This is a genomic window from Legionella nigrisilvae, from assembly GCF_977063395.2.
The window spans coordinates 1-115,343 of record NZ_CDRUGZ020000020.1 but is presented as its reverse complement, the minus strand read 5'-3'; the positions used below and the strand labels follow the sequence as shown (position 1 = coordinate 115,343).

Below are 115,343 nucleotides of genomic sequence, written 5' to 3'. Positions count from 1 at the left end.
AGCTTAAATATCAAGACACAAGTTCTAATAATCAGTCTATGCTTATAAATACAGGCATGGTTAATGCATTAGTAAATTTAAGTGAGAAACTTTCTGCATCACATCATTTGCCGAATGATTTAAGTATTAGTCGTGTCTTATCTTGGCCTGGTGTGGTGCAAGCCAGTGTGCCCGATGCAGATATTTTAGGAGAGCACGCACTTTCTTTATTTAAGAGTGCGATTGAGCAACTAAAACAAATGCGTGTAACCGAAGGGAGCGCACTGAAAGCACATATTGAAGGGAGACTAAGTGAATTAGGTCAAGAAGTTAAGCGCGCACGTTCTATAGTATTAACGCAAACAGAACAAGTAAAAGATAAGCTATTGACCCGATTACACTCAGTGAAACTTGAAGTGCAAGAGTCACGTGTGGAGCAAGAAATTGCTTTAATTTTGGCTCGTCTTGATGTCAGTGAGGAATTAGATAGACTACAGACTCATCTTGATGAGGTGAGTCGGACGTTAAATTGCGATAAAATCGCAGGAAGACGTCTAGATTTTTTGATGCAAGAATTAAATAGGGAGGCGAATACGCTAAGCTCAAAATCGGACTCTGGAGAATTGACTAAGAGTGCAGTAGAAATGAAAGTTTTAATTGAGCAAATGCGTGAGCAAATTCAAAATATTGAGTGAGTACTATTGTGGGTGATTATTCGGGTAATTTATTTATTGTTGCAGCACCTTCTGGGGGAGGCAAAACAAGTTTAGTAAAAAGGTTGATCGAAACTATGGATAATATTGAGGTATCCATTTCGCATACAACTCGAACCATGCGGCCTGGAGAGCGTAATGGAGTGGATTACTTTTTTACTGATGAAAAAGAATTTATGCGTATGATTGATGATTGTGCTTTTTTGGAGCATGCCCGAGTCTTTAATCATTTATATGGAACCTCCATGGAGCAAATTGCAAGACGTTTGCAAAATGGTATCGATGTGGTTCTGGACATCGACTGGCAAGGAGCGACTCAGATTAGACGTTCTTTTCCTGAGGCGGTGAGTATTTTTATTGTGCCCCCATCCTTGGAAGTCTTGAGACAACGACTATTAAATAGACGACAAGATAAAGATGATGTGGTTAGTGATCGAATGAAAAAGGCTCAAGATGAGCTGAGTCATTATCCTGAATTTGATTATTTAATCGTTAATGATAATTTTGAAAAAGCAGCGATGGAGTTGGGAGCGATTGTGATTGCAAATCGCTTGTGTATTAAGCGACAGATAAATAAACAATCAAAATTGCTTTCTTTCCTGTTGTCATCGCAGTAAAATACAAGGTTTTGCTACCGGAGAATGATTTATGGCACGAGTTACAGTTGAAGATTGTTTAAAAAATGTTGCGAATCGATTTGAGCTGGTTATGGTAGCCACGAAACGGGCACGTCAAATTGCGGTTCGAGGAGATCAACCCATGGTAGAATGGGAAAATGATAAACCGACCGTGGTGGCTCTACGTGAAATAGCAGAAGGTTTAATTACCCCAGAAATTTTGGATAAAGAGTAGATGGCACTGTTTATATAGCCTGGGCGAAGCGGACCTAGGTTTTGGTTACTCATTCCAGGATTCCGCTTGTTCACCCTAGCTACAAATCAAAGAGAGGACTGTGATTATTCGAAGGTGCCTTAATAGGGTGAATTTAGGGGTATAGGGGTATGGTCATGTTAGATACTAGGGAGTACTGCGTGAGCTACTTTAAGGAGCTCGATGAAGAGCTGAAATGCTACCTTGAGCAGTCGCAAATAGAAAAATGTTACCAAGCCTATTTGGTCGCGGAGAAAGCGCATCATGGACAAATGCGTCGTTCTGGCGAGCCCTATATTACTCACCCTGTTGCAGCAGCCTTGATTCTCGCTCGAATGCGTCTTGATTATCAAACGATCATGGCTACTTTACTCCACGATGTGGTTGAAGATACTTCCGTGAGTAAAGAAGATTTAACCCGTCAATTTGGCGAAGAAATTACCTCTCTTGTAGATGGTGTTACCAAACTAACTAAAATCAAATTTGAATCAAAAGCAGAAGCGCAGGCGGAAAATTTTCGTAAAATGGTCTTGGCCATGGTCAAAGACATTCGTGTAATTATCGTTAAGTTGGCTGACCGACTACACAACATGAAAACTCTTGGTGCAATGCCTTATGCAAAACGCAGACGTATCGCCATCGAAACTTTAGAAATTTATGCACCAATCGCTAACCGTTTAGGGATGCATTCAATTTATGTAGGCTTAGAGGATTTAGGATTCCAGGCATTGTATCCGATGCGGTATAGGGCAATTAAATCAGCAGTTGAAAAATCTCGGGGCAATCGACGTGAATTGACCCAAACTATTGAACGTGATTTGCAACTGGCATTAGCACAATTGAATATCCCTTATGAACAAGTATTCGGCAGACAGAAGCACTTATATAGCATTTATAAGAAGATGCGTCAGAAAAAAGCCTCATTTACCGAAATTACTGATGTTTTTGCTTTTCGTGTGATTACTGAAGATATTGATTCCTGTTACCGGATTTTGGGTGCTTTGCATTGTACTTATAAACCGGTACCGCAACGCTTTAAAGATTATATTGGCATACCTAAGGCAAATGGATATCAATCGCTCCATACGACCTTGTTTGGACCTTTCGGAGTCCCTTTGGAAGTGCAAATTCGTACTCGTGATATGGATAAAGTAGCGGATAATGGAGTAGCTGCACATTGGATCTATAAATCTTCAGGTCTCGAGGTCAATGAAGCCCAATTGCGCGCAAGAGAGTGGGTACAAAGTCTGTTAGAAATGCAACGCAGTACAGGAAGTTCATTGGAATTTATCGAAAATGTTAAAATTGATTTATTCCCCGATGAAGTATACGTATTTACCCCTAAAGGTCACATTATGGAGTTACCCAAGGGAGCGACTCCGGTTGATTTTGCTTATTCAGTTCATTCTGGAGTAGGTAATAGTTGTGTCGCTGCAAAAGTAAATCGAAAACTGGTTCCACTCAGTATACCCTTATCAAATGGCCAAACAGTAGAAATTATCACCGCGCAGGGAGCCCATCCAAATCCGGCATGGCTAAACTTTGTAGTTACTGGAAAAGCCCGTTCAAATATTCGTCATTTTTTGAAAAGCCAACAGAATACCGAATCAATTAGTTTAGGAAAGCGCCTCCTTGAGCAATCTTTAAATGAGTTGTCTAGTGATTATGCAAAAATACCACCTGAATCCTTACAAGCATTATTAAGCGATTTACATTATAAAGCGATAGATGATTTACTTTATGCGATTGGCATAGGCAATCAAATGGCGATGGTAATTGCGAAAAGATTGGTAGTTTCACAAGATTCTAATGAATTGGATAAAGGAATTAAAACCCACCCCTTGGCAATCAAAGGTACCGAAGGAATGGTGGTGCATTTTAGTGAGTGCTGTCAGCCTATTCCTGGTGATAATATTGTAGGAAAATTCCAGCAAGGTCGAGGAATTATAGTACATAGCAGTGATTGTACTACACTCAAAAACTCACGAACCAATCCAGAGCAATTTGTTGCTTTACGGTGGGATGAGAAGGTTGAAGGCGAGTACTGGGTTGATATAACAGTGGATGTAGTGAATGAACGCGGTGTGTTGGCCGCACTCGCAACTGCTATCGCTGAGGCTGGATCAAACATTGGTAATATAAATGTAGATCCGCGTGATGGCCGGCATAATGCGGTAACTTTCTCAATTAGTGTTGTGGATAGAACCCATTTGGCACGCGTCATGCGTCGATTGAGAGCAAATAAAGTAGTCATGCGTCTTTATAGAAAAAAACAAGGGGATAATTAATGCAACCTGTAAATACAAAATTGGCTCCTGAGGCTATTGGAACCTATTCACAAGCAATCCAGTGTGGCGATACAGTTTATCTTTCAGGTCAAATACCACTTGATCCAGTTACTATGCAACTATGTAGTGAAGATATTAAACTACAAATCACACAGGTTTTAGAAAATTTAGCAGCAGTTTGTGAAGCCGCTGGTGGTAGTTTGGCGCAAATTGCGAAATTGAATGTGTATCTTACAGATTTGCGTCATTTTCCATTAATTAATGAAGCAATGAGTCGTTATTTTGCGGCACCTTATCCAGCACGTGCTGCGATAGGAGTTTCTGCATTACCACGTGGCGCTCAAGTTGAGATGGATGGTATAATGGTTTTATCTTCGAAGTAATTCATTTACAAGTAGCCTGGTGAAGACCAAACGGCAATCCGGGAATCAATAATAAGAAAACCGAACACCGCTTCGCTTCCCGGCTACATATTTTAAAAGTCAGAGTTAGTGTATGAGTATAATTTCCCTTCATGGCGTGTCCCTCAATATTGCGGGTAATCAGTTATTGGATAATGCAGATTGGCAGATTCAACCACAGGATCGTATTGCCTTAGTTGGACGAAATGGAGCAGGTAAATCTACACTTCTTAAACTGCTGCAAGGGGATTTGATTCCTGATAGCGGTCAAATCCAGCAACTTTCTGGATTGCGTGTTGCTGGATTAACGCAGGAAGTTCCAATTGCAGAAGAAGAGTCCGTCTACCATTTCCTCGTAAAAAGCCTTGGTGAAGTAGGAGAGGTTTTATGCCGTTTTAATGAATTATCCCAATCGGGAGATATGGATAAATTAGCCGCATGCCAACAACAAATGGATACTTTACATGCTTGGGACAAATTGCCGCACATTGAGACCATGGCCAGTCGTTTAGGCATAGACACTCGAGAGCGTATGAATAACCTCTCAGGTGGCATGAAACGACGCGTGCTTTTAGGAGCTGCGCTAATCGCCACCCCAGATTTATTATTATTGGATGAACCGACCAACCATTTAGATATTGAAGCAATTGAATGGTTAGAATCTTATTTGAAAAGTTTCAAAGGATCGGTGTTGTTAGTCACTCACGATCGGGAGTTTTTAAGTCAAGTCACTAATCGGATTGTAGAAATAGATAGAGGGAAGTTGTACCAGCATGACTGTGATTATGAAACATACCTGGACAGAAGAGAGTCCATTCGTCTAAGCGAACAAAAGCAAAATAATTTATTTGATAAAAAGCTAGCCGAGGAGGAGGTATGGATTCGTACAGGAATCAAAGCACGGCGTACTCGAAATGAAGGGCGAGTTCGTGCCTTGAAAGCATTGCGTGAAGAATATAAAGCACGTCGAAATCAAGTGGGGAAGGTTAAAGCATTCACCCTTGATGTAACTCGTTCAGGTTCGGTCGTGATTGAAGCAAACCATGTTAATTACACCCTAGGAGATAAAACGATTTTACGTGATTTTTCCTTATTGCTGACTCGAGGCGATAAACTGGGAATAATTGGCCCTAACGGGTGTGGTAAAACGACTTTAGTACGACTATTGCTTGGAGAGCTGCAGCCAGACTCTGGCGAGATAAAACTTGGTACGTCCCTGAGCGTTGCTTATTTTGATCAACTACGTCGGCAATTACATGAAGATCAAACCGTCATGTTTAATGTGGGTGATGGGGCCGATTATGTAACAATTAACGGCAAACAAAAGCATGTGGCCAGTTACTTGCGTGAATTTTTATTTTCATCCGAGCGGTTTAATCAACCAGTTTCGGTCCTTTCTGGTGGAGAAAGAAATAGGTTATTACTCGCAAAACTCTTTGCAAAACCAGTTAATCTGCTCGTGATGGATGAACCCACTAATGATTTAGATATTGAAACATTAGAACTTCTAGAAGACATGTTAGGGGAGTACCCTGGAACATTAATATTAATTAGCCACGATAGGGCTTTTATTAATCAGGTGGTTACCAGTGTTCTGGTTTATGAGGAAGCAGGGCAATTTAAAGAGTTTGTTGGGGGTTATGATGAATATAAAATGCATAAGAAACAACAACAGCGTGATCAGGCAACAAAAGCACCGAGTGTCAAACGAACTACGCCAACAAATAAATTAAGTTTCAATGAGCAACGAGAGCTTGCGCAATTACCCCAGAAAATAGAGTTATTGGAAGCAAAAATAGCAGAGTTACATTTAAAAATGGCTGATCCTAAATTTTACCAACAAGATGCTCAGATGATTGCAAAAATTAATCAAGGATTGGCTGAAGATGAAATGTTATTAACCCAACTTTATGAACGTTGGGAGGTATTAGAAGATGTTGAGAAAGGGAACAGATAAATGTTAGTAACATTAGCTTTGGTTGTTCTGTTAAGTTCAATTATAGTGTTCTTTTCAGAAGAATTTATCAAAGCCTTTAACAAACTCTTTGCTATAAAAGGTGCCAAATTAATTATACCCATGTTTGCTGCCTCCTGGCTCCTCTATACTTATAATTTTTGGGTTTTATGGGGAATATTTTACGCTCATGAACTATTACAAGATGTATTAAATTTAATAGTGCGTATAATGCCTTTTCAGAAGGGGGCGGTCTCATTAGTTTTGGTATTTATGCTAACTTTTCTTTCCGTTGTCCCGGTACTTATTTTTGATGTGTTCTACCGAAGAAAAAATTTTAAAGGATATGAACATCCTTATGTTGCGAGCGGTTTAATTTGGATACTAGCTGTTTTTCTATTAGTCATCATATGATCTTTGTAAAGAAATGTAATTTTTTTGTAAAGGTTCATGGGTCTTATTAATAAAACCTTAAGTTTTCTTTTTTATACTTCTTGCTTCAAATTTTGGAATTTAATAAAAAGAAAAAGGAGAATAAAGTGTCATATAAAAACCATCATCACCATAATCAAGTTACTGGTGTTCATTCAGGGGGCTCCCATCATCACAATCACGCTTCGCGTACCCCATTGTACCCGCCAGTGGTCACTACCCCTTATAGCCCTACTGTTCAGGTGACATCCCGGCGTCCTCAAATTGCAGTAGTTTCTCCTTCCCCTTATCGTCAGCATTACTATTCTGGTGGTCCTGGAGTAGTACTCGTAGGTAGTTTGGTGCTTCTTCCTATTTTTATCATTGCACTAATATTCAAGCTTACTATGGGATTTACTGCAGCCTCAACTACCGCAGGAATTGCAGGAGCGGGTGCTGCAGGTGCACTTGGTTTGAATCTGGCAACTTTTGGGCTTGGTGGACTTGTTTTATATGGGGCTTTAGGTTTGGTCTCTATATACTCTAGTGCTAAAGAATGTTACGACAGCAATAAAAATGTGTTCGAGATGATTAAATCGCGAGTGGTTAATGATGATGGATTAACTTTTAAAGGAATTATAAAATCTGTAGGTGCAGTTCTCTGGTCACCATTTTTGCTCATCGGTGGGTTGGCTGGAATGGGAGTTAAAGCAGCAATGAGAACTCGTTCATCAATCTCTCCAAGTTCTGAAAAACAGGGCGAAAGTATGGGTATAACAGGTTCTTATTCGGATATGGGTAATGTGTTTACACCTGGAAATACTGCGACCTCAAGGAACGAAAGAAATCCGATTCATTATAAAAATGTGTTAGCTGATTCTACTGAATTGCCCGATCTTCATCTCTTAGATTCACAGACCTCTTTTACTAGCTATAATATAAAAAAATAGCGACCAAGTGATATTACTTGCGTGAATTTCCCTAATTAAAACTAGATTGCAGTTTTTGGGTTCGTGGTTGAACCCAAAAACTAAAATAAAATCCCTACTCCGATCAGAATAAAATTCTTTCCCCCTCTAAAGGAATGCTCTATAGAGCCATTTTCCCGTATGAGGAGAATTCCAGAGCAAACTATTCTAATAGGGCAGCTAGATGAAACAGAATCGTTTGGTTTTAGAACAAAACGAGCTCAATTACAAAAACTCAACACAACAAACTGTTTGATGCTGAAATTGAAGGGTTACAATTGCGCAAAAAAAGAGTAATTATATTATCCTGGGAACCTCTAATACAATGTAAATATTCTTTTATTCATCGGGGATGATGAATGCTTGTAATCCGTGTATAATAGCGGCAATTTATTTTCAGGTTGCTCTATGAATAAACAGGATTTTTACTTTGACTTACCCCCAGAACTCATTGCGCAGTATCCATTGGCTAATCGCAGTGACTCACGTCTTTTAATCTATAACCGACAGAATGGTGAATATGGTCATTATCAGTTTCGTGAAATAGCAGATTTTTTAAATCCTGGCGATTTATTGGTAATGAATGATTCCAAGGTCATACCAGCCAGACTTTATGGCCATAAAACTACAGGTGGAAAAGTAGAGTTATTGGTTGAACGGATTACTAGCGAGTCTACTTTTCTCGCTCATATTAAAGCCAGTAAAGCGTTGAAGGCGGGCTCAATTATCAAGTTAGAGCAGAATAAAGAAATTAAAGTGATCGATCGAGATGATGATTTATTTCTTTGTCAAACTGATATGGATGTCTTGAATTTATTAAATGGAATAGGACATATTCCATTACCCCCCTATATTACCCGAAATGATGAAATTTTGGATCAGAATCGTTATCAAACCGTTTATGCAAAATATGAAGGATCTGTGGCAGCTCCCACAGCAGGTTTACATTTTGATGAACACGTATTATCAAGCATACGTTCAAGAGGAGTTAGTGTAGCCTATCTTACGTTACATGTAGGAGCAGGAACATTTAGACCGGTTCGATGTGATAATATCAAAGATCATAAAATGCATAGTGAGCACTTTACAATAAGTGCTGAATTGTGTGAGGCAGTACACCTCACGAAGGCTGCTGGAAATCGTGTAATTGCAGTAGGTACAACCGCTTTGCGTAGTCTTGAGAGTGCTGCACAAAATGGAACACTGACGCCCTGTAATAAAGACACAGATATCTTTATTTACCCAGGATATGAGTTTAAGATTTGCGATGGATTAATGACTAATTTTCACTTGCCCGAGTCTACTTTATTAATGCTCGTTTCAGCATTTATTGGCCATAAACAAGCAATGATGCTTTACCAGGAAGCAATTGAAAAAAGATACAGGTTTTTTAGTTATGGCGACACCAGTTTATTGCTGTAAATCAGGAGATCAGGAATGTTGGCTGCAATACAAAATTTTATCCCTGTTTTAACTTCAGAGGCCGGTTTGTGCCTCACAACGGCCAATTGGCAAGAGGCAAAGGTTACCGCAGCATCTTATTCCTTAGAAAGTTTGTTGTATAAGCCTGGTCAAAATGTACTTAAAAAAATATCTAATTTAGCGCATTATCTGGCATGTCCAGGGGTGATGATAATCAATGCCGCCTCACTTGTTGCCAATAAAGAAAAAGTTTATGTTCTCAAGTCTCCTTATGATGGTTCTCGAATCAAATTGACCGCTGAGGAACTTATCGAACTAATCAAGCATCTTAAGCCTAACGCAATACTCTTGCCCCAAAATATCATGCGTGATTTTCCACAAATTTGGGATAATTGGAATGAGGATATCATCCCCTTTCTTCATAGTGATGACTTAGAAAAGCATACGGTTATTCTACCCCATGGGGTTTATTTTAAAATTTTGAATGAACCGAATGGTGCAAAATTAGACCAATGGGCCAATATCCCTCGTTATGTAGCGGGCTGTTTTGATTCTGAGTTAATCCAGGGCTTGCTTCAACAGGGGATAGAATTTATTGAGACGGATGAGCCAGCACAAGCAGCTACACAAGGAAGAGTGTACAGCCACACTGGCACTGTGGACCTAATGGATTCAAAAGCAGCAATGGACTTTGAAATGATCGATGCGAACTGTGTTTGTCCTACATGCTCGCAACAATTTACCCGGGCTTATTTACACCATCTGTTGCATCATACTCCTTTATTATGTCAGCGATTTTTGATTCAACATAATGTGTTTTATGTGCAAAATTTATGATTCTAGTTGTTGATCTTTAACCCGTCACTTTAACCCTCACTGCCATAAAGATGTATTTTCATGAGAAGGGGAGTGGGGAGCTATGTTCCCTGCTTCCTTTTGGAGAGAAAGTGTCCGTAAGCGGATGAGTGGGGTATCTAATAATGTTTGACAGTTTTTTCCATACCCGATAGCATTACGGACAATTTGATGGCGCGGGGTGTCGTTATTAACGACTGAGAAATACCCGTTGAACTTGATCTGGTTCATACCAGCGTAAGAACGCCTTAAATCTGTATTATTTAAGCCAGTTAATTTCAGAGTACTTTGTATCCAAATGATGGGGGCTCTGTTAAGTTTTACGACTCGCGGAATACAGATTCTTTCTTCTATTAAGTCTTAGCGCGATACCTCTAGCCATCCTATTTTATTTATTAATACAAGGAGCTATGGCATGAGCGCGTTATCTACGAGAACTACCTTACTACTTAATTGGTATGCAAACCCTTATCATACCCCCATCTTTGTTGCCCATGCGTTAGGTTATTATCAACAGGAGGGTATTAAGCTGGCGATTTTAGAGCCAAGCGATCCTAGCGATGTAACCGAAATTGTGGGAATGGGGCATGTTGATTTTGGGGTCAAAGCTATGATTCATACCTTAGCTGCTCGTGCAAAAGGCTATGCTGTTACCTCAATTGGTACATTATTGGATGAACCTCCTACTGGACTCATTGCCCTTAAATCCAGTGGCATTCAATCTTTTCAGGATATTGTTGGTAAACGAGTTGGTTATATTGGTGAGTTTGGCAAAATCATTATTGATAATTTGGCAACTTTAGCTGGGATTGATCCTTCAAGTTATGAAACAGTTCGCATCGGCATGAATGTTACTGATGCTATTTGTCGTGACCTCATAGATACAGGAATTGGTTTTATTAATTTTCAGAAAGTTGAGTTAGAACATTTACGAGGTGAAACGGTATTTCTGCGTATCGATCAGCTTGCCGGATTAGGCTGTTGTTGTTTTTGCTCCATTCAATTTATTGTGCCAGAACGCATGTTAAAAAAACCAGAACTTCTTAAAGGATTTCTCAATGCCACCCAACGTGGTGCGGCCTTTACCACCGAAAATCCCGACGAAGCCTATGAACTTTTATGTAGGGCAAAGCCTCAATTAAGAACTCCTATGTACCATACAATTTTCATCCGTAGTTTACCTTTTTTCTCGCGCACGCTTTTAAATGTGGAGCGTGATTGGAATAAGGTAGAGCGGTTCGGCAAGCATTTGGGAATTATCAATGAGTCTTTTGCGGTTAATTCTTGTTATACAAATGAGTTCCTTCCTAAAACTCCTCATTCTGACCTAGAACCCATTGCATGTTGTGTTAGTGAATGAAATTAAGGATGCAGCCTATGTGCGGCTGCACTCAGGCTGTAATATTGAAAAGTGATTCATTAAATGAAAAACGTTGCTGTTGTTGGTGCTGGAGTTATGGGATGTTTATTAGCTTTACGTTTAAAAAACGAAGGCTGGCAAGTGACATTATTCGAGGCAGAAGGATTTTTTAATAATTGCAGTAATGCAGCAGCAGGACTTTTGTCACCCATGTCTGAACTCGATAAGGCGGACCAAATGATTTTTAATTTGGGTATGGAGTCAGTTGACGTTTTATGGGAGTCCATTCTAAATCAGTTAGAGGTGCCCGTATATTTTTGCCAAAAAGGATCTCTTGTAGTGCATCATCCCCAAGATAAAGCAGAATGGCAGCAATTTAGTTCCAGAATTGTAAATAAATTAAGCGATTCCTGTTATCAGTTGCTCCCTCAAAATGAACTAAGTCAACTGGAACCAGAACTGAATCATTTAAAAATGGCTTATTATTTTCCCAAAGAAGCACAACTTGATAATCAGACCTTGTTGCAGGAACTTAAAAAACATCTTTGTCAGTGCGGTGTTATCTGGCGAGATTATAGTTTTGTTTCTTGGGTGCATCCAGGCAAGATAGAAACAGGAGGAGCGCTTTATCCATTTGATTTTGTTTTTGATTGCAGAGGGCTTGGAGCCAAAAGTACTTTTCCAAATTTACGTGGGCTTCGTGGTGAACTTCTTTGGCTGTATGCACCGGATGTTCAATTAAACAGGCCGATACGTCTTTTGCATCCACGATATAATATTTATATTGCACCTCGTCCTAACTCTTATTACCTTATCGGCGCCAGCGAATTAGAAACAGAAGACTCCAGTCCTATTTCGGTGCGTACAACACTTGAATTATTAACTGCTGCCTACTACGTGCATAGAGGTTTTGCTGAAGCACGGATAATTAAGACAGTAACACATTGCCGTCCGACTTTAGTCCACCATCAGCCACGTATAAGATATGCCCAACAATTTATTGCTGTTAATGGACTCTATCGGCATGGATATTTAATTGCTCCGGCATTAGTAGAAGAGATTTTACGTGGACTAAAGAGCAATCAAAAAGACCTTTGTTACCCTGAGCTTTGGGAGGCTTATTCATGATCATTTTTATAAATGATAAATCCTTCACTCTTGATTCATCTTGTACCTTACAGGAACTACTTGAGCAAATCGAAGGTATTGCTGCGCATGTAGCAATAGCAATAAATAATCAGTTCGTTCCTAAGCCTATGTTTTCCAACACTATATTGTGTGAAGGAGACCGTATTGATTTAATTGTTCCGATGCAGGGAGGATAGGGTATGTGGTATTTAGCAGATAAACCGTTAACAAGTCGATTACTTCTAGGTACAGCAGGCTATCCATCACTTGAGGTAATGACCGAGGCTGTTCGAGCCTCTAAAACGAACGTAATTACGGTGTCTTTAAAACGGCAAATGCCTTGTAATATGGGGGGAGATTTATTTTGGCAGACTGTACGTTCTTTGGGTTGCCATATACTGCCTAATACTGCGGGCTGTCGTGACGCACAAACTGCTATTACTACAGCCGAAATGGCACGTGAATTATTTCAAACTTCCTGGATTAAATTGGAAGTAATAGGAGATGATTACAGTTTACAACCCGAGCCTTTTGAATTGCTGCATGCGGCTACTGAATTAGTGAAACGAGGATTTGAAGTATTCCCTTATTGTACGGAGGATTTAGTTTTATGTCAGCGATTAGTTGATTGCGGATGTAGGATTTTGATGCCTTGGGCCGCTCCTATAGGTTCTGGAAAAGGCTTGCTAAACCCCTTTGCATTGGAGACCTTACGCCAACGATTATCTGATATTACTCTGATTGTCGATGCAGGAATCGGGAAACCTTCTCATGCCACACGGATTCTGGAATTAGGTTTTGATGCGGTCTTATTAAATAGCGCGGTGGCCTCATCGATTCATCCAGTAACCATGGCTGAAGCTTTTTCACATGCAGTCATCGCAGGACGTTCTGCTTTTGAAGCAGGCCTTATGCCTGAACGAATTACGGCACAATCGTGTACCCCTTTAATCGATACGCCATTTTGGCATCAGGAGACCGCATTATGAGCGTTGTGTGGTGCAACACGGATAATGAAGCAGATAAAAAAACTTTTCGCGGCTTGGGTCTGTTGCCAACACAGCGATTTCAAATCGAGAATCGGCCTGCTGCAATCAAAATTGAAGAGAGATTCTCTACCGAGGACCTGCAAATTCTCAATCATTATACCGGCCCAGTAGTTTGGGATTTTAACTTATCATTATGGAAGGATGGTGAGGAGAAAAGGGGTACTGTAAGATTTTCTTTTGCCGATGTTTTGGTGCTGAATACACGTGAAGCTGAAGTCATTTTAAATGGCCAAGTAGAAACGCACCAAGCCATGCAAGAGGCGGCACATAAACTGCTAGCTTTTGGCGCTAAAAGTGTATTTCTCTTAGGATCGACTATGCAGAAATCCTCACGTCAGCATGATTATTGGACCAATGGAACCACTTCTTTTTGGCTCACTCAAAATCGTGTTTCTGATTCAAAATATCCAGAACTTCGTTCGATTCTCTCCGCGGCAATTACTGGTGCACTGGCTCTTGGCCATTTACTTGAAGATGCATTAATCATTGCAAAAATGTATGTTCATCAGGCAGTACGTCGAGGACAAAATAATGTTTATTATGGAGCTTTTCCAGAAGATGAAGCAGATTTACCTTATCTTGCTTCCGAACCATTATACGATCCACCGCAACCATTTAAGCCATGTCATCGTTTAGGTCTTTATCCAGTGGTTGATCGGTTTTCTTGGGTAGAACGGCTTTTGAATCTTGGAGTCAAAACCATCCAATTACGAGTTAAAGAACAAACTAAAAGCCTAGAAGAAGAAATGCGACGAAGTATCGCCCTGGCTAAAAAGCATCAGGCAACTCTATTTATAAATGATTACTGGGAAATGGCTTTAGAGTTAAATGCTGAAGCAGTGCATTTAGGACAATCCGATTTGGATACTGCAGATCTTGAGGCACTTAGAAAGCAGGGGATTTTGCTGGGAGTGAGTACTCATTGTTACTACGAAGTCGCACGAGCGCATGCACTGCGTCCTTCATATATTGCAATTGGCCCTATTTTTCCAACAACAAGCAAAGTAATGTCTTTTACCGCCCAAGGCATTGAAGGCTTACAACGTTGGATCCGTACCTTACATTATCCTTTAGTCGCAATAGGAGGAATTAATATTGAGCGTATGCCTGCTGTAGTGGCTACCGGTATCCAAGGTGTTGCTCTTATTTCTGCAATTACAGAAGCAGAAGATCCACAACAATCCACCCTAAAGCTTTTAAGTTTAATGGAACAATGAGGGCTGAGTATGTCTGTTTCATCCGAGGTACAACGCTATATACAGCAAATAAAATTAGAAGAGATAGGTCTTCAAGGACAAGAAAAACTCCAAAGAGCACGTGTATTATGTGTTGGCGCGGGAGGAATTGGAGCGACGTTACTCCCGTACCTTGCTGGTGCTGGGGTAGGGACTTTAGGCATAATTGATGATGATGTTATTGAGGAAAGTAATTTACATCGGCAAATACTTTACCAAGAAAAAGACATCCACCAACTAAAAGCAGCCACTGCAAAACTGAAATTAGAGGCTTTGAATTCAAATATTAACATCCAATCTTATGAGGTTCGTTTAAGTGATGAGAACGCAAAAGGTATCATTTCACAATATGATCTTGTAGCTGACTGCTCGGATAATTTTTATACTCGTTACCTGACTCACGATATTTGCTATCGATTGCAAAAACCTTACGTTTATGCCAGCGCTTACCAATTTCAAGGTCATTGTTCCTTGTTTTATGGTAAAAAGAACCCATGTTTACACTGTTTATTTCCAGTAATCCCCGATTCAATTGGAAATTGTCAAACTGGTGGGGTTTTAGGGACTCTTCCTGGTTTGCTCGGGATCATGCAAGCGACAGAAATTATTAAATGGATCACCCAAAGTGGTGTTTCTCTATTGAATCGTTTGCTGTGGATAGATTTTCTATCGATGGAGATAAAAAAGATTCATTTGGTAAAAAATAAACAATGTCAGTTCTGTGTTTACGACCAAACAATGGAAAAAAGTGTTTTTTCTCAATGCGTATCCTCCTATGAGATGGAGTCTTTTGCAGTTTCCTCACATGCATTACCCGGCTTTTTACAACAAAATACTGACGCATTATTGCTGGATGTAAGAACAGAGACAGAACACAGAAATTATAATTTAGGAGGACGATTCATTCCCTTGGCTGAGTTGCCAGACCGCCTTGATGAATTAAATCCTCTACAACCCACTCTCGTTTATTGCCAATCAGGTCAAAGAAGTAAGCGAGCTTGGATGCTATTAAGACAGGCTGGCTTTCGCACCATTTACCATTTAGCTAATGGACTAGGTTCTATGACGGACGTAAAACTGGGCTAACTAAAGATTCTACTCACGTAACTCTATGCTGCCTAAGGCTACACTTTGATAACATTGGAATGGAAGAAAAAATTTTTTTTATGAATAGTCCTTAGATTTGCTCATTTGAATTTCTTTTTAATAGTTCGAGAGAATTATAGTTCAAAATAAAAACCGCTATTGTGAAAAACTGTTTTAATTTCCGCGTTGATTCATTTACCTTAAGACCAATTCCCTATATGATGTCACGCGATTATCAATAGTAGATTAAAGGAGACAATATGAGTTTTTTTATTAGTGATGCTCTAGCTGCAGCGGGGACTACAGCAGCGCCTCAAGCAGATGGAAGCTTTTCGCTCATTATGATCGCCGCTATTTTTGTGTTGTTCTACTTTATGCTTATAAGACCCCAAAACAAAAGAGCAAAAGAACACCGTGATTTAATAAGCCGCTTAAAGAAAGGCGATGAGATTATTACTTCAGGCGGTATATTAGCTAAAGTAGTTAGTCTAGACGAGCAATACATGAAAATCAGCCTTGCTGAAGGTGTAGAGATTAATATACAAAGAGGTGCAGTGAGCACGGTATTGCCCAAAGGCACTTTAAAATCGCTTTAAGAAGGTCAGGACACGGAAATGCAAAATAAATATCCTTTATGGAAAAACCTGCTGCTGATTATTATTGCAGTTGTTGGGTTTATTTACGCTATACCTAATTTGTATACAGAAAATCCTGTAGTACAAATTTCGTCTGAAACACCTGTGGATTATGATGAATTAAAAAATCAGGTAGAAGATATCTTAAAAAAAGGTAATCTACCGTATAAATCACTCATTACTCAAGCTGAGTCAGTTGAAGTTGTGTTCTCATCAACAGATTCACAGTTGTTAGCTCGCGATTCAATTAAGAATGCTTTGGGATCTCAATACACTGTAGCCTTGAATTTGGCTCCATCCACACCAAGATGGTTAGACTCTATTCGTGCGGCCCCAATGAAACAAGGTCTTGACTTACGAGGAGGAGTACACTTCCTGTTAGAGGTTGATGTGGAAAGTGTGATAAGCCGCCGTTATGAAGGAGTAATGAAAAACATTAGTCAAGAATTGCGAGAGCTTGGAATTCGATATACCGGTATTCGTTATGTAGCAGACAAGGGGATAAATTTACATTTCCGTGATAGTGAATCAACGAATAATGCCTATTTGGGTTTAAAGGAAAAAATGCCTGATCTCGTTTTTGTTAAAAGTAAAACAGGCAATGAAATTTTAGTATCGATTTCACCCGTTGAGTTGAACAATACGCGTCAAAACACCATTGAACAAACAATGAGTATTTTACGAAATCGAGTCAATGAACTAGGAGTTGGTGAAGCGGTAGTACAACAACAAGGGGCAACTCGTGTTGCTGTTGACTTACCTGGAATTCAAGATGCAGCCCGTGCTAAGCAAATTCTTGGTGGAACTGCAACCTTGCAATTTTATATGGTGGATCAGGATAATGATCCGCAAATTGCAAAACAAACTGGAGCCATACCCGTCAATGATAAGTTACTGGTAATGGATGGGCATCCTATTCTGTTAAAAAGACAAGTGGTATTAAGTGGCGATTCAATTACCTCAGCAGTTTCCAGTTATGATCAGCAGACAGCTACTCCTGCAGTACAAATACAACTCGGTGGGGGCGGAGAAAGTTTGTTTACCAAAGTAACTCGCGAAAATATAGGTAAACGTATGGCTATTGTCTATGTTGAAACAAAAAATTCCATTCAAACTGTAAATGGAGTGGAAAAAAGAGTTACACATAGAGAAGAGCGTGTTATTAGTGCGCCAGTTATTCAAAATGCTTTAGGTAATAATTTCCAGATTACTGGTCTTACGGATAGTAAAGAAGCAAGTAATTTAGCTTTATTGCTTCGAGCAGGGGCGTTGCCTGCTGCGATCTATCCCATAGAGGAACGCACCGTCGGACCAACTTTAGGTAAAGAAAATATCCGAAGAGGTATAATTTCACTACAAGTTGGTATGGGCTTAATCTTAGTCTTGATGCTGGTTTATTACCGTTTTTTCGGTCTCATCGCTGATATTGCGCTCCTGCTTAACCTAGTTCTACTGTGTGCTTTACTCTCGGTGATTGACGCTACGTTAACACTTCCAGGTATAGCCGGAATAGTATTAACGGTGGGTATGGCAGTAGATGCGAACGTACTCATTTATGAGCGTATTCGTGAAGAATTACGGCATGGATTATCACCCCAGGCTGCAATTAATGCGGGATATGAGCGTGCATTTTCTACGATTCTTGATGCGAACGTCACCACCTTAATCGTAGCAATCATTTTGTTTGCTGTGGGCACAGGACCTGTACGTGGATTTGCTGTAACGCTTTCTTTAGGATTGTTGACCTCCATGTTAACGGGTATCACTTACACCCGAGGGATTGTAAATTGGTACTATGGTGGTAGGGCTGTTAAGAAATTATCTATTGGTATTTAAGGCGAGGCTCAGATGGAATTTTTTAATCCAAATTCAAATGTGGACTTTATGGGTGCTCGTCGTTGGACGGCGATATTCTCCATATTGATCTTTGTGCTTTCTATAGGTGCTTTAGCGATACATGGTTTGAAGTGGGGGCTTGATTTTACAGGTGGGACTCAAATAGAGGTTTCTTATTCCTCAGCTGCAGATCTACCTTCAATTAGGGAAAGCTTGAGTAAGGCAGGATTTAAGGAAGCTCAGGTTGTGAGTTACGGTACTTCTAAAGATGTATTAATTAGTATTGCTCCTCGAGAAGATAAAGAACAAGCACGCTTGGTTGAGCAGGTCATGAGTGCTCTGCCGGGTGCTTCAAAACAAAGAGTCGATTTTGTTGGGCCACAAGTAGGACAGGAACTCGCGACTAAAGGAGCCCTAGCTGTTGTTGTTTCTTTGTTAGCAACGATGATTTACATTGCCATGCGGTTTGAATACCGGTTGGCAGTGAGTTCTGCTGTCGCCTTAGTTCATGACCCTGTGCTGATATTGGGTATCTTTGCTTTTTTTGGTATTGAATTTGATCTGAAAGCGTTAGCGGGCTTGTTGGCAGTCATCGGTTACTCGTTAAATGATACTATTGTAGTTTTTGATAGGGTGCGTGAAAATTTTGTCAAAATTCGTCGTTCCAGTTCAATCGAAATTATGAATATTTCGATTAACCAAACTTTATCACGTACCATCATGACATCCATGCTGACGCTTTTTGTGGTGGTTGCTCTGTTTATTTATGGAGGAGAAGCTATTCATGGATTCTCCCTGGCATTGATCATTGGTATTGTAATCGGTACGTACTCTTCTATCTATGTAGCAGGTGCTTTAGCAGTAGCAATGGGCCTTGATCGAAAAGATTTTATGCCCAGTCAGCGCAAAGAAGTGGATAATCGTCCTTAATAAGAAACCTGGGTAAACGGAGCATAACCCAGGAACTTGGAAATGCAAGGTATTGCATCGCAATAGAATGCATTTCTGAGTTTTCTCTTAATTTTCTAGAATCTCAATAAATTAAATGCAACAACTTATACGAGGGAGAAGGATCCTCCTATCTCTTCTGCTTCCTCTATTTTTTGAATTTCTTTTGTATCTTTTTCTTGCTCGACATTGGTGGGTTCGGATGCTTGTGTAGAGCGGCTTGCAAGTTGTTTCTTTAGTTCTTCAATTACTTCAGGAGGAATTTGCATGGGAGTTTGACTGTCTTTTATCTCTTCTCCTTCAATACGTATCTCGCCTTCTTCTGTTATTTCCACAATTTTTTTAGTACACCCTTCAGGTAGAGCATTTTCAGCAACCCATTGAATAGGAATGCCCGCCATGATTGTAGCCCCATCCACAATGCGAATCCCATCAATGGGGGCAAGCTCAGGGGTTTTACTGTAGTGACGACTTATGAGGGAGCAAATAGACCAAAGTAAATTATATGCTGCATCAAATGGAAAACCTACTCCTATCCCTACACCTTGTCCTAGATATCCAGCTGCGGTTCCCATAAGATGCGCTAAACTGATTGTACAAAAAGATGTAAAAAGTTTGGTGGCAATCACGGGGGCAAAGAGGGCGACACCGGTAGCTCCTGCAGGACTGAAAATCAATAAGGTGCTTCCAACCAGTGCGGTTAATTTAACCCGAGGAGATATGGCCGTGGTCGAGTTAGTCGCTCCCTCTGCTAGCACGACACCTACAGTAGCTCCTACATAAGCAAAAGCAGCGCCAAATAATGGTTGCGTGATTGAAATGACGGGAAATTTTGTGATTTGCTCTGGAACTTCTTTTTTATGGCACATTTCGCCTAAATAATCTGCAAACTGTTTCCACTCCTTTTCACTAAATGGTTTAAGTCCTTCTTTTTCAAGGAACACATTAGCATGTTCTAGAGCATGGGGCGTTTTTATAAGTCGCTCTGCAGTTAAATAGCATGTTTCTTTATCTTCCTCATCCAAGAAGTTTTCGTCTGTAACTCCTAAATTATTCTCAATAATGCGGTATAAGGCAGAGTTTCGTTTTGAACTTCCGATTTGTGATTGTACATAAAGACTGGCAGCAATCATAAATCGGGCAGCAATGATATATACTTGACGTTGTGCTGGGGTTTTGATGTCCTGCTCGCGAAGCAAATGTATTTTAAGAACAGCGTTTACTTTTTCTAAGAATGAAACCTGTTTATTTCTACTGAGAACATCTGTCCCACCGAAAAAAATAGGTGTTCCTATCATGGAAGGTTTTTCATTCAAATCAACATGTTTCTCTTCTTCATAGGTTTTCCGAAGGCGGTTAAATTTTTCAATACGTCCCGGTGTAAGAATAAAGTGCATGATATCCCCCGTCCATTGGCATTCTTGGTATTTGATATACGTGTATAATTCCTTTTGTATATTTTATCTTACTTCGTAATTGTATAAATGCAATGTTATTTGATTATTTTTTACTAAATTGCTTCAATATATTGAAAGTTTATATTTTATTTAGTGATTAAGCTTTTGAAATGATGCATTTTTTCAGGATTGTGATACTTTTAACTAAATGACTATCGTTTGATGGATGTGCTGGGTATGGAGGTCGTTTAACTTATGCCTAAGTTATGCGCTGCCTTGTTGCCTGGGCTGTATCTTTTACAGGAACAGATAAGGTGATTGAATTGATAAATGATATAAAAAAAGGGAGTGTCATGGAAAGGCTGAAACATTTATTTCTGCTTCTTCGTGTGTCCCACTGGGCCAAAGCTGTCTTTGTGATGCTGGGCTTTTGTTATACACCCACTCCTGGATATTTTATACCTGCTTTACTCGCTTCTTTAGCTTTTTGCTTGATTTCAAGTGCCATATACATTTATAACGACATCGAAGATAAAACCGAAGACAGTTTGCATCCCCACAAACGACATAGACCAATAGCAAGTGGAAGCGTTTCTATTTCCGAAGCAATTTTTATGTTGTTTTTATTACTTCTCACAGGACTTACTTTAGGTTGGTTAATCTCTAAAAAACTGGCAATTATACTTTGCATTTATTTAGTAATTAATGTGGCCTATAACCATCTTTTTAAATTGATTCCCATTGTTGATGTGCTCTGTATTGCTGCAGGTTTTATGCTACGCGTATTGGCAGGGACGGTGGGTATCGGCTTACCCATTTCTATTTGGTTAATTGTTACTGCAACATTGCTTAGCCTCTTTATTGCTTTGAACAAACGACAAATGGAAATGCAATTGGGTCTTAAGCATGCTACACGTAAGGTATTGAAGAAATATAATCCTATAGTGCTTCACTGGCTAATTCTTGTAATTGGTTTCGCCAGTTTCATTACTTACGTTTTCTATATTATTTATGCTCGAGATGAGTCTTTTTATTTTATGTTAACTGTTCCTTTTGCAGCAATTGCATTGTGGCGTTTTGCCTGGCTTGCTACGCAGAACATTGAAAATGATGACCCTGTTATAGTTTTTTTAAGCGATCGGTTATCTCGAATCAATCTTTGGTGTTTTGTAGTTTTAACGTTTATGGCTTTGGCTCAATGAAATCTGGGGTGCGTTGGTATGACAGCATTCTAATTGTTTTATTCATATATTTATTTATTCTACAGATCCAAGCAATTTGGTCATTTACTATCGATGATATGTATATTTCTTTGCGCTATGCCAAGCATTGGGCTGCAGGAGAGGGCATATTATGGAATGTGAATACTTCTCCAGTAGAAGGGTATTCTAACTTTAGCTTGGTCGCTTTAGGGGCTTTAACACTCCTATTAAAGGGTAACCCCGTAGTTGTTTTAAAAATGGCTGGACTGTTAGGGCTATTGTTTACCTGTTTCTTCATTTATCTAATAAGCAGACTTTGGCTTTCCACACGAGAATCACTTCTGCCCTGTATGGGTTTATTATTTTATAAAGGACAGATTATATGGGCAACGAGTGGCTTGGAAACTGCGGTATATGAGTCATTTATATGCGGAGCCGTGTATTGTTGTCTGAGGGGATTGGGATATAACCCTTTTCCTAATGCACGTGCAGCCATAAGAATAGTCTATTTTGTAAACGCTGGAATTTTGCTTGCTCTGGCGGGAATGACAAGACCTGAAGCACCTGCATTTATGTTTTTGTTTTTCCTGCTGATGTGTTGGGATAGGCCTAAAGAAAAAATAGGACAATACGGGTATGGCGTTTTACTATTTTGCCTCACTCTCATATTGTTTTATGGGCCTTATTTTCTTTGGCGTCTTATTTATTTTGGATATTTTTTTCCCAACTCAGTCTATTGTAAAGGATTATCGCAGTCTTTCCCTTTTTCCTTGGATATTCATTATCTCAAATTAATTTGGCCTTTAGCTCTGTTGTCTTTACCTGCTTGCATCAAGTCTCAGGATAAACGGCATTATTTTTTGTGGTTACCCAGTCTTGTTTATTTAATTATGTTAGCAAAAGCCGATCCTGTAGTGGCATTTGATAATCGACTCTTTTTACCTGCATTTGCCCTAATGCTTCCTCTGGTCGTACAAGGTATCCGTAGTATAGTTTTTGCATTGAGACAAAAAGAAGATTTCATTTTTGCATTGCTTTTTTATTTAAGTTTTTTTGTGGTTTTGTTTTTATTTGTGCCAGCCATGAGTTTGGCAGATTACCAGTATTTTAGCCAAAATCCAGTTAAAGGAGAACAATTACGTGGCAAGGTAGTAGAGTGGTTAAATAATTATGCATCTCCCAACGATTGGGTGGTTTTAGCGGATAGCGGATTGATTCCTTATGCTAGCCCATTAAATTTTATTGACTCATATTGTTTAAACAATGTAACAATGGCTCATTTTCCAGCGGAACACATGTATGAGGAGTTTTGTAAGGAAGTTCTGCATAAAAAACCCGCATTTATCATTTTAACTTCGCTTATTGAACAAGGAAGAGTAATATATACCCCCAGCGATGTTTGTTTAAAAAAAGCTTTGAGTAACAATCACGACTATAAATTAAGTAAAGCTTATATGACCGATAATCGTGATTCAATTTATCGCTATGAAATATATGAAAATTCCTCTTTGTCTTCACTTGAAAAGAAATAGATGTGGAATTAATGAATACCTTAGTGCGAAGTGATTTTTGATGAGTTACATATCAACATAGTGTACTATCTTACGATAATAAGAAAATAAAATGAGTGAAGGATGATTCTTGTATGATACACAAAATGCCAATATTTCTGCAAAAACTGCATAAAAAATTACCAGTTTTTCTTTGTGATATTCTTGCTATTCCAGTAGCATGGTTTACAGCATATTGGTTGCGTTATAACATGCACCCTTCTCCTAAAATATTTACTTCGACGCATTTCCTTATTGCCTTGACTCTTTTAACCACGATTCAAGTTTCTTGCTACTTTTATTTTAAAACATATCGCGGTTTGTGGCGCTTTTTTTCATTGAATGATGTAATGCGAATTTTAAAGACTACTCTTTCTGCTACTGTGTTGGCGATCCCTGTTTTATATGTAGCTTCGATAGTTCATGAAGTTCCTCGCTCTGTATTTCCTTTATATTGTCTGATTTTAACTACTATTCTTTGTAGTTTTAGAATATTGAGAAGAATCTATTGGGATAAACGAGCCAAATGGAATAAAGCAACTGAAATGAAAAGGGTTCTTATTATCGGGGCGGGGATGGCTGGTGAAGGACTTGGTCGTGATTTAAAACGTTCCAATCAGTACCTGCCAGTAGGTTTTATTGATGATAATTTAGCAAAACGTGGTTTAGAAGTTCATGGCATACCGGTTTTGGGAACAACGAGCCAAATTGCCGAGCGAGTAAAAGAGTATGATATTGATTTGATTTTTATTGCTATTCCATCAGCAAGTTCTTCATTGATGCGCCGTATTGTGACCTGCTGTGAGGAAAGCCAGACTCCGTTCAGTACCCTACCAGGTCTCAATGCTTTAGCGGCTGGACGAGTGGAAGTGAATGCATTAAGGCCAGTTAATATCGAAGATCTATTAGGTAGAGATCAGGTAAACTTACAATGGGACCGATTAACAGCGGGTATTGCTGGAAAACGAGTATTGGTTACTGGAGGGGGAGGATCAATTGGTTCAGAGCTGTGCCGGCAAATTTTAGCCCTTAAACCTAAGAGTTTGGCCATAGTCGAAAACAGCGAATTTAATTTATATCAAATTGAACTTGAACTGCGACAAACTTTCCCAGATATTCCTTTAGAACTTAAATTGATCAGTGTTACAGATGAAGTAGCAATTAATCATCTCTTTGCTGATTTTTTACCGGAAATAGTATTTCATGCTGCAGCATACAAGCATGTTCCACTTTTACAGGATCAAATACGTGTTGCGGTAATAAATAACGTACTTGGAACCCAGATTGTTGCAAAGGCTAGTATTACTGTTGGGGTTGGAAAGTTTATTTTGATTTCTACGGATAAGGCAGTAAATCCGACCAACATTATGGGAACTACCAAACGCGTTGCTGAGATTTATTGTCAGAATCTGAATGGGAGGGTTAACACTCAATTCATTACAGTCCGTTTTGGAAATGTTTTGGGTTCAGCGGGAAGTGTTGTTCCCCTATTTCAAAAGCAATTACAAAGTGGTGGTCCTATAAAAGTAACCCATCCTGATATGCAACGATATTTTATGACTATCCCTGAAGCATGTCAGTTGATTTTGCAGGCTATGGTCAATGGAAGCGGGGGAGAAATTTTCGTTCTGGATATGGGAGAGCCTGTTAAAATCAGCTATTTGGCAGAACAAATGATTCGTTTAGCAGGAAAAGAGCCTGGAAAGGACATTATGATTGAATACACCGGATTACGCCCCGGAGAGAAATTATTTGAAGAGTTGTTCCATGAGTCCGAACAATTGGCTTCGACAGAACACGAAAAATTGTTTAAGGCAAAATTCCGTGAACTTAATTGGGACGAGTTAATTCAAACAATGCGTTTACTAAATACCGCTTGCCAGGAAAATCAAACCGATGAATTGTTTATTTTATTAAAGAGCTTGGTTCCTGAGTTAAATACCAATAGTGTTGTTTCAGCAACTTAATTGGTTTATGAGTCTTTTTATGCTCCTGATTTATGAGGAAGAGATTTTAAAATGATTATATCGTTCGATGATTTTGCTAAAGTTGAATTACGCTCAGGTACCGTGGTTAAAGTGGAAGAATTTCCTCGTGCAAAGAAGCCAGCCTATAAAGTATGGGTGGATTTCGGCAAAGATATAGGCGTCTTACAAACCTCAGCACAAGTTACTGCACATTATACCCCGGAAACTTTATTGGGGCGCTCCGTAGTTGGATGTGTCAACTTGGGTGAAAAAAATATTGCAGGCTTCACTTCCCAATTTTTGCTGGTTGGATTTTCTGATGAGAATGGGGCGATATGCCTTATCACCACCGAACCTAAAGTACCTAATGGACAAAAGTTACATTAATTTTAGTGCTCAGAGGGAAACTAAAGCTTTTGGGAACTTATTTCTTTAGTATCAAGTCTGCATCGTTCACTTAAAGGTGGGATACCTTTTTTTTGTAAATATTTTTTAATTTCTGGTAAACTTTCTGCCCATTCTAGATAACTGTCTAAGGGGGTATAATCATTTTCGAAGCCAGAAAAAATATTACCTTTTTCTATATGTCTTTTAGGCCTACGTAAGTCAGCGATTTGTATCTCTCGATCCAGTAGATTCTTATTGTGTAAGAAATAAATTAACTTATAAAAAGATAATGAAGTGGGTTTGTAATGACCACTGTTATTATCAATAGACTTTATTTTCCCATGTTCTACTAGCCACATCCCCGCACCGCGTACCTTTTTACCGGAAGTCATCGTGGAATGATGATAAGTACCAGATTCGTGAATATGTGTATAGAAATGGTTCTTATCTTTTGTATCCCAAATAAAAGCAGTTGCCCCGATCGGACAACCAACCTTAAAAACAAAATCAGCTAATTGATTGGTATTTAATTCAAATACATCCTCAGAGCTTATTTTTTGAGCCATTAATTTATAATCACCATCCACATGTTCAATGCGTACCGATACGTTTTCTGAAGACTCATAATGCACAGGGCCCATTTTATTTTTATAATAACCACGCCAATTATTACTGATATCTCGGGTGGAAGTGCTAATAGGATGTTGTTCCAACCATAAGAAGAAAGGAATTTTAGTATTGCTTTCAACCCACTGATAAAAAGCCATATTCATTGGATATTCTGCAGTATTGCGTTTATTTTTTAAATCATCGAGCATAAATTCAATAGGACGATGAACCGGATCTTGCTTTTCCAATAAGGTTCCACTGCTTAAGCGAAAAAATTTCTGTTTACAATGTTCTTTTTCTTCAGTCTTGAGTGTCTTAAGTAGCGATTTCTTATCAACATATTTTGAATTTGCATGCTTATAATACTCTTTCAATTTATCTAAGTAATTTATTTTTTTGTTAGCTCTTTGTAGTAATCCATGAATCCAGGGATCTATAGAGCCTTTCAGCCGTGTATCTTTTCGGGGCTTTCTTGAAGTGGATTCCAAAAATCCATAGGGAAATTTATCTTCAGTTACGTTTTCTTGTTCTTTGGTTATAAATTGATCCCCTAAATAATCTTTATATTGTTGAGCAAGCTGTGCTATTTGTGATAATTTTTTTTGTCGTGTGTTAATATTTTTTAAGTTTACTTTTGAAATATTATGATATTCTTCTAATAGATTAGATAGTTTATTGATTAATTCTTCAGCATTTGGATCATCATGTTGTTTACAACTTTTTAAAATCAGAAGCCAATCATCAAGGGCGTAAACATCTTGCCATATAGCCATGGATTAAAACCTATACTTTATCTGTGTACAAAAAAAGGTTATGCAATTAAATTATAATCCAATTTGAATTAAATGTGAGCCATTCATGCCTAGATACAGAAAAATACACTTAAATGAAGCAATTGCCTTATTACAAAATAATGTACCAGATTTAGTTTGTTTAGACTTAAGTGATCAAAAGATAAGCGAGGAATGTTTGTACGAACTTGTTGATGCAATCAACGCAAATACCCATTTAAAAAGAATTAAATTGAATTGCTGTATGATTGATGATGATAAAGTTAAAATCTTATCAAGACTAAGCTCTATTGAAGTACTTTCCTTACGAACTAATAAAATCTCGGATAAAGGTATGAGCTTACTAGCTGACATGACCTCTCTTAAAAAATTAGATCTGAGTTCTAATAATAATGTATATAACAAAAACATTACCGCCCAGGGTTTAAAATTTTTTATTAGAAATTCAACTCTTGAACAGCTCACTTTAAGCGATAATGAGCTTGATGATGAATGCGCAAAAAGTTTAGCGCGAAATAATGTACGGCGACTTATATTAAGCAATAATCAAATTACTCTTAGAGGCGTAAAGTATTTGGCAGCGCATAAAAAACTAAATTTTCTCGATCTAGGCACAAATATAATTGGTGATGCCGGTGCTATTAGTTTAATTAACGAAAATCAAAGCATTAGAGGATTAATTCTTAACAATAATAAATTAACTATTAAAGCAATAGCTAAAATGAAACCCGAAAAGTTAAAGCAATTAGAGCGGTTAGACATCTGTTTAAATCCTTTAGGTCAAGAGGGTGTTAGCTTATTGCAGGAGAAAAGGGGATCACGAGCTGGATTAAGTACTTTTTTTTGTCACAAGAGAAATAAAAATTTCATTCAAGGATTATTTACTACGATTCAGAGTCAATTTTCTCCTGAGAAAGAAAACAAAACAGAACACTCACTAGCGATTTAAAATTTTTTGTAGTATGAGATTTACTTAAAAGCCAAGCCCAAATTTAGTTTGGGCTTGTATCTGTTAAACGGGGGGAAAGAGATCCTGGAATTTAACACGAGTCTTGAGGTGTAGTGCTTTTTTCCTTTTCTTTGATAAATCAAAAACCTTATAGATTATGATAGGAATAATAAAGCTAACCATACCTATGTAAAAAGCAAGCTTATAAGTAGGGTCTTTATTCAACACAAGGAAGAATAAGGCAATACACATCAGGATGATTGCGAGGATCCCAGTATAGGGAGAGTATGGAGTTACATAGCGCAGGTTCGCTGTAGTATAGCCAGCTTGGTATAATCGATTCCTGAACCGAATTTGTGAAGTGCACAAGGAGATCCAAGCCAGAGTTCCTGTAAATCCAGAGACAAGAAGTAGGGCGATGTAGAGTTGGGTTTGTCCGAAAAAGTACCCAACGCCTAAAAGAATCCAGATTGTGATTAAGGTAGCAATAATTGCATTTTGTGGTACTGAATTATGATTAAATTTGGCAAAAGTATGTGGCGCCATACCATCACGAGCCAAAGCATTCAGGGCACGAACTGTGCCATAAAACCCTGAATTAGCACAAGATAAGGTAGCGCTCAGTGTCACAAAACTGGTTACCGCACCGGCCCACTTGAGATTGTAAAAATTTAGGGCATCTGCAAACACGGAGTTAGATAATCCAGCTTTTTGCCAAGGGAAAATTAATACCAAGCAAAATACCGGAATAATGTAGATGAAAAGAATTCTTAAGGTTACATTGCGAATTGCATGGGGAATCATCCGTGCAGGGTTTTCTGATTCTCCTGCAGCAAGACCAATAATTTCAGAGCCTTGATAGTTAACCAACAGCAGAACCATAGCGGTTAATAGGGACATCGTACCGTTAGGAAGGAGTCCTCCATCGCCGAAAATGTATTTAGATCCAATAAATCCATCCGATCCTGGACCCTGAATTAAGCCTAAGAATATTAAAATAGCTAAAATAACAAAGCCAAATAAAGCTAAAATCTTAATTAAAGCCAGCCAAAATTCGATTTCACCAAAAGTATCTACTTTCGCAAGATTAATATAGGTAATTAGTAAACCAAAACAAACCGCCCAGACATAACCATTTACACCCGTAAACATTTCCATAATGATACCCCCTGCAACACATTCTGCGGGGATATAGGCGACCCAACTTATCCAATACGACCAGCCTACGCCACAGGCAACGGATGGAGATATAAAATCAGCGGTATAAGTAACAAAGGAACCTGAAATGGGAATTGCCACAGCAAGTTCACCCATACAAAGCATGGTGAGAAAAATAATTAAGCCGCCTAGTATATAAGCTAGAAACACGGCAGGTCCGACCAGGTTAATCACTTCACCGGTACCTAAAAAATAGCCTGAGCCGATAATCCCCCCCAAGGCAATTAGCTGCACATGACGGTCTTTCAATCTTCGGCTATAACCACTATCTTTAATGGGTTTGTCTGTTTCAATCTTACTCTTTTTCACGGGCTGTTTGTTTCTCACAGGTTGTCATATTTTTGGGTGACGCTATGTTATATTCATCTGCAATAATTTAAAACCATTCTTAATTAAAAAATCAGAAATATTTTTTATTTATACTAAATTTCTTTTTTAACTGATACAAAAAATTTTAAAGAGGGTATTATAAATCATTTTTTACCTATTTGGATATTTTTTTACTAAATTAGTGAAAATTATTACAAAATATCTTATTTGTTGATTTATCTAAGAGAATAGACGATAAAAAAAATAATAATCATTATTTTTATATACAAAAGAGCGTATTTCGATTTTAAAATTAAGACGTCTACTAAAAGTTGCATCAACATACAACTTGGGTATACTTTTCCATAAGCCGCTGTAGCTCAGTCGGTAGAGCAGTTGATTCGTAATCAAAAGGTCGGGAGTTCGATTCTTCTCAGCGGCATATTAAAATCAATAAGTTAAACGATCCCTATTTCATGAATGCTTCACGTGTCGCATATGGGTCGAAGAATGAAAGCAAGAAAATGATATTAAAGGCTACTTCTATAAATTACTTTAAAAAGTTATTCTTAAAAAATTCGGTCTATAATTTCAAAAGTATATTGCCAATGAGTTGAAAATGATGACAAATGAAGAAATTTTATAATTTTATTTTTTGTTCTCTATAGAAAAGATTAAATATTTTACAGGTATCGGTCCACATCCCGGCCCCATTAGGGTCTCATAAAGGTAATACTCTTCAACCTGATTAATAGTGTAAAGATGTTCCAATTTATGCTCCCATTCTTGGTTTGGGACAACTATAGTTATATCATCTTCATTAAGTTCAAAATAATCGGCCTTTATGCGCCATTCTCTTTCCCATGTAAAATCACAAAAATTTTCCTCTCTAGGATCATATGACATATGTTTCCACTTAATCTCATCTGCAAGCAATTCATAGTCAGCTTTTGGCTGATAAATTACTGGCCTCCCTCCTTGAGAAAACAATAATTTTTTGTCTATTGCTATACCAAAAGGTAAATAAGGTCCGTGAGACAGGCTTGTAACTGCTTTCAAAGGGGCTTCAGTAAAACAAACTACTCTCCAGCCTCCTTTTACATTAGTTGAATTACCAGCAATTTTTTTATCTTTGATTATATCCAGGAGTGATTGAAAAGCTTCATTAAAATTTTGGCTCTTGCTTTTACACCAATGGAATACTAACTCAGAAAGATCCGGACGATTCCTTTTCATACTTACTCTCGCTGTTTAATACTATTAGTAAGTATAGCTCCCCACTCCAACAGCCTGTTTTTTGAGGAAATCGAAATATGTAAAAATCATAGGATTTTAAAGTCGATAGAACCTAATACATTTTGCACCTGACTAAAAAATACATGGAACAAATGGGACAAGTGGAACCCTCGCTTATTTACTGGGCTAGAGACGTTCCACTGTCAAAATTGATGGTGGAACGGGTGGGACAATTAAAACTCGTCAGACCATACTTTATCAGTAAAAACATAACACCTAGGAAATCCAACTCCTTTAATTCTTCGTTTTTGTGAGGCTTTGCCATCATTACCCGGAATAATCCAGCCAGCGTTAATAAGCACTTTATTCACCATTTTAGGTTCAAACCCTAGGCAAATTTCTTTTCTGTACACTTCGGATAAAACCATAAAAATACGGAACCCTTCATTATTCGTGTGATAAAAGGCAGCCCGGTTATAAAGACGTTCGCTATTGGGATGATTTTCGCTTTCAAACCGACTTGCACCTTCTTTTCAAAGAATGCCCGAACTTGAGATAGTATGGCTCGATCTTCTCGATTACCATTTTCTCCAAAGTCCTCTAGCCAAACATTAAAACACTTTTCCGCTGCTTGGCATGCTGTGCCTTGTTTCCATCCAGTTAATTCGAAATGACTCGCTATCTCCCCAGCAAGCGTAGCCCGTATTAGACGAAGCAACCTACGCTTGCTGTTACCAACTCTGATCCCGCTATTTCCCAAAAGATATACTTGTATTTTCTTTTAATTCGTTAGAATTAATGCTTTCTAAATTGGAACAAATTTCTTTTAGCAGATTTAATAATGAAGATTCATGAAAGCCATTCTTAAGGCATTTACTCTGTAACTTACCTATTGTAGCTTCAAAAAATCCTTTTAATTCCTCTAAATTTCTTGGTGGACTACGTTTTAAACTCTCAAGAATATATTTTGAATCATCTAAAATATCCTTTCTAAAAGCCGAAGAACCATTTGTGTATGATGTTAGAAAATTCAATTTTCCCTTATCATTTGTCTCATATTTATCCTTAAAAGTCCCATAAAACGAATCAATTTGGGCTATTGTACTATGAAGCAGATTTCTGAAGGACGAATTATCAATTTCTGTAGGAGTGTACATGATATGAAGCCTTGTAAAGTTATTTTAGAATAAAATCACATATTATAGAAAGCAATAACGGAAATCACACATTATATCGCAGCATGTTCAATAAATAAGCGACTCAATGAAGTAATTTCATTACAAATTCGCAAACCTAAACCACGCAGCATAGCTAGCGTAGCGCGTAGCCCGTATTAGACGGCAGCGCAATTCATTTTTAAAAGTATAATATCTGTGAACTCACATGGGAGGAGGGTAGAACAATGATCTTGGTAAAAATAATAATTATCTCTGACCTAAAATGAAAGTAAACAAGTGAAAATTTCCCCCTCTTACTTGCCAAAGAGACTAAAAACCTAGTTCTCTGATTAATAAACCCATACTTTATTAATCACTATTGTGCTATATTTTGATTAATAAAATATGAGGTTATTAATCATGAAATGGAATTGGCAGCTTGAAAATTGGCCAAATTTTACTTGGGACTCAGATAAATTAGTTATGTTTGAGCAATCTTTTACTGAGAATGCAGGTATTATTATTGGTTCTTCGCAACACATTTCTCAGGAAGGTAAACAAAATTTATTTATTGATTTAATGTGTACAGACGCTTTAGATAGCTCTGAAATAGAGGGAGAGCATTTAAATAGAGATAGCGTGCAATCTTCTATACAAAAAGAGTTAGGCTTGTCTGTAAAAGTTCCAGGAGCTAGCTTGGCAGAGCGTGGGATCGCTAAAATGATGGTTAATTTATATCAAACGATTTCTAGCCCACTAACACATCAGATTTTATTTGAATGGCATCAATTTTTAATGGGGGCTAGCCAGCATTTGGAACATATTGGTCAATATCGTAAGCATGAAGAAGCAATGCAAATTGTTTCTGGACCTGATTATGATCGAAAAATCCATTTTGAAGCCCCTCCCTCAACACGTGTTCTGGCCGAAATGGATCAATTTATTAATTGGTTTGAAAGGAGCTCTCCAGTCGGAGCAGCACCTTTACCGACATTAACTCGAGCAGGAATAGCCCACTTATGGTTTGAGAGCATCCACCCTTTTGAGGATGGGAATGGAAGAATAGGACGAGCTATAGCAGAAAAAGCTCTATCACAAGGATTTTCAAAACCAGTAATGACGGTATTGGCAAAAGTATTATTAAAAAAGAGAAAGGAATATTATCAGCAATTAGGTTTAGCAAGTAAAACTTTAGACTTAACCTCTTGGTTAATTTGGTTTGCTAACATTGCTTTGGAAGCGCAACAAAACACTTATTTGTATATTGATTTTATTATTAAGAAATCTGTAATTTTAAGGGAGGCGGAAGGGAAAATTAATCCAAGGCAAGAAAAGGTGTTATTAAGATTATTTCATGCTGGGCCTGAAGGATTTGTAGGCGGTTTAAGTGCTAAAAATTATATGAGCATAACAGGCGCGCCCATCGCTACAACAACCAGAGATCTAAATGATTTGGTTAAAAAAGATATTTTCAAACGAACTGGGGAACTTAAAGCGACTCGTTATTTTTTAAATCTCGATAAGGTTTAAATAGAGTTTGCTGATTTGGTAATTCTAATGCCTAGCCTCACTATGATAAGGGAACGAGATAATAAATGAAAACATTACAAGTAGGAATTATGTCACGAGATAAATTTCAGAGTATTCTGGCGCATATGACTCAACAGCAACAATCGCAAACATCAGTCCAAGTTTAATCATGTATTCGGGCACCTCCAATTGAGCAATCAAGCCGAATGACAATGAATTATTAGTGACATCAGTTAAATCAAAAGAGCATGGACTAAGCGTGAGGCTTGCTGTCCTCTTGGATTTATATATGAGCACAAATTAAACATAAAGATGGAGCATTTTCACGCAGAGAGAAAACTTGTTCATGAGTAATAAAAAGGAGTGGCCTTCTTGCTTAGATTTTAAGCATGATACTTTTGAAAAATGGGAAATAGGTACTTTGAATACCTATACCCACTTTGAAATACCTATACCCTTAATAAGAGATTAATGAGAAGAAGGGGACGGAGCGTCTATTTCCTTTTCGGAGCACGATGATGTGTGAGTCTCTTCATTTTCTTCAGTAAACGACAATTTGATACCTTTGGATGAAAATATACTGGAAAATTGACTTAATAACTGAGCCATTCCTCCCAAACCCTCTAATTGTTCACTAAAAGATTCAATCACCGTATTTAAGGACTCAAGGGCTTCCAAATCACGATTTACCTCGTCAAAATTTTGCATAGCGGCATACTTCTGCTCTAATGGGCGTATTTCTCTTAGTAATTCATCTTGTCTCCTCAGGCGTTCTTTGTATTTCCTGCTTCCATTATTAATCACTGGAGTACTTCTTATTTCTTTCTGAAGATCAAAGAGTTCAGCTTTAGCCTCAATCAATTGTAGTTGGATATTTAGGCTTTCCAAGGCACTGGCTTTAATAAGGTCGTAGTCTAATTCTTTAACATCTACACGGGATAAAAGTTTTTCCAAATTCTCAAAATTTTGGGAAGTGGTAATATTTGCTTGTCTTTGTTGTGCTCGACTAATCTTGGAGTTTAATACCTTGGCTGCGATTTGGAGTTTTTTGTTTATCTCAACTAGATTAGGATCTTGTCGCAATTTTCTTACTATATCTCCCAAATATTTTTCTTCTAAATGATTCATCCGCTTCATTAAAAAACGTGAACTCGGATCCTGATCCTGAACATTCTCCAAAATATCGAGTTGGTATTCAAAGCTTTGTATTTGGGATTCTATACGGTTTTTTTCGATATCAGTGAGGGTTTCTTTTTCTAAATAGGCTTTGAGCAAAGGAATTAATTTTTTAAAAAAGTCAGCGGAGTCAATTGTTTTCTCGCGTGTCATAAAAAGCGCTTTGTATAGAGGGTGAGCTTCCTCTGCCAGGATAGAATAAACAAGAGGCAGGCCTTTATTACCGGGGGCAAAAAGAGATGCGCCGTGTTTAATAAGAAGAGAAAGACATTCGCTCATCGGGGTAGAGGGGCTATCCAATTGCAAGCACGCATGCACTGCAGATGGAAATTGAATTTTGCGGGCAGAGACGGTTTGCTGATTGATATCGATATCACCATGCGTCAATATAAAATCGAGCAAATTTGCATTACGTGTCTGCAGCGCAACACTCATATATTTTTCAGCACGTAGTAGGTAAAAGGCGGAAGTTAGCAAAGCAGCCAATTCAAATTTATTTTTGAAAAGTAACTCAGGTAATAAACTGGCCTCTAATTTTTGTAGTTCGCGGCGTATTTTCTCCAGCTGCGGCAAGTATTTCAATTGGATCGTTTGTTCATAGAGCAAATTGATCTCGTAAGTTTTCGCCAGTAATTGCTCAATTTTTTTAGCCTGAATTTCAATAGGAGCCTTGCTTAGTTCCTGAAAATCAGTACTCAATTTCTGAATTTCTTCTTCTACTTTATGACGCGATCGATTTTGAGATGGGGCAGAGGGGTGGGTTTGCCGAGTTCTCTTTACTTCTTCTTGTTCAATTTTGCTTTGCAACAGAGGACTATCTGGTAAAGAGGCGGAATCTTGAATATCATCCATCTCCTCTGACTCAGGGGCAGCATGTGGAGTAGAAGCCAGGGGGTGGCTATTTTCAAATGGAGTAGTATCCATTTTTCTCAGGGCACGCACCGTTGATTCATGAAATTTGAGAATTCCTGCATAGCTTGTAGAGCGGATAAGCGGAAGGAGTTCCCTTAATATCTCACAGGCTTCTTCTGTTATTTTTAAAATTTCGGCCGTTGAAGTTTCTGTATCAAAGTATGTGCTGAGCTTTTCATCACAATCCTGGTAACGTTTTTCAAGCTCTTTAATTTTTTGGTGATGTTGTTGTCTCACCTTTTTTAATAAAGGCTCTGTATGATTTAGGGCTAAGATGAGTAATTGTTCCCTGATGTTTTTGCTGTCTACTACCTTATAGCCATCTTCAGTCCATTTTTCGAACGCAATGTTTTGGTTTAATTGATCAAACGCATTAAAGTACACATGGAGCCGATAGGTTTCACCAAGGTATTGAAATTCAGCTGTGTAATGATATTGACTTAACTTGGGGTTATCTCGAAATTCATTTTCATAAATACTGATGTGATGATTGTCCAACAGGAAGTTTTTTTCCCCGTCTTTTATAAGGTAATGACCTTGTGGGAGCTCAAGACGATAATAAGCGTGTTGGCTGCTTTTATTAATGCTTAATACTAATTTATGTCCATGAGGTAATTCAACATTTGCCTCATTATGAAAAAGAAAATTAAAAAGGGTGTTTTTTGCCATTTTTTATCCTGAAATAAAGTGCCATCTGTATAAAAATTTTTTAGTAAAAAATGTATGCTTCTGGTTATTGATAATTCGGGTTGGCTAATATATACGCTTTTATCTGCTAATAATCAATAAGTTCGGTAATGTTATTTACTATTAATCAAATAAAAAGACACTTTCTTGCAGAGAGATTTTGGATTACAACTCAATGGCATGGTTAAAATAAAAAATATCAAAGAACCCCTATTGGCGGAAAACCAGAAGAGGGAATTCTTAAAATTTAACGGGTAGGTTTATAAAGCTTCCCATTATCCGTTTGCTTTGCAGATAAAGAAACCAGCATTTTCTCGATTGCCTAATATGAATATATTTAGTGGATTTAGTGGTTTTAATTTAGCTGCCCTAAACTTAAAGAGTGAGATGAAGTGTTAGTAAGTCTTATGGACACCATGATACTCTGTGGTAGGATAATGAAAATGCTTATCTATTACAAGTAAGAGTTGGTGTAATACCTCCATAGAATATTTTAAAAAAATTTTTAGTAATCTGCAGATGACAACATCTAACTTTTTATGCCTTCACACCCCGCATTGCTGCAACCCATCCTACAAGAGGAGGCATTTATGTCTAGAGCGTTTTTAGTATAAGGAAAAGCTTTGCCTGATGGGAGCCGTATGAGTCGAGAGATTCACGTACGGTTCTGAGAGGGGTGGGCGGGGAAGTTCCGCCGGTCTATTCACCCAAATGCGAACTGGGGTTTTATCCAACAAACTAGTACTTAATAATAGGTCAGCCCTCAATTATCTCTTAACTGTGTGTCCAGATCATCCATTAGACCTCGTTATATGTGGTTTTTAGTCTCGGTCTCTGATTTAATTTCATCCTCAAAATGTTCCGTATAATAGTAGGTAGGTTGATAAGTTGGACAATAAGCGAAAAAAGCTTGGCTAGGGTACCAAAAAGATGGAGTTACTGATGCAGCCATATACGGAGACTCCATAGTAGGTTGAGTCGGTGATTTTTCCTCTTTGGTTCTAAAATGGGTAGAACTTGTCTCAACCGGAGGATTGTATAAACCAGATTTAGGTTTATATTCAACAGCCTTGGGATTCATTTTGCCTGTTGTTTTAGGTTGAGAAGCATTCGAGGTTAAATCTTCTTGTGTAACCGAAGTAGTTGTTGTAAAAATCACATTATTATCGGAAGACTGTAAGCTTGAATGGATAGCAGTAATCGCATTAACTGGTGCATTTACTTTTCCAATTTCCCCAGGTCTCTGTTTATTCTGCTGGGTCGATTCAAAAATAGTTATTTTCTTTGGCTCATTTTTTATTGTTCTTTTTGAAATGACCGAATTTGATCCATCCATGTATCCTTTTGGATTCCAATAAGGGCTAACCCTGATGATATATTTATCTTGCCACTTATATTGTAAACACCTTACCGCTTCATAAACAGCGTTTTTAACCGGAGAGAAAAATTGGACGTCATTCATGTCTCTCGGAGTCAATTTACCGAAAGCTACATGAGTCCCACCCCCATGCGAGACCACAATTTTTGTTTCCTCATCTTCCCAATTTTCAACAACATCTTCTATTATCCCTTCGACCGCGTTTTTAGGCGCACCATGTAAGTCTATGGTAGTTCTAGAAGATTTTACATTTTCAGAGTAAACAGAGTCTTTAATGTGCTTACTTATCTTACTATTGAGGCCATATTTTTGAAGATAATATTCCATCAATGTGACATTAGGAAGATACATATTTAATGTCAAACCTAATTCTAACATTACTGTTATACCCTCTTTATTAGGTTCCATAGAGTGCAACATACGAAAGTAGTTATCAATATTAATAATCGCTTTATGGGTTTTAAAGACCTCCAAGGCAATTTCGTGTTTTCCTACTTCACATAATCTTTTAAAAATCCTAAAAAGGACATCCTTTGAAGCGGAAGTGAAATTAGTATAGGCATTATTATAAATTGCAAAAATAAGATCCCAATCTAAATGCTTTTCACCAAGCAAATTAACTATTACTTGATCATGGACTGCAGGATAGTTTAGCGCTGTCGGAAGATAAAGAAAGTTATAATATTTAGTTTTCATGTCCGCAAGAGATAACATTTTGAATTCATCGACATGAATGGTTACGGACTCCTCAAAATTTGAATATATTTTTTTATTGAATAAAGGAGATGGAAATAGATTTATAATGGTTTGTAATTTAGGATTTGGACACTGTTTATGCTGGGGCTTTATATTTGTAGGCATTTTTTTATGCTGAGGTTTCTCTCCTCTTTCGGATTTATTAGCTTGCTGATGACTCTTATTAATCCTTGTATTTTCAGATTCAAAAAATTGTTTCATCTCTTCGCTGTAATTTTTTAATGTTCTAATTTGACGTGTACCATTTTTTAAATTACCTTCTTTGAGAGCGGTAAAGCTAACTTTATGCAACTCATCGTTTGATACAAACAGTAGGCAAAACAGGTTGTACATCTGCTCGATGCGAATGTAAATGGCTATATCGTTTGTCTTCTTCGCATCCGTAGCTAAATGTTTAATTAATTCTGTCAGCATCGCTGCATCAGGAGCTAGTTTGTCACTCGCCATTTCTATTAAAACCTTCGTCTTTGAAACCGAATCCACTGCCTCCGTTAAAAACTTGTCTTTATACCGTATAAATAATTTCGACTCATAATCTACTTTCCCTATATCAAACGTATGCCACGCAGAATATAATTGCTTTATTAGGTCATTAAGCATAACTAGCCTCATATTTCTAAAACATAACTACTGTACTATATCTGTAGGCTCTGTTGCAAAAGGATTCAATTCTGGCATTTAAATCAAAAGGGGTATGACCTCGAATAAAGAACTGGCGAACTTAAAGCGACTCGTTATTTTTTAAATCTTGTAAATGGAGTTTGTTGAATTGGGTACGTAGTGAGTGTCCAATCTAAGTGCCTCGCAGGGAGTTCCAAAATTGAACTTACTGAGCTTATAATTTGCCAGACATTGTAAAATTATATTTGTTCTTTATTTATAGTTGGTATCGCAATTACTTCAGCAGACTTAATTACTCCCCAAGACTTCAAAACATAATCAGTAATAAGCTGCATGGGTTTTCTTAATCGTTTAATATCAACAATAATATACCCAGCAGTCACATCATTACTTATCTTATGGTTCATTAAACGCTTTAAAGCATAAGCAGGGATATCCAGACTTTCTATGAAAAGAGAGTCCACTATTATCTTCGTATTGTCGCGCAGCAAAATTGAATAGGGCACGTAGTATTTTTATGGCCAAATTGACATAGGCTTTACCACGTTCTGGCCTAGCAAGCGTAGCTCGTATTAGACGAAGTCTTAATACGGGAAAATAATCTTCAATAAAAGCCGATACCCCCCAATAGATTTTTACATCCAACCAAAAAATAGTGTGGAGCAATAAAGTCATTTGACCAGATTTTCTTATAAAAACAGAAATTTAGGAATCCCAACTATTTAATTCTTCTTTTTGGAGAGGCTTTGCCGTCATTTCTAGCAAGCGTAGTCCAAATTAGCGTTGGGTTATGTTGAGGCTCCAAAAATCCGTATTACGCTTTCGCTAATACGGGCTACGGTACTACGGAACTGGATTTATAAATGTGTACAAATCAAACATAAAAGTGGAGTATTTCGGGGCAGTGTAGGAACTTGAGCATGGAAACAACCTATTTGCTAATAAATAGAGTGTTTTTTTGCTAAGAATTTGAATATGATACTTTTGAAAAACGGGAAATGGGTGGTTTAAAATTCCTATACCCCGCGACAACGGTGTACTAATTTTACTCAGATGAAGAGCTGAGTTAATAACGGATATAAGCTATTTTTTCTTGAAATAATAAAAGTATTAATATATTTTGGGATTGATGACAATAATAAAAGGATGTCAATGTAAATGAAAAGATTAATACCCGCTTTAGGATTGTTAGTTACCAGTTGCGTTGGTTTTGCAGATAACTTAGCGCAAAATCACTTATCTTATACGGATGTGCAATTATGTACAAACGCCTATAATGAACTCTGGTTTAGTTTTGAGACTATTAAATCAGACATGCGTAATTCCCCACCTGCTGAGCAGGTCCCTGTATTCACAGCAGCATTTACCCCAGTGCTGGCCCCAGATTTCCAATTCAGTATTTTCAATCTACCACTTCCTCCTGACTACACTACTATTTCGCCACCAATTCAGGTAACTGGAGTTAGTGATTTGGCAAATGTTGCTGCATATGGTATTGGAAATTACGGTGAACATCATGTAGCTACCCCATTTAGCGTTAAAGAGATATCTTCGTCAATTATAAACCTAACACATGTATATAGAATGACGACAAGAGATGTGGATTATACGCGCGATGCCGCTGTTGAAGGTGGATGTACGGTATACATATCTCAAAAAGAGGCTGTCTGTACCGTTACAAGTACTGCTGCTTTGAACTTTAAACGAGTAGCGGTACTGAACAGTATAGTCGATCATGTGGTTTCTGCCTATACTATCCCAGCTCCTCAATGTGCTTCGTGGATATCTGCTCCTTTCACATCTTATGTGCAGTAAAATTACTCTTTAATAGCTAGGTGGGATTGAAGTCCCACTGTGTCACAGTATCCATAAAACCAACTTGGCTCGTGTCCCATTGGTTTGTGCTATCGGAATCTGTTTTCTTAGAAGGTTTTCGGGTTTAGTTCCACTTAAACCTTTTCCATAGCGAGATTTGATGGGCTTTAGCGAAACTCAATTGTTGCACTCATTGTCAGAAGTTGAGCAGATAACTCATCTAATGAAGACTCATGATGCTTATGATAATGCGGTAACCATATAGATAAAGCCTCTTTTGTGGGCTTGCCGCACAGCTGATCCGTAGCAAGCCAAATCTTTTTAAGCGGTTCCAATAATAAACCAGGCTCACAAGTTTTCTTTTTACCTGGTAGTATACTGCCACAGGGGCGATGAAGTTCAACCATATCGGATAGGGCTCTGACTGTTCAATCAATGGCCTTCTTTTTACCTCGACAAATTGCAAGCTATCATTCTCTAAAGGTAGTAATTTTTTCCTGATTTGGTAAAAGCTTTATTAAAGAGCTTGTCTAGATAAGTATAAAATGAAATTCAATTTCAAAAATTGTCGGAGGGTGGAAGGGGGTGCCGGGGTCACACGGGAAGGGTCATCCGGTGGCGCATAATTCTCTGAGTTTCTCTGTCAGTCGATTTGAAGGTTAACTTGCTTTCGGATAGTGGATAATATCATGGAAAGTGGCTGTTTCAGGCGTAAGATTTCGGTAGCCATGAAGCTGGTTAGCATTAAAACGAATACCTTCACCATTTGAGAGTTTTTGCCACGCCCCATCTACTAAAACTTCCATATTACCTTGAACCACTACTACATGCTCAACCACACCATCTCTATGAGACGGTGATAAATGTTCACAGCCTGGTAACAATTCAATAACAAATAGTTCAAAATTTAATTGAGGTTCAAAAGGAAAAAGAGGTAGAACTCGGATTTTTTTATCGTCATGATGAATCGTTTGTACTTGCCCTGTACGATACATTGCTTGACTAGAAATTGAGTCTATTTCCTCAATAAACGAAGAGAAGGAAGTTTCGAAACCCGTTGCTATTTTCCATAAAGTAGCAATGGTTGGGCTTGATTCTTCACGCTCTATTTGCCCAAGCATAGCTTTGCTTACCCCCGTGGCATGGGCTGCTTTGTCCAAGCTCCAACCTTTCTTTTGACGTAAATCTTTTAAGGTCGTTGCGATATGTTTGTATATATTTTTCACAATAATCCACCTAAGCGATTGTGCGTTATGGCGCACAATGATAATATAGGGATATTATGCGTTATAACGCACATATTGTAAATTTTAAACTTAGGAGTGAAAGATGTCTACCGAGTTCCAAAACAAGTTAGTTGCAGTACTTAATAAAAGTATTGATGCTGGTAAAGTTATGAATGCTTTGGCTCATATGTGTATTGGGCTAGGTTCAGCCATTGGTCAAAAGGATTTGAGACTAACTAATTATAAAGATGCTGAAGGTGGTTCTCACCCTTTTATTTCGGAAATACCCTTTATTATCTTGTCCGAAAATTCCAATAAAATAAAAAAATTACGTCAGGCAGCTCTAGCGGAACATATTTTATTAAATGATTTCACAGATACAATGACGGTAGGTACTTATCAGGAGCAAATAGAACGGACTGCTCAAACAAAAGAAGACGATCTAATCTATTATGGCATCGTTTTATTTGGTAATTGGGCAAAAGTTACTGAGCTCACCAAAAAATGTTCTTTATGGCGATAAGGAAGAGATTATGTCCGATGAAAATAAAATATTAAGCAAAAGCGCGCAAAGCGTACAGCAAGCTCTGGCTAAGAAAGGCTTCGCTTTTGAAGTGCTTGAGCTTTCTGCTAGTACCCGTACTGCGAATGACGCTGCAAACACTATAGGGTGTGACGTAGCACAAATTATGAAATCCTTGCTATTTTATTCTGCAAAAACACATCAGCCTGTTTTAGTATTAGCAAGTGGTATCAATCGGGTGAATGAGAAAATCATTGAGCAATGGGTGGGAGAAAAAATAGTTAAAGCAGATGCTCAATTTACGCGTGATATAACAGGCTTTGCTATTGGTGGTGTTCCTCCTGTAGGGCATAAACAAACGATTACCCATATTCTCATTGATGAGGAATTACTGCAGCATAATGTTCTGTGGGCTGCTGCTGGTACGCCTAATGCTGTTTTTAGCTTGAATTCCAGCGACCTTGAATCGCTAACTCATGGCAAAATCATTGCTATTAAATAAGGACATCATGCGAAAAATATTTTGGGATAATCCTTATCAATCTGATTTAGAAACTCGCGTGGTTTCAATTGATAATAATTATATTTTATTCGAAGAAACAATTGCATTTTCTTTTTCGGGAGGACAGGAAAGTGACCATGCTTATGTTAATGGACTCCTTGTTATTGACTCTAAAATAGAGGGCAATCTTATTTATTATGTACTCCAAGATGGGCATAACCTTAAGCCTGGTGATGTAGTGACAATGAAAATTGATTGGCCTCGACGATATAGGCTTATGCGCCTGCATTTTGCTGCTGAATTGATTCTTGAGCTTGTGACACAGGAATTTAAGCTTGAAAAAATTGGGGCACATATAGCGGAATCTAAAGCAAGAATAGATTTTTTCTGTGATAAAAATATTTCTTTCTTATTTGAAAATATGCTGAGTGATTACAATAAGATCATACAACAAGATCTAAAGATTAAAACAGGGTTTAGTGACCTCAAAAATCAAAGACGTTTCTGGGAAATCGAAGGATTTTCAAAAGTCGCTTGTGGGGGTACCCATGTTAAATGTACTTCAGAGGTTGGTCTTATTGCTCTTAAAAGAATAAATATTGGGGGTGGGAAAGAACGCATTGAAATTAAATTGTTAAACGATAATTCAGGGTTAAACCTTTATCCAGATACTTCCAAGTCGTATAAAAGCTCTTAATAATAAAATGAAATTAATAGCGTGTCGAAGTGGCTAAAAACCACCATTTTCTAATTCGTAATAAAAGGTCGGAAGTTCGATTCTTCTAAGCGAAATAGTAAAATCAATAAGTTAAGGTAAGTTCTTTGTTGAACGAGCTATTCTTAATTTTAAAACATTTCATTAAACGTTTCTTTGATATATTTTAACATTTAATCAACAGTATCAATTGAATTCTATTAATTTTTTAATGGTTATTTTATATCAAAAAAGATCTCTCTATCTTTGTAAATAATGGTACTAGCAAATACAATCAACACTAAAGTCTGAATACATTTGGTCACAGGCTCAACCATAAATGCTTCTTGTGAAAGGTTAGCGTTAAAATGAAAGAGTATTGCTACTGGAATGCTATAGTTATTCTTTTTCCATAACCAGTTAATGATAAATGCAAATGGAATAACACCCATTATAAAGTTAATAGCGAACAATGGATTTAAGTGCAAAATATTATAGTGATAACTATGATTAATAAAAAATAATGGCAGATGCCATACTGCCCACAGTACCGAAAAAATAGCAGTACTATTAAAATAATTGAATTGGGCTGACAAACTATCCATCCCATACCCTCTCCAGCCTAATTCTTCAAAACAGGCTGCCAAAAATAGAATGAGAAGAGTAGGAATCCCTGCTATATGAAATGAAAAGGATTGTGCAAGTTTAAATTGGTCTATTGAAAAGGAAAATAAAAGTGATATCAAGATAGAAATAATCAATGAAAGAGGTGGAATCAAGATTAGATAAATTAGTGTTTCTACCTTAATCAACCGTAAATTAAATAATTTGTTGAGAAATTGTCTTCTAAGCGCGTTGCTTTTAGATGAAAAGATGAATAGTAGCGCCGTGATGCAGGGAGAAAGTAACCCTAGTAAAAAAAACAACTCTTTTCTATTTTGAACTTGTATATAATTAGAAGAGAACCAGAATACCCAAGTTAAAATAAAAACAAAGATAAAAAATTGCAAAGGTTTATATATATGACGAACTTCTGCTTCCATCATCAATGCATTTCCCTATTAAACGAAATTTAAGTATAACTTTAAATACAATGGCACGATATTGAATCATTGAAGAAAAAAATTTGGAAAAATTCTAGGCTAATTGAATGAACCATTTTAGTACCTACAAATTCGCTTTGTTGTCTTCTACTAATTTTTTCTACGGGTTAAGATTTTTTGTGTGCAGCTTGCGCCGTTTAACTTCCGTATTTATCTTCTTGTGTTTAGTCACTTCCTCTCGGTAATTTCTTTTTGATAAGCACGATAAAGCTATTTCTGGATCTTTAGAAGTGGTAGGTAATACCGCAAAAGACATGAAAAAAAGATAACGCCATCAACAAGAAGAAAAATTTTTTCAAAAGTTCTTAGTGATATTGTTTAATATGATTTGAATTATGATAGAAGTTTTTCCTGAGGGAAAAATAAAATTTTTGTCGTAATTCCTTATTTCAACATCCATACTTTAAAAATATAAAATTGTTAGAATTCAAGGTCGATCACATGCCAGGAACAAGTTTATTAGCATTAATTGATGATATTGCTACTGCATTAGATGATATTGCAGTTATGACCAAAGTAGCTACTAAAAAAACGGCCGGTGTGCTGGGTGATGATTTGGCATTAAATGCCCAGCAAGTAATAGGCATTCATGCTCATAGAGAATTGCCTGTTGTTTGGGAGGTGACTAAGGGCTCTTTACTTAATAAATCAATACTAATTCCCGCTGCGCTTTTAATCAGTTATTTGTCACCTCCTCTCGTGAACTTCTTATTATTATTGGGTGGATTATATTTGTGTTTTGAAGGATTTGAAAAAATCATCCAAAAAATTTTCCCTCATAATCATTCCAAAAAGATAAAGCAAGAAAGCATCGACATGGATCTATTCGAAAAAGATAAAATTAAAGGAGCTATACGCACTGATTTTGTATTATCAACTGAAATAATAGTAATCACACTAGCCACTGTCGTTACTACTTCTCTTATTAATCAGGTGGTTGTATTAATTCTTATTTCACTCATTATGACTATTGGTGTGTATGGTTTGGTAGCCTGTATCGTAAAGTTGGATGATTGGGGTTTCATTTTGCGTGATAGAAAACAGCCGATGAGACAAATAGGAATTTTTTTAATAAATATGGCTCCGAAATTGATGATGCTTTTAAGTGTTACAGGAACAATAGCTATGTTCTTGGTGGGGGGAGGAATTATCGCGCACGTCATCCCAGTAATACATCATTACAAAGAATCTACTACTTCTATTGTCTCTCTGGGTATTGATTTTTGTTTGGGTATCATCGCTGGTGGATTGGTTACAGTTACTTTTTTCATTTTTAATAAAATTAAAGCAAAATTAATAAGATAAAGATGGAGGTAAGCTATAGCCTTTTTGGTAAACCGCTAGGGTTTAAGCTGTGCGTAACTAGATTGATGAAGAACATATGAATATAAAGTAACTTGCGATGTAACGATTCTGCAACTTATTGCTTATAACTGCCTAAAACAACACGGATACATTTTACTTTTTTAGAAACCTGCTACAGCTAATCCAATGGCCATTAAATGTGGAATGCTTAATCCATGGGGGCTCGAGATAACTTCAACAATACCCAAAATAGTAACACCGATTCCACCATTAAAGAGCGATTCTCCAGCGATTTTCATTTCTAAATTCTTAGGAGTCTCTAGAGTTTTAAAATGCTCATGACAGCAATCGGATCTGTGGGAGAAATAAGTGCGCCAAAGAGTAGGCAATAGATAAAAGAAAGAAATTTGAATATTGATTACAATAAGTAGCCAATATATTAGCAGACTACAATGACGGTAGAGACTAGTGTACTGATGAGAGCCAATACAGCAATAATGATTTTCTGCTCGGCAAGTTGGTTAATATTAATATGAAGCGCTGCAGCAAAGAGAAGAAAAGCCAACATGCCATGTAGTAATACGTCATTAAAATTGATCTGCTCCAAAAAAACTCTGGAATTTGAGATAATTTCAGGCCAGATAGTACCAGATACGTTCTGCATAAAGAAATTAGTAGGGCGATCGCCAAGCCCGAACTTCCTATTAAAATAAATCAGTTCTTTTATGAAGGTGCGGCAGGTTGTTTCAGGGTTGGAAATAATCTGTCTGTAAATATTACTAGGACAGATTCCGGCTTCTGCTGCTTCAGATAAAGTTTTAAAAAAAATATTAAAAAATCCTGTCAATTTTACCTGAACTAAACCAGTAATACCCAACAACATACTGCTACTTTCAAGTATTTTTGTTGTAGGAATAAAGTCAGACAATATTAGGGCTAAATAAGCAGCAAATATAGCTAAGATTAGAAATATTTTTCCATTTTCTTCATAATTCATCCAAGTCTATTTATTGAGGGTTTAAAATAATTATTTCTGCATAATTGCTTTTGGGACTTCTTGCATAATTTTGGATGTAACCGTTACTTGCGGAATAGGCTTAACAGAGCCAGAAATGTAGCCCGGGTTAGCGACAGCGAAATTAGGTTTATGCGCGGGAGATCCCAAGTTATGCTGTCGCTAACCCGGGCTACACGACTAATTGCTTTTAAAGATATCAGTTATATTAGATTGATTATCCGCTTTTGGTTCATTATCATGTTCCTTCTTAATTCCCTCAAGTTTTTGTTTAGCTTCGGAAAAACTAGGTTTCAGATCTTTTAGCTCAGTTTTAGCTGACTTTAAAGGATCATTGGTTTTAGTTCTCAAGGTGCGGAGTTTTTCAATCCAACCCTTCACCCAACCAACAATACCCAACTCTAGTAAGCCAGGACGATTATCTTCAATTGCTTTAATATTTTCTTTTAAATGGGCTAACGTTTCTTGACCTGACCTTAAACTAGAAGTTTTAATAATGATAAGCATATTTTCTGCAGCATCTTTACGAGCATTATACGATTTCAATAATTTTGGATTTTCATCAGGTTTTTCAACGGGATTTTTATCTAAAATGTCTAAATAAGTTTGGATTTGTTGCTGGACATTCTTTAAATCGTTTTCATGAGGTAAATTTGTTAAAAATTCATTTACTGAAGTCTCTCTCATCATTTTTTTAAAAAAATCCATAAGGTGGTTATCCAAAATCTGTTTATCTTTAAACTTTTCTGGTTTAGTACATAAAAGAGCTAATTCAGCCTCTATCATTTCCTTAGGACTCTTGGCCTCTCTTATTAACTTAAACACCTCTAGTCTGCGGTTTATCTTTAATTTCAACCTCTCATCTAATTCCTTTTTCTTAGTCAAAAACTCTTCTTGAGGAGACTCGTCAGGTGGCTTTTCCAGCTCTTCCAGCTCTTTTCTTATCGCCCCTATCTCATTTTCTAATTTACTTACCTCTTTATTTAATTCTGATACATTAAGGTTTATTATATCGACTTCATTATCGAGATACTTAGTTAGTATCTCTCCTGCGACTCTTATTTGATCAACATTTTCTTTTATTAAATGAGCAACAGCATAAGCAAATGCTCTCTGAGGAGTCATTTCTTTTTTTACTAAATCCTCCATTTTTTGATTCTTTTGCACACCAGTTATAGTTGTTTTGACTTCCAGGGTTGCATTCTTTTCCTGATGTGGCCCTTCAATAGCCTTATTAATTCCATCCCTTATTATTTGGCGAACCTCTTGGTCTTGATTTCCATCTTGCTCCCTTAACGTTGCTTCATTGGCTAATAACGTTAAAGCGGCAGTCACCATTTGACTCATATAAAACCGCTGCTCCGCCTCTTCATCAGAATCGAAAGATAATTCACCACGGTAAATGTTTGCTATGTCCTCAAAAGCAATATCCGTTTCTGCAAGTAAACTCGTCATTAAAGGAAGGGTCTCCTCAACAGTTAAGTCTTTTCCATCATTTAATGGTACGTACTTATCATATAGCAACCGAGCTAAATTTACTGCGACTTTGTAATTCCCCTCTCTTAAGGCATCAATATATGCTTGTGGCTTAACTAATTTCATTTGAGTTTGTAATTGGGAATGAAAATTTTCTGCAATTGCCTTAGAAACATCTGCCCCTTTTTCTCCAAGCGGAGTTACTCCACCATGTCCATCAGCAGCCAATATTGAAATAGGCTCTTCACCAACTTCAGCTACAATCACAACAGTATTATCCGTTGAGCCTTTCCCACCTGCAAAGCCTTTAGATATTAACGCTTCTGCAATATCATCTGGACCACAATCAGGATTTTTTGCAATAAATTCGCTTAAAGTGTTTGCAATATCAGTCGATGTTAACGCTGGAGTTTGAAAATGTTTATTATCTGTGCAAAGCCCATCAGATGCTGCAATTGCAAACACCCTATCGCCTTCTTCTAACTGAATTACCTCACGTGTGATATCGGGCTCATGCGTTAGGCCATTTTTTTCTTCCTCTTTGTCTCCTATGGAGCGGCTAACTCCTATTTGTATTTTATTTCGATCCGGATTTTCATGTAATCGATTGAGTTGCTTTTCAAAACGTACCTTCCCATCAGCACCAATAATGACAAAAAACGTAAGACTATCGCCAACATTGCAGGTCACTCCATGCAGTTGTTTTTTCTCTGGATCAGTCCATGCAACCAGTGAGGTTAAGGTTGAACCCACTTCTTGTTTGTTTCCATGATTTTGTTGCATAATCCTGGCCGTTTCTTTTAATGAAAAGCTCTGCTCTTGCTCAGATAAGAGATTAAATCCAGGCATCGTCTCCCCAGACGCATCATCTTCTTGATGCCTCAGGTGAGTCATTTGGGGGGGCTTTCCGAATGCTCCTTGGATTTTTGCAAGACCGATAGGGCCATTTCGTTTTTTGGTATCACCCGGCAGTTTAAAATTGTAACCATCAATTTTAATCTGTGACATAATAAGAACACCTCAAAAATAAATCAATTTATTTAAATATAGAACAATATGGTGCGTAAGTAAGGAAATAAAGTCTTATTTTTTTAATTGTGTAGGTCCAGTATGAGTTGCAGCAGTCAAGTAGGGTTCGAACAAAATAACCCTCTCTACTTGCATGCATTTGCTTTAAACCCTCCTGTCAAATCAGCACTTGATTACTTGCAAAAAACGGATGAGCCCCATGTGCGTTCATGGAGTTTATTTAAAAAATATGGGCTCAATTTTTAGTTGCTAAAAATCATTATGAATATAGGTCTTTTAGCCTTTCTGAATTAAATGAAAGCATAATGAGAGTAGAGTTTGTCCGAAAAATAATCTTTTTTGTTCTTGGTGGTTTGGAAAATTCTGAAACAATTTTGATAAGAGCCTCTTAAAGAGGCTCAATAAGAAGAAAAAAACATAAGTTTGTCCATTAACGTCCACCGAGCAATAATATTAATAAAAAGATTACGAACAAAGCTTCATAATTCAAATAGCAACAAATTGTCCGGGAATTAACGGCCATCGTTAATCAAAATGCGAATTCGTGGCTATGTGAATGATCGGATCTGCATGCATCAGATAATATTGTAAAAGGATAAGTGACAAACATAGAGGCCAGTGCAAATACTGATGCAATTGAAGCAATCGCGATGGTTATTGAGCTAATGGCAGGCAAAATCGGAACTACAGTTGATAAAACGAGGCAAGCACCAATTCCTAAAATAAGGTCATTTGGATCGGGGTTATCAGAGTCCAGAAAGGCTTGTATCGTTAATCGATAGGGGCAGATAGAAAATTTTGCGCATTCCCAAAAAAATGACCCATAAAAATTGGTTAATGATTTAGTTGCTGACATACATCACTCTCTATTACAAGTTTCAATCGTAACGGATTATAAATCAATTATTTAAGAAGTATATCGCTGGGATTAAAAAATATTCATATTTTGTAAAAACCAAACTTAGAAGGAAAATCAGTTGTTTGGAAGTTCTTAGAGGAGAAGCAAATTAATCTAGCGGGTTTCCTGGTTGGTTTGGAACTACACAGTTCATAAAATCAATTTTAGGTTGGGTAGATAAGGTGATCTATTTCCAGGAAGGGTTACCACAGATTTGACTAGCAAGTTGAAATAAAAATCCATTATTTAAAAAATTCTCGAATGAGGTAATTTGTAATTAATGCAGAGAAGAGGGCGATTCTCGTTTTCATATTTACGTAATGTTTTCCAACTAAAATCACCATATTTTCTCCATATATTAATTCTCTGAAACGACGCAATTCATAAGATCTCTTATCACTGCTATGCATTTCTAAATAATGTTCAAAATTATGAATGGATACGTATGTTATCGTAGGATAACTATCTGTTGATGGTATTTTTCAATGAATTTTTCTAATCCCTTATTAATCAAGAGGTAATATTTTATTGTTAATATTGTAAAAGCCTTGAAATTACAAAATAGTGAATTAAAAAGTAAATATTGCTTGAAAAATCACTCTCTTCGGGACAGCCTTTGAACGCAAAACGAAATGACAGCATTGTACCATTTCAATAAATGCGATACATTTTTTAAGAACTAGGCGTTCACAACATAAGGAAATGTCGTGTTATTAAAAACCATAACATACTGTCGCTTAGTATATTTTGGGAAAAGGGAAAAGTGGACTCAATTTTTATTTATCTTTTTTTCTCTTATACCCTTAACTTATGCTGATCCGTTACCCCCACTTATAGTGGCAACAGAAATGTTTAATCCTCCTTTTATTATGCAAGGAGCAAACAAACAATTATTTGGTTTTGACATAGAAATGATGGAGGATATTTGTGAAATAATTCATCGTAAATGTATATATCGCTCTGAATTCATGGAAAATACTCTACTCTCAAGTATAGAAAAGCATGAAGCTGATATCGGAGTTTCGTCCATTACAATCACCTTAGAACGAAGTGAACGGGTCAACTTTTCCTATCCCTATCTTCCAAGCGATGTTCAATATTTGGCTTTAAAAAAATGGGCAGCAATTCCCTTTTCAAAGGATGTACTTAATGAGAAAAAAATAGGTGTCCAAGTTGGAACTATCTATGAACAAGTAATTAAAGAGTCAGGCTTATCTGATGTGCAGATTATAAACTATAGCTCGACTAATCGGCTAATTAAGGCTTTGGGTCAGGGAGAGGTTGATTTTATCTTGCAAGATGCACTGGCAGCACAATACTGGATTACTCAAATTCCAATCTTTACTACATTTGGAAAGCCTTTTACTTATGGGTATGGTTTTGGTATTGCGGTGAATAAGAGTGACAAGGAACTATTACAACAGATTAATAATGCACTTGTTGAGTTTGAAGAAAATGGTCAATTTAAAAAAACTTATGATAGATATGTTGGAGCAGGAAAATAGCGAAAAATTTTCGGACGATAAGAAAGAATAGTTAAATTATCTTGTCTGAGTACTCTTCTGATCAAGGGCTATACAAAGAAAAAGTTTGTCCGTAGTAATTTCATTTGTTGAAGAAAGTTCCAGAGGCAAATCTTGGAGTATGGATTTTTGGACGAACGATCCTTAAAACAGTTCCTTTCTCGAGTCGAATAATTATTAAAGATCTAAAATAGGATGCAGCTGGGCTGAGATTGGAGCATCTGTTGTTCAAGGATTGCAACACATTGATCCACCAAGCGTAAAATCATTTCCGCTTTACTTTCAGGCGGCCTAAAGCCAAAAAAGCGCAAGCTAAAAATAGATGAATTATTCGATGCGTGTTTCATACCTGCTTTTAACGCTTCCATCATCGCCATGACAATTTCGTTGAAAGAGCATGTTTTGACTTTTTCATTGTTGGTGCCATTAAGAAAAATCAGCATATCACTTACAGTATCTTTGATTTTCTCAATGTCTTTTTCAGTGATAGAGGTTCTTAGAGCATCGCTTTCATCATTGGAAGTCATAAGAAGAGAGACAGCCAGTGCTGAACTTGCGAGAACATCGGGTTCGCGTGACAGGGTAAAATCAATCTGATTATGCTGGGTATAGAAGTTCAGAACTTCATATAATTGTAATAATAGAATACCGATACTTGCGATTTTATTGAGTCTATCTTCTATTTCAGGTAAGGAGTTAAGTGCAAAAACATGTATAAAGTACATTATCTTAAGCGGGTTTACTGATTCCAAATTCAGATTTTTTGTTATGAGATAATGGTTGAAAAATTCTTGAGCTTCATGTTTAGTTGCTTCTCGATCAGCTTCCAGAAAACGTTTGCACACCAACATACCGTGATGATTGCTAAGGCTTAGTATGTATTGCAGTATTTCATTCGGCAAGTTATCAAATGGATTTATAGAGTCGGTTAGTAACGTAGTTGTCATGAGTAAACCATTGAGGACTTGTCGGATTTATTAAGCAGCAAATGTTATCATGATGAATGATAATTGCACAATCTTTGCAAAGTAAAAAACTTATTAATACTTTATTCAAAGGCGGAATCACTAGGTGTCCTAATAAAAAAATTACTGGATTCTTCTATAATATATATTATTTGTTCTTTGAGATTGGCTATGCTAACTGCTCGAATATTTTTTTTTGAAGCACTCATAAAAAGTTTTTATTCTCACTATATTTATGAGAATTCCTTAGCAAAAAAGTTACAGAAAACGAGAGCTCGACTTGATTTATCCTCTCTGGAAAAGGATTTTGAGATCTGGAAACACATCATACAGACCTTGGATTATAATACCAGATTAGAATATTTAGAGTGCCACAAGTTACCTGACAATAGAGTAACCAGTGATTTTATCAAATTATTAACAACGGCTTTAAAAAAAAATACACAATTAAAATCACTGATTTTAAAAAATAACTTCATTGGAGATACAGAAGCCCCCTTTATTGCGGAAATGTTACAACATAACACGACTTTAAAAGAAATTGATTTAAGTAACACCAGTCTTGATGTGAAAGGGATAACTAAAATTGCAAACGCGCTACAGGATAATACAAGTCTTAAAATATTAAAACTTGGGGGTTGTAGTGTTGCAGGAATGACAAATAGTTTATTGGAAATATTAAGCAAACATCCCTCGCTTGAGGAACTTAATTTAAATAATTGTGGTTTACAATTTGATGATGGTTTAAGCCAGCTTTTAACGGAGAGTGATTCTTTAAAAAATTTAAACCTGGGAACAAATTTTTTTGGCAATTACTACTCAGATTATTTAACAAATGGATTAAAAAATAATAAAAATTTAATAAAATTGGATTTGGGAAGTTGTGGTTTGGATGCATCTTATCCTGAACAATTAGAAGCATTAACTAAGGCTTTAATGGTTCACCCCGCTCTAACCCATTTGAATTTGTCCTCAAATGGCCTTGACTCTACAAAGTATCCTGTTGCAGCCGAACTCGTTAAAAATAACTCTTCTCTCACACATTTGAACTTATCGAAAAATACGATGGACGACAAAGGTGTTCAACATTTGGCGACTGCTCTTCAATCTAACAACGCACTGGCCACTTTGATTTTATCTAAAAATCAAATCAGTAATGAAGGATTAAAGCATCTAAGTGAGGCACTTCAACAAAATAATACGCTCGTTCATCTTGATTTAGCCCAAAATAATTTTAACTCGGTTCGAAGCCTATGCGATTCTTTGCAGAATAATATTTCGATAACTGCAATTGATGTGGATAAAGAAGCAATTTTAGATAACAGCATCGAGGAACTAGAACTTCTTTTAAAAAGAAATCAACGGATAAAAAGTACTTACCTCTTAGTATTAAAAGAAGCAGAGTCCAAAAAAGATTTCCATGGAATGATTCGTGTTTTAAAAGAAATGAAACATGAATTCCAAAACAAGGAGGATAAAGTTTGGACTCCTGCTCAGCTAGGAACTATTTATAACGCTTCGCTGGAATTTATTAAATTCAAATTAGGCGAAGAGTTAGCCCAAAATCAAAATAAAGAGCAAAATTTATTATATTTTATAGACATCTATGTTAAAGCAATCCCACTGTTAAATGATCTTCAGCCTCGACTGTTATCTGCCTTAACAAATTACATAAATACAACAGAACTCACAGAAAACGAAAGTAGACGGTTTATGAAGTTACGAACTGTTCTTGAAGGAGGTATGTTCGGAGATGAATCCATCGATGAGGAGACCGTGAGTTCTTTTAAAAAGGTTATGGATATTCTAACAGAAAAAATAGTTTCCAATTATGATGAAGTAGATACAGTAAATAGGTCTAATTCCGTTACTCCATATAAAAAATATTATAATCAGGATGATTTTATTGAAAAACAAAGAGGAGATGCCCACTATGAGTCACTTAATCGGGCTCGTCTTAGATTTACAGGTCTTTGTGAATTAATTTGTAATTATATTATTAAAGAAGATCTCTTGGGATTTTCTGCTCAGAACGAATCCTTAGATTCTTTTGATTTAAACGGACTCCTTCCTCAAAATTTAAATGATATTCATTTGTTGGCAGGGCTGTATCAGTTAAATAATGATTGGGTGATTGGAAGCCATATTTTGGATACCAGTAGTTCTGCTGAAAAATTTGCCGCATATTTTTTGAATAAATACCCTTACTCCCTATTCACGTTCTCAGAAGTAAGTTCAGATAAAAAACAAGTGGATGCTGCATTGCTCTCCAATAAATTAGCTGAACTGAAGGTGGGAACCTATATAAAATTTAAGGTTTTTTCTAAATCCTTTGGTAAAATGGAAGGACATTCCATGTTAATCAAAAAGAACCATGACGATACCTATTCCTTTTTTGATCCCAATAAAGGAGAACAACTTCAATTATCTTCTCTTGAGCTTTGCGACAAATTAAACAAATCAATGAAACTATATGATGGTACTCATATGGCCTTTCTTGACGGGATTAAATACATTAAAAGTTTAAGACCAGTGTCCTCCAATCCTTCTTTATCACGAACCCATTTGGACGTAATGAAAATAGATCCTCTGGATCGACGCGAAAATATTGATATTATTTACAATATATTATCCAGTTCCTTATTTTACAATGAGGAGAAAAACTCTCCTCGCTATATCAATGAATTAAAGAATATTCTTAAACGAATTGATTATAATAACGAATCAAATATTGTAAAAAATCTAATTGAAATTAAGAAAATATCAAAAATGGAACCTGATGCTGATGAGAACACCCATGTTCAAGGACTGAGAGCCATATTGAATAGTCCTACATCAAACACTTTTGCTGCTATACGTGAAAATTTATATCAAGATCCAAACATAAAGGAAATAATGGATGAGCTGCATTCTCCTGAACAAAACCTGGCACAAGGATAAACTTATCCAGTTTTTCTGCGGTATGACTAGGATAATTTTTCCTTAAATGAGGCTTAAAAAATTTTTTTACAAATCCGGGTTAATAATTTTCTTTTCTTTATTTAGTGGTTCCAACGGGACGAGAAGCCATATAATCACATATGCAAGAAAAGCCGCACCTCCGGCTAAGAAAAATACAATAAATAAAACACGAACCCAAAATGGATCGAAGTTAAAATATTCTCCCAAACCGCCACAAACCCCTGCAATAATTTTATTATCTCGTGATCGCCAAAGTTTTTTATAAGGGGGATCCGTTTTATTCATTGCCTCTCCAATTTAATTTCAGAAGTCCTCTAAAGAGTATAGAAGATTTTTTCAATAAATTGGTATCATCAATCTTGCTAAGATTGTTACTGTTGTTTTTTTACTTCTGAAAAGCTTGATTCAAAGCAAAATTATCTCGAATATTAAGAAAATAACTAGGCCTTTTATAAAATATAATATCGCAATCCCAATTGAATCTGATTACTGTATAATGTATTAAAACTTGTTGGTGTTCCAATTAAACCAATATTAAAAGGACCTCCGGTATCATAATGTCCAGTATTGGAAAATTTACCCAGATCCACAAATTGATAATTAAAATCAAGTAACAAACGATCACAGAGAGCATAAGCCAATCCGGCGCCTACCTGCCAAGCGAAGTGATTGACGGTATGACCGAATTCATTTTGCTGTACGAAAGGCCAATAAATACTATTGGTTGTATTAGAACTCAGGCCGATACCAGCCATTAAATAAGGCATAACTGGTAGGTTTAAATCAAAGTCATAATAACCATTAGCCATAACGGTATAATTTCTGAGTTTCGCAGTACCTATTTCAGGTGCATCATCCGTTGCTTGGAATGAAATGGAAGGGCGATAAGTAAATGTAACGTCGGTTCTCAATTGCGGCATGAATCGATAACCAATCCCAACATTATAGCCCAGTCTGTCTTCTATATGCGTATCGAGCGCACTGATTGGAGTATTTGAAAGATAACTCGCAGTCATTGCCGAGGGGTCATTAAAGAAGTTATAACCTAAATCACCTCTTATATATAAATTTCTAATTGGTGTATCTGTTCCCATGGTCCCTGAATATAAGTTTCCTGCAAAAATAAGACCCGAAATAATATAAATTATATTCTTTTTCACTAATTATCCTTAATTTGTAAATACTTACTCATACTATAACGAGATTAATTTAATGATGTAAACTGTCGCTACAAATTAATTGAAATTTTCTTGCTTGGATATCCTTAGAAGTCTATAGAGTGATGTAATTTGGTTAATCGCATTTGAGGCCGGTTAGATGGTGCACTTTGTTCCTTTTCAAGGGCTTCTAGCAACTTCGGTAGCCGCTCAAGTCGTTCTTCTCGTGCATAATCTTTTTTCAACTCGATATCGCTATATTGAATCCCCGTTTTTTCGCCTATAACAGTAAATATACGATTCAGATCTCCGTCGGGTTTTATGGGTTTATTCCCTAAATTTTTCTTTATTTGTTGCAGGAGCTCCTTTATTTTTACCTCTAAAGAAGGAGAAAAATCACACTCAATTCTAGAAGAGAAAAAGGTTCTAATTACCTCACCCTTTCTTTGCTCCTCGTAGGTAATCCCATAACAATCTTGTATGGTCACTTTGATACTCAGATCATCTTTTTGTTCTGTAAAAGACTCGGTTTGTGGACCAGATACAGGGCACCAGGTATCGCCCAAGGTTTGATTATGAATGGCACCTAAAGCTTTTTGGACCTCGTTTCCATGGTTGGTTCCCCATCTTCCTCCAAAAAATCTACCAAACATACCGCCCCAGGCATAACATTGTCCTAATGGAGTGTGGGAAAAAGAACCGGAATATTCAAATAATAATTTTTTTATCACATCAAAATTATCATTTTTGTGAGTTAGATAGTTCCATTTTGCTCTCCAAACATGCAGCGGTTTACCAGACATGAAATCACCTTATTGATGCTTTGATGAAAAAAATTAAATTTTATATTATTTTTCATGGTGATTCAATAATTGTCTTTGTGTGCATTATATGTGCTTTGTGCTGTTTGCGGTCATCTTCTTTGGTTTGGAAAATGAACGTCTTTAGATTGAACTGCTCATTAAACTGTGGTTCATATGAAGTTGTGCAATGACGATAAGTATGGGGTTACTGGAAGGTCATGCTTGCTATTGCATACAATCTGTTAGAAGTTGTTTTACTTTTGCTAAACCTAGGCTTCGCAAATTCGCTATATTGTTCTCTGGTATTGCTTCAGTGGAGCCATAAAAGGCAATTGCTTGATCAAGCATCGTTTCTCTTAATAAATGCAGCATAGGGTAGGGGGAGCGGTTGGTATAATTACTTACGTCATCTTCGGTAGTTCCATAGAACTGGTATGCGGGGTGAAAAGTTGCTAACTGGTATACTCCCTGGTATCCAGATTGCATTATGGCTTCATTGGCAAGATCAACAAAGTCTAAATACTCAAGAAATTCACTTAAAAAATGTGGAAAAAGGAGTAAAGTCGTTCCCGTACCAGGATTTGCGTTTAAAAGTTCAATTTCCATGAATAAATCCTGAAGGCCTTCTTCAAAATTTTTAGCTGAACTTACTTCTATCCTTACCCTATTTTTATCCATTTCATGTTTTGCAAAAGGACAGAAGTTGAGTCCGATCACCATGGATTGGATCCATTTTATGGTCTGTGAAATATACATTGACTAGCCTTTTATATGGGTTCTAAGTGACCTTTTATCTTGTCGAATTGAAAATGTAAAGCTTCTTGTTCTATCCGGGATACCTGATCTAATTACTGTATCATTTTTGAAAAGGGGAAATAACCTTCAAGTAAACATGAATCAAATAACATTAGTAGAAAGTTTTTATAGTTTTGCTGATTACATTTTTCAAGATCCTGGTCAGATATATATATTCTTTCCGATGTGATCGCCCAAGCATATAAAGCCCACTTACTTTGGAGCAGCATCCATTTTTATTATACGTAGTCATTACAGATGGCATTTTATGTCTTAGACGCTTTTCGATAACTGCTGGAACAATATAAGGGGTTCAGCACCGATAATTAAAATATGGCCTATAATTTAAACATGTTGTATTAATTTGTATCTCGCCATGAAACTTAAAATTGATCCCACTTTGATTAATAATTCCTCACAAGAAGCACAAGCATTAGGTGATTATCTGATTAAGAATGATTTAGCTTTTCTTGAGAAGAAAGGAGAACATAAGATAGGGCCTTCTCTCGAACTAGAAATAACTCACAACTTGATTCTTGATCAGGAAAACACCAATTCTAACATTAAAAGGTACTATGTTATTAGTAAAGACTTTCTTGGAAAAGGGGCTTTCAGTAAAGCTAGAGGGGCTATGGGTTATATTGATGTTGATATAGCCAGTGGTAAGGTTACTTATACGCCAAGTGAGGACAAGGCTATTAGAGTAAAAAACACCCAGTATGCCCAAAAGAAAATACTCGATACTGGTGCAGCTCCATATAGTCACTCAGAAGCAGTTTCAGCTTATGAGCAAACTAAAAACTTTAGTCATATAGGTATGCAACCCCCTATTGAGGTTAAAAAATCTCACGCTCAACTCGGTTTATTCTCAAAAAGTTATGCGCTCATGAATAAGTTAAAGGGTAGAGATCTAGATGTAGAAATTGTCGATTTTATTAGTAATGCTGATCCTGATACTGCAGCAATGGTCAAAAGTGTCTTGCTTCCTATATTAGAAGCATATAAAACACAAATTTCCGATAAAAATTTTGTTCACAGGGATATTAAACTAGAGAACATACGTGCCTATTTATCCGGGAAGGAGTCTACGATTAATTTTTTAGATGTAGATAGTGCTTTAAAAGTTGGTGAAAAGGATACTATTTATGGCAGCCCAGCCTTTTTACCGCCCGAACTATTTCAAATAAGCTCTACAAATACTATACCAGTAACTCCAGCAAGAGACATCTTTCAACTTGGGGTGTTGTTAATAGCGTGTTTAAATCCAAATTTAGATCCTAGCTCTTACTTTACGGATGAGCTAAATGCACAGAGTGGTCAGGAGGTTGTTGACTTCGCTCTTGAAGAAATACACAAGAATGGATGTTACGATCCGGACAAGATGGGATTTGATTTATTTGAGTACATCCAAGACTCTCAAATCATTCCTTCATCAGAAGAAACTGACCTACGTAATGAGATAAAAGAAATTTTAAAGGAAATGACCAAAGAGGATCCGACTAAGCGTCCTGAAATTGCTACTGTTATTTCTAAACTTAATGATATATTAATTAGGTTAGAACCACAGCAACAGCAACTAGGTATCGTACCATAGAACGCACGGTACAAATATTTATCCCACCCCATTCTGCTTTCAACGAGCCAAGAGGGATATCCGTGCAGTATTTGCTTTATAATATTTTTGCGTCACTTCTGGATGGTAGGTGACTAAAAATGTATGAGGCGAAGGTTAGCGTCATTGTCTTCTGCTCAAAAAGCTTCTTAAACAACCCGCTATGGAGCCAGGATGTTCTTCTTGGACGGTCTTTGACTGGTTTGCAGTTGCCTTATATATTCGTTTGTAACTTAAAGCAGCAAAAATACCCAAGAGATTGTTGGCGATATTGAAAGCTGTTATTAAATCGCTTTCTTTATAACTACCTAACCAGGAAGATACGCAAATATGCTGTAGTACTTGGTATTGGGTGTCGCCCGGCTTCATATTGTGAAAATAAGTCAGATTCCATAAGCAAGTATTAAGCGAGAAAAATGGATGACCAATAACTGTTTCTCCCCAATCTATAATACTTATCTCTCCTGTGTTTGGTGAACGTAGCATATTATTATCCTGAAAATCGCAATGATTGATGGTTTCAGGGATTTTATACTCTGCCAGTTGTTCACATTGTTCTACAAAGAACCCATAAGCCTGATTAAGGGCAGTGATTTCTTTGGGAGTTAAGCCATCATCAATTAACAGCTGCGTTTCTTTTATAAGCTTGCTATAAAGCAACGGAAATTGATCAAGCTGCCAATTGGGAATACCCAAAGCAACCAACTGAGGTATATCATTTTCTAGTTTTCTTTGAATCGATACATAATTACTAATCCCTTGTCCCAATAAGTCAGTATCAACATTGTCCTTTAAAAACAGAGCGCGTAAAGTGACATCACCACAAGCTGGTGTCAAAAAGCAATGGTATCGATCATTTTTTGCAATGACTGTTGGGATATGCTGACATTCTTGAGCTTGAAGCAAAGAGATAGTGTCGGGTTCAAGATAAAGTTCGGGCGGCGTTTGCTTCAGATAGAAGACGCCTTTTGAGGTGTTTATTTTTTTCACGATGGAATGGGCTGGTTCAACTATTTTTTGTATCGCAACCAGTTTGTAATCATGAGCTTCCAGATAATTAACAGCCCATTGGGTAGCTGCATCATTATTTTTCATGCTTCTTCCAGATAGCGTGCAACTTGGGCACCACATGATCCACATTCGCCTTCAAGCCTAATTGTCCTACCATCTTCCATGACAACCGGGGATTTAATTCTGCTTATGCTCCTGCATTGATTACACCAGACATTATTTAATATTATCTCTTTCTGCTTTACTTTTTCCCATAGGTGGAGCGCTTTTGGAGTGCCACGAATACCTGCAGTTTCTGGAATCGTGGTTCTTTGTTTTGCCAAATCCCAGTAGTGCATTAGCTCCATAACCGATTTGCCTTGGAGATTTTCCAAGCCGCGTTCTTTGGCAATATCCTTCATCGCATTTAAACGTTGTTCAAATTTATTCAGGCTGTTTCGCAGAGTGAGCTCGGTATCAAACTTACAATAAGTGCATAAAGAAAATACTGCGTGCAGTAAATCGCCTATTTCATCCTGCAAAGCAGCTCTTTTGTCTTTTGCCTCCAGATGTTCTTCAATCTCCAGGCACTCGCTTCGAATTTGCGCCATAATTTGGGCTTTGGTTTCCCATTGCAGGCCAAAAAGAGCGGCTTCTTTTTCTAAATGTTCCAGGTCATCAAAAATGCTTTTATTCATTCTATTTAATCAACTCAAAGTCCAATGCAAAATCAATTTATTTTGATATGTAGATCATCGTTCATGGCAATAGTCCAATTAAACGCGTAGGTGCCTCAGTTGCTTGCCTTATTTTCAATGGGAAAGCCATAACAAAACTCCCTTTAGAGGGTAATTGTTCACTATTGGCAATATTTTCCACGATGTATCGTCCTGAACTTAACAAAATGCGATGTACTGGATAACCATCATCGGGCCTGTCAGGCGATAAGGTGTCTATACCTAAACCCACAATGTCTCGTGACACCAGCAAGAGGGCAGTTTCAGCCGAGACACTGGGAAAATTATACTGGTTACGATATTGGATGGGGTTACCCCAGAAACGTGCCCAGCCGGTTTTTATGATCACAAACGAACCAGGTTGAATTAGGCCATGTTTTTTTTCAAAATCAGCGATATCTTGTGGGGTGACACTATATAGTTCATGCGATTTTTGGGAGACATCAATGAGAATACAAGGAGCAACTAATCGGTCCAGTGGAATTTGGTCTATAGACAATCCATCAGGACAGCAATGCGAGGGCGCATCCATATGCGTTCCTATCCCTGCCGGCAGAGTAAGATGTTGCACGCGAAATGAAGTTTCGCTGGTACAGTCAGCGTAATCCAATACTATTGTTGACGAGAAACCACAGTTTTCCTCCCAAGAAGGGCTGGTTTCATCCAAAGTATGGGTTAATTCGATGAGTTGATAGGGAAATTTCATTGTGTTATTTCACTTTTTTAGTAAACCATAATATCAAATCATCATCTAAAGAAACCATTTTTCCTGGAACAAGTGGTTTATAGTTATAGGTGACTCCCAGCCCATCAGGAATATAGCCCCGTTTGATGTAGAGTCGTTGCGCCTGGCCATATCCACCATCTTGCCCGCTATATAAGCCTACACCAATACCTACGTATGAATGCTGACTTGCTGCTTTTTCTTCAGCGACTGTTAGTAAAGTACTTCCTATTCCAAATCTGCGAAAAGAAGGCAATACATTTAGGTCCATAATTTCTGGGATTTGTTTATGAGCGAATGGTTCATAGAGCGATGTCCATTTTAGCGTAACATAGCCTGCAATTTGGTCTTGAAAATAAGCCAACCATACGACTCGCTCAGCCTGTTGTTGTTCTTGATAATACGTTTCAAATAATGATGTAGGTTTTGGCCAATTTACTTTTTGAAAAGCATCGACCAGCAAGGGGATATCAGTCAATGCCAAGGGTTTAATAACAATAGCTTGTTGGTTTATTGTTGAAGGCGCAAGCTGCTTCATCATATATACCATATTCCATTCATATCCAGCGGGTTTTAAATCAAAAAGAGCTTTAAAGCCCACCGATTGATAGAAACGATACGTTTTAAGATAATTCGCTTCTGATTTAGATGGACTCAGTGTTTCAACGGTTATGGTTTTAGCTCCTTGCGTTACAGCATAATGACAAGCTCCATTTATTAATTGCTTTCCAACACCTTGACGGTGAAAATCCCTTCTTACAGCCATCCAATAAATATTGGCATTATTAGGGTAAGGAAAATCAATTGAAATGAGAGCAATGTAGTTATCACCCCTTTTAGCGGCGAAATTTATACGTTGGGTAACCCCAATTGCGTAATGCTCATTTGCTTCTGGTAATCCAAAGTATTCAGGCAACTCCATTGTTATGGTTTGACACAAGGCTTTAGCGAGTTCACCCGTTATTTTTTCAATTTGAATCATAATATTTTCCCTGTCGCAATATTTGCGTATCAGATGCCTAAAGCTTTTATATTTTTGTACTCATGCATTACATAAGATTGATGCGCTGAGAAAAATTTAGTTTATCGATTTAATGTGTAGTGCTTAAGATTTTCTTCCGGGTGAATACTCATCAGAGAAAATGATGGTTCTATTTTTACCTTGTTTTTTAGCAACGTACAGTGCTTTGTCGGCCGCCTCGATTAATTCATGCATTGAAGAACCATGCTGAGGATAACTAGAAACCCCCAGAGAAATGGTGATACTAAAGACATTGCTTTTAAGTGTAATTGGCATTTTACTGACCTCGTCGCGAATGGTTTCTGCAATTTGTTGTGCATTATCTAGAGTACAGTAAGGTAAAACCAATAAAAACTCTTCTCCACCATAACGACAAGCCAAATCACCCTCACGAGTTAATGATGCAAGCAGCTTTCCTAACAAAGCCAATGCTTGATCCCCTGTATCATGGCCTAAGTTGTCATTAACGCATTTGAAATTATCTACATCAACCATAATGAATGCAATCTTTGTTTGGTTTTGTTTTGCCTGACTTATTTGCTTCACCACATATTCATCCAGGAAACGGCGATTCAATAAACCTGTGAGGGGATCGCGAATTGCTTGGGAACGCAACAATTCTTTTAGACGTATATTTGCAATAGCTAATGAAACAGTTTCGCTAACCACATGAATTAAAGCGCTTTGTTTTTCAGTAGAGGAACAACTTGAATTTGTATCAATGAACAACAAGCCCAATATTTCAAATTGAGCCATTAAAGGAATACATAAAGATGCGTGTTCTGTCTGGTGCATTTCTTTAATGTGCTGACAAATAACAGTGGGTTGCGAATTACTCACTTGATGAATGCATCCTCTCCTTAATGCCCAGCATTCATCAGGAGAAAAAGTTATGGCGTAGTCATTGCTCTTATTACCCCAGGTAATTTTCTTATCAAGGTAATTGCGTGAATTATGCATGAGATATAAGACACCATCAGAAAAATCAAGAATTTCAGTGGCAAATGAAGTAAAAGATTCAAGTATTTCGTCAATGTTTTTACAGGCCAGCAATGTTTCACTTAATTGAGTAATCAAAAACATTTTTTGATTAATCGACTCCAATTCTAATTTTTCTTTTTCAACAATCTCATACGCTTCTCGAAGTGATTTTTCTTTTTGCTGTAATAATTTGTTTTGTTCCGTTTGACGAGTGACATCGCGAATAATGGCTATGGCAGCTAATCCTTTAGCGGTATCTAAGGGGCTCAGACTAATTTCAAGAGGAAATATTTCTCCATTTTTTCGCTTACCACTAAGCTCCATTCCAAGACCCATGGGGCGCACGCGAGGCGATTTAAAATAGCTATCACGATGTTGTGGATGAGCTTTAGCGAAGTGTTCTGGCATTAAGATTTCAACGGATTGTCCTAATAGCTCTTCTTTGGAATAGCCGAACATTTCTTCGACTTGATTATTGCTAAATTCAATAAGACCATCTTGGTTGGTTAATATCATCGCATCAGGAATCGCTGATAAAAAAGCGGCATTGTATCGTTCACTGTCTTGCAATTTTTTATTAAGCTCCTGGATATCTTTGGCTCTTTTCAAGATTTCGGTCCCCGCTTTGCCTTTGCTGCTTTGCAAAGTTTCGATGATTTTCAGCTGGGAATCATGTGATTGCTGAAGATGAATAAATTCCGTGACATCTTCTACTCGATGGATAATGTATTTGACTTGGCCATTTTCTAGCACCGGACAATTAAGTGGACTCCAATAACGTACCTCAAAATCACCTCCAAAAGAGGCGGGGCGGCGAATGTCGTATTTTTGGATGGCCATCGCGTCACAAACCTTATCCTTTAAAACACGATTCAATGAGTGGCGTAAATTATACACACCTGATGCGGATTGGTCGTTGGGATTATCTGGAAACACATCGAAAAGATGTCGGCCTAAGATGTCTTCTCTTTGTACCATAGTCGCTTTAAGATAGGCATTACTAGCCCCCACAATGGTTAGTTGTGGTGATAGAATAAGGTACAAATCGGGTGCTGCTTCTAAAATGGCTTTGGCATCTTCCTTAAAATTTTGAGAAATTTCCATTTTCGTGCTTATCCCTTAATCTTTAGAATTACTTAATCTCTTCTCGCACCCACGGTGCAAATCTGATGAAGGTACTTAATCTTAATATCCGTCCCAGTTTATTGGACATTATTATCCTATGGGTCGGTTTTTAAATGGGGTCACTTGTTGATGATTGATATCCTTTATGATTTTTCCGTGTATCACGAGAAATTTTCTGAGCCCATCACACATATCATAGCCCCATATTATTACCAAATTGGCGAGCAATTTCATCTGCGCGCCACAATATTTTGCTTATGTAATAGGGTCAAACTGCGAGTCTGACCCCTTATTCATATAGTTATATCAGTACACATTTGGGCAATGAGGTATGTTCTGTCATGTTATTTGAAGGCGCTCTATTCATCTCATCCAAGAAGGTTTTACCTCCTCTTTTTAAGTTCAATTTAGAGCCTGTAATTTTGGGAGCGGATTGAGTTGAAGCTACCGAGGTTTCAAGCATTTCAATGCCAAAATTTAAGTAATGAATTGTTCGAATTTCACTATTTACCAATCCTTGCACATTATGTTGATAGTATTCCAGGGGATCTTCTTCAATGGAAGAAATACTAAAAAGCGAACTGGGGTTAAATTTGTTCGATTCTACATGCTTTTTTTCGAACAACGCTTTCATTGCTTTAGTGAAGAAAGGGATGCATAACGCATTATCATTAAAGCTTCGATAAAACGGACAGGCAAATCCTTCTTCTCCAATTTGGAAGATGGTTTTACCATCCACTTTTCTGCAAAAATCTTTGCTCGCATAAATGGATAAGCTAATGGTAGAGATTTTTAAACTGTTTTCTTCGATCTTTTCAGATGCGAGGTGTTTCCTAGCTTTCAAATAAGTAGTTATGGTGTTAAATAGATTTTGTGGAATTTTATCTTCATCAGTAAGCGTATAGGGATTTTTAAATGTAGCGTCCTTCATGGCTTTAAAAGTAGGTTCATCGACAAAAATTCTGAGTGAAACAGGAGTAAGATCATCTTTTAAATGGCCTACATACTCGGATACTAAATGATTGGTATATGCAAGTACTCCTGGCAGTTCTGTGACTTTATTAAGCGGTCGTGTTGCACCCGAGGCTTTATATTTTACTTCAACCGCATAGCGTAAAGGCTCATTGATCTGATCTTCTCCATTAAAAACTTGAGGATGCACAATACCTCGTAAACCTCCACTGCCTACGAAATACTCGGTATCAGGGTGTTGCCTTTTTAATTCATTAAAATCCTTAATTTCCTGATATTGAATTTTAATGCCTATTGAGGTGGCAAAACCTCTTAGTTTTTTTTCTAAATCACTGATTATTACTTTAGAAGGGATACTATCAAGCACTTCTCCGAAGCCCTTACTTCTGTCCATTCCCGCAAAAGAACTTTGTTCAACATACATCGCGTGATTGCGTATAGGCTCCTCATATTTTTCAAACATGAGAATTTCTTTTTCCGGGAATTGTAGTTTTAATTGTATTGCACCTAACAGACCAATAGGTCCTGCACCAATGAAAATTATATCAGCCATATTTACTTTAGATTGAAAAACAGAAACTTATAATAGCAAGTAATGGGTGATTTGCCTCTTATTTTCCTGCCCGATTTGCGGTGCATAGCTAATCAAATTGCTGGAAAGTGCGATACATTCGTTAATCGGAACAGCTAATTTGCTGCATGAAGCGCTGCCTTTTCAATTTCATAAGAAAAAACAATATAATAAATACCCTTTTTACGCGTAGCGATTTCTTTTTCGAAACTCGTATGCATAACTGCTAAGTTTTGTAGTTCGACTGCGATATGTCAAAAAAACTCCCATGATCTTTTGCAGTATGAGTGAGGCTAGGTAAGAGTTTTTTTAAATTCATTGAAAAGTTTTCGGTAATGTATGCAGGATTATTTAAATCGTCCAGGTCTATTTTAAGAGCAATTAATTTTTTTCTCTCTTGGCTCCAATAATTGGGACCTCTTAATACCTTAATATTTAATATTCTCATGTTAAATTCCGTTTACGTAATTTCCGTGTTTGCTGTTAGCTGCATGCAAAATTGAAGAGATAAATAAACTGCACTTGTCTTTGGGTAACGCTTCTTTTAATTGAGTATAGTCATAATTCAAAAAATAAAAGACTTTAGTTTTAGCTACTGATTGCATATCAGATTCGATTTCTAAAACTTTATTACTGAAGGTTAAAAGACACTTCTGCACTAGGTCATTAAATGAGGAGTGTGGTTCATTTTTAAGCAAACAGGTCAAATACAGCTATAATTAAGGGTAGGGTGAATTTTCTAAGCGAGTAGTATTATGGCTCAAGCAAAAAATCCTATTAGAGAACTGAGAGTTGGTTTTTTCGGGAGTGGGGGTTCAGGAAAAACGCAACTGGTTAATGTTTTGGCGAGTAGGAGGTACAGGACAGACGAAGGTACTACAATTGGTATTTCAAATAACTCATTCCAAAGCGAAAGCGGAGATGTTCGCGTTACACTAACTACTCATGGAGAGGCTGTCAAGCATAGGCAAAAAAAGGAGCAATGGGTGAGGGCAGAGCCAATCAATGTGATTTGCATTGATCAAAGTGACAAACAATCCTTACAAGAGGCTGACTTCTATATAATGGAAGTCCGGAAACAAAAACCTGATTCTCAAATTATAATTGCAATTACTAAAACAGATGAGAGTGAGAAACAACAGGTTACACAGAAAGATATTCAACAATTTAAAGAAAAACATAAGCTTCCAGATATAAAGGTTATGGAGACCAGTGCTGCAAAGAATACAGGAATTGATGACTTGCGCGATTTGATTGTTCGGCAAAAAGATAAACAATTAATTGACAAATTTAAGATGAAAGTTGATTTAGCTTCTATGGAGCTCAAGGCGATTGGGGCGAACTCCCAGTCCCCCGCAGTGAAAGCTTGGGAAACGTTTCAAAATGAGATAGCTGCAGCAGCAAACGAATGTTCGAAAAGCATGGTCCAGGGTGCAATTAAAAAATTTACTAGCCAGCTAACCGAAAAGACATTAGAAGTAGAACCTCCGAAAGTACGTGATTTTTTTACAAAACTCATACAATGGTTTAAAGGACAGGATTGGAATACTGCAGACGAGATTAGAGAAAATATCCGTTATGAAGGACAAGTTGCGCTAAAAGAAAAACTAAGCTCTTATAAAGATGATGCAATAGAAGAGAGCAAAAATTTCAAACCTTAATCTTAACCAAAAGAAATGTCTATAAAAGTCAGGTTGTAATGTATGGAGGATTATGAATTCATATGCAATCAAAGCTTCTAAGTTGTATCGATAGAGCGATCAGATTAATGGTAAAGACAAGAAAGGAACAAGATCTATTTCTAAACAATACATCTTGTTTCCTCTACTAAATCATTACAGGCAGCAATCTCCGTTTGATTTTCAAGAGTATCCGGTTTAAAAAATAGCGACTCTCTTATTGAACTTGCTCTTTCTACTAAAGTGGTTGTTTCATTTCTTGCCCATTTATGCATTTCACCCTCTCGTATACAAGGGGAATACAAAATTTTGTTTTCATAATAATCAACTCTTATAGAAGTTGGATAATCAGCAAATCCTTCTAGAAATCGTTTGGCCATTATGTAAGCTTTATTATTTGGATCACAAAACCACAATTTAATAGTAATATTATCTGTTTGAGTTATTCCGTCCGCTATCATACGTTTAGAAATATCCTCTACTGTAACTGCTTTTTTCCCTCCCGAAACGCAATATGGCCAATCATGAAAGGGGAGATGTTTTAATTCCTCATAGGGTAAATTTGGATTATCTAAGACAGAGGATAATTTTCTATCGGGATGACAATCAATTCCGTGGCCTAGCACATAAATTTTTGTATTAGGAGGCAAAGTAGATAAATCACATTGGTTGTGTAATAAAATGATAAAATTTTTATTTTTAAACCTGCTTGCATTATTATTTTTGAATGTTTGAATATCCTTTTTCACTTTTTCTGAGAGTTCATCCTCCCTAAATGGTACATAAATATATCCGTCAACAGGATTTTTTAGATAATGATTACAGATATTATCAAAAACTTCTTTTAAGTTATTAAGGATGCCTACAGTCATGATTGATTAATTTAAATACAGCTTGAGGCATTATAATCCACAAAACATTATGGTTTTATTAATTAATAATTAACTCTGTGGTTTAAATCGTTTGTTTGGTCAAATTGTCTAACCGATATGCTCGTCCACAATTGATGTCATTCCCGAGTAGGCGGGAATTTTTTCTCCAAAACAAAGTTAGGAATTATTTGATGGATGGATTCCGCCTGCGCGAGAATGACCCTATTAAACTGCAGGAGTAACACTATATCCTGGGAACATTATCATAAAAAAGCCAATCTGAGTTATTAACATTATGGAGGTTCGATTATTGTTGTTATTATTTTAAGCAAAGAGTTTAATCACGTAGGGAGCCAAAAATTAAAAATAAAAATAGTGGGAGTCAAGACTGTTTTTTTATTTTTTATTTGTATAAGATACCTATGTTTGAATTTTTTCTTTAATCCCTTTTCTGTGGATATCTTTTTACCAAATATGAATTATAAAACAGCAATGTATAAAAAAAACCTTGCTGCGTCTGAATTATATCATTTTTAAATCACTGCAACTTCATTTAAGTTATGCACATTTTCTGTGGATAAGTCTGTTTATAGACTGTCAAACTCCTTGTGGAATTAGTAATTAATCAGGTGATTCATCTTTTACCAAGCTGCCTTCCATCCAAATACAAGAGCAGTAAGCGGTTGATCATTTATATTCCACATAAGGGTTTTATTGTTATTGAGTTAAAATAGGTCAATCTCATTTTGCAGCCTTTGTCCAAATAAAAAATTGACAAGAAAAAAATTGATTATTCTCGATGACTTAGTATTAATTTTAGCCTTAAGCCTTTAAGAAAGGATTTACAGCGGATTTTTCCTTGTCTATGATATTTGTACGTAAATCAAAAAAAGAGTTATTATGTCACCACGAGGCGGAAAAAGAATAGGAGCAGGGCGTCCTAGGGGTGAGCCTACCAAAGCGGTTCGTTTAACAGTATCTCAGCTTGCTGAATTAGAGCACGTAAAGAATCGTAAGAGTTATCAATTACCCGTGTTCGCCAGTAAAATACAAGCTGGATTTCCTTCACCTGCTGATGATTATATAGAGGGATATCTCGATTTAAATACTAAATTCATTAAACATCCTTCAGCTACCTTTGTTTTGCAAGCCACCGGAGATTCGATGGTCGAGGCGGGTATTTTTTCGGGTGATTGGCTTTTAGTTGATAGAAGCATAGAACCCTCTGATGGTCGTATTGTGATTGCTGCAGTCAATGGTGAGCTAACAGTGAAGCGTCTTTCAAAAAAAGGGGGAATAGTTCAATTGCTTCCGGCAAATCCCAAATTTAAACCCATTGAAATTACCGAGGAGAATGAAATGGTGATTTGGGGGGTGGTTACCTTAGTTCTTCATGAGCTTGCCTAATATGTTTGCTCTTATCGACTGTAATAATTTTTACGCCAGTTGCGAACGTCTATTTCGTCCTGACTTAAGGGATGCTCCGATTGTGGTTCTCTCTAATAATGATGGATGTTGCATCGCGCGCTCGAATGAGGCAAAAGCCTTAGGTATTACCATGGGTGAACCTTATTTTAAAATTAAAGATTTGTGCAAAAAGCATGGAGTGAAAGCCTTTTCCTCGAATTACACGCTTTATGGAAACATCAGCCATCGAGTGATGTGTACCATTGAGGAAAGCTGGCCTCATGTGGAAATCTACTCCATTGACGAGGCATTTCTTGATTTAAGTAGCTTACCAATTGATTGTCCTACTTCTTTTTGCGAGCAATTACAAAAGAAAATTTTAAAACACACGGGAATTCCTACTTCCATCGGTATTGGACCGACTAAAACATTAGCTAAAGCGGCGAATTATTTATGTAAAAAGGTTTTTAAGATACCTGTTTTCGACATTACGTCGAATCGCGAGCAATTATTGCAGCAAATTTCAGTAGGGGATATATGGGGGGTAGGACGACAATGGGAACATAAATTAATCGCACGGGGAATACATACGGCCTATGATTTGGCAATGACCAATGCTCACCATCTGAAGAAGAGTTTTAATGTCGTTTTAATGCGAACCGCAATGGAGCTTCGAGGAATTGCCTGTGGAGGATTGGAGGAAGTCGAGCCGAAGCAAAACATCATGTCATCAAAAAGTTTTGGACAAATGCAAACACACTTTTCGGCCATTGCCGAAGCTATAAGTAGTCATTGTGCCAGAGCCGTTGAGAAAATGCGTACTCAGCAATTGGTAGCACAGCGCCTGTTTGTTTTTGTACATACCAATCGGTTTCGAGAAGATCTGGGGCAACACTTTCAATCTATAGAATTTAAGTTCATTACTCCGACCGACGATTTGCGATTAGTTACCCAAATCGCTAAGCGATGTTTGCAACGTATTTTTAAATCAGGATATTACTATAAAAAAGCAGGGGTTTGCCTTGAGGATTTGATTCCTAAAGATCCTATGCAATTGGATATGTTCCATCAGCCAACTGATGAGCAACTAAACCACACAGAACAATTGATGAGCGTATTTGAACGAATCAATCAAAAGTATGGACGAAGTACGATTCGCCTGGCAGCTGAAGGGTATTCCAAACCTTGGGATATGCGGGCCGAGCTTAAATCACCTGCTTATACCACCCGATGGTCTGAGGTGCCTCAAGTTCGTTTAGATTGAAGGGTTTTTATCATGAATGAACTAAAGAATAGAAATTGAAATGAACCCAATAAGAAAAATCATTCATATTGATATGGACTGTTTTTATGCCGCTATCGAAATGCGTGATTTTCCTGAGCTGGCCGATAAACCCATCGCGGTAGGAGGGGCGGCGGATCGAAGAGGGGTTATCGCCACGTGCAATTATGCGGCACGAGCCTATGGAGTACGCTCAGCCATGCCCACAGGAAAAGCAATGAAGTTATGTCGTAACCTAATCTTACGGCCAGTACGTATGGAAGTTTATCGGAACGAAAGTCAATATATCAGATCCTTATTTGAAGAATACACCGATCTAATTGAGCCTTTATCTTTGGATGAAGCCTATCTTGATGTGACGAACTCTCCTAACTGTAAAGGGAGCGCTACCTGGATGGCACAAGAGTTACGTGAGCGAATCTATCAGACCCGGCAACTTACCGCGAGCGCAGGAATTGCGCCCAATAAGAGCTTGGCAAAAATTGCCAGTGATTGGCATAAGCCTAATGGGCAAAAGGTGATTAAGCCAGAAGAAGTGGCTGCATTTATGATTGATTTACCCGTGCGCAAATTATTTGGGGTAGGGCCTAAAATGGAGGAAAAATTAAACTCTTTGAATATTAAAACATGTGGCGATGTACAACAGCATTCAATGGATTATTTATTTAATGAGTTTGGGATTATGGGGCAGAGACTGTATGATTTAGCGCGTGGAATAGACGAGCGTCCAGTTAATCCTGAGCGTATTCGAAAATCCATTAGTGTCGAAGAAACCTATTTGCAGGATTTACCGGATGCGGACGCATGTTTTGCTGCGTTACCGGAGTTAATGGGACGTCTGGAAGGAAGAATACAGCGTATAGGAGGAATTTCAGGCATTCATAGCTTGTTTGTTAAATTAAAATTTAATGATTTCCAGCAAACCACGGTTGAATGCATACACGATAAAATTGACTTAATTATCCTTCAGCGCCTTATCCAAGAGGGGTTCTGCAGAAAAAATATGCCCATAAGATTATTGGGTATAGGAATTAAATTGAAGCAAGAAAAGACAACGGAAATGATTCAACTGCCTTTGTTCGACTTATAATGGTTTAGGTTTATTTTAGCAATAAACGTGCATCTACAAATAAAAATCATATTCGGTTAATTTTACAATTTTTATAGCACGGATCCATTTAATGATGGCTATACTTGTTTTATAAATACCGAATTGAAAAATTGATACCAATGTTATGAGGAAATTTCATTTAGAAGAAAACAAAACACCAACCCATGCTAATTTAGCGCGTTTTTTGAAAGCGGAGGGGTGGAAGTCAAGTAAGTTTTCTGCGCTGGCGTCAGTGAATGAAGAATGGCTCCATTTTTCTCCCCTGATTAGTCAAACTTTAGAGTATAAGCACCTGCTTGCGGCTTTTTTGCAGGCAAATCATCTCGAATATTTGATGCCAGAGACCCATTATATCGATGATCAGAATTGGCCTACTGTTTTGGCTAATATCAGTAAGTCACATCCTCCTAACATTCCTTGGATATTAAAACCATCTATGTTAAATAATGGGCAACATATCCATATATTTAATGATTTAAACGCCATTGAAGCCCATTTTCTTTCTCATCAGCGCATGGGAGGCCCCCAAGTTTTGCAACGGTATATTGTTAAGCCGCAATTGATTCAGGGACCCCAATGGGGGCATAAATTTTCTATTCGAGAATTGGTGGTGGTATCTACACACGAAGGTGCAGCACTTTTTCCGAGTGGGTATGTGAATATCGCCTTAAAACCTTATCAAGAAGATAATTTCAACCAACTGGAATCTCATCTTACCAATGAACATCTTAGTGACGAACGATATAACGTAGTGCAACGTTTAAGTGATGAGATATCAATAGTCCAACCCTACAAAATGGAGATAATTTTTATCTGCCAACTGCTAGTCAATGCATTGAAAAAGCGATTTGCTCCTGTTTGGGAGGACAGACAGCCTCGAATTGCCTGCTTTGGTTTTGATTTTATGGTTGAGGCAGCAGGTAATAAGGTTTGGTTACTGGAAGTGAATCATGGACCTTGTTTCCCTGTTGATGATTCCCATCCTTTATTTAATGCATTGTATCGTCCTTTTTGGCAACAATTAATCAAACGGTTTATTGAAAGGGGACCTTCCGATTTTATTGCTTTAGACTGATCTTTTAATTCAGGGGGCGTACAAGTAATGCCCTAAAGCGCATTTTGATAAGCTAATAATAAGTCTTGTTTAAAATAATTAAAGATGGCTTTATCATTTTTAAATATTTTGGCTCTTAGAATAGCCGAAGGATGGTAGGTTGCCATGACCAAATAATCAGGTTTAGTGATTAAAGTTCCTCCGTTCTTTTTGTAAGTGAAAATGAGGATCAATCAACGATTTGGCTGAAGTTGCTCCAAGACAAAGAACTACTTTCGGTTCAATGCCTTAAATGAACTCGTTCAAAAAAGAATATGAAAAGAACTCTGAAGGGGAGTGGGTAAAATACCTCTCAAACAACTATCCTCCTATAAAGCGAATATAATCCAATTACTTTTTTTAGATTCGGCTAATTAGCAGAAAAAGTGGTGTATATTATATATATCCTAATATGGAAATTACGTTATGGACGACTATTTGATAAAAACCAAACATCTGGGGTTACGCTTACTTAGAAAAGATGATGTTAAGTATTTAAAACATATAGAAAGGGATCCCAAAGTCAAAGAATTTTTTCCAGAAGGCCTCTTAAGCGATAAAGAAATAAAGGAATATATTAACGAAACCTTAGTTCTTTATAAAGAAAAGCATTTACCTTCTTGTATTATTTTTAGGCTATCTGGTGAAAAATTTATTGGTGAAGCTTATTTTAACCAATTAGACAGCGGAGAAATAAAAGTAGGATACCTTTTGCATCAAAAATTTTGGAATAAAGGGTACGCTACCGAAATATTAAAAGCTCTTCTGAAATGGGCAAGGGATAATATTGATACGGATTATATAATTGCCTACGCTGACAGAAAAAATACTGCTTCATTCCGGGTCATGCAAAAATGTGGAATGAAATATTATAAAAAGGGACGTTATTTAGAGATGGATTGCTATTTTTACCGGATTCGTAATAAATAAAATTCTAAATTGTGTCACTACTTTGTGGGTGAGTACAAAAAAGGGTAACTACATTTTTAATTATTTTTTCGCACAGATTAAGTTGTTCTATAGTTACAAATTCATTCGGATTATGGGCTTGTTTAATATCACCAGGCCCACAGATAACGGTGGGGACATTGGCATTTTGAATGACACTCGCCTCAGTTCCATAGGAAACCTTTAATCGATCGTTTATTCCGGTTACTGCACGAACGACTTTAAGGATGGATGAGCTTTCCAAAGCTTGAAATCCGGGTGCATCAGAAGTTTCATCAAAATAAACTCTAGCCTCTGAATAAGTCTTTTTCATCTCAGGTAACAGCGTTTCATTGATATAATTTTCAATTTGGCTACGAAAATTTACAATGGGAAATTGGTTGATATAACGAACTTCAAGAATAAATTCACACGTGCCAGGAATGACATTTGTTGCAATTCCACCACTGACTATATTAATGGTTATTGTGCTGAATGGACAATCAAAATCATTATCAAATGGCCCATTTTCTTTTATATAATGGGCAATAGAGTTAATGTAATTGATTAAACGACTCCCATATTCAATTGCATTACAACCCTCAAAAGCCAGAGAAGAGTGGGCTGCTTTCCCCTGTATTTGACAATGATAAAGTTTTCTAGCTTTTCCTCCTATTATTGGGCGCATATTAGAAGGTTCACCTACAATACACCCTTCAGGTTGAATCCTATTGGTTTTTAAAAAATCAATTACATAATCTATACCCAGGCAACCTACTTCTTCGTCACAAGTAAATGAAAAGTGGATGGGTTTCACTCGTTTTAATTTCTTAAACTCAGGAGTAAGAGCAAGAATCACCGCAAGAAAACCCTTCATATCGCATGTACCACGCCCATAAATTTTATTATCTAATTTCGTCGCTACAAAAGGATCCGTATTCCATATTTGTCCACCTACAGGTACCACATCAGTATGACCCGACAAAAGAATCCCTCCTTCCGTTTGCCCATTCGTTGCAGGAATAGTTGCAAATAAATTAACTCTGGATTCAGCCGGGCCAGGAATAACTTGCGAAGGAATATGATGTAGTTTGAACCACTCATCGATTGTTTTAATAATTTCCAAATTCGAATTATTTGAAATGGAGTTAAAACTAATGAGCCGCTCTAGCCATTGTAAAGTATCCATTACTCTCCTTGTTTGTCCGATTGATAGGCACAATGAGCTATAAATTACATAATAGTCAAAGCAATTCTACATTGCAATTTATCCAGATTGGTACCAAATTGGATTATAATTAATCCATAGGAGCTTATTTTTAAGGAATTTTATGAGAAGAAATCTGCCATTTAAAAAATCTTCAGTGGCCTCAATTGGAGTTGAACTAGAACTTCAGCTTATAGACCCCTGCTCCTTTTCATTAATTTCTAGAGCTAAGGATCTGATTAGAAATATTAAAACGGAATCCTATCAAATTAGAGTAAAACCTGAAATAACCCAAAGCATGATTGAAATCAATACTTCCATTCATCAGTCCCCGCAAACTATGTTACAGGAATTATTTGAATTGCAAGCCTATTTATTAAAACAGGCTTCCAATTTGGAGATAGGGATTTGTGGTGGAGGTTGTCATCCATTTCAAACCTGGGCGATGCAAAAAATATTTCCCACATTAAGATACAAAAAAATTTCAAGAAGATATCGGTTTTTATCCAAAATGGCTACTGAATTTGGCCAGCATATTCATATAGGTTGTGGTAATTCAGAGGATGCCCTTTATCTTACGCACGCGCTTTCGCGGTATGTACCTCAACTTATTGCAATATCCGGTTCTTCACCATTTTATCAAGGCGTTAATACCCACTTTTGTTCCGCACGTTCGATAGCCTTTAATGCATTTCCATTAAGTGGGGTTATGCCTTATCTCACGGATTGGAAACAATTTTCAGATTATTATTATAAAATGCGTAATTTAGACATTATATCGAGTATGAAAGATTTTTATTGGGATATCCGCCCTAAACCTGAATTTGGTACCGTTGAAATTAGAGTTTTTGATGCCCCACTAACTATTAATAAAGCACTATTGATTGCCGCCTATATTCAGTCCTTAGCCCTTTATCTATTGGAAGAAAGACCCACTCAAGTTTGCCCTGATGTGTACAATCTTTATAACCAAAATAGGTTTGAAGCTTGCCGATATGGTTTTGAGGGCACTTTTATTAATCCGTACACCATGGAGCGCAGTTTAATTGTTGACGATATAATAAATACTGCGGAGATAATTAAAAAATATGTTGATCAACTAGGAAATACTGAGTATGTGGATCGATTACTCGATGGTGTAAGAGATAAAGTGAATGACGCCTCTTTGTTATTAGAAATATTTCATCAAGTGGGCTCCTTGCCTAAGATGGTTTCAGAGCAATGTAAAATGTGGGCTCAAAAAAATTAAATGAATATAATCAATATAAATTAGATTATAAGTTAATGTCTTGAGAAGTTATTTCAATCTCATCATTATTGGATTTTTTTGCCACCACAAGAGTATACTCAGGAACTTCAAGCCAGGTAGTCGTGTCCTCTGTCAAAGGTTCAGATGCAATAATAATGCTTTTTTTGGACTCACCTCCATTCATTTTATATCCCTCATCAAAAAAACCGTAGCTTTCTCCGTAGGTATACCACAATGAATGGTAATAAGAATGAGTAGAAGGCAATTCCGAAGGTAAAGGCCAGCCATAATCAAACACAAATCGAGTTGCAGCAATAAATTCACCATTTGTAATAAATAAATTTACAGGGGAGTTTGCTTTTATTTTTCGTCTTTGACGAACATGCTGTACTATTTTTAATGTTTCAATAACCGCAGTAATAATTTCCTCTGTTTCATAATTACTGGATTCAGGTAATTGAGATAGAAATATGGAATAAATCCATTCACTATCCGTAGTTCCATGGATATCTTCTTTATATTCAGGACGTATATATTCCAATAAATCATATCGCATTTCCTCAAAATTGCTTAATGATCCATTATGAGCAAGAACGACATTGGTGTTCGAAAAAATAAAAGGATGGACATTTTGATTAGAGACGATTTGCTCTTCATGATAAGAAACCCCGCGTAAATGTGCCAAAAGGCAATAAGGAGAAATTTTAGAAGCAAGGTTTCGTAAATTACTATCGTAAAAGGGTAATTGAGGCGTTTTATATAAGTAAGGAAATTTGGGATTGGGTGATGTAGTATCCCAAGCAGCCATGCCAAATCCAGCTAAATTAAGTAAATGAGACATGTATTTAGGATTATAGCTCTGCTCTATAAATGAATTATCGGGCTTATAAAGCAATTCTTCAATTACTATCGGTTTTCCAAGATAAGTCAATATTCTGCACATAACATTTACCTATTGTAGTTTTCAATGTGTAATCGTATGTCTAATTTATCAATCGATTTTTTTAATGATGTAAACGAAGTACAAATCAAATAAAATAGCTTATACCAAAGCTGCGGATGATTATTTTTGATTAATTGCAGGGCGGTTTCGGGTAACTTACATAAAATTGTATGTTCGCAAGTAATATATGTAAAATTAAACGAGGTATTAGTTTCAATACACCCTATGCTGGCTAGAAATGTTCCTGGGCCAATTACTGATAATTTGGCAAGCTTGCTGTTCTTGATAATACATGACTGGATGGCGCCATATAAAACTAAATAACAACAGGCGCTTTTTTCTCCTTCGCTAATTAAGGTACTATTTTTTGGAGCATCTAAAATAATAAAATGAGTACATAACAAATGAGTTTCTTCTTTGGTTAATGATTTTAATGAGGGAATATTTTGAATAAGGGCTTGATCGATTCCTTTCTCACCAAAAATAATTTTCTTGGGCTGATTTAATGAATAAATCACTCTTTCAAAAAATGACAAGCTTGTCATATCTGAATTAGCAATAAAAGAAGTCACCACATCATGTATTATTTTTAAACGATTGCATGTTTGCTGGGCAATAACAAGAAGCAGCTTATATTTTGTTTCTGGGTAATCAAGAGAAAGTAATTCAACGTATCTTTTGGAAATAATTAAATATAGTCCGGGGCTTGTAGCTATAAAAGATGTGGGACAAGGACAAGGCTCATTGAGTCCAATGGTAGTTAACAATTGGCCTCCGTGAAGAGTTTCAAGATTAGTGACTCCCCGTCCCATTATTTGGGCGCTTACCAGAATTGTTCCTTTAAGAATAACATAAATATTATTGATTATTTCTCCTTGATGCAGGAGGATTTCTCCTGATTCGAATGAAGCGATTTGACTATGCTTCATCAGAAGGTCTAATTCATATTGATCTAAAAAATCACCCAAAGTGCTAAGTAATAATTTATGTGGGCTTTCAGTTAATTGATATTCCAGTTCAACCACATTCTTATTATTCATGTAAATATCCTTTTCTAATAAGGCATTGGTTCAAATAAAGTATTTTAGTAAATTATAGACATGATGTATCTGTTTTGCTCAACGAGAGATTGCTTTAGAAAAAGAATAAATGGAAGATTAAATAATTTATTTTTTGATTTTTTGAAAGTAGAGTCTATACTTAAAATATAGGAGGTGTTGTGGAGAAGTCCATTAACATGCCTATTGCGAAAACCACCCTCGGGTGGTTTTTGTCATTCTAAAGACGATAAAAATCAATAACTTCTAAAATTAAAATTGCCGGGCTTTATCCCAAATTAATTATTTACTTTGTTTTGGGATGGATTCTTGCCTAAATATAAATGTTACTATGCTTATCGTATGTTCTAATATTGGGAGGTTGATACGTCAGACTATTCACCACCTGATACCGAGACATTCTCATTATTATGCTGCTTAGCTCAAATGACGCTTGTGTGATTAGTCTATAATTTAAACTACACACATTAATTGGAATATTCTATGTGGTCCCCGTCTCAAAAAAATCCTTCTAAGGGAGAAAATGAGCGTTATGCTAGATTCATTAGTAAACATCGCGATCTTAGAAATGTTATTGGTGGAGTACTAACCGTTGATTTAGATAGAGCCCAAAGGGAATTAGCCAAATTAGAACAGATTATTCAAATTATCGAGGAGCATAAACATCAACCTTCAGGGGATCTTAGGGAAAAATTAAAAACGGCAATGGAGTATGGAAGCCTCACAGAAAAACTTAAAAACGAAAAGCTGCGAGCGGAGGAAGCAGCGGATAAGATAACAAGACTTCCTTTATCATTGGACGAAATGAAACTGCTTTCAAGCGTTTTTGGTAGTGAAGATAATGGAATTTTATATTTATCCCCAGAAAAGTTTTTTGAAAGGTTAGAAAATCTGCAGACGAGCACCAATGAAGGGGACCAGAAAATCGTTGCCAAGTTAGAGCAAAAAGGACAAGGTGAAGCAAATAGAATAATACAGGATGTTATAAATCATATTAAAAAGGATTTAAACAGGACTAAATGGGATGAAATGAAATTCTTATTATCCGATGGTATTAAGAATGTAGCTAATTACAGCGATAAAACTCAAATTTACAATAAAACCCTTTTTATGCACAACAAGATGGATGCAGAAATCACCCAATTATCAAGCGAAAAGACATCTCAAAGCAGTCTAGGGCGACTTAGACAAAAAAAAGCAGCAATTTCTGAGTATATTCAGGAACTCGAAAGTATAAGACATGTAGAAAGTAAATATTTTACAGCTCTTACTACCACGACGGCCCGGGCTACAACTTCCTTAGAGAGTGATCTAAAAGCTATTGATAAAACTATAAAAGAGTGTAAGAAAGATATTAAGGAAGCAAAAAAGGAGAAACAATCCACAAAATTTCCTCTCTTACGTCTTAAGGAACTTGAATCCTCAAAAAAAGTGTTATCCTCCCTTGCAAAAAAAGGAAAACTGGAAAAAGCCATTGAAGAGATAGAAGACGCCTTAACATCAAGCCAAAAAGTAAAACACTTTGATGATGTGTTGGAAGAACTGGATAAAAACATTGCCGAAAAGGAAGAACAAAAAGCTTTGCTCATGTCGGATAGTCCTTTGAGTAATAAAAAAGAAGAGAGACAAACAAAATTTGAACAAAATAAACGAGAGATAGCAAAATTGATGGCATCATTGGATGCCGTTAAAGTAGAAGGTAAGATTATAACCAAAGAAGAGAAAAAAAAGTGGGAAGATATTGAGAAAAGAATAGACAAGCTCATGTATGAAAATGATCTGCTTAAATCAGATAATCCTCCAAAATCAAATGAAGAAATAATACATAACTTAAAAGATAGTATGCGAATGACATTAGCTCTAAGTGAAGGGAAGGATAAAAAAACTCAAGAAAAAGCGACTTCGTACTTTAAAAGTATAAAACAAACTATTAAGGAGATGAGGGAAGAGGATGAAAATCTTAATCCTGATCATGGCTATTCGTTAAAAAAATGAAAGGAAAGTTTTCATCTGAGAACCATCAAAAACCTAATGAGAGGAAGCAGTATTTTTTGCTTTTCATAGAAACAGGGTCTATACTAAAAATGTAACCTGCTTTTAGATTAGTCCATAAGCATGGCTACTGCGAGAACCACCTTCGGGTGGTTTTTGTCATTATAGGGAATCAGATTTTATTTTACGCCCTTTAAGCAAATAAACAAATTAGTCCAAAAAGAGCAGTGATCCCATGTCCTAAGGCAAGCCATTTAGGAATCGTTTTTCCAGTTATATCCCTATAAATAAGAATAAAACCGCCAATAGCCGCTGCGATAAAAAGGAGTAGGCTCACTAGGGGAGCGTTATAAAAAATTGAATAAATAATTAGAAGTAAAATTCCAATAAACGCCAAAGATCCATGCGTTAAAGCAAGTCCTTTAGGTGTATTTTTATTTTTTAGGATATACATTAAAAGCCATACCCCAAGTGATATCGTTATTAAAAAAATCAAAATGGTACTGATAAACATGGATTTTTCCTTAAGTTCAAATCTACTCTATTTCCACTGTTTTATTTCTAAATCGGTGGTAGCAGGACCTTCTATAACTTTTCCATCACAAGTAAAGCGACTTCCATGGCATGGACAATCCCAGGTTTGTTCTTCATTGTTCCAAGCTACAATACATTTCATATGGGGGCAAACCGCTGATAAAGCATGTAAATTATTTTCAGTATCGCGGGAAACAGCAAGTTTTTCATCATTGTATTCAATTACCTTACCTTCGCCCCTTTTTATATTTTCAGTCTTCTGAGAGAACAATGTAGGGTAATCCTCTAAATATTGGCGCAATACATTGCTATTTTCTTTCCATAAAAAGGCGGCAGAAGATAATAAGTTGTGACGGGTCGATTGGTAAATAGGCTCTAAAGGATTGGAATTTTTTAATATTAAATCGCTAATTATTATTCCTGCTAAAGTCCCATAAATTAGACCATCAGCCCAATATCCCGTAGCCATATATGTATGTTTTGAGCTTCCAGATGCTAAACCGATATAAGGGATGCTGTCGGCGGATTGAAAATGTTGGGCTGACCATTTGTATACCGTTTTAGAAACTTTGAATGTCGAATTAATGTATTTTTCTAATTTTTTATAAGAGGAAGTTTTCGAAGGATTTTGGCCTGTTTTGTGATGTTCTCCCGCCACCAGCATGATCTGTGGGCGTTTAAGAGAAACGCTATGGGTGCATATGGAATGAAAAGGGCTGTCTAAATCCCAAACATGTCCCTCCGGATATTCTTTGTTTTCCAATTCAATCCCCATAACATAGCTTCGGTAAGGAGCAGTAAACAATTGGGTAGGATTTATTCCAATGGGAGTATGGGTTGCCATAAAGACATTCTTTGCTTTAATTTTGGCTTTTTCAGTTTCGAGGACACAATGATTGTGTTCTGTCACCTTAGTTACACGTGTTTTTTCAAATATTAAACAGCCATTCTTTAATAAATCAGCAGCCATAGATAAAACATATTGCAAGGGATTAAATCGTGCCTGATCTTTCATAACGATGGCTTTGCTAAATTTAAAATCAAAAGGTAGAGTTTTGGTATACTCCACAGAAAGGTCCATTTTTTTAAGCAATTCGAATTCTTTTTCAATGGTAGCCTGTTCATTTTTAACCGTATATGCATACCAAGGACGACGAGTAAATTTACAATGAATTTTTTTGTCGCTCACTTTTTTTTCAATATACTCTATGGCAAATTTTCTTGATAAAGCTACAGATTTTGCTGTATCAAAATCAAACTTGGAAGCAATGGTTTGGTATAATGGCTGAACGGCTATATATAAATTGCCAGTAGAAAGGCTGGTGGTAATACCGCCAATTTTTTCTGCTTCTACAAGGGCTACCTTTTTACCTGCTTTGGTTAATTGCTCTGCGGCAGTTACTCCTGTAATCCCGCCTCCAATTATCGCTACGTCTACCTCTATATCTTCGGTTAATTCTGGATAATCAACTTGTCTTTTACTAATTTTTTCCCATAAAGATATACTGTCCATAGATTTTCCTAAATGTTATGTTACAAACAGCACCGGACAAGCAAAATTAAATCGATCTATTGAACATTCCCAATTCCCCTATTTTAGATTCTTCCACAATTTTTCGTTATTAAGGAAATCCTTGGGTCTTAATAAGATTTAATATAGTCCTAATTTAAAAATTTTTTAAACACGAAACTACAAGAAAGTACCTTTTTATTTAAGTATTTCCTTATTTGTGCTTCTAAATATTTTAAATTGTTTGGAATTTACAAATGTAATAATAGTGTGCTCTTCGTAATAAATTGTTTGATAATGGCTATTATTTGTACTAAATATTTGGATGGAACAAATTATTGTTCTAAACATTATAAGGAGATAATTATGAAAAATTTTGAACCCAAGAAGGGAAGTTCTCCCAGTACTGAAAAGAAACATGCCCCCTCTAAAGGTCATCATTTAAGTAATGAGGATCGCAAAAAAGGAGGGTCGCATTTAAAAGGGGGCCGTAAATAACTGTACACATTACAGGGTGTATCTTTAAACACCCTGTAATTACTTTTCAGAAATTATGGATCTATAAAAAAGATACCAATAATGAAATAGAAAGTGCAAATAAAAAGGGAAACAATGCCACATATAAAAAGTTACAGCATTGTTTTAAAAAAAGATGGTTTAATCCCCTCAGAGTCTCCCTTTTTAAAAAATCTTAACTAAACTAAGGGAATCCTTGATTTAATAAGATGTTGTTTTTGCTATTGCTTAAATAATAGGGTGACATTTCTTATTAAATATTTGTTACGTAAAAGAACTCGTCGTACCACAAGGGAATGGGTATGAAAAAAACGCTTTTCGAAAACAAAATTATAATATTAGGATTTGGTTGTATAGGCCAAGCATTATTACCTTTACTCATAGGTAAATTGGATATTCCTTCTTCTCAAATCACAATAATAACTAATGAAGATTCTGCAATTCTCATTGCAAATAAATTCTCTGTAAATGTCATTGTTCACACAATTAATAAAACCAATTATAAGAATTTGGTTGGCTCATTACTCAATTTTGAAGATTTAGTAATTGATGTTTCGATAGGGATCTCGTCATCCGCACTTATTCAATTATGTAATCAGCTTGATGCGTTATATATAAATGCCTCTATTGAAGAATGGGGAGAAAGTATTTTTGAGCTAAATAATCCTAAAACATGGACCAATTATTGGTTGAGGGAAAAAATTCTTGATTTAAGAGAAACAATAAAAAAAACAACGATACTAACTCATGGTGCTAACCCCGGCCTTGTATCTCATTTTGTCAAGCAAGCTTTATTGAATATGGCAAAAGATAATTCGCTTCACATTTCTCCTCCACAAAATAAATTAGAATGGGCTTCTCTTGCAAAAACACTCAATATCAAAAGTATTCATATTGCGGAACATGATTCTCAAGTGGCATCTTCATTTAAAAAATGGGATGAGTTTGTAAATACATGGTCCATAAAAGGATTTATTGAAGAAATAAAACAACCAGTTGAAATAGGGTGGGGAACTCATGAGCAACACCTTCCGCAGGGAGCAAAATATCAAGGAGCGAAGTCTAGTATCTATATAGAATGTCCTAGCGGTAGCATGAAAGTACGTTCATGGACTCCAAGTTTTGGAGCATACCAGGGGCATTTAATTACCCATCCTGAAAATACGTCGATTGCGAATTATTTAACCTTAGAACAGGACAAAAAAGTTATATATAGACCTACGGTTCTATATTCATATTGCCCCTGTCCTGATGCATTGCTTTCTTTGCAAGAACTTCAGGGAAATGAATGGATTCCCCAAAAAAATCATCGATTAATTGTAGAGGAAATTGAAGAAGGTATTGACGAACTTGGGGTATTATTAATGGGGAATTGTAAAGGTGCCTATTGGTATGGGTCTACCTTATCAATAGAAGAATCTCGCAAACTCGTTGCCCATAATAATGCTACGAGTTTACAGGTGGTTGCTGGATTAATCAGCGGGATTATTTGGGCGATTCAGAATCCTAACCAAGGATTACTAGAGCCCGAGGAGTTACCCTATGATCAAATTTTAAAAAATGCCTTACCTTATCTAGGTAAAGTGCAGGGATATTACACCCAATGGAATCCTTTAAAAAACAGGAATAAATTATATTACGAAGATTTAGATAATTCTGACCCATGGCAGTTTATAAATATGCAAGTTAAATCCTCTCCGAAATAGGGGATTTAAATTTCTAGAGCTATTGTTTTTCAAGACAAGTAATCTTTTTTGTTCTTACCTCTTAAACACTTCTCAGGGGCCTATATCTCCCTTGTTAATGATGAACGATTCATTATTAACTGAAATAATTGAGCTTTCCCCAGTTACATTCCAAATATTGGCATTACCCGGAGGAAAGAGCCTAAATTCATTTTTATACATTTTGCTGGAGGGAAGAGTTGGTTTCTTCCCAAATTTATCAGAAATTGGGCTCGGGGAAGTACAGATATAATACACAAGAGAAGACATAATTCTTAAGGTATTGGCATTGTTATTGTTTATATATAAATTCGGATATGAACTTTGAAGAATTTCATTGGTTGTCCATTTATTTAATGGCAAAGAAATAGAAACAAATTTATCTGAGTTTAATAAAAAACAGAGTTCATCATAGTCTTTTTCTTTATCCCACTGAAGATGAAACCAAAACCCTAGTAAAGGATTATTATTCCAATTAAGCTCAGGAGTTTCGATATAAATAGACCATTCTGGAAGCTGATAAAATTTTGTTTTATCGGCTTTTGTGCTGACATTCATTTGCGCCAGTATCTTATATAATTTTGAATCAAAGCGATAAATACCCTGAGTATAACGCCATGTACCAATGGCAGCCAAATTCATCGCCTCTCGGGTTTGTTCCAAATTAAGAGTGGAGGTATTATATTCTTGAGCTACTATCCCTTTCCATGCATTCAAAGGCAGAAAACACCATGCAGGCCATTCTTCTTTAAAGTAATTGATTGTTCGGTATTTGTTTATAAGATTCCAAGCGTTAGGAAATTGATGAGACAACATAGCTAAATGATCTTGAGGTTTCATGATTGCTATCCTTTTCACCGAAACAAAACTCTTAACATGCCAGTTTAATTTGATGAACCATATCATCTATTGAGAATTAGAGTTTAAATTCTTCCTATCAAAGTTGATTAAGTGGATCCGAATCAGAATTTTTTTCTTAAATTTAATTATAGCTCAACTTTATAATACACAAGGAACAGTGTATGACCCATTTATGAATATAGCTTAATCAGATGTTGATTGATGAGTTGAAAAAATAATACCAACAAATTACAAGACTTATGCAAAGTCTGTCATTCAAACTTTTCTATAGCTTATTAATTAAGGAATTGTCGGGTCAGGGCCTGACCTACGCTAATATTGGATTTATTTACTGTGAAACTTGGTCTATTTCTCAATATTCTGAGTTTTGTGGTCCTATATTAAAACCCTCGATGATCTCTGCGAGCTCCTTATGCTTTAACGCAAATTCCAATACCTCTTCAAAAGTTGAGTTATTAGTTTTAAAGACTTCCATTAGTTTTAATAGGTTAGGACTATTTTTTTCTGCATCCTCATTAAAATTATTTTTTTCCCAATCGATTATATAAGCTTTAAGGTCTTGTAAACCCAGATAAATTTCTTTTGGATCCGATAAATCAATATTTTTAATACTTATTAATAGATTTTGAATTAATTTCCCTGTGCTATGACTAGGATTTTTTAACAATTCGTGATCCAGTAATTTTGTAAGAATTTCTACGTTAGATTGTCTATTGTTTAGTTCAATTTTAATAATTTTTAATTCAGATTTAATTGGAACAACAGGCGCTGCATTCCCATCATCAGTATTTCCTTCATCCTCCACAACAGCTACAACTCTACCTTTACTATCAAATCTCGCCCGATTAACCAATGCTTCATCCCAGTCATCAGTATTTCCTTCATCCTCCACATCAGCTATAAGCCTACCCTCACTATCAGCTCTCACCCGATTAACAGGTGCTGCCTCCCAGTCATCAGTATTTCCTTCATCCCCCTCATCAGCTATAAGCCTACCCTCACTATCAGCTCTCACCCGATTAACAGGTGCTGCCTCCCAGTCATCAGTATTTCCTTCATCCTCCACATCAGCTACAACTCTACCTTCACTATTAAACCTCGCCCGATTAACCAATGCGTCATACCAGTCATCAATATTTCCTTCATCATCCACATCAGCTATAAGCCTACCCTCACTATCAGCTCTCACCCGATTAACAGGTGCTGCCTCCCAGTCATCAGTATTTCCTTCATCCTCCACATCACCTACAACTCTATCTTCACTATCAAATCTCGCCCGATTAACCAATGCTTCATACCAGTCATCAATATTTCCTTCATCCTCTTCAACAGCTATAAGCCTACCTTCACTATCAACTCTCACCTTATTAACAGGTGCTGCCTCCCAGTCATCATTGTCAAAGTAGCTACCCGAAGGAATTGGCTTAGAATCCACTCCATAATCATAGCTATTAATTTCACTTAGAGATTTTCCAGATAAACCTGCATAACTCGCGGGCGCTTCTGTTACTTTTATCCCATGATTATCTTTTTTATTCATTTGATTATCAATTTGCCTTTTTTTCGCGTCTATCACACTCCCAGGTTTTTTGTTTACTGACATATCAGAGGCATATTCTACATATTCATAGCCTGTACCAGGTATATTTACCCAATGAGTCCATGCTATTTTGCCTGCGTACTTAACTAATGCGAAGATTGGAGTTTGTAACCTGGCAATTTTAAATCTCATGATAGAAATTAAATAAAATAGTTATAATTTAATTATAGACCAGGCTCGCCAGTGTCTAAAGGCAGTGACAGTTTCTAGTTTGTGGGTACCAATTATCATTAAGTTGCCTCCTAAAATCATAGAGGCTATAGGCTAAACAACAGACATATCTTTAGCCACACACGCTTTCCGAAACTCAGGATTTTTTTATTGTATTGACTAAACCTAGATCCCAATTTATTTTTAATTCTGCAAAATAAAGAAATGGAATTTTATTCCATATTCAAGGAAATAATCATGAAGAACTTAAGATTATGGTTTCAAAAATTTTCATCGTTTATTAGCGAAATATCCGGAACTTTCGGAGCTTTTATTACTGCTATTCTGCTTATAATGATTTGGATAACTACGGGTCCTATTTTTAAATTTTCAGATACATGGCAGCTCGTGATCAACACAGGGACAACTATTATTACCTTTTTAATGGTTTTTTTAATTCAGCATACGCAAAATCGTGATAATAAAATTATAAATTTAAAGTTGGATGAGTTAATTAAATCTCATCCCCCAGCCGATAATAAGACCCTTGATTTAGAAAAATTGAGTGATGAACAGCTGAAATTTCTAGAAAAAAAATATAAAAAAATATGTGAAGAAATTTTACATAAATAATCTTCGAGTCCCTCCGAAGGTACTAGTGCATCACACAATTGGATGACCATTTCTTTATTCTTATGGCGCTTATTAAGAAGACGCTCCATGTTTTAACCAGAATGGCGTTGGCTGTTATAAAAGAGCGCTATTTTATGAGCGCTGTTTCGCGCCAATATCTGTAGTGTACATGCGGTGCGTTTTTATCAGGGTTTTTCCTGTTGTGGCGAATTGTATCTACAATGTGAATTAAAGAACCATTGGCCGCTAGCTCTTCTAAAGCTGGGAATACCAATACGCACAATTGGATAGTTCTTCCATAAGTTGCCATTGGGTGGATGCCGGGATTGACGGAGTAAAGCCTGCTACCACAGTGATGTGGGCATAATTGACCAGCACTCAGAGACTCTAATGGAATAGAGTGTTCGGTTGCATTGATGTAGGCCGTATGCGGAAGGCGTCCATGTCTTTGGCTTCTTTGGGTTCATGGCTCTCATCATTTGAAGGGCTGGTTTCGGATTCCTCTGCAGCAGTGTTATTCTGTTCTGCTTTTGGAGATTTGTCTTGTTGTTTAGTGGTCCTATCTCCGCTGCCAAAGATAAGCCGATTTAAATTGGATAGAGTGATTTGATGTTCGACCAATGCGCGCGGATCCAAGAGGCCAGGTAAATACACCCAATGATAAAAGTTTTTGTTCCCACAGATAGGTTTAATGAGTGCACCAATCCAACGATCTGCTCAACTTCTTCCTGTGATTTTTCAATGACTCTTTTGCTTACGTCATTTAGCAACACTGCTCTTCTTAAGGGCAGCAAGATTAGCTAGCAGTCCTAATAAAATCAATAGGTTGGGATGAAATAATGAATCAATGCTTTTGCTGCAAAGTCACGATTACCTATGTCTGAAAACACATAAATTGTTTATAGTGTTTTTTAATAATTGAGTAACTTCATATACTTCTAAAGGCAAACTATAGAAAAAACCTTGTGCTTCATCACAATTGAGTTTTTTTAAAAAAGCAACTTTATCACTGGTATCAACTCCTTCAGCGATAACACGTAGCTTTAAACCGTGAGCCATAGCAATAATTGCTTCAACAATGGAAGCATCATTAGAACTATGAGTGCACTCTTGAACAAAAGATTGGTCAATTTTAAGTTTACTAACGGGAAATGTTTTTAAATAGCTTAAGCTTGAATAGCCTGTGCCAAAATCATCAATGGCCATCTTTATACCCATCCTTGAGAGGCTAAGTAATGTATTATTCAATTCGGGTGACTTTTTTATCAAAGCACTTTCGGTAAATTCAATCTCTAAATACTGAGGAGAAAGCCCCGTTTCTTCTAAAATAGCCTCAATCCTCCTTACAAAGTTATCTTTTTTCAATTGTCGAGAAGAGACATTTACCGTTATAAAAATGGGTGGTAAGCCCAAATCTTGCCACACTTTATTTTGTCTACATGCAGTTCTAAATACCCACTCACCTAACTGGCAGATTAATCCATTATCTTCTGCAATAGGGATAAAATCATGAGGGGGAATAAGGCCTAACTCCGGATGCTGCCAACGAAGTAGCGCTTCAACACCCATAAGAGCGCCTGAATTTAAATTATAGATCGGTTGATAAAGAATAAAAAACTCATTATTCTCCATAGCCTTATGTATTTGGGTCTGAATTTCAAGACGTTTCAAAGACTGTTCGTTAATAAAATTATTGTAAAATTGAAAATTATTACGGCCTTCTTTTTTAGCAAGATACATAGCCATATCTGCATTTTTTAACAGAGAAGTTGTGTCAGCCCCATCTTTGGGGTAAGTACTAATTCCTATACTGGTTGTGACTATCACCTCGTGCGCAGACAATTTGATAGGTTGTACAACTTGATTTAATATTTTTTGAGCAATAAGGGTAATATCTTTGAAAGTAGGTGCCATAAAAACTAGCACAAACTCATCACCACCAAAGCGAGCCACAGTATCACTCTCTCGAATACACTCCTTTAAACGTTTTGCAACGACTTTTAATAAGCTATCTCCCGAATCATGACCTAAGTTATCATTAACTAGTTTAAAGTCATCAACATCTAAGAAGAATACAGCTAAAATCTGGTTTAACCGAGCAGCATAAGTGATGGCTTGCTCAATCCGAGCATATAATGAAGTGCGGTTAGGTAGTCCTGTCAAGGCATCGTGATTAGCTTGATAGGCTAATTTGTTTCGTATGGTTATATCTCTAAAGCTCCAAACTCGACCTATTATCTTGCCTTCTAGCCAATGAGGCTTGGAATACCGTTCATAAATTTTACCGTCCTTAAAATGTAATACATCAAAACTTTCTAATTCAGGCTTTTCATAAAGATATTTTATTTTTTCTATAAATTCAGTGGCATTGTTAAGCTGATTTGACACATAGTTAATCGCCTCCTCATCATTATGAGTTGCAATGAATTGTATTGATATATTCCACATATCAAGGAATTTCTGATTATAATATTCGATAGCTCCCAAGCTATCGACAACTAAAATGCCATCTGCTGTTGATTCGAGCGTTGACTTAGTAAGTGCTAATAGTTTTTCAAGCTCATTAGTTCGCTTAGCAACTGTCTTTTCTAATACTGCTTTGATAGAGCTTAGGTCAATAATTGTAAATCGATACATAAGAGTGGATTTAAGTAATTGATTGGAGAAAGAGGAAACAACTACCATTACTCCGAGGTAAATAATGCCGCAAAATCCTAATATAAGATATAATTGCCCCTGCAAAAACATCCATATAATAAAAGGGACAAAAGCAGGAATAAGAAATAGAAGATATGTGGTTAATACAGGCGAATAAAGCAAATTTGCAGCCGCCGTAACACCAATAATTAAAAATACGACAAATATTTGATGCAAAGCATCACTGCTTGGTATCAAAATAGAACTTGCAAACCCCCACGACAAACCTGAAAATAAAACACCTACATTAAATAAAATTAGAAAGTCTTGATTTCTAAGAAGATTATTTTTTTTTTTATAAAGATAAAATAATCCTATTTTTAAAAAATCAGAGAAAATATAAGTGGATGTAAGCCATGCGATTAATAAGGTGGAATTAGTCACTTCACTTAATCCAAAATATAAAAAAGCGGCTGCTATTAATTCTGCTATTATCGCAAAAGGTGACAGATTATAAAGCAAGTTTATCTGCTCAGGTTTGATTTGCTTAATTAAACGAGCGGCATCTTTTGTAGCATTATATTGAAAAAAACTAATCATAAATTGGACTTTTTCCATGTATCCTCAATTATTAAGATTATTATAGACTATAATTTTAACGCACTGCGCAAGTGTGTGTCTTGACGGCTGTGAGCAGTCCATGGGTAGGTGTTGTATGTTAGCTCTTTCAGGAGCTTGCATTGGGTAAAGAGCTTATCTTCAAATTACACTCTTTATGGGGATATCAGTCATCGAGTAATGTGCACCAAGTAACTTCTGCTTATAATGATTTGGATAATTACAGGTCCTATTTTTAAATTTTCAGATACATGGCAGCTCGTGATCAACATAGGGACAACTATTATTACCTTTTTAATGGTTTTTTTAATTCAGCATACGCAAAATCGTGATAATAAAATTATAAATTTAAAGTTAGATGAATTAATTAAATCTCATCCCCCAATAAGACCCTTGATTTAGAAAAATTGAGTGATGAACAACTGAAATTTTTAGAAAAAAATATAAAAAAATATGTGAAGAAATTTTACATAAATATCTTCGAGTTCATGTCGAACGTACATAAGTTAAAAAAAGATTTTCAACTTATAAAGTTCTTATTGGGACTTCTTGGTAGAATTTATTTTTTTATTATTGTTTAAGTGCTCTATAAGAGCTTTATTAAACTCGGGGATATCATCAGGCTTTCTACTTGTAATTAAATTACCGTCTTTAACTACCGCTTCATCGACCCATATTCCACCTGCATTAATTAAATCAATTTTCACCGATGGCCAGGAGGTAAGGCGTTTGTATTTTACTGCCATAGCATTAATCAGAAGCCAGGGTCCGTGACAAATAGCAGCAATGGTTTTTTGTTGAAGATTAATTTTTTTGGTAAATTCTACAGCCTCCGGCAAGGTACGTAATGTATCTGGATTCATCACACCTCCAGGTAGTACTAATGCATCGAAATCATTGGGATTAGCATTTTCTAAGAGGATATCTACTTCAAAAGTATCCCCTTTATCCGAATGATTCCAGCCTTGAACTCTTGATTTGTTTGAAATGAGAAAGGTTTGTGCTCCTTGAGCTTGTAATGCGTTTCTAGGTTCTACCATTTCCACTTGTTCAAAACCATCGGTCAACAAAATAGCAACTTTAAGTCCATTAAGTGAGTTCATGATAATTTATCCTTAAAGTCATTTAATAAAGAAATAGTATACTGTTTTATATTTGTAATTTAAGGTAAACATTAGCAAATCTTTTCGTTGCAAAGTTAAAATCCAAGTCTCTATCTCTTGGGCTTAGCCTTTTGGGGACTTATTTTTTTAGCATTTTTATGATCATTAACTTTTTTGCAAATATCTTCAGATGCTTCTTTTGTAACATCACAGATATTTTTAATATGTGTAACTTCGGGATGATCCTTCTGTTCATTTTTTTTCATTTAATACTCCCTGTTCTATTATATTTTAATATTAGTAAATAATCGGGAAAGTTAAAGTGCTTTAATATGGCTCTTACAAATTAATTTTTCTTTCGCTAAACCTTAAATCAATCGCACTATTCATTTTTTTAATGTTCTTTGTGGTGAAATATTCGATGAAGTGAAGCTCACATATCAAATAATCTTAATTGGGAATTCGGCTATAATTTAATAATTCTAGTTGAATTTGAGCGCAATAAAGTGATTCATAGATACCAGGAGGGAAAGAAAATGCATAGAGAGCATCATGTTGTTCCTAATTCTCAGGGAGGTTGGGATATCAGCTTAACGCATAGTTCAAACAAGCTACACTTTAATACTAAAGAAGAGGCTGTGAATAGAGCTCGCGAGCTGAGTATTAAAGAACACACTGAGCTTGTGATTCATGATAAACATGGAAAGATAGAAGCCAAGGATAGCCACGGTCACGATCCAAGAAATATTGAAGGATAAAATCAGCTATCCAATTTGTCATGCTCTACATAAACTCACAATGACTTGGTCTTTACCCATTTTGTGTCAAAAATACCTGTTTGGTTGTTATTTGTTTTGACCGATAAAATGATGCAACTTAAGTTAAGTCTTGAGAGTCCTTCTCAATAAAGCAGTTTGTAGAAGGGTAGGCGGGACAGCAATCTACCCATTTCACAAGGAAATGGGTAGTATAAAATTATATTTTATCATTGGGGATGTTGCGGGGAGGGACAGTCGTACTGACCTCAACCTCTTCTTTCTTACAGTGCATACCCAAACAAGCTCCAATGCAGCAAGAAAACGCGCCGACAAAAAAGAGAATGAAAAGAACCCAACCACTCCAAGCCAGATGTTTGGCTTGCACGGATACACCCGGATTATTGTTGTTCTTTTCTCCAGCTACAACCTTATTCCCAACTACGGAATTAGTAACCTCTACTGGTGCGAACGAGGGGCTTAGAGCATTTTCATAAGAGGAAATATAATTTGCTGTAGGGCCGATCAGCAAGATACTCAATATTAAAGCGAGGCTCCAAGTGATAAAACCATAAAGCACTCCACCATGACAATAACAATGATAAAATCGACCTACATATCCCGCTACAAATCCTGCAGCTCCCATTGCAGCAATTACCCCGATTAACAAACCAATAACCCCACCTATAGCGATTACTGCAGCTCCATTTGGAGAAGAGCTGTAAGCACTTAAGCCAATGGCCATGCCAAAAAGATTAAGTAAAAAACCAAGGCCAACTCCGACAAATGCGCCTGCTATAATTCCGGTCCAATTAATATGAGTTACTGTAGTTCTACAGCAATCTGACGTTTTTATTAATGTTTCGTTGTGCATGTTAATTTCCTTTTAAACATGAGAGATAAGCCAAATCAATAAAAGAATACTCACCGGTATACCTAATAACCATCCAATAATATAACCCATTGTTTTCTCCTTATGGTTTAAATATGTCCTAATTCAATTTTAGTTGAATTTTATTTTTTTTTCTGGGACATACCCTCCCTTTTCCCAGATGAGGCGGTATGTTGAGGTGTATTTCGGGACTGACCATTTTTGGTTAAATTAGAATATGACGAAGAGGTCTTATTCTTTGAGTTAGAAGTGCTTTTAGTAGATGCTCTAGATGGGGCAGAACGAGATAGTTCTTTACCCATTGAAGAGGCATAAGATTGAGACTGTTTCATCATATCCTGGGTTTTTTCACGGGCTTCTTGAGAGATATTTTCCCACGAATGTTCCCAAATATTAAATAATTGGTGCATATAATCAAGACTTCGATGACTATTTTCTATAAAAATTTGCACACTTTTTTCTACCAAAACTTGTGGATTATTCATTTGAAAATCCTCAGGTTTTAAATAAGAAAATTTTGGAAATGTTTCATTATTTAATTCAGCGATTTGTTGTAAAGGCTGATTCAGTTTATTAAATGTATTCAGTTTGAATTGTTGCATGATACGCTCCTTGTTGCATCGCACAATTTTATAATAGTTTATTATTTAGTAAAGTCAAAGAGAGGGTAACCCCTATATACCTAGGGGAAACAGTAGTAAAAGTAACATTTCCCTATTATTTTTTATTTGCGAATTTTTTGCTTTCGATAAAGGATAAAATTACCTTCATCCCATAATCAACAAAGCTTAATTTATTTAAAGAAACTGGGGCTTTGCTTTTTAGAATTTTAGAAAGGAGAAATTGAAACAGTCTAATTTTAAAATAATTTAATAAAAGTCGGTATAACATAGTTTTTCTCAAAAAAGCAAAGACCATCGCAAGATGGTCTGTATAATACTTGTACTTTTAATATAGTATAGGATTTCAAATTCTTCAATCAAGTAATAAGGAGGAGTTAGATTGCTGAATAAAATACGGTTTATTAGTTTTTATTTTCTAGGTTTTTATTAATTTTCTCGAGTTCCTCTTGCATGCTCTTATTTTGAAAAAAATAAGCTCGTGTTTTCTCAAAACTCATGTTTTTTATGTTAAAGGAAAGATATCGAATTAAACCCAGTAGTAATCCTATGTTTAAAAATATAATAAGAAAAAAAGCAAGAATAGGGCGATTAAAAAATAAAAAAAAGGAATATCCTATTAATACTGTAATTGATAACCATACTGTTATTAATACAATAAAAAGCATAAATATGGTTAACAATAATGGAACAATAGATAATCTGGCGAGTTGTGCCTCCAGGGAGAGTAAAGAATAAGCTGTTTTGTAAACAGAAATTTTTGCATTGATAAGTTCTTTCAACTGTTTTAAAAATTCCATTTCACGCTCGTTTTAACTGTCTTAAATTATTTAAACATAGTCCACTGATTGTATTAATAAAAGCTAAAATTAAAAGTTTAAGGATTATCAGGATAGTTCTAGGAGTTTCCCTTTTTTTATCTAATACTACATTAAAATAACCTTGTCATCCCAGCGCCTATAAAATGTTCAAATCCTAAAAGCTCTCCTTTAATATGCTGATAAAACTCTATATCGAAGGTGGTTTTAGAATTAAAAAGATAAATTAATCCTGCTCCTCCAATTAACCCAAAGGATTCTTCTGAACTTGTTTTAGTTTGCCCAAATAATTCTAAATACGCATTAATTTTTTCTTTAAACGTATAACTAATTAGAAAATCAGGATTAAAACTTTCATAGTGTTGTCCACCTGAACTTTCAGGATCACTGAATTCACTAATACCCATCTGAACTTGCCAGGATAATTGATCATTTATTTCATGATAAAGGATTCCATTAAAGGTACCTTCTAAGTGCGGGCTACCAAAATTTTCATTTCCACTCGGTGGGGAGATTAGTCCTTCCCCTGTAATTACCCAATTTTTATTATAATAAACCCGATATTTTATCCCAAACCATGTAGGTGAAGTTCCTGAGAAAGGATAAATTGTCTGGTGGATATAATTCGATGGATTGATAACCCATTCAGATTCTTTGGACAAACCCATTCGAACACCTAATTCAGGGAAATTCACTTGGGTTCCTTCTCCCATTATTTGCTGGTTTTGAAAACCGCCTTCTACCAGTAACTTTTTTGCAGGGACGGTACAGGCGCTATCTGAAAAGGAAGGTCTATTAATTAAGCTAAGTAACATGCTTTTACCACGACACGGATCATCCTCGGCGAAAAGAGAAAACGAATACAGAAGGAGCATAGTGCCCAATTTAAGATTTAATCCTTTATACATAAGGTGAGCCGTTTAAAATAATATAATTTAATACCATACGAGTGTTAAATTTAAAATTAGGGTAAGCAAGAAAATATTGCGAGGTCTACAGTTAATACATCTAAATGATCTACCATTGAGTAAGCTAGAACAATTTGCTTACCAGGTTGTTTCAAACATATCCATTAAAGATGAAACTTTGCAAATTGGGAACCATTTTCGAGAGTGAAGTGGTTCCCCCAGTTAAGCGAAAGAAATATAGAGTTTAAAGATGGTGATTAAACAAATTTTTACTAGCCATTTACTATGACCCCTCCATTGGGGTGCAATATTTGTCCTGTCATATAAGAGGAATCTTCAGAGGCAAGGTATAAATATGCAGGAGCAATTTCATAAGGATGAGCAGCGCGTTTCATAGGCACTTGTTCTCCAAAATGACTCACTTCATCTGCTTCAAAACTAGAAGGAATTAACGGGGTCCATACAGGACCTGGTGCTACCCCATTTACTCGGATTCCTTTTTTAACTAAATTTTGCGAAAGAGACCGTGTAAATGCCACTAATGCTCCTTTCGTTGAAGCATAATCTATTAAGTGATCGTTTCCTTTATAAGCTGTCACCGAGGTGGTATTTATAATTCCAGAGCCCTTCTTTAAGTGGGGTAATAAAACTTTTGTCATATAAAAACAAGAAAAAAAGTTAGTTTTAAAAGTTCGTTCCATTTGTTCACAGCTAATTTCTTCTACACTATCTTGAGGATATTGAACCGCAATATTATTGATAAGAATATCAATCGTTCCACATTCTTTTATGCATAGTTTACCTAGTTCTTCGCAAGTGGAATATTCCTGTAAATCGCCATGATTTAACCAACATTTTTGTCCTATTTCTTCTATATTTTTTTTAGTCTGCTTCGCATCCTCATGTTCATCCAAATAATGAATAAAAATATCAGCTCCTTCTTGTGCAAATAAGCAGGCTACAGCCTTACCAATGCCACTATCTCCTCCTGTAATTAAAACTTTTTTTCCCTTTAGTTTATTACTTCCCTGATAGTTTGGAATGAGATAAATGGGGTCGGGATGCATTTTTTTTTCTACTCCCGGTTGCTTATTTTGATGTTGAGGGGGTCTTTGAAGCTTATTTTTGTTCATAATAAAATCCCTTTATATTTAACTTTATTAAGTCATTTAGAATTCATTTCTTAAGCAAATATAAGAAGAATTATTTCTATTGATAAAGATTAAGATTTATTTGGTCAATTTCGCCCAAATATATCCAATACCTGCTGCAATTAAGACGGAGGTCATCGGTTTATTCTTTATTTTCCAGGAAAGGTCGTTTATATGTTTTTCTATAGTTTGTTCAAATTCGCAAACTTTATTGAAACCTTCTTCTAACATTTGACAAGAAGCTTTCTCTAAATGTTCTTTAGCTGTAAATGATCCTTTTTGGTTGTATTCGTCCATGTGTATCTCCCTTAGATAATATATCTAAATATAGTCGATAATTTAAATTAGATCTTATAAAAATCCTTAATTAATACTAGGCATTTTCCTTAAATTGACTGGGATTATGAATTCAGCAACTATCCTAAAAGCTGTATTAAACAATAAGGAACGTAAAATGAACAATCATATGGATAAAGATAAATTAAAACAACACCATACACTTGCAGCAGAACACCATAAAAAAGCTTCTGAACATCACAATGAAGCTGCGAAATACCATCAATCTGGAGATCATGAACAAGGCCATCACCATGCACATTTAGCTCGCGGTCACCATGAACATGCTCAGCATCATTCTTCCGAAGCTGCAAAACATTCAGTGGGAAAATAAGAGAGGTGACCCTTCTTTAAGTCGACAAATTCGCTCTTCTTTAATTGAGTATTTTAGACCTTTCATCAGGAGAACATTGTGAATAAAGATATATTTCAAGGAAAATGGGAAGAAATAAAAGGAAAAATGAAAAAAACTTGGGGTAAATTAACTGACGATGACTTTAAAGAAATTGAAGGGTCTCATCAGGAAATTTATGGAAAATTACAAAAACATTATGGTTACTCAAAAGATGAGGTCAATAAAGCGGTAAAAGATTTCCAAGATCAATTTAAATAAGGGATTAACATGAAAAAATTAATTTTAGCTATTCTTATTTTATCATCCAATGTAGGTTTTTCTGCCACCGATATGAACTCAAAATGGAATTGTACTACTAATGCTAGCAGTAGCGATGTAGCAGCAGATAAGGCTGCTGATGATCGAATGGCGAATAAACAAGGTTCTGCGGCAGATTCTTTTGCTTTTGCAGCAAAAAACTGTAGAGATTGTACTAAAATCACCTGTGAACAAAAATAACTAAAAAGGTAGACTATGATTTTTAAAAAATCTTAGTCTACCGACTTATGTTTTAAAGAAGAATTATATGTGAATCCATCCGAATTGAAATTCCCGCCATGGGATCCGATAGTCATGAAATCGAGTGCGGGGCGAAACTAAGCCTCTGATGATTACTCAACCTTGACGCGGTTTGGTAACTATTAACTTGAAAGCATTCGACGCTACATTTTTTAAGATCCTTAATAATCTCTTAATAAAATCCAAATATAATTTCACCTGAATATTAATGATTCATCCAATTAGCAGACGAATGTTAAGGATGGATGGGGGACAGGTAAACTTAGTTATTCCTAATCAATAAACTATGAAGCATGAGCAGTAGTCTTTGTTGAGGAAGATATTTAAGTTAATCAGTCCACATATATCATTAATCGCTTTATGTATTTTTAAGCATAAAAATTTACATTATCCATGCTCCGTATGAGGTCAATAGACTGTTTTTATTTATAAATCCTCCCGAAAATTACTCCATAGTTTTGTTGATACATATCTACCTTTTCTCGAATGAACATTTACGTGTGGGTCAATTTATCTAAACAAAAGAATAGAAAATACAGAGGTATTTAGAATGAAAAAATTTTTTTTCTCAGAACCTAACAAAGAAAAAAATAAAGCGCATTATTTCTTGCAAAACTTCCCATGTATCGAACTTTGGCGTTTTTTTGTTGAGCGCTCGAGGTATGATGACAGACAATTTTCATACGATTTGCTTATTAAGTCCCTGGAAGATATAAAAATTAATTTTCATGGAGCTTACAGAATCCTCAAAAGAGAGGAAATTATGGAATATTTAGAAACGGTTAAACTAAATGAACTATATCAGCTGGCAACTCGAGGATTCTCAATATTTAATTTAAGTTTACTGAATTTAATTATACATTTTTTCAAGTTTGAGGAACAAGACCAACAATTACTTAAAGATTATATCGAAATGCGTAGAGCATGGACTGGTTTTGAGCAATCAGAGCCTGGTTACATGCTTGGTATGGCACATGGCTTTGCCTTTATTTTAAAAAATTTACATCAGGCAGATGCTCTTGATATAGAATTTATAAAGTCGCTTCATGCTTCATGTACAGCGGGTGTCAAGAATCTATTTACAATTGTAAGAGAAGGTGAGTTCAGGAAAAATTCGTTAGTTGGATGGGCATTGGACTCGAAACAAAATACCTTTGATGGCATTTTTGAAATTTTACTCTACATGCAGACACCTGAGTGTAAAGGACTCTCCTTTATTGATAAGAGTGGAAAAGTTATTGCTAGTACCAGGGATAAGGATTTTGATCCTAGAGAAAAAGCAGTATTAATTTGGGATATGCTCAAGCAAGATCAGGTAATCAATATCCGTTGCTCTGAAATGGATGAAAAAATTGTTGATGTGGAGCGATACCTTAATGAAGTTTGCCATTCCCACTTAATGACTTATAAGAAAGAGATTTCGGAGTCAAATTCAAAACGTGAAAAATTGACCGCCATATTCAAATTTATAAAATACATGGTTTTACACCACCCATTTCCTGATGGTGTTGGTCGTACATTATCTATGCTTTTAACATTTTATTTATTGATGGTTAACAATTTATTACCTGTCATATTAAAAAATTCAAATAATATTCCAGGCTGGTCGGTTAAAGAGATGGTTGAGGAATATTTATCGCTTGAAAATGAGATGAAAGAAGTTTTACGAAATCCCAGTTATCTTTCAAGTGATCTTTTTGCACCCAATAACATCGATACAGTTGCCTACCTAAAACAACTTCCTGAGACTCCTCGAAGTCAATTTTATGAGGCAGTTGAAATTATGCAAAATGCGATACAATTATATAACCTAGAAAATCAATACAATACCCATATCTCTTCCCCTAGCGAGGGTATCAAATTGTAGGAAGGTCTATAACGAAAGATAAGTAGGTATTCTGATAAGATAGCCACCGCTTAGTGGCTATCTTAGATAAAGGATTATTTTTTTAAGAGTCTAGAAATTAGAAATCCGATTCCACCCGCAATAAGCAAAGAGGTTAGGGGATTTTCTTTTACTTTTTGCAGTAATTCGTCTGCATACTCTTCTACATATTCTTCCATGTTATTAAATTGTTTCTTACTCTCTTCATACATATCTGACATTGAGTCTTTCACTTGTTCAGTTATTGATTCAGCCTTTTCTTGAGCGTTAGCGCTGAATTCATTCACTTTATTTTTCATTTCACTAGTCCTTTTGTTCATATCCATGTTTATTCTCCAATCATTTTAAATATTGCATTGCACTATATAAAGACTAGCCTGCTATATTTCTTTGTCAACCGATATAAGGAAAACCCTTTTAATATTGAGACATACCGAAAGAGGCGAAATTTAGAACTATAATAAAGGTATTGTTTTAATAGTGAGCTTAACTGACGAAAAGGAGGTTGCTATGAGTAAAGGAGATAAATCAAGTTATACCGACAAACAAAAACGTCAAGCTGAGCATATCGAAAACTCTTACGAGAAAAAAGGAGTTTCTAAAAAGGAAGCTGAAGAGCGAGCTTGGCGTACGGTAAATAAACAAGATGGGGGCGGTAAGAAAAAATAAGTTCCGAATGAGGTCTTAAATTATTTTAAGACCTCATTCGAATCGCTAGATTTAGGAATTACAATTTATCTAGACCCAATGATTGTTTTACATCCCAAAAATTTTTCCAGGGATCTTCTTTTAAATTTTTTAAACGAAGTAAGAGGGCTCTCATATTAAACGTATTATCCTCCATTCGATCACTGAGTTCATCCCAAGAAAGAGGAGTAGCTATAGGGGCGTGAAGACGAGCTCGCGTAGAATAAGGTCCTATAGCTGTTGCAGTTTTTTGATTACGTAAATAATCAACAAATATTTTTCCTGAGCGTTTCGATTTTGTCATTTTACTAATATAATTTTGAGGTTTTATTTGTTCTAGGAATTGGACAAACACCTTCGTAAAGTTCTTTATTTCTTCCCAATCATATTCTGGTTTTATAGGAATCACCACATGTAGACCTTTTCCACCAGTACTTTTTACAAAAGACTGAAGATTATATTCTTCTAAGTATTTTCGGACTTCCCGCGCTCCTTCTACTACTTTTCTCCAAGGAACATCTGGAGCAGGATCTAAATCAAAAATAATTATGTCCGGTTGATCCAAATGGGAGATCGTACTTCCCCACGGGTGGATTTCTAAAACTCCCATCTGTATAAGACTTAAAAGGCCTTGCGTATCATTCAAATAAATATATTTTTCTATTTCATCTTCATTTTTCATCTCTACCGGATGAAGAAATTTTGGAGTTCCCTTATTATAATGACGCTGATAAAAACAGGTTCCATAATCATCAGGACACCGCACTAGGGTTAAAGGCCTTAAAGTGAGGTAAGGAAGCATATAATCACTTACCGCTTCATAGTAATCGTAAAGATCTTGTTTTGTGATATTATCCTCGGGATAGAGAATTTTAGAAGGGTGAGTTAATTTAACTATACTTTTGTTTGACGCTTTTGAAGATACTTCTTTTTTCTCTTCTTTTTTTATATCTTCTACAGGTATTTCCCGCTCTCTAGTGACTTTATTTGCTTTTTTATCAACACGCATTCCTTTAAAACTGGGATGACGTAAATGCCCATCTTGAGTCCATTCAGTAAACTCAATTTCAGCTACTAAAGTTGGCTTAACCCACGTTGCGGTGGTATGCCCCGGTGGATATGATGTAAATGGATTTTTTTGTGCTTTATGTTCGACGAGTTGGTTGTGAATCGTTTTCAAACTAGATTCGGTAAATCCAGTTCCTACGTTACCTGCATATTCGAGTTCGCCTATATCATTAAAAACTCCTAAAAAGAGAGAACCGAAAAATTGGCGTCCACCTTTAGGAGGAGTGTAGCCTCCAATTACAAATTCCTGACGCTTTAAGCATTTGATTTTTAACCAATCTTTAGAACGCTTTGATGTGTAAGTACTCTCAATTCGTTTTGAAATGATTCCTTCTAAACCATATTCACAGGAGTGTTCAAACATTAATTGGCCTTCGTTGACAATATGATCACTAAAGGTCAACGTTGAGGATTTAAAATTTAAAATATTTTTTAGAATAGATTTTCGTTCAATCAAAGGGAGATTTCTTAAGTCATATTGATCAAAATAAAGAATATCAAACAAGAAATATACGAAATTGCTATATTTTTTATTTTTTATTGAGTTTTGTAGTAATTGAAAATCTGATTTTCCTTCTTTATCTAAGAGAACAACCTCTCCATCCAAAATAATATTTTTATAGGGTAGTTCTTTGATTGCTTCGGCTATAGGAAGCAAGTCCTGGGTCCAATCTTTATTGTTTCGTGATTTTAATACAACTTCATCCCCATTTTTAAATGCTAAAATTCTATAACCATCAAATTTAACCTCGTGAAGCCAGTTTTCTCCACTCGGTGGTGTATCGACTAAAGTTGCGAGTTGCGGAGGGATGAAGTCAGGAAAAGTTACCTTATGAAGACCCTCAGGTAGTACAATGACAGGTGTTTGTGATTTAAGTTTAGTGTGTGTGGTTTTTCTTTTTTTTGAACCGCCACTCTCCCAAACATCCTCTGAATTTTTAGCGATCTGTTCCATCGTTTGATTGGTTTTAATACTTTTACTTAATTTTTCAGTTATTTCATAGTCCGATTGATCTTTAGCGAATTCGTCGTCATATTTGATTAAAAACCAATGTTTCTCATCCTTAAAGCGTATTAAATCCCATCGTCCTTTTAATTTTTCAGCATGTAATTCAAATCGCAAATGTCCTTTTTCATAAGCTGAGTAAGGATCGGGATCTAAAGGCTCCCAACTCCCTTTATCCCACAGCATTACAGTACCTCCTCCATATTGCCCTTTGGGAATAATACCTTCGAAATTGCCATATTCGATAGGATGATCTTCCACGTGCATAGCCAATCGTTTCACTTTAGGATCTAGGCTGGGCCCTTTAGGTACAGCCCAACTTTTTAAAACCCCATGAAGTTCTAGACGAAAATCATAATGTAAATGGCTGGCAGCATGTTTTTGAATAATAAATAGATGAGAATCTTTAGGATTTACTATACCCTTCGGTTCAGGAGTTTTAGAAAAATCCCTTTTCTTCTGATATTGTCCTAGTCCCATTTGCTTCTCCCTAATATATTCATGTCCTTTTGATCGTTTTCTTATATTTTAGACTAGGGATATCCCATAATTTTATTTTTTTTAAAAAATAATAGAATTTAATTAAATACTTAAAAACAATGAATTGCTATATTTTACTCTTTAGGTATGATTTATAAAAAAATCAAAGGACTGAAATGACTCGAGAAGAATTAACGGAGCTTATTTCTTTTTTGAAATTACATAATCTCAAATTAAGTACAGCTGAGTCTTGTACAGCGGGTTGTATCATACATTTATTAAGTAAAATCCCAAAGAGCGGTCAGGTTTTGGATACCGGTTTTGTTGTGTATTCGGAAGAAGCTAAATTAAAAATTCTAGGCGTAAAAAAGCAAACTATTGATAAGTTCAATCTGACCAGTGAGGAGGTTGCACGAGAAATGGTGGAGGGCGCTCTGCAGTTGTCTTGTGGAAATATTGCTGTATCAACAACTGGTATTGCGGGTTCTAAACCCATTGATGGAATAACCCCTGGAACAATTTGTTTTGCCTGGTTAATAAATCAGGGGAATAAAAAGAGGATATTTTCAGAAACTGTCATATTTTCGGGATCAAAACCGAAAAAGCAAAAATTAGCTTCCTTATATGCTTTAGGAAAAATACCTTTTTATTTTAATAAACATATAAAGGATATGTCATGAAAGAATATCTTAAGAAAGTGCAACGATTTTTTAATCGATTAGGTCCTGGTCTAATCACTGGCATTTCGGATAATGATCCTTCTGGAATTGCAACTTGCGCTCAATCAGGAGCGAAATTCGGGTTTGGACAGTTATGGTCTGTTCTCCTTATGCTGCCATTGATGACCGCTATTCAAGAAATGTGTGCTCGCATCGGGGCGGCTAAAAATAAAGGGATAGCTTCTACCATTCAAAAATATTATGGGAATAAATTACTAATTCCTTTAGTTTTCTGTTTATTCATGGCCAATACAATAAATTTAGCCGCTGATTTAGGAGCAATGAGTGCGGCTCTTGGATTGCTTATTCCAATCAATAATTACATTGCATTAGTTTTTTTTACCGTGATTATTGTTTTTGCAGTTATTTATTTCAAATATACAATGTATGTGAAAATTTTAAAGTGGCTATGTCTTTTTATACTGGTTTATCCTATTTCACTGTTTATAGTAGAAACTCCTTGGATCGAACTTCTAAATAATACCTTAATACCCCATTTTACATTCTCAAGTGATTATTTTTTTATGTTAACTGCTTTATTTGGCACTAGTATTTCTCCATATATGTTTTTTTGGGAATCGTCACAAGAGGTTGAGGAAAATAAGAAGAGGAAAATTTCTAAATCCAATGGTTTGGTGCGAATTTCTGCTGTGAGAATGGATTCATTAAGAAAAGATAATTTTTTTGGTATGTTTCTATCACAAATTTGTACTTGGGCAATAATTGCGGTTATTGGAATCACCTTACATGCTAATGGAATTGAAAATATTGAAACAGCAGCTGATGCTGCCAAAGCACTAGAGCCAGTAGTACATAGTTTTCCTCATGCTGGGTATGTTGCTAAGTTAATTTTTTCTCTAGGAATAATTGGACTAGGAATGCTAAGTATTCCAATATTAGCTACTTCCTCTTCTTATGCAATTTCAGGCTTATTGAACTGGAAAAATGGGCTTTTTCATGACTTCGAGAATGCAAAATGTTTTTATGGGATCATTATTTTATCCTTTATAATAGGATTAATAATGAATTTCCTGCATGTAAATTTAATCCAAGGGTTAATAATTGCTGCGGTAATAAATTGCATCGTGGCCTTGCCGCTTATTTTTGTTATTATTCTCATTTGTAATAATAAAAAAATCATGGGTAAGTATAAGAATGGATGGCTCTCTAACACCCTAGGGTGGATGACGTTTTTGATGATGTTTTTTTCTGTCATGCTGATGTTTTATTCTTTTTTCTCTTCCTGATTCTCAATGCCAATTTGTCTAGTTTTAGGAAGATATTTCGAATATTTTTCTTGGAGTATATTAAAAAACTTTTCTCTAATTTCAGCTCGAAACTCGGAGATTTTATCCCCCTCAGTAGTGCTCACCTGAACGCGAATTTGAACTGAGTTCTGCTCTAATTTATTAATGAGTATTCGTTTAATATTTTTATCCCAATACAATGATTCATTTAAAAATTCATCCAATTCTTTCCGTAAAACTGAAATAGGTAGCAAATAATCAATATAAAAATAAACGCTGGTTATTAAGCTATTTCCTTTACGTCCCAAACTTTCTACCTTATTTTCCAAAAAGTAACTGATCGGAATAATCAAACGATGATTATCTTTCATACGTAAAAGAACATTGGTTAAAGTAATTTCTTCGATAATGGCCCAATGTTTATCAATAAATAAAGTATCGCCGATTTTAAGTGAACCATTTAAAATAATCCAAAATCCTGAAAAGATAGCACTTAATGTTTTTTGACCTGCGAAACCGATAATGGCAGTTAAAAATCCAGCAGAAGCTAAAAGACTTACTCCCATATTACGTACATTACTAAAACTCATTAAAATAGCGGCAACTGCAATAAGACCAATAACAATAAATCCTATATTTTTCAATAAATGTATTTTTGTATATATTTCGGTTATCTGGATACGAGTTTCTAATGATAATGTGCTCATCTTTTGTGCATAGATATCCTCTAGGGTGTTTAAAACCTGTATTCCAATCCAACTAATTGCCAAAATAAGAGTGATTGTAAAAATCTTATTGGTATATACCAGTTGTTTTAATGGAAGGAGCATGGAAAGTACAATATTGAGCCATACTAAAATAAAAATAATTTTTGCACTGCTTTTTATATTTTGTAATATTAATGCTAAGGAAGAGTCAGAAGCATTCAATTTTTGGGAGTAATACGTACAAGTAAACATGAGTAAATTATATAATGCTAGAAGAATTGCGGTAATGATAAGTAAATTAGCTGCTTTCTCACTAATAATTAAAACCAGGGACCAGCTCTGAAATGAGGGATAAAAGCTCAGGTAGCTAGTGAATAAAAAAATTAAACTTAAAAATAAAAGAATGAGGGGCCATTTAACAGAGCGCCAAATTATTCGTTCTTTTAAGTTTTTCTTTATAATCGGCTTCATAGTTTCGCTTCCATGACGTCAATTTTTAAAAATTAAAAAAGAGATTTTAAATAATTATAGGCTTTATAGATTAAGAAAAGGGCTGCACGTAATAGGTAAAAAAGTATTAAGAGATATATTAAGCTTAAAATAAAAGCAACTATGATAAGCAATCCATCTTTTTGAATAATCCCCATTGATATCATAATGATAGCCGAAGAAGAAAAAAAGTCCACGTAAGGAATGGGTAACATGAGTAAAAGGCTTAATATAAATATGAATACCACAAAAAGAGGTCTAATGAATCGTGACGTGAGAAATTTCGCTCTGTTTTTAATGTATTTTTCTAGAAATTCAATATATGGAATTAATTTTAAAATCCCCTCATTGATTTGGGGCGGGACTTTTTTTTCGCTTAATTTGGAAGGTAACCAAATTTTTTTGCGACTCGCTAATAACTGCAGACTAATCACAGCAATCATAAATCCGAAAAGGGCGGAAAATCCTGGAATAAAAGATAAAGGAGTAGCGGGAGGAATTGCTAATAATATGATTATAAAAAAATTATCTTTTTGATGAAATTTATTTAATAATTCTCTAAAGGTAATTTCCTTTTTTTTTTCCAGTTGCTAATTTTTTAAAGCGAGTGGATATTTTCATTTAAAATCTTTAAGCATCATTTTAATTTCCTTTTACTATAATATGGAAAAAGGCTTTTCGACTCATTAAATGCATCATTAACAAAGTATATTTGTTATTACTTTAAATTCAAATATGACGTTTATTATGGATGATAAATTAGATTCTAGTTCTATTTTTTATGGGGATGATTCAGTTCCGGGGATATCTCGTCTAAAAAAAGGGAATTCCTTTCTCTATTTTAATCCTGACGGTACGAAAATAACCAATAAAAAAACATTACAGAGAATAGCTTCTTTATCTATTCCACCTGCCTATACTAATGTGTGGATTTCTCCTTGTGAAAATAGTCACATTCAGGCCACCGGACGAGATATAAAAGGAAAAAAACAATATTGTTATCATCCCCTGTGGCGAGTTATTAGGGATGAAAATAAATTCAAATCCCTAATTCCTTTTGGGAGAATGTTACCCATCATTCGTAAGAAAGTCGAAAGCGAATTAAATAAGCCAGTATCTATGAATAAAACCCAGACTATATGTGCAATAATATATCTTTTGGATAATTATTTTATAAGAATTGGGAATAAAATTCATGAAAAATTAAATAATTCTTATGGAATAACCACCTTAAGAAAAAAGCATCTCGAATTAAGATCTACCCAGGCTATTTTAAATTTTAAAGGGAAAAATTCTCATCCCTGGCATGTGGTTTTAAAAGATAAAAAGCTCCTTAGAATTTTAAAAAAATGTGAGTCTATTCCCGGTTATAGGTTATTTAAATATCTAGATGAAAATAATAATCCTATAGAAATTAGCTCACAAGACGTTAACTTATTTTTGCAAAACCTAACCCAATTTAACTTTACAGCAAAGGAGTTTCGTACTTGGGCGGCTTGTAGGGAAGTGCTTTATCGGTTATCTAAAATTAACTTTGATGCAGAACAATTAAAAAATATTATATTAGAAGTTGCAGACTTATTAGGTCATACACCCACTATTTGTAAAAAATGTTATATTTTGCCCGAGATAATTCATCAATGGGAAAAAAATAATCTAGGAGTTTGGATCAAAAAGCATTCTAGAATAAAAGAAAATAAAGATCGTTTATTACTTAAGTGGTTAGAAGAGAATATAGAAAATATTAAATTTTAAAGGATCCTAGAATGGGAGGAAATTAAGAAGAATTACCTTTAATGCAATGGAGAAATTATATGCTTTCTTATATTTATTCGATAAACCAAGATCATGATTTAATCTATATTTTTATTCGAGCCATTTTATTATTAGTCTTTTGTACGCTTATTATACGATTTGGAAATAGACGCTTTAAATTAAATAACTCCTTTGATCTATTAGCTATTGTAATTTCAGGGGGGATAATCAGTAGGGGAATAACGGGCTCAGCTACTTTAGTTTCTACATTAGTAGGAGTGGCTGGCATCGCAGTGGTCCATAAAACTCTAGCTATTCTTTGTCGAAAATACGCATTACTTGAGCATTTTTTTAAAGGAAAACGCTACCTGCTTATTAAAGATGGTGTTCTTCAGCACAAAACATTAAATCAACTCAATATTACTAAAAAAGATGTAACAGAACAGATGCGGCAACAGATAAACCGTTCCTCTTATAAAAATGTTAGTGCTGCATATTTAGAAAGAACCGGTCATATTTCATTTGTGTTAAAAGATTAATTATTAAGGATAAACTTAATTGCGATGGTTCAAAATTGATCTAAAATTATAAAGGATGTATCAAATTCATTTTAAAAGGAACTGATATGAATTTACTTCTATTTATAATATTAATTGTTATTCTTATAGGACTTTTACCCACATGGCCCTATAGTTCTGGATGGGGCTATTACCCCAGTGGTGGCGTTGGATTAATACTTCTTATTTTAATTATAGTTTTGCTAGCACGTGGGGGTTAACAAAAGGGCCTTTTGGCCCTTTTTTCTTTAATTGACAAAAATTATACATTTTTCATCCTGCTCTCTTTTTTATGTCCTATAATGTCTAATGAAAAACAAAAGGAGAGAAATTATGGATAATTTTAATATTGTAAGAACAGAGGATGTAAAGGGAAAAGAAGTAAAATCACCTGAATTAGAATCCTTGGGCGAAATTGAAGAAATTGTATTGGATAAATTCACTGGAGAAGCCAGATATGTGGTTTTATCCTTTGGTGGCTTTTTAGGCTTAGGAGAAAAATATTTCGCCTTTCCCTGGAAAAGTATCAGTTACAATGCTGATGAAGAATGTTTTATTTTAAATATAAATCAATCAAAATTGAAAAAAGAATATGGATTTGACAAGGATCACTGGCCTGATATGGCAACATGGCCAAAAACAATAGATACTTACTATAATTCATTAAGATAACAATTGAGAAAAATAAAAAGGCACTGGAGAGCAGTGCCTTTTTATTAAGAGTGATAATTAATCTCCAACTGTAAAATTATACTATAATTTATGAAATAATGGATTGGAGAATAATGATATAAATAGAGACATCATAGTGATCCAAACCAAAAGTGGCGTAGTGAAGGAGAGCCACATCAAAGGCAAGTACCATTGAATAAACGGTTGAGAATCATACTTAATAAATGGAATTTTAGAAAAGATAGTCATGGAAATGATCCACGAAGTTTTAGGGCTAATAAATAGTTCATACTTAAAAATGAGAAGGGGTAGGTAGCTTATAGAGTTAGAGCTAAACTAAATATTGTAGGCTTTTCGTGGTCCATCTTATTTTGAATGATTGGTTATTAGGAGTAAGAGAATGGCACGATCAATTTGGAAAGGCGATATTTCTTTTGGGCTTGTATCTATTCCTATTTCTTTGATTTCTACTGAAGAAAATAATGAAATTCATTTTCATTTATTGAACTCAAAAACTAAGTCGCGAATAAAATATCAAAGAGTGGATGAGAATACAGGAAAAGAAGTCGCGTGGGAGGATATTGTTAAAGGATATGAATATGATAAGGGTAATTACCTTATCGTAAATGAAGAAGCATTTGAAAAAGCAAGCCCCGAATTATACAAAACAATAGACATCGAAGAATTTGTAGATTTAGATGAAATTGATAGTCTCTATTTTACTAAACCCTATTATTTAATCCCTGAAGGTAAAAATAAGAAGGCCTACGTTCTTCTTCGTGAAGCATTAAAAAAAACCAACAAAGTAGGGGTAGCTAAAACTATATTACGCACAAAAGAATATTTAAGTTTAATTCTTCCACATAAAAACAGTATATTGCTGTATTTAATTCATTTTCAAGATGAAATACGCTCAGAAGAAGAGTTAAATGTTCCTAAAGAAGAAATCACAACATATAAAATTTCTGAAAAAGAAATTAAGATGGCAATGGATTTAATAAAGGACATGTCCAATAAGTGGGAACCTGAAAAATATCATAATGAATACAGGGAAGTGTTACAAAAATGGCTCGATAAACAAACAGAAGCCCTTTTAAAATCAGGTAAAAAAGTTACTAAAGCTGTAAAAAGCCACGATTCAGTAGTAGATTTTGTATCACTTTTAAAAGAAAGTATGAAAAAGAAACCTGTGAAAACTAAAAAATCAGGATAAAAGAGGGTTTTTCAATAAAAATCATATGAAAAACTCCCTTATACCTGATTACCTTTATTAATGTATTCTAGCTCGAGATTCATCTTTTTTCGCTACTTTTTTATAATGCATTTTCTTATTTTTATCCGTTTTTTTAATGGTTGTATGTTTTTTAGGGCGTTCTTTTTCTTGCAAAGAAAGCAATAAGTGTTGTTTTACATAATGCATCCGCTCTTTTATCTCATAAGCCTCTTCCTTGGATAAGACTTTTCGTGCATTTTCAAAAATAGTTCCTTCTTCTTCATCTACATGGTGTTCGACAATTTTCTTTAATTTATTCACTTGATTTACCCATGGGGCACCATATTCTTTTGAATGAAGAATCAGCTTAATTTGATTTTCAATTTCTTTATGTTCTTTCTTTCCATGAGTCGCATCCTCTTTAGTTAAATCATATTGTTTTAAAGCTTCATAGAAAGTTTCTTGCTCAGAATGGGCATGTATAAGCAGTTCCTGGGCAATTAAAGACATAATCTGCTTTCTACGTGCTGGAAGTTCAGATTCTTTAAATTGATCAAATAAATGAGCTACATGCTCATGATCCATTTTTAAATATTCGTAAATATCCATGCTAATTCTCCTATTTAAGGGGTCATTACCACTTTAATGCATCCTTTTTCCCTTGCATTAAAGGTTTCATAAGCATCAGGAGCATTTTTTAATTTGATACGATGGGTGATAATTTTGGAGGGATCAATTGTCCCTTCTAAAATTTTATCTAACAAAAGTTTGGTATATCGAGGTACATGCGTCTGACCCATTTTTAAGGTTAGGCCTTTATTCATGGCCATTCCTATTGGGATATTGTCTAAATTTCCTACATAAACACCTGGAATAGACAAAGTTCCTCCTTTCGCACAGCATTTTATTGCTTCTCGCAAAACATGAGCTCGTCCAGAAGTCATGTAGGCAGCTTGTTTTACCCGATCAATTATCGAATCGTAGGAGGGGCCGACATGAGCTTCACATCCTACGGCATCAATACATGAATGAGGACCTTTTCCTTTGGTCATGATCATTAATGCGTCGTAAACGTCTTCCTTTTCGAAGTTAATCGTTTCAGCTTTTCCATACGTTTCCGCGAGTTTTAAGCGTTCGGGTATGCAGTCAATGGCTATTACGCGTTCAGCGCCTAACATCCATGCACTTTGAATGGCGAACTGACCGACAGGGCCACAGCCCCATATTGCCACGATATCACCAGGATTGATTTGACAGTTTTCCGCAGCCATATATCCAGTAGGTAAAATATCACTTAAAAATAAAACCTTTTCATCTTCAATATCGGAAGGTACTTTAATAGGACCTATATCAGAATAAGGTACTCGAACAAATTCAGCTTGTCCTCCTGCATATCCTCCTAATAAATGAGAATAACCAAATAATCCTGCAGGTGATTGTCCTAGTTGTTTTTTTGCTAACTCACTGTTTGGATTTGAGCATTCGCATAGAGCAAATAACTTTCGTTTACAAAAAGTACATTTGCCACAAGAAATAGTGAAAGGAACGACTACTTTGTCTCCAGCTTTTAATTTTTTGTTCCCTGGAGTTACATCAACAACTTCTCCCATAAATTCATGACCTAGGATATCTCCCGATTCCATAGTGGGCATCATATCGTTATAAAGGTGTAAATCCGATCCACAGATAGCCGTAGTTGTAATTCTAATTATGGCATCTTGCTTATTGATTATATGGGGCTCGGGGACAGTTTCGATTTTAACATCATGCTTACCATGCCAACATAGTGCTTTCATAATTAGCCCTCCATCATCCGTGATTAGTTATTTGCTATTCATTTAAGTTTAGTTTAAGCTTCACATCTTTGTTAAATGAATTATAATGAATATGAATTAAAATTGTTCTATTTGATTTTTATTTGACAAATTATAAATTAAATATTATATTAAGAAACGTGGTTAAGAAATTTTCCTCATTTCCCGATTAGCAAACACCTCACGGTGATTTGTTAGAGCTCAATGTTATAAAAATAGTAGATTTTTTTTGAAAAAATATCTTCTTGTATTTAATTCCTGAGCAAAATCTTATTCAGCGAAAGCTAAAATTATATGCCTTTAGGGCGCGATCATTAAAAAATGAAAGACAAACTGTGTGGGCACTTTGAAGAACCTTTGAGTGCTTAGAAGTAAATGAAGTAAAAGAAGCTGGTTTTAAACTAGCACAGGAATTGAACTGAAGAGTTTGATCCTGGCTCAGATTGAACGCT

110 protein-coding genes, 1 tRNA gene, 1 pseudogene and 1 riboswitch (1 of these 113 running past the window's edge) are annotated in these 115,343 nt (G+C 36.0%); of the genes and pseudogenes, 59 read left to right on the top strand and 53 right to left on the bottom strand.

The features are described from left to right. The 19 genes from ACWTE2_RS09275 to secF all read left to right on the top strand — a co-directional run. Window positions 1–674, top strand: partial view of a YicC/YloC family endoribonuclease gene (locus ACWTE2_RS09275; protein ID WP_182393010.1) — the 3' portion only. 193 nt of this gene lie to the left of the window's left edge; only the last 674 of its 867 coding nucleotides appear in the window; the start codon falls outside the window, past its left edge; the stop codon is at window positions 672–674. Window positions 675–679: 5 nt separating this feature from the next. After that, window positions 680–1,309 carry a guanylate kinase gene (gene gmk, locus ACWTE2_RS09270; protein ID WP_182393615.1) on the top strand — a complete coding sequence of 210 codons (630 nt, stop codon included), beginning with the start codon at window positions 680–682 and terminating at the stop codon, window positions 1,307–1,309. A 31-nt stretch (window positions 1,310–1,340) separates the two neighbouring features. Next, the gene (rpoZ, locus tag ACWTE2_RS09265) at window positions 1,341–1,544 is read left to right on the top strand and encodes a DNA-directed RNA polymerase subunit omega (RefSeq protein ID WP_010653170.1); all 204 of its coding nucleotides are present in this window, start codon (window positions 1,341–1,343) and stop codon (window positions 1,542–1,544) included. Window positions 1,545–1,723: 179 nt separating this feature from the next. Continuing rightward, on the top strand, window positions 1,724–3,850 hold the full coding sequence (gene spoT, locus ACWTE2_RS09260) for a bifunctional GTP diphosphokinase/guanosine-3',5'-bis pyrophosphate 3'-pyrophosphohydrolase (RefSeq protein ID WP_454785121.1): 2,127 nt from the start codon (window positions 1,724–1,726) through the stop codon (window positions 3,848–3,850). After that, window positions 3,850–4,233, top strand: coding sequence for a Rid family detoxifying hydrolase (locus tag ACWTE2_RS09255; protein ID WP_454785120.1), 384 nt, complete (start codon window positions 3,850–3,852; stop codon window positions 4,231–4,233). The genes spoT and ACWTE2_RS09255 overlap by 1 nt, the downstream gene beginning before the upstream one ends. A 112-nt stretch (window positions 4,234–4,345) precedes the next feature. Continuing rightward, window positions 4,346–6,208, top strand: a complete 1,863-nt coding sequence (locus tag ACWTE2_RS09250; protein ID WP_454785119.1) for an ATP-binding cassette domain-containing protein — start codon at window positions 4,346–4,348, stop codon at window positions 6,206–6,208. Beyond that, window positions 6,209–6,619 (top strand): hypothetical protein, encoded by a 411-nt coding sequence (locus ACWTE2_RS09245; protein ID WP_454785118.1) that lies wholly within the window; start codon window positions 6,209–6,211, stop codon window positions 6,617–6,619. Window positions 6,620–6,744: 125 nt separating this feature from the next. Further along, a complete protein-coding gene (locus tag ACWTE2_RS09240; RefSeq protein ID WP_454785117.1) occupies window positions 6,745–7,566 on the top strand; it encodes a hypothetical protein in 822 nt (273 codons plus the stop codon). A 426-nt stretch (window positions 7,567–7,992) separates the two neighbouring features. Then, window positions 7,993–9,006 carry a tRNA preQ1(34) S-adenosylmethionine ribosyltransferase-isomerase QueA gene (gene queA / locus ACWTE2_RS09235; RefSeq protein ID WP_454785116.1) on the top strand — a complete coding sequence of 338 codons (1,014 nt, stop codon included), beginning with the start codon at window positions 7,993–7,995 and terminating at the stop codon, window positions 9,004–9,006. Between the two features lie 15 nt (window positions 9,007–9,021). Beyond that, entirely contained in the window at window positions 9,022–9,843 is an 822-nt protein-coding gene (locus ACWTE2_RS09230; protein WP_454785115.1) for a tRNA-guanine transglycosylase, read from the top strand. Between the two features lie 185 nt (window positions 9,844–10,028). Continuing rightward, window positions 10,029–10,122, top strand: a riboswitch (TPP riboswitch). 154 nt (window positions 10,123–10,276) lie between these two features. Then, window positions 10,277–11,221, top strand: a complete 945-nt coding sequence (locus ACWTE2_RS09225) for an ABC transporter substrate-binding protein (protein WP_182393018.1) — start codon at window positions 10,277–10,279, stop codon at window positions 11,219–11,221. A gap of 63 nt (window positions 11,222–11,284) precedes the next feature. Further along, window positions 11,285–12,349 carry an FAD-dependent oxidoreductase gene (locus ACWTE2_RS09220; RefSeq protein ID WP_454785114.1) on the top strand — a complete coding sequence of 355 codons (1,065 nt, stop codon included), beginning with the start codon at window positions 11,285–11,287 and terminating at the stop codon, window positions 12,347–12,349. After that, window positions 12,346–12,546, top strand: coding sequence for a sulfur carrier protein ThiS (gene thiS / locus ACWTE2_RS09215; protein WP_182393020.1), 201 nt, complete (start codon window positions 12,346–12,348; stop codon window positions 12,544–12,546). The genes ACWTE2_RS09220 and thiS overlap by 4 nt, the downstream gene beginning before the upstream one ends. A 3-nt stretch (window positions 12,547–12,549) precedes the next feature. Then, window positions 12,550–13,338, top strand: a complete 789-nt coding sequence (locus ACWTE2_RS09210; protein WP_182393021.1) for a thiazole synthase — start codon at window positions 12,550–12,552, stop codon at window positions 13,336–13,338. Then, window positions 13,335–14,615 (top strand): thiamine phosphate synthase, encoded by a 1,281-nt coding sequence (thiE, locus tag ACWTE2_RS09205; RefSeq protein WP_454785113.1) that lies wholly within the window; start codon window positions 13,335–13,337, stop codon window positions 14,613–14,615. The genes ACWTE2_RS09210 and thiE overlap by 4 nt, the downstream gene beginning before the upstream one ends. A gap of 9 nt (window positions 14,616–14,624) precedes the next feature. After that, window positions 14,625–15,719, top strand: coding sequence for a ThiF family adenylyltransferase (locus ACWTE2_RS09200; protein ID WP_454785112.1), 1,095 nt, complete (start codon window positions 14,625–14,627; stop codon window positions 15,717–15,719). Between the two features lie 260 nt (window positions 15,720–15,979). Beyond that, window positions 15,980–16,315, top strand: coding sequence for a preprotein translocase subunit YajC (yajC, locus tag ACWTE2_RS09195; RefSeq protein ID WP_182393024.1), 336 nt, complete (start codon window positions 15,980–15,982; stop codon window positions 16,313–16,315). Between the two features lie 18 nt (window positions 16,316–16,333). Further along, window positions 16,334–18,190 (top strand): protein translocase subunit SecD, encoded by a 1,857-nt coding sequence (gene secD, locus ACWTE2_RS09190; RefSeq protein WP_454785111.1) that lies wholly within the window; start codon window positions 16,334–16,336, stop codon window positions 18,188–18,190. Between the two features lie 12 nt (window positions 18,191–18,202). After that, window positions 18,203–19,120: a protein translocase subunit SecF gene (secF, locus tag ACWTE2_RS09185; protein WP_182393026.1), complete on the top strand. Its 918-nt coding sequence runs from the start codon at window positions 18,203–18,205 to the stop codon at window positions 19,118–19,120. Window positions 19,121–19,245: 125 nt separating this feature from the next. On the opposite strand, the gene ACWTE2_RS09180 is transcribed toward secF, so the two are convergent. Continuing rightward, the gene (locus tag ACWTE2_RS09180) at window positions 19,246–20,535 is read right to left on the bottom strand and encodes a hypothetical protein (RefSeq protein WP_454785110.1); all 1,290 of its coding nucleotides are present in this window, start codon (window positions 20,533–20,535) and stop codon (window positions 19,246–19,248) included. Window positions 20,536–20,849: 314 nt separating this feature from the next. Between ACWTE2_RS09180 and ACWTE2_RS09175 the strand changes: the two genes are divergently transcribed. The 4 genes from ACWTE2_RS09175 (at window position 20,850) to ACWTE2_RS09160 (ending at window position 25,641) form a co-directional block, all read left to right on the top strand. Further along, window positions 20,850–21,737 (top strand): decaprenyl-phosphate phosphoribosyltransferase, encoded by an 888-nt coding sequence (locus ACWTE2_RS09175; protein ID WP_454785109.1) that lies wholly within the window; start codon window positions 20,850–20,852, stop codon window positions 21,735–21,737. Next, on the top strand, window positions 21,734–23,269 hold the full coding sequence (locus ACWTE2_RS09170; protein WP_454785108.1) for a protein LphB: 1,536 nt from the start codon (window positions 21,734–21,736) through the stop codon (window positions 23,267–23,269). Before ACWTE2_RS09175 ends, ACWTE2_RS09170 begins: the two co-directional genes overlap by 4 nt. 113 nt (window positions 23,270–23,382) lie before the next feature. Next, window positions 23,383–25,254, top strand: a complete 1,872-nt coding sequence (locus tag ACWTE2_RS09165) for a polysaccharide biosynthesis protein (protein ID WP_454785107.1) — start codon at window positions 23,383–23,385, stop codon at window positions 25,252–25,254. Window positions 25,255–25,305: 51 nt separating this feature from the next. Further along, entirely contained in the window at window positions 25,306–25,641 is a 336-nt protein-coding gene (locus ACWTE2_RS09160) for a tRNA-binding protein (protein WP_182393030.1), read from the top strand. 20 nt (window positions 25,642–25,661) lie between these two features. Here ACWTE2_RS09160 and ACWTE2_RS09155 read toward each other — a convergent pair whose 3' ends face one another. Continuing rightward, entirely contained in the window at window positions 25,662–27,023 is a 1,362-nt protein-coding gene (locus ACWTE2_RS09155; RefSeq protein ID WP_454785106.1) for a hypothetical protein, read from the bottom strand. A gap of 85 nt (window positions 27,024–27,108) precedes the next feature. Between ACWTE2_RS09155 and ACWTE2_RS09150 the strand changes: the two genes are divergently transcribed. Beyond that, window positions 27,109–27,990, top strand: coding sequence for a leucine-rich repeat domain-containing protein (locus ACWTE2_RS09150; RefSeq protein ID WP_454785105.1), 882 nt, complete (start codon window positions 27,109–27,111; stop codon window positions 27,988–27,990). Window positions 27,991–28,053: 63 nt separating this feature from the next. Here the strand turns inward: ACWTE2_RS09150 and ACWTE2_RS09145 are convergent, their stop codons facing one another. Continuing rightward, window positions 28,054–29,517 carry an amino acid permease gene (locus ACWTE2_RS09145; protein WP_454785104.1) on the bottom strand — a complete coding sequence of 488 codons (1,464 nt, stop codon included), beginning with the start codon at window positions 29,515–29,517 and terminating at the stop codon, window positions 28,054–28,056. Window positions 29,518–29,886: 369 nt separating this feature from the next. Here ACWTE2_RS09145 and ACWTE2_RS09140 point away from each other — a divergent pair. Further along, a tRNA-Thr gene (locus tag ACWTE2_RS09140) sits at window positions 29,887–29,959 on the top strand. A 206-nt stretch (window positions 29,960–30,165) separates the two neighbouring features. On the opposite strand, the gene ACWTE2_RS09135 is transcribed toward ACWTE2_RS09140, so the two are convergent. The 3 genes from ACWTE2_RS09135 to ACWTE2_RS09125 all read right to left on the bottom strand — a co-directional run bounded on the left by ACWTE2_RS09135 (window position 30,166) and on the right by ACWTE2_RS09125 (window position 31,910). Then, window positions 30,166–30,753, bottom strand: coding sequence for a hypothetical protein (locus tag ACWTE2_RS09135; protein WP_454785103.1), 588 nt, complete (start codon window positions 30,751–30,753; stop codon window positions 30,166–30,168). 388 nt (window positions 30,754–31,141) lie between these two features. Continuing rightward, entirely contained in the window at window positions 31,142–31,471 is a 330-nt protein-coding gene (locus ACWTE2_RS09130) for a hypothetical protein (protein ID WP_454785102.1), read from the bottom strand. A gap of 31 nt (window positions 31,472–31,502) precedes the next feature. Next, window positions 31,503–31,910, bottom strand: coding sequence for a hypothetical protein (locus ACWTE2_RS09125; protein WP_454785101.1), 408 nt, complete (start codon window positions 31,908–31,910; stop codon window positions 31,503–31,505). 420 nt (window positions 31,911–32,330) lie between these two features. On the opposite strand from ACWTE2_RS09125, the gene ACWTE2_RS09120 reads away from it, so the two are divergent. Next, entirely contained in the window at window positions 32,331–33,440 is a 1,110-nt protein-coding gene (locus tag ACWTE2_RS09120; RefSeq protein WP_454785100.1) for a Fic family protein, read from the top strand. A 468-nt stretch (window positions 33,441–33,908) separates the two neighbouring features. On the opposite strand, the gene ACWTE2_RS09115 is transcribed toward ACWTE2_RS09120, so the two are convergent. The 4 genes and pseudogenes from ACWTE2_RS09115 to ACWTE2_RS09100 all read right to left on the bottom strand — a co-directional run bounded on the left by ACWTE2_RS09115 (window position 33,909) and on the right by ACWTE2_RS09100 (window position 39,645). Then, complete coding sequence (locus ACWTE2_RS09115; RefSeq protein ID WP_454785099.1) at window positions 33,909–36,197, bottom strand: hypothetical protein; 2,289 nt, start codon at window positions 36,195–36,197, stop codon at window positions 33,909–33,911. 826 nt (window positions 36,198–37,023) lie between these two features. Further along, window positions 37,024–38,949, bottom strand: coding sequence for a hypothetical protein (locus ACWTE2_RS09110; protein ID WP_454785098.1), 1,926 nt, complete (start codon window positions 38,947–38,949; stop codon window positions 37,024–37,026). A gap of 260 nt (window positions 38,950–39,209) precedes the next feature. Further along, window positions 39,210–39,416, bottom strand: a pseudogene (locus ACWTE2_RS09105) (integrase); the annotation flags it as partial. Then, on the bottom strand, window positions 39,367–39,645 hold the full coding sequence (locus tag ACWTE2_RS09100) for a hypothetical protein (RefSeq protein WP_454785399.1): 279 nt from the start codon (window positions 39,643–39,645) through the stop codon (window positions 39,367–39,369). The pseudogene ACWTE2_RS09105 and the gene ACWTE2_RS09100, both read right to left, overlap by 50 nt. 483 nt (window positions 39,646–40,128) lie before the next feature. Here ACWTE2_RS09100 and ACWTE2_RS09095 point away from each other — a divergent pair, with 483 nt between their 5' ends. Beyond that, a complete protein-coding gene (locus ACWTE2_RS09095; protein WP_454785097.1) occupies window positions 40,129–40,785 on the top strand; it encodes a hypothetical protein in 657 nt (218 codons plus the stop codon). Between the two features lie 167 nt (window positions 40,786–40,952). On the opposite strand, the gene ACWTE2_RS09090 is transcribed toward ACWTE2_RS09095, so the two are convergent. Both ACWTE2_RS09090 and ACWTE2_RS09085 read right to left on the bottom strand, forming a co-directional pair. Beyond that, window positions 40,953–41,192 (bottom strand): hypothetical protein, encoded by a 240-nt coding sequence (locus ACWTE2_RS09090; RefSeq protein WP_454785096.1) that lies wholly within the window; start codon window positions 41,190–41,192, stop codon window positions 40,953–40,955. 252 nt (window positions 41,193–41,444) lie between these two features. After that, window positions 41,445–42,011 carry a helix-turn-helix domain-containing protein gene (locus ACWTE2_RS09085; protein WP_454785095.1) on the bottom strand — a complete coding sequence of 189 codons (567 nt, stop codon included), beginning with the start codon at window positions 42,009–42,011 and terminating at the stop codon, window positions 41,445–41,447. A gap of 103 nt (window positions 42,012–42,114) precedes the next feature. Here ACWTE2_RS09085 and ACWTE2_RS09080 point away from each other — a divergent pair, with 103 nt between their 5' ends. From ACWTE2_RS09080 to ACWTE2_RS09070, 3 genes are read left to right on the top strand one after another with little or no spacing between them, the layout of a single operon-like run. Further along, the gene (locus tag ACWTE2_RS09080) at window positions 42,115–42,534 is read left to right on the top strand and encodes a DUF2000 domain-containing protein (protein WP_454785094.1); all 420 of its coding nucleotides are present in this window, start codon (window positions 42,115–42,117) and stop codon (window positions 42,532–42,534) included. A 10-nt stretch (window positions 42,535–42,544) separates the two neighbouring features. Further along, window positions 42,545–43,036, top strand: coding sequence for a YbaK/EbsC family protein (locus ACWTE2_RS09075; RefSeq protein WP_454785093.1), 492 nt, complete (start codon window positions 42,545–42,547; stop codon window positions 43,034–43,036). A gap of 7 nt (window positions 43,037–43,043) precedes the next feature. Beyond that, complete coding sequence (locus tag ACWTE2_RS09070; RefSeq protein ID WP_454785092.1) at window positions 43,044–43,733, top strand: alanyl-tRNA editing protein; 690 nt, start codon at window positions 43,044–43,046, stop codon at window positions 43,731–43,733. A gap of 233 nt (window positions 43,734–43,966) precedes the next feature. Here the strand turns inward: ACWTE2_RS09070 and ACWTE2_RS09065 are convergent, their stop codons facing one another. Then, window positions 43,967–44,776, bottom strand: coding sequence for a CPBP family glutamic-type intramembrane protease (locus ACWTE2_RS09065; protein WP_483099546.1), 810 nt, complete (start codon window positions 44,774–44,776; stop codon window positions 43,967–43,969). Between the two features lie 498 nt (window positions 44,777–45,274). Here ACWTE2_RS09065 and ACWTE2_RS09060 point away from each other — a divergent pair, with 498 nt between their 5' ends. Beyond that, window positions 45,275–46,138 carry a DUF808 domain-containing protein gene (locus tag ACWTE2_RS09060; RefSeq protein ID WP_454785090.1) on the top strand — a complete coding sequence of 288 codons (864 nt, stop codon included), beginning with the start codon at window positions 45,275–45,277 and terminating at the stop codon, window positions 46,136–46,138. 161 nt (window positions 46,139–46,299) lie between these two features. Here the strand turns inward: ACWTE2_RS09060 and ACWTE2_RS09055 are convergent, their stop codons facing one another. From ACWTE2_RS09055 to ACWTE2_RS09040, 4 genes are all read right to left on the bottom strand, one after another. Further along, entirely contained in the window at window positions 46,300–46,437 is a 138-nt protein-coding gene (locus ACWTE2_RS09055) for a hypothetical protein (protein WP_454785089.1), read from the bottom strand. Between the two features lie 140 nt (window positions 46,438–46,577). Further along, window positions 46,578–47,135 carry a hypothetical protein gene (locus ACWTE2_RS09050; RefSeq protein ID WP_454785088.1) on the bottom strand — a complete coding sequence of 186 codons (558 nt, stop codon included), beginning with the start codon at window positions 47,133–47,135 and terminating at the stop codon, window positions 46,578–46,580. A gap of 198 nt (window positions 47,136–47,333) precedes the next feature. Continuing rightward, window positions 47,334–49,637: a hypothetical protein gene (locus ACWTE2_RS09045; protein WP_454785087.1), complete on the bottom strand. Its 2,304-nt coding sequence runs from the start codon at window positions 49,635–49,637 to the stop codon at window positions 47,334–47,336. Between the two features lie 550 nt (window positions 49,638–50,187). Then, entirely contained in the window at window positions 50,188–50,514 is a 327-nt protein-coding gene (locus ACWTE2_RS09040) for a hypothetical protein (RefSeq protein ID WP_454785086.1), read from the bottom strand. A 749-nt stretch (window positions 50,515–51,263) separates the two neighbouring features. On the opposite strand from ACWTE2_RS09040, the gene ACWTE2_RS09035 reads away from it, so the two are divergent. Then, on the top strand, window positions 51,264–52,061 hold the full coding sequence (locus tag ACWTE2_RS09035) for a transporter substrate-binding domain-containing protein (protein ID WP_454785085.1): 798 nt from the start codon (window positions 51,264–51,266) through the stop codon (window positions 52,059–52,061). Between the two features lie 203 nt (window positions 52,062–52,264). On the opposite strand, the gene ACWTE2_RS09030 is transcribed toward ACWTE2_RS09035, so the two are convergent. Further along, on the bottom strand, window positions 52,265–53,026 hold the full coding sequence (locus ACWTE2_RS09030) for an F-box protein (protein WP_454785084.1): 762 nt from the start codon (window positions 53,024–53,026) through the stop codon (window positions 52,265–52,267). A gap of 189 nt (window positions 53,027–53,215) precedes the next feature. Between ACWTE2_RS09030 and ACWTE2_RS09025 the strand changes: the two genes are divergently transcribed. After that, a complete protein-coding gene (locus ACWTE2_RS09025) occupies window positions 53,216–55,984 on the top strand; it encodes a leucine-rich repeat domain-containing protein (RefSeq protein ID WP_454785083.1) in 2,769 nt (922 codons plus the stop codon). A 66-nt stretch (window positions 55,985–56,050) separates the two neighbouring features. Here ACWTE2_RS09025 and ACWTE2_RS09020 read toward each other — a convergent pair whose 3' ends face one another. From ACWTE2_RS09020 to ACWTE2_RS09005, 4 genes are all read right to left on the bottom strand, one after another. Beyond that, the gene (locus tag ACWTE2_RS09020) at window positions 56,051–56,290 is read right to left on the bottom strand and encodes a PspC domain-containing protein (RefSeq protein WP_182393074.1); all 240 of its coding nucleotides are present in this window, start codon (window positions 56,288–56,290) and stop codon (window positions 56,051–56,053) included. 164 nt (window positions 56,291–56,454) lie between these two features. After that, window positions 56,455–57,165, bottom strand: coding sequence for an outer membrane protein (locus tag ACWTE2_RS09015; RefSeq protein WP_454785082.1), 711 nt, complete (start codon window positions 57,163–57,165; stop codon window positions 56,455–56,457). A gap of 104 nt (window positions 57,166–57,269) precedes the next feature. Continuing rightward, window positions 57,270–57,965: a hypothetical protein gene (locus ACWTE2_RS09010; RefSeq protein WP_454785081.1), complete on the bottom strand. Its 696-nt coding sequence runs from the start codon at window positions 57,963–57,965 to the stop codon at window positions 57,270–57,272. Between the two features lie 225 nt (window positions 57,966–58,190). Next, window positions 58,191–58,721 carry a DUF1415 domain-containing protein gene (locus tag ACWTE2_RS09005; RefSeq protein ID WP_454785080.1) on the bottom strand — a complete coding sequence of 177 codons (531 nt, stop codon included), beginning with the start codon at window positions 58,719–58,721 and terminating at the stop codon, window positions 58,191–58,193. A gap of 415 nt (window positions 58,722–59,136) precedes the next feature. Here ACWTE2_RS09005 and ACWTE2_RS09000 point away from each other — a divergent pair, with 415 nt between their 5' ends. Next, window positions 59,137–60,354, top strand: a complete 1,218-nt coding sequence (locus tag ACWTE2_RS09000; protein WP_454785079.1) for a protein kinase domain-containing protein — start codon at window positions 59,137–59,139, stop codon at window positions 60,352–60,354. A gap of 141 nt (window positions 60,355–60,495) precedes the next feature. Here ACWTE2_RS09000 and ACWTE2_RS08995 read toward each other — a convergent pair whose 3' ends face one another. The 7 genes from ACWTE2_RS08995 to ACWTE2_RS08965 form a co-directional block, all read right to left on the bottom strand. After that, window positions 60,496–61,467: a phosphotransferase gene (locus ACWTE2_RS08995; RefSeq protein ID WP_454785078.1), complete on the bottom strand. Its 972-nt coding sequence runs from the start codon at window positions 61,465–61,467 to the stop codon at window positions 60,496–60,498. Further along, complete coding sequence (locus ACWTE2_RS08990) at window positions 61,464–62,060, bottom strand: MazG nucleotide pyrophosphohydrolase domain-containing protein (protein ID WP_454785077.1); 597 nt, start codon at window positions 62,058–62,060, stop codon at window positions 61,464–61,466. Before ACWTE2_RS08990 ends, ACWTE2_RS08995 begins: the two co-directional genes overlap by 4 nt. Window positions 62,061–62,121: 61 nt before the next feature. Next, window positions 62,122–62,805, bottom strand: a complete 684-nt coding sequence (locus ACWTE2_RS08985) for a cyclase family protein (RefSeq protein WP_454785076.1) — start codon at window positions 62,803–62,805, stop codon at window positions 62,122–62,124. A gap of 4 nt (window positions 62,806–62,809) precedes the next feature. Next, entirely contained in the window at window positions 62,810–63,805 is a 996-nt protein-coding gene (locus tag ACWTE2_RS08980; RefSeq protein WP_454785075.1) for a GNAT family N-acetyltransferase, read from the bottom strand. 123 nt (window positions 63,806–63,928) lie between these two features. Then, the gene (locus ACWTE2_RS08975; protein ID WP_454785074.1) at window positions 63,929–65,929 is read right to left on the bottom strand and encodes a sensor domain-containing diguanylate cyclase; all 2,001 of its coding nucleotides are present in this window, start codon (window positions 65,927–65,929) and stop codon (window positions 63,929–63,931) included. 322 nt (window positions 65,930–66,251) lie between these two features. Next, the gene (locus ACWTE2_RS08970) at window positions 66,252–67,475 is read right to left on the bottom strand and encodes a hypothetical protein (protein WP_454785073.1); all 1,224 of its coding nucleotides are present in this window, start codon (window positions 67,473–67,475) and stop codon (window positions 66,252–66,254) included. 134 nt (window positions 67,476–67,609) lie between these two features. Next, window positions 67,610–67,744 (bottom strand): cyanophycin synthetase family protein, encoded by a 135-nt coding sequence (locus ACWTE2_RS08965; protein WP_454785394.1) that lies wholly within the window; start codon window positions 67,742–67,744, stop codon window positions 67,610–67,612. A gap of 504 nt (window positions 67,745–68,248) precedes the next feature. Between ACWTE2_RS08965 and ACWTE2_RS08960 the strand changes: the two genes are divergently transcribed. Next, window positions 68,249–69,154: a GTPase domain-containing protein gene (locus tag ACWTE2_RS08960; protein ID WP_454785072.1), complete on the top strand. Its 906-nt coding sequence runs from the start codon at window positions 68,249–68,251 to the stop codon at window positions 69,152–69,154. 140 nt (window positions 69,155–69,294) lie between these two features. Here the strand turns inward: ACWTE2_RS08960 and ACWTE2_RS08955 are convergent, their stop codons facing one another. Further along, window positions 69,295–70,044, bottom strand: a complete 750-nt coding sequence (locus ACWTE2_RS08955) for a hypothetical protein (RefSeq protein WP_454785071.1) — start codon at window positions 70,042–70,044, stop codon at window positions 69,295–69,297. A gap of 900 nt (window positions 70,045–70,944) precedes the next feature. On the opposite strand from ACWTE2_RS08955, the gene ACWTE2_RS08950 reads away from it, so the two are divergent. The 5 genes from ACWTE2_RS08950 to ACWTE2_RS08930 all read left to right on the top strand — a co-directional run bounded on the left by ACWTE2_RS08950 (window position 70,945) and on the right by ACWTE2_RS08930 (window position 75,867). Beyond that, the gene (locus ACWTE2_RS08950; RefSeq protein WP_454785070.1) at window positions 70,945–71,451 is read left to right on the top strand and encodes a LexA family protein; all 507 of its coding nucleotides are present in this window, start codon (window positions 70,945–70,947) and stop codon (window positions 71,449–71,451) included. After that, window positions 71,438–72,715, top strand: coding sequence for a Y-family DNA polymerase (locus ACWTE2_RS08945; protein WP_454785069.1), 1,278 nt, complete (start codon window positions 71,438–71,440; stop codon window positions 72,713–72,715). Before ACWTE2_RS08950 ends, ACWTE2_RS08945 begins: the two co-directional genes overlap by 14 nt. 40 nt (window positions 72,716–72,755) lie before the next feature. After that, window positions 72,756–73,823: a DNA polymerase IV gene (gene dinB, locus ACWTE2_RS08940; RefSeq protein ID WP_454785068.1), complete on the top strand. Its 1,068-nt coding sequence runs from the start codon at window positions 72,756–72,758 to the stop codon at window positions 73,821–73,823. Window positions 73,824–73,968: 145 nt separating this feature from the next. After that, window positions 73,969–74,919 carry an ATP-grasp domain-containing protein gene (locus ACWTE2_RS08935; protein WP_182393091.1) on the top strand — a complete coding sequence of 317 codons (951 nt, stop codon included), beginning with the start codon at window positions 73,969–73,971 and terminating at the stop codon, window positions 74,917–74,919. 456 nt (window positions 74,920–75,375) lie between these two features. Then, window positions 75,376–75,867, top strand: a complete 492-nt coding sequence (locus ACWTE2_RS08930; protein WP_454785067.1) for a GNAT family N-acetyltransferase — start codon at window positions 75,376–75,378, stop codon at window positions 75,865–75,867. Between the two features lie 4 nt (window positions 75,868–75,871). Here ACWTE2_RS08930 and argE read toward each other — a convergent pair whose 3' ends face one another. Beyond that, complete coding sequence (gene argE / locus ACWTE2_RS08925; protein ID WP_454785066.1) at window positions 75,872–77,053, bottom strand: acetylornithine deacetylase; 1,182 nt, start codon at window positions 77,051–77,053, stop codon at window positions 75,872–75,874. 142 nt (window positions 77,054–77,195) lie between these two features. On the opposite strand from argE, the gene ACWTE2_RS08920 reads away from it, so the two are divergent. Continuing rightward, the gene (locus tag ACWTE2_RS08920) at window positions 77,196–78,320 is read left to right on the top strand and encodes a YbdK family carboxylate-amine ligase (RefSeq protein WP_454785065.1); all 1,125 of its coding nucleotides are present in this window, start codon (window positions 77,196–77,198) and stop codon (window positions 78,318–78,320) included. Window positions 78,321–78,345: 25 nt separating this feature from the next. Here ACWTE2_RS08920 and ACWTE2_RS08915 read toward each other — a convergent pair whose 3' ends face one another. Together ACWTE2_RS08915 and ACWTE2_RS08910 are read right to left on the bottom strand one after the other, a co-directional pair. Then, complete coding sequence (locus ACWTE2_RS08915; RefSeq protein ID WP_454785064.1) at window positions 78,346–79,263, bottom strand: class II glutamine amidotransferase; 918 nt, start codon at window positions 79,261–79,263, stop codon at window positions 78,346–78,348. Between the two features lie 5 nt (window positions 79,264–79,268). Then, window positions 79,269–80,303: a cyclic nucleotide-binding domain-containing protein gene (locus tag ACWTE2_RS08910; RefSeq protein ID WP_454785063.1), complete on the bottom strand. Its 1,035-nt coding sequence runs from the start codon at window positions 80,301–80,303 to the stop codon at window positions 79,269–79,271. A gap of 501 nt (window positions 80,304–80,804) precedes the next feature. Here ACWTE2_RS08910 and ACWTE2_RS08905 point away from each other — a divergent pair. Continuing rightward, window positions 80,805–82,316 (top strand): hypothetical protein, encoded by a 1,512-nt coding sequence (locus ACWTE2_RS08905; RefSeq protein WP_454785062.1) that lies wholly within the window; start codon window positions 80,805–80,807, stop codon window positions 82,314–82,316. Window positions 82,317–82,506: 190 nt separating this feature from the next. Here ACWTE2_RS08905 and ACWTE2_RS08900 read toward each other — a convergent pair whose 3' ends face one another. Next, window positions 82,507–82,827, bottom strand: a complete 321-nt coding sequence (locus ACWTE2_RS08900) for a hypothetical protein (protein WP_454785061.1) — start codon at window positions 82,825–82,827, stop codon at window positions 82,507–82,509. A 27-nt stretch (window positions 82,828–82,854) separates the two neighbouring features. Further along, window positions 82,855–84,360 (bottom strand): FAD-dependent oxidoreductase, encoded by a 1,506-nt coding sequence (locus ACWTE2_RS08895; RefSeq protein ID WP_454785060.1) that lies wholly within the window; start codon window positions 84,358–84,360, stop codon window positions 82,855–82,857. Window positions 84,361–84,723: 363 nt separating this feature from the next. Between ACWTE2_RS08895 and ACWTE2_RS08890 the strand changes: the two genes are divergently transcribed. Together ACWTE2_RS08890 and ACWTE2_RS08885 are read left to right on the top strand one after the other, a co-directional pair. After that, window positions 84,724–84,855 (top strand): hypothetical protein, encoded by a 132-nt coding sequence (locus ACWTE2_RS08890; protein ID WP_255464367.1) that lies wholly within the window; start codon window positions 84,724–84,726, stop codon window positions 84,853–84,855. A 320-nt stretch (window positions 84,856–85,175) separates the two neighbouring features. After that, window positions 85,176–86,579, top strand: coding sequence for a saccharopine dehydrogenase C-terminal domain-containing protein (locus ACWTE2_RS08885; protein ID WP_454785059.1), 1,404 nt, complete (start codon window positions 85,176–85,178; stop codon window positions 86,577–86,579). A gap of 72 nt (window positions 86,580–86,651) precedes the next feature. Here ACWTE2_RS08885 and ACWTE2_RS08880 read toward each other — a convergent pair whose 3' ends face one another. After that, a complete protein-coding gene (locus ACWTE2_RS08880) occupies window positions 86,652–87,437 on the bottom strand; it encodes an AcrVA2 family anti-CRISPR protein (RefSeq protein WP_454785058.1) in 786 nt (261 codons plus the stop codon). A 373-nt stretch (window positions 87,438–87,810) separates the two neighbouring features. After that, window positions 87,811–89,190 (bottom strand): hypothetical protein, encoded by a 1,380-nt coding sequence (locus ACWTE2_RS08875; RefSeq protein ID WP_454785057.1) that lies wholly within the window; start codon window positions 89,188–89,190, stop codon window positions 87,811–87,813. A 276-nt stretch (window positions 89,191–89,466) separates the two neighbouring features. Here ACWTE2_RS08875 and ACWTE2_RS08870 point away from each other — a divergent pair, with 276 nt between their 5' ends. Beyond that, complete coding sequence (locus ACWTE2_RS08870; RefSeq protein WP_182393105.1) at window positions 89,467–89,841, top strand: low affinity iron permease family protein; 375 nt, start codon at window positions 89,467–89,469, stop codon at window positions 89,839–89,841. Window positions 89,842–90,228: 387 nt separating this feature from the next. Here the strand turns inward: ACWTE2_RS08870 and ACWTE2_RS08865 are convergent, their stop codons facing one another. After that, window positions 90,229–90,462: a hypothetical protein gene (locus tag ACWTE2_RS08865; protein WP_454785056.1), complete on the bottom strand. Its 234-nt coding sequence runs from the start codon at window positions 90,460–90,462 to the stop codon at window positions 90,229–90,231. A gap of 249 nt (window positions 90,463–90,711) precedes the next feature. Further along, on the bottom strand, window positions 90,712–93,096 hold the full coding sequence (locus ACWTE2_RS08860) for a putative bifunctional diguanylate cyclase/phosphodiesterase (RefSeq protein WP_454785055.1): 2,385 nt from the start codon (window positions 93,094–93,096) through the stop codon (window positions 90,712–90,714). 207 nt (window positions 93,097–93,303) lie between these two features. Between ACWTE2_RS08860 and ACWTE2_RS08855 the strand changes: the two genes are divergently transcribed. Next, window positions 93,304–93,498, top strand: a complete 195-nt coding sequence (locus ACWTE2_RS08855) for a low affinity iron permease family protein (RefSeq protein WP_454785054.1) — start codon at window positions 93,304–93,306, stop codon at window positions 93,496–93,498. Between the two features lie 134 nt (window positions 93,499–93,632). On the opposite strand, the gene ACWTE2_RS08850 is transcribed toward ACWTE2_RS08855, so the two are convergent. Continuing rightward, window positions 93,633–94,199, bottom strand: coding sequence for a type 1 glutamine amidotransferase domain-containing protein (locus tag ACWTE2_RS08850; protein WP_454785053.1), 567 nt, complete (start codon window positions 94,197–94,199; stop codon window positions 93,633–93,635). A gap of 110 nt (window positions 94,200–94,309) precedes the next feature. Further along, a complete protein-coding gene (locus tag ACWTE2_RS08845) occupies window positions 94,310–94,465 on the bottom strand; it encodes a hypothetical protein (protein ID WP_454785052.1) in 156 nt (51 codons plus the stop codon). A 270-nt stretch (window positions 94,466–94,735) separates the two neighbouring features. On the opposite strand from ACWTE2_RS08845, the gene ACWTE2_RS08840 reads away from it, so the two are divergent. Next, window positions 94,736–94,957 carry a DUF2188 domain-containing protein gene (locus ACWTE2_RS08840; protein WP_454785051.1) on the top strand — a complete coding sequence of 74 codons (222 nt, stop codon included), beginning with the start codon at window positions 94,736–94,738 and terminating at the stop codon, window positions 94,955–94,957. 217 nt (window positions 94,958–95,174) lie between these two features. Here the strand turns inward: ACWTE2_RS08840 and ACWTE2_RS08835 are convergent, their stop codons facing one another. From ACWTE2_RS08835 to ACWTE2_RS08810, 6 genes are all read right to left on the bottom strand, one after another. Then, a complete protein-coding gene (locus ACWTE2_RS08835; protein WP_454785050.1) occupies window positions 95,175–95,828 on the bottom strand; it encodes a hypothetical protein in 654 nt (217 codons plus the stop codon). 140 nt (window positions 95,829–95,968) lie between these two features. Then, complete coding sequence (locus tag ACWTE2_RS08830; RefSeq protein WP_454785049.1) at window positions 95,969–96,448, bottom strand: hypothetical protein; 480 nt, start codon at window positions 96,446–96,448, stop codon at window positions 95,969–95,971. Window positions 96,449–96,870: 422 nt separating this feature from the next. Then, the gene (locus ACWTE2_RS08825; RefSeq protein ID WP_454785048.1) at window positions 96,871–97,266 is read right to left on the bottom strand and encodes a hypothetical protein; all 396 of its coding nucleotides are present in this window, start codon (window positions 97,264–97,266) and stop codon (window positions 96,871–96,873) included. A 131-nt stretch (window positions 97,267–97,397) separates the two neighbouring features. After that, window positions 97,398–98,192, bottom strand: a complete 795-nt coding sequence (locus tag ACWTE2_RS08820) for a transporter (protein WP_454785047.1) — start codon at window positions 98,190–98,192, stop codon at window positions 97,398–97,400. Between the two features lie 272 nt (window positions 98,193–98,464). Then, window positions 98,465–99,325, bottom strand: coding sequence for an SDR family oxidoreductase (locus tag ACWTE2_RS08815; RefSeq protein WP_182393117.1), 861 nt, complete (start codon window positions 99,323–99,325; stop codon window positions 98,465–98,467). A gap of 96 nt (window positions 99,326–99,421) precedes the next feature. Then, window positions 99,422–99,640: a hypothetical protein gene (locus ACWTE2_RS08810; protein ID WP_454785046.1), complete on the bottom strand. Its 219-nt coding sequence runs from the start codon at window positions 99,638–99,640 to the stop codon at window positions 99,422–99,424. Between the two features lie 157 nt (window positions 99,641–99,797). On the opposite strand from ACWTE2_RS08810, the gene ACWTE2_RS08805 reads away from it, so the two are divergent. From ACWTE2_RS08805 to ACWTE2_RS08790, 4 genes are all read left to right on the top strand, one after another. Beyond that, window positions 99,798–100,013 carry a hypothetical protein gene (locus ACWTE2_RS08805; RefSeq protein WP_454785045.1) on the top strand — a complete coding sequence of 72 codons (216 nt, stop codon included), beginning with the start codon at window positions 99,798–99,800 and terminating at the stop codon, window positions 100,011–100,013. 78 nt (window positions 100,014–100,091) lie between these two features. Further along, complete coding sequence (locus ACWTE2_RS08800) at window positions 100,092–100,292, top strand: CsbD family protein (protein ID WP_454785044.1); 201 nt, start codon at window positions 100,092–100,094, stop codon at window positions 100,290–100,292. 9 nt (window positions 100,293–100,301) lie between these two features. Then, window positions 100,302–100,532, top strand: coding sequence for a hypothetical protein (locus ACWTE2_RS08795; protein ID WP_454785043.1), 231 nt, complete (start codon window positions 100,302–100,304; stop codon window positions 100,530–100,532). Window positions 100,533–101,142: 610 nt separating this feature from the next. Further along, entirely contained in the window at window positions 101,143–102,459 is a 1,317-nt protein-coding gene (locus ACWTE2_RS08790) for a hypothetical protein (RefSeq protein ID WP_454785042.1), read from the top strand. 74 nt (window positions 102,460–102,533) lie between these two features. On the opposite strand, the gene ACWTE2_RS08785 is transcribed toward ACWTE2_RS08790, so the two are convergent. Next, on the bottom strand, window positions 102,534–102,776 hold the full coding sequence (locus ACWTE2_RS08785) for an ElaB/YgaM/YqjD family protein (RefSeq protein ID WP_454785041.1): 243 nt from the start codon (window positions 102,774–102,776) through the stop codon (window positions 102,534–102,536). 211 nt (window positions 102,777–102,987) lie between these two features. On the opposite strand from ACWTE2_RS08785, the gene ACWTE2_RS08780 reads away from it, so the two are divergent. Next, the gene (locus ACWTE2_RS08780; protein ID WP_454785040.1) at window positions 102,988–103,146 is read left to right on the top strand and encodes a hypothetical protein; all 159 of its coding nucleotides are present in this window, start codon (window positions 102,988–102,990) and stop codon (window positions 103,144–103,146) included. A 58-nt stretch (window positions 103,147–103,204) separates the two neighbouring features. Here the strand turns inward: ACWTE2_RS08780 and ligD are convergent, their stop codons facing one another. After that, window positions 103,205–105,718 (bottom strand): DNA ligase D, encoded by a 2,514-nt coding sequence (gene ligD, locus ACWTE2_RS08775; protein WP_454785039.1) that lies wholly within the window; start codon window positions 105,716–105,718, stop codon window positions 103,205–103,207. A 176-nt stretch (window positions 105,719–105,894) separates the two neighbouring features. On the opposite strand from ligD, the gene ACWTE2_RS08770 reads away from it, so the two are divergent. Next, on the top strand, window positions 105,895–106,398 hold the full coding sequence (locus ACWTE2_RS08770; RefSeq protein WP_454785038.1) for a CinA family protein: 504 nt from the start codon (window positions 105,895–105,897) through the stop codon (window positions 106,396–106,398). Then, entirely contained in the window at window positions 106,395–107,684 is a 1,290-nt protein-coding gene (locus ACWTE2_RS08765) for an NRAMP family divalent metal transporter (protein WP_454785037.1), read from the top strand. Before ACWTE2_RS08770 ends, ACWTE2_RS08765 begins: the two co-directional genes overlap by 4 nt. Here ACWTE2_RS08765 and ACWTE2_RS08760 read toward each other — a convergent pair. Both ACWTE2_RS08760 and ACWTE2_RS08755 read right to left on the bottom strand, forming a co-directional pair. Then, window positions 107,663–108,862 (bottom strand): mechanosensitive ion channel family protein, encoded by a 1,200-nt coding sequence (locus ACWTE2_RS08760; protein ID WP_454785036.1) that lies wholly within the window; start codon window positions 108,860–108,862, stop codon window positions 107,663–107,665. The genes ACWTE2_RS08765 and ACWTE2_RS08760 overlap by 22 nt on opposite strands. A 32-nt stretch (window positions 108,863–108,894) precedes the next feature. Then, window positions 108,895–109,449, bottom strand: a complete 555-nt coding sequence (locus ACWTE2_RS08755; RefSeq protein ID WP_454785393.1) for an exopolysaccharide biosynthesis protein — start codon at window positions 109,447–109,449, stop codon at window positions 108,895–108,897. A gap of 178 nt (window positions 109,450–109,627) precedes the next feature. Between ACWTE2_RS08755 and ACWTE2_RS08750 the strand changes: the two genes are divergently transcribed. The 5 genes from ACWTE2_RS08750 to ku all read left to right on the top strand — a co-directional run bounded on the left by ACWTE2_RS08750 (window position 109,628) and on the right by ku (window position 113,077). Beyond that, window positions 109,628–110,635, top strand: coding sequence for a DNA topoisomerase IB (locus ACWTE2_RS08750; RefSeq protein ID WP_454785035.1), 1,008 nt, complete (start codon window positions 109,628–109,630; stop codon window positions 110,633–110,635). Between the two features lie 59 nt (window positions 110,636–110,694). Continuing rightward, a complete protein-coding gene (locus ACWTE2_RS08745) occupies window positions 110,695–111,174 on the top strand; it encodes a DUF421 domain-containing protein (protein WP_454785034.1) in 480 nt (159 codons plus the stop codon). Between the two features lie 86 nt (window positions 111,175–111,260). Beyond that, window positions 111,261–111,413, top strand: coding sequence for a DUF3309 family protein (locus ACWTE2_RS08740; RefSeq protein WP_182393132.1), 153 nt, complete (start codon window positions 111,261–111,263; stop codon window positions 111,411–111,413). Window positions 111,414–111,525: 112 nt separating this feature from the next. Beyond that, a complete protein-coding gene (locus tag ACWTE2_RS08735) occupies window positions 111,526–111,864 on the top strand; it encodes a PRC-barrel domain-containing protein (protein ID WP_182393133.1) in 339 nt (112 codons plus the stop codon). A gap of 400 nt (window positions 111,865–112,264) precedes the next feature. Then, complete coding sequence (gene ku, locus ACWTE2_RS08730; RefSeq protein ID WP_454785033.1) at window positions 112,265–113,077, top strand: non-homologous end joining protein Ku; 813 nt, start codon at window positions 112,265–112,267, stop codon at window positions 113,075–113,077. A gap of 57 nt (window positions 113,078–113,134) precedes the next feature. Here the strand turns inward: ku and ACWTE2_RS08725 are convergent, their stop codons facing one another. After that, window positions 113,135–113,686 carry a hemerythrin domain-containing protein gene (locus tag ACWTE2_RS08725; RefSeq protein ID WP_454785032.1) on the bottom strand — a complete coding sequence of 184 codons (552 nt, stop codon included), beginning with the start codon at window positions 113,684–113,686 and terminating at the stop codon, window positions 113,135–113,137. A 14-nt stretch (window positions 113,687–113,700) separates the two neighbouring features. Then, window positions 113,701–114,873, bottom strand: a complete 1,173-nt coding sequence (locus ACWTE2_RS08720) for a zinc-dependent alcohol dehydrogenase (protein WP_454785031.1) — start codon at window positions 114,871–114,873, stop codon at window positions 113,701–113,703. Window positions 114,874–115,343: the final 470 nt, after the last annotated feature.

Excerpts from the sequence above, each read along its gene's own strand:
- ACWTE2_RS09115 (WP_454785099.1), bottom strand. The coding sequence starts at position 36,197 with ATGGCAAAAAACACCCTTTTTAATTTTCTTTTTCATAATGAGGCAAAT.
- ACWTE2_RS08970 (WP_454785073.1), bottom strand. The coding sequence starts at position 67,475 with ATGGCTGATATAATTTTCATTGGTGCAGGACCTATTGGTCTGTTAGGT.
- yajC (WP_182393024.1), top strand. The coding sequence starts at position 15,980 with ATGAGTTTTTTTATTAGTGATGCTCTAGCTGCAGCGGGGACTACAGCA.
- ACWTE2_RS08985 (WP_454785076.1), bottom strand. The coding sequence starts at position 62,805 with ATGAAATTTCCCTATCAACTCATCGAATTAACCCATACTTTGGATGAA.
- ACWTE2_RS08805 (WP_454785045.1), top strand. The coding sequence starts at position 99,798 with ATGAACAATCATATGGATAAAGATAAATTAAAACAACACCATACACTT.
- ACWTE2_RS08890 (WP_255464367.1), top strand. The coding sequence starts at position 84,724 with ATGAAAAATTTTGAACCCAAGAAGGGAAGTTCTCCCAGTACTGAAAAG.
- thiE (WP_454785113.1), top strand. The coding sequence starts at position 13,335 with ATGAGCGTTGTGTGGTGCAACACGGATAATGAAGCAGATAAAAAAACT.
- ACWTE2_RS08935 (WP_182393091.1), top strand. The coding sequence starts at position 73,969 with ATGAGGAAATTTCATTTAGAAGAAAACAAAACACCAACCCATGCTAAT.
- ACWTE2_RS08790 (WP_454785042.1), top strand. The coding sequence starts at position 101,143 with ATGAAAAAATTTTTTTTCTCAGAACCTAACAAAGAAAAAAATAAAGCG.
- ACWTE2_RS09245 (WP_454785118.1), top strand. The coding sequence starts at position 6,209 with ATGTTAGTAACATTAGCTTTGGTTGTTCTGTTAAGTTCAATTATAGTG.
- ACWTE2_RS09095 (WP_454785097.1), top strand. The coding sequence starts at position 40,129 with ATGAAAAGATTAATACCCGCTTTAGGATTGTTAGTTACCAGTTGCGTT.
- ACWTE2_RS09120 (WP_454785100.1), top strand. The coding sequence starts at position 32,331 with ATGAAATGGAATTGGCAGCTTGAAAATTGGCCAAATTTTACTTGGGAC.
- ACWTE2_RS09230 (WP_454785115.1), top strand. The coding sequence starts at position 9,022 with ATGTTGGCTGCAATACAAAATTTTATCCCTGTTTTAACTTCAGAGGCC.
- ACWTE2_RS09020 (WP_182393074.1), bottom strand. The coding sequence starts at position 56,290 with ATGAATAAAACGGATCCCCCTTATAAAAAACTTTGGCGATCACGAGAT.
- ACWTE2_RS08815 (WP_182393117.1), bottom strand. The coding sequence starts at position 99,325 with ATGAACAAAAATAAGCTTCAAAGACCCCCTCAACATCAAAATAAGCAA.
- ACWTE2_RS08975 (WP_454785074.1), bottom strand. The coding sequence starts at position 65,929 with ATGGAAATTTCTCAAAATTTTAAGGAAGATGCCAAAGCCATTTTAGAA.
- ACWTE2_RS09090 (WP_454785096.1), bottom strand. The coding sequence starts at position 41,192 with ATGGTTGAACTTCATCGCCCCTGTGGCAGTATACTACCAGGTAAAAAG.
- ACWTE2_RS09080 (WP_454785094.1), top strand. The coding sequence starts at position 42,115 with ATGTCTACCGAGTTCCAAAACAAGTTAGTTGCAGTACTTAATAAAAGT.
- ACWTE2_RS09030 (WP_454785084.1), bottom strand. The coding sequence starts at position 53,026 with ATGACAACTACGTTACTAACCGACTCTATAAATCCATTTGATAACTTG.
- ACWTE2_RS08990 (WP_454785077.1), bottom strand. The coding sequence starts at position 62,060 with ATGAATAAAAGCATTTTTGATGACCTGGAACATTTAGAAAAAGAAGCC.
- ACWTE2_RS08735 (WP_182393133.1), top strand. The coding sequence starts at position 111,526 with ATGGATAATTTTAATATTGTAAGAACAGAGGATGTAAAGGGAAAAGAA.
- ACWTE2_RS09225 (WP_182393018.1), top strand. The coding sequence starts at position 10,277 with ATGAGCGCGTTATCTACGAGAACTACCTTACTACTTAATTGGTATGCA.
- secF (WP_182393026.1), top strand. The coding sequence starts at position 18,203 with ATGGAATTTTTTAATCCAAATTCAAATGTGGACTTTATGGGTGCTCGT.
- ACWTE2_RS08980 (WP_454785075.1), bottom strand. The coding sequence starts at position 63,805 with ATGATTCAAATTGAAAAAATAACGGGTGAACTCGCTAAAGCCTTGTGT.
- ACWTE2_RS09075 (WP_454785093.1), top strand. The coding sequence starts at position 42,545 with ATGTCCGATGAAAATAAAATATTAAGCAAAAGCGCGCAAAGCGTACAG.
- ACWTE2_RS08795 (WP_454785043.1), top strand. The coding sequence starts at position 100,302 with ATGAAAAAATTAATTTTAGCTATTCTTATTTTATCATCCAATGTAGGT.
- ACWTE2_RS08950 (WP_454785070.1), top strand. The coding sequence starts at position 70,945 with ATGTCACCACGAGGCGGAAAAAGAATAGGAGCAGGGCGTCCTAGGGGT.
- ACWTE2_RS08820 (WP_454785047.1), bottom strand. The coding sequence starts at position 98,192 with ATGTATAAAGGATTAAATCTTAAATTGGGCACTATGCTCCTTCTGTAT.
- ACWTE2_RS08910 (WP_454785063.1), bottom strand. The coding sequence starts at position 80,303 with ATGAATAATAAGAATGTGGTTGAACTGGAATATCAATTAACTGAAAGC.
- ACWTE2_RS09180 (WP_454785110.1), bottom strand. The coding sequence starts at position 20,535 with ATGCACTTTATTCTTACACCGGGACGTATTGAAAAATTTAACCGCCTT.
- ACWTE2_RS09065 (WP_483099546.1), bottom strand. The coding sequence starts at position 44,776 with ATGATGGAAGCAGAAGTTCGTCATATATATAAACCTTTGCAATTTTTT.
- ACWTE2_RS08860 (WP_454785055.1), bottom strand. The coding sequence starts at position 93,096 with ATGGAAAAAGTCCAATTTATGATTAGTTTTTTTCAATATAATGCTACA.
- ACWTE2_RS09200 (WP_454785112.1), top strand. The coding sequence starts at position 14,625 with ATGTCTGTTTCATCCGAGGTACAACGCTATATACAGCAAATAAAATTA.
- ACWTE2_RS08845 (WP_454785052.1), bottom strand. The coding sequence starts at position 94,465 with ATGAAAAAAAATGAACAGAAGGATCATCCCGAAGTTACACATATTAAA.
- ACWTE2_RS09050 (WP_454785088.1), bottom strand. The coding sequence starts at position 47,135 with ATGAATTATGAAGAAAATGGAAAAATATTTCTAATCTTAGCTATATTT.
- ACWTE2_RS08885 (WP_454785059.1), top strand. The coding sequence starts at position 85,176 with ATGAAAAAAACGCTTTTCGAAAACAAAATTATAATATTAGGATTTGGT.
- ACWTE2_RS09150 (WP_454785105.1), top strand. The coding sequence starts at position 27,109 with ATGCCTAGATACAGAAAAATACACTTAAATGAAGCAATTGCCTTATTA.
- ACWTE2_RS08850 (WP_454785053.1), bottom strand. The coding sequence starts at position 94,199 with ATGAACTCACTTAATGGACTTAAAGTTGCTATTTTGTTGACCGATGGT.
- ACWTE2_RS08960 (WP_454785072.1), top strand. The coding sequence starts at position 68,249 with ATGGCTCAAGCAAAAAATCCTATTAGAGAACTGAGAGTTGGTTTTTTC.
- ACWTE2_RS09100 (WP_454785399.1), bottom strand. The coding sequence starts at position 39,645 with ATGACTTTATTGCTCCACACTATTTTTTGGTTGGATGTAAAAATCTAT.
- ACWTE2_RS08785 (WP_454785041.1), bottom strand. The coding sequence starts at position 102,776 with ATGAAAAATAAAGTGAATGAATTCAGCGCTAACGCTCAAGAAAAGGCT.
- ACWTE2_RS09250 (WP_454785119.1), top strand. The coding sequence starts at position 4,346 with ATGAGTATAATTTCCCTTCATGGCGTGTCCCTCAATATTGCGGGTAAT.
- ACWTE2_RS09025 (WP_454785083.1), top strand. The coding sequence starts at position 53,216 with ATGCTAACTGCTCGAATATTTTTTTTTGAAGCACTCATAAAAAGTTTT.
- secD (WP_454785111.1), top strand. The coding sequence starts at position 16,334 with ATGCAAAATAAATATCCTTTATGGAAAAACCTGCTGCTGATTATTATT.
- ACWTE2_RS09070 (WP_454785092.1), top strand. The coding sequence starts at position 43,044 with ATGCGAAAAATATTTTGGGATAATCCTTATCAATCTGATTTAGAAACT.
- ACWTE2_RS09170 (WP_454785108.1), top strand. The coding sequence starts at position 21,734 with ATGAAATCTGGGGTGCGTTGGTATGACAGCATTCTAATTGTTTTATTC.
- ACWTE2_RS09125 (WP_454785101.1), bottom strand. The coding sequence starts at position 31,910 with ATGTACACTCCTACAGAAATTGATAATTCGTCCTTCAGAAATCTGCTT.
- ACWTE2_RS08740 (WP_182393132.1), top strand. The coding sequence starts at position 111,261 with ATGAATTTACTTCTATTTATAATATTAATTGTTATTCTTATAGGACTT.
- ACWTE2_RS08780 (WP_454785040.1), top strand. The coding sequence starts at position 102,988 with ATGAGTAAAGGAGATAAATCAAGTTATACCGACAAACAAAAACGTCAA.
- ACWTE2_RS09045 (WP_454785087.1), bottom strand. The coding sequence starts at position 49,637 with ATGTCACAGATTAAAATTGATGGTTACAATTTTAAACTGCCGGGTGAT.
- ACWTE2_RS09110 (WP_454785098.1), bottom strand. The coding sequence starts at position 38,949 with ATGCTTAATGACCTAATAAAGCAATTATATTCTGCGTGGCATACGTTT.
- ACWTE2_RS08825 (WP_454785048.1), bottom strand. The coding sequence starts at position 97,266 with ATGGAATTTTTAAAACAGTTGAAAGAACTTATCAATGCAAAAATTTCT.
- ACWTE2_RS08745 (WP_454785034.1), top strand. The coding sequence starts at position 110,695 with ATGCTTTCTTATATTTATTCGATAAACCAAGATCATGATTTAATCTAT.
- ACWTE2_RS08920 (WP_454785065.1), top strand. The coding sequence starts at position 77,196 with ATGAGAAGAAATCTGCCATTTAAAAAATCTTCAGTGGCCTCAATTGGA.
- ACWTE2_RS09005 (WP_454785080.1), bottom strand. The coding sequence starts at position 58,721 with ATGTATATTTCACAGACCATAAAATGGATCCAATCCATGGTGATCGGA.
- ACWTE2_RS08915 (WP_454785064.1), bottom strand. The coding sequence starts at position 79,263 with ATGTGCAGAATATTGACTTATCTTGGAAAACCGATAGTAATTGAAGAA.
- ligD (WP_454785039.1), bottom strand. The coding sequence starts at position 105,718 with ATGGGACTAGGACAATATCAGAAGAAAAGGGATTTTTCTAAAACTCCT.
- ku (WP_454785033.1), top strand. The coding sequence starts at position 112,265 with ATGGCACGATCAATTTGGAAAGGCGATATTTCTTTTGGGCTTGTATCT.
- ACWTE2_RS08875 (WP_454785057.1), bottom strand. The coding sequence starts at position 89,190 with ATGAGATTTAAAATTGCCAGGTTACAAACTCCAATCTTCGCATTAGTT.
- ACWTE2_RS09210 (WP_182393021.1), top strand. The coding sequence starts at position 12,550 with ATGTGGTATTTAGCAGATAAACCGTTAACAAGTCGATTACTTCTAGGT.
- ACWTE2_RS08830 (WP_454785049.1), bottom strand. The coding sequence starts at position 96,448 with ATGCAACAATTCAAACTGAATACATTTAATAAACTGAATCAGCCTTTA.
- ACWTE2_RS09135 (WP_454785103.1), bottom strand. The coding sequence starts at position 30,753 with ATGAAAAGGAATCGTCCGGATCTTTCTGAGTTAGTATTCCATTGGTGT.
- ACWTE2_RS08900 (WP_454785061.1), bottom strand. The coding sequence starts at position 82,827 with ATGTTTATCAGTACCATTTTGATTTTTTTAATAACGATATCACTTGGG.
- ACWTE2_RS08895 (WP_454785060.1), bottom strand. The coding sequence starts at position 84,360 with ATGGACAGTATATCTTTATGGGAAAAAATTAGTAAAAGACAAGTTGAT.
- dinB (WP_454785068.1), top strand. The coding sequence starts at position 72,756 with ATGAACCCAATAAGAAAAATCATTCATATTGATATGGACTGTTTTTAT.
- ACWTE2_RS08810 (WP_454785046.1), bottom strand. The coding sequence starts at position 99,640 with ATGGACGAATACAACCAAAAAGGATCATTTACAGCTAAAGAACATTTA.
- ACWTE2_RS08720 (WP_454785031.1), bottom strand. The coding sequence starts at position 114,873 with ATGAAAGCACTATGTTGGCATGGTAAGCATGATGTTAAAATCGAAACT.
- ACWTE2_RS08945 (WP_454785069.1), top strand. The coding sequence starts at position 71,438 with ATGAGCTTGCCTAATATGTTTGCTCTTATCGACTGTAATAATTTTTAC.
- ACWTE2_RS09165 (WP_454785107.1), top strand. The coding sequence starts at position 23,383 with ATGATACACAAAATGCCAATATTTCTGCAAAAACTGCATAAAAAATTA.
- ACWTE2_RS09010 (WP_454785081.1), bottom strand. The coding sequence starts at position 57,965 with ATGTCTGGTAAACCGCTGCATGTTTGGAGAGCAAAATGGAACTATCTA.
- ACWTE2_RS09155 (WP_454785106.1), bottom strand. The coding sequence starts at position 27,023 with ATGGCTATATGGCAAGATGTTTACGCCCTTGATGATTGGCTTCTGATT.
- ACWTE2_RS08855 (WP_454785054.1), top strand. The coding sequence starts at position 93,304 with ATGATTTGGATAATTACAGGTCCTATTTTTAAATTTTCAGATACATGG.
- ACWTE2_RS08760 (WP_454785036.1), bottom strand. The coding sequence starts at position 108,862 with ATGAAGCCGATTATAAAGAAAAACTTAAAAGAACGAATAATTTGGCGC.
- ACWTE2_RS08880 (WP_454785058.1), bottom strand. The coding sequence starts at position 87,437 with ATGAAACCTCAAGATCATTTAGCTATGTTGTCTCATCAATTTCCTAAC.
- ACWTE2_RS09060 (WP_454785090.1), top strand. The coding sequence starts at position 45,275 with ATGCCAGGAACAAGTTTATTAGCATTAATTGATGATATTGCTACTGCA.
- ACWTE2_RS08770 (WP_454785038.1), top strand. The coding sequence starts at position 105,895 with ATGACTCGAGAAGAATTAACGGAGCTTATTTCTTTTTTGAAATTACAT.
- ACWTE2_RS08765 (WP_454785037.1), top strand. The coding sequence starts at position 106,395 with ATGAAAGAATATCTTAAGAAAGTGCAACGATTTTTTAATCGATTAGGT.
- thiS (WP_182393020.1), top strand. The coding sequence starts at position 12,346 with ATGATCATTTTTATAAATGATAAATCCTTCACTCTTGATTCATCTTGT.
- queA (WP_454785116.1), top strand. The coding sequence starts at position 7,993 with ATGAATAAACAGGATTTTTACTTTGACTTACCCCCAGAACTCATTGCG.
- ACWTE2_RS08725 (WP_454785032.1), bottom strand. The coding sequence starts at position 113,686 with ATGGATATTTACGAATATTTAAAAATGGATCATGAGCATGTAGCTCAT.
- ACWTE2_RS08905 (WP_454785062.1), top strand. The coding sequence starts at position 80,805 with ATGTGGTCCCCGTCTCAAAAAAATCCTTCTAAGGGAGAAAATGAGCGT.
- ACWTE2_RS09000 (WP_454785079.1), top strand. The coding sequence starts at position 59,137 with ATGAAACTTAAAATTGATCCCACTTTGATTAATAATTCCTCACAAGAA.
- ACWTE2_RS08955 (WP_454785071.1), bottom strand. The coding sequence starts at position 70,044 with ATGACTGTAGGCATCCTTAATAACTTAAAAGAAGTTTTTGATAATATC.
- ACWTE2_RS08840 (WP_454785051.1), top strand. The coding sequence starts at position 94,736 with ATGCATAGAGAGCATCATGTTGTTCCTAATTCTCAGGGAGGTTGGGAT.
- argE (WP_454785066.1), bottom strand. The coding sequence starts at position 77,053 with ATGGATACTTTACAATGGCTAGAGCGGCTCATTAGTTTTAACTCCATT.
- ACWTE2_RS09055 (WP_454785089.1), bottom strand. The coding sequence starts at position 46,437 with ATGAAAATCGCTGGAGAATCGCTCTTTAATGGTGGAATCGGTGTTACT.
- ACWTE2_RS09255 (WP_454785120.1), top strand. The coding sequence starts at position 3,850 with ATGCAACCTGTAAATACAAAATTGGCTCCTGAGGCTATTGGAACCTAT.
- ACWTE2_RS08870 (WP_182393105.1), top strand. The coding sequence starts at position 89,467 with ATGAAGAACTTAAGATTATGGTTTCAAAAATTTTCATCGTTTATTAGC.
- rpoZ (WP_010653170.1), top strand. The coding sequence starts at position 1,341 with ATGGCACGAGTTACAGTTGAAGATTGTTTAAAAAATGTTGCGAATCGA.
- ACWTE2_RS09220 (WP_454785114.1), top strand. The coding sequence starts at position 11,285 with ATGAAAAACGTTGCTGTTGTTGGTGCTGGAGTTATGGGATGTTTATTA.
- ACWTE2_RS08750 (WP_454785035.1), top strand. The coding sequence starts at position 109,628 with ATGGATGATAAATTAGATTCTAGTTCTATTTTTTATGGGGATGATTCA.
- ACWTE2_RS09160 (WP_182393030.1), top strand. The coding sequence starts at position 25,306 with ATGATTATATCGTTCGATGATTTTGCTAAAGTTGAATTACGCTCAGGT.
- ACWTE2_RS08995 (WP_454785078.1), bottom strand. The coding sequence starts at position 61,467 with ATGAAAAATAATGATGCAGCTACCCAATGGGCTGTTAATTATCTGGAA.
- ACWTE2_RS09040 (WP_454785086.1), bottom strand. The coding sequence starts at position 50,514 with ATGTCAGCAACTAAATCATTAACCAATTTTTATGGGTCATTTTTTTGG.
- ACWTE2_RS08835 (WP_454785050.1), bottom strand. The coding sequence starts at position 95,828 with ATGCACAACGAAACATTAATAAAAACGTCAGATTGCTGTAGAACTACA.